The following is a 115343-nucleotide window of genomic DNA, read 5'->3' as shown; positions in this document are numbered from 1 at the left end:
CGTCCCGGTTTGTGTTACCTGAGGTAGAGAGTTCAGGTCATTTCCGGCTATACGACCTGCAAAGTGAATTTCTGGGTATTTATGAACTGGAAGATTCGGGAGCCATTGCTCCGGTTAAGGTATTTGCACAAATTTAAAATCAACTTTCCAAGTGAATTGTAGGTGATTACCAGCGTGAGAACTGTAACGTTAACCTATCCAATGTCGTCGGAGACTGCTGCACATTGGGCGCAGCCTCAAGTGGCTGCCCTAGGGCAGTTTGATGGCCTGCATCGCGGACATGCCAGTGTCATTAGTTCCGCTGTAGCTATGGCTCGTAAAGAAGGCGTACCGGCTGCAGTCATAACTTTCCACCCTCATCCGAAGGATGTTATGGGCAAGGGAGATTATGAGGGATACTTGACACCACAAAGGGACAAGCAGCAGCTGCTTGCCGGAATGGGCGTCGATATTCTGTATATTGTTGAATTCAATGAACTATTATCCCAAGTGAGCCCGAAGAATTTTGTCAATATCATGCTGCTGCCGCTGCAAATTGTAACAGCAGTGATCGGATTTGATTTCCGCTTTGGCTACAAGGGTGAAGGCGATGCGGACATGCTTCGTATGCTGGGTGAAGGCATTATGGCTGTGGAGACGGTACCGCCGTTCCTGCTTGAAGGACAGAAGGTAAGTAGCTCTGGGATTCGGAAATCCCTCCAGAACGGCGAACTTGCGCTTGCAAATGCATGGTTCGGACGCAACTATCATCTGCGTGGGGTGGTAGGACATGGTGAAAAGCGGGGGCGTACCATCGGATTCCCGACCGCAAATATTCAACTGGATGATCCTTTTGTCATTCCTGCAAAGGGTGTTTATGCGGTCAGAGTCTTTCATGATGGTAAAATTCTGCCCGGCGTCATGAATGTGGGTGTGAAGCCTACCTTTCACGATGGCGTAATTGCTCCGACTTTCGAGGTGCATCTGTTCGATTTTGCCGGGGACTTATATTATCAGGAACTCAAGGTAGAATTGGTTTCATACATTCGTCCTGAGCGTAAATTTGATTCTATAGAAACTTTGATCGCGCAGATCACTGCGGATGCCGAAACCTCCAAAAAGCTTTTGGAAACTAATTCATAAACTGCATCAGACAAGTCGTTTACTTTTGTCAATGAAGGTGCTATACTGATTAACGTTGCTGGACTGACGGCAACATAACCTTAGCTTGGTTGTTCGTTCTCACCGACGGTAACGAGGCTACAGGCGATTATATTGAAGGAGGTGAACAGGATGGCTTTGACTCAAGAACGTAAACACCAATTGATTGACGAGCACAAAACTCATGAATCCGATACTGGATCCCCTGAGGTGCAAGTTGCTATCCTTACGGAGAACATTCTTAATTTGACTGACCACTTGCGTACACACAAGAAGGATCATCATTCTCGTCGTGGATTGTTGAAGATGGTTGGACAACGTCGTAAACTTTTGGCATATTTGAAGAATAAAGATATCAGACGTTATAGCGCCCTGATCGAAAGATTGGGATTGCGTCGTTAATATCCAATAAGATTAACCTTAAAGCAGCCTGGTTGTATACCGTATGTCCTTCTCGGAGCGACAGCGGGACAGCCGGGTTGCTTTTTGAAAATTTAGGGTAAACTTTTACAAGCAAGATGATATTATTCGCAAAAACGGCTGCTTTACCTCTATCGTGAGGCCAAGCCGTTTTTGCTTGTATTGCATACAGTACCGGCTACTTCGACAGTTATTCGGTTCAATTAGATTATCTCGTTAACCTGCTATATTGAACAGCGGGTCTACTACCATTCAAGGAGGGGTTTTATGGAACAACGTGTGGAAATGCAATTGGGCGGAAGACGCCTTGTGCTGGAAACCGGCCGCTTGGCCAAGCAAGCCAATGCAGCTGTAATGGTTCGTTATGGTGATACTGCAGTATTGTGTACGGTTACAGCTTCAAAGGAACCAAAGGATTTGGATTTTTTCCCGCTTACAGTGAACTATGAAGAAAAATTATATGCGGTAGGTAAAATTCCGGGCGGATTTATTAAACGCGAAGGCAGACCTAGTGAGAAGGCTATTCTGTCTTGCCGTCTGACTGACCGCCCCATTCGTCCTTTGTTCCCAGAAGGCTTCCGTAATGACGTCCAGGTACTGAATATGGTTATGAGTGTGGACCAAGACTGCTCACCGGAAATTGCTGCTATGATTGGTACTTCTGCGGCACTGAGTATTTCTGATGTTCCTTTTAGCGGTCCAATCGGAGGCGTGGCTGTAGGCCGGGTCAACGGAGAGTTCGTAATTAATCCTGATATTGCTCAACAAGCTGCAAGTGATCTATATCTGGTTGTTGCAGGTACCTATAACGCTATTATGATGGTTGAAGCGGAAGCTAATGAATTAACGGAAGATGTTATGCTCGAAGCGATCATGTTCGGACATGAAGAAATCCGTAAAATTGTCACAACTATTGAAGAACTGGTGAAGCTTGCCGGTAAAGAAAAGATGGCTGTGAAGCTGCACGCTGTGGATGCTGTTGTTAACACTGAAGTTCGTGCTTTTGCAGAAAGCCGCTTGGTGGATGCAGTGAAAATTGCTGAGAAGCATGCCCGTCAGGAAGCTATAGATGTTGTGAATGATGAAGCGGTAGCGTATTTCGCTGAGAAATACATAGAAGCGCCGGAACTTCTGAAGGATGTCAAGGAAGCATTGCATGACATTGTTAAAGAAGAAGTAAGACGTCTCATTACCCATGATAAAGTTCGTCCAGACGGTCGTAAGCTTGACGAAATTCGTCCAATTGAATGTGACACAGGTCTGCTGCCGCGTACACACGGCTCCGGTCTGTTTACTCGCGGTCAAACTCAAGTACTCAGCGTATGTACGCTTGGTGCATTGGGTGATGTGCAAATTCTGGATGGTATTGATCTGGCCGAAACGAAACGGTTTATGCATCATTACAACTTCCCTCCGTTCAGCGTAGGTGAAGCCCGTCCACTAAGAGCACCGGGTCGTCGTGAAATCGGTCACGGAGCATTGGGCGAACGTGCATTGTCCAAGGTTATTCCTAGTGAAACCGAATTCCCGTACACCATTCGTCTAGTATCTGAAGCTATTGAATCTAACGGTTCTACTTCCCAGGCAAGTATCTGTGCCAGCATACTGGCAATGATGGATGCAGGTGTACCTATCAAAGCACCGGTAGCCGGAGTAGCTATGGGTCTCATTAAGGACGGAGATCACGTTTCGATCCTGACTGATATTCAAGGCATGGAAGATCACCTCGGTGATATGGACTTTAAGGTAGCAGGAACAGCAGAAGGAATTACAGCTATTCAGATGGACATTAAGATTGATGGCATCGACCGCAAAATTCTGCAGGAAGCATTGCAGCAGGCTAAAGAAGGACGTTTGTTCATCTTGGACAAAATGCTCGAAGTGATTGCAGAACCAAGACCTAACCTGTCCAAATACGCTCCGAAGATTATTATCATCAACATCAATCCGGACAAAATCCGTGATGTTATTGGTGCTGGCGGTAAAATTATTAATAAGATTATCGAAGAAACCGGCGTGAAAATCGACATCGAACAGGATGGCCGTGTATTCATCGGTTCTTCTAATGAAGAAATGATCCAAAAGGCTCGTTCGATTATCGAAGGCATTGTACGTGAAGTGCAAGTCGGCGAGATCTACGTGGGTACGGTGAGACGCATTGAGAAATTCGGTGCATTTGTCGAACTGATTCCAGGTAAAGATGGATTGGTACACATTTCCCAACTGTCCACTGAACGCGTAGCTAATGTGGAAGATGTTGTAGCCATCGGCGACAAGATCACTGTGAAGGTAACCGAAATTGATCAGCAGGGCCGCGTCAACTTGTCGCGCAAAGCTGTATTGACCTCGGAAAGCGGAGCTAAGGCTTAAGACTGATTTAGTCCAATTGCATGTTTGAAAAGAGACAGAGACGAATACGTTCTGGCTCTTTTTTTAAATATAAGAAATTATATGTTCCACCCGATAACTTATCCTACATTTCTCGAAGAAACGGATGCCATCCATAGAAGGACGGCGAATCCGTTTCTTCTTGATTAAGATTAGGCAATCCGTTCTGCATATTTTCTTCTGAAGGCTCATAGGCTGGGACTAGCGTCATAGTGGTTGTACTAGACACTAATTGATCAGTTTCTGCTGGGGAGGAAGTTTGTCATGAAGACGGAAAAAGCAGCGCTAGTACTAGCCTGTATTGCCATAGTAATAGGAATTGGGAGCAGTCGTGGGCCCGTCAAGGATATGCTGGCTCAAATGAGGGCGCAGAGTGGACTACCTGTCTGGAGTAATGCTCCTAAGCAACAGGACGATACTTTGCGCAGGCAGATTGAGAGCACAGCAGCCAAGCTTTCTGCTTCTCCCGTAGATGCAACCGTTGACCGGGTGTGGAAGGCGATTCCAGGGTACAACGGGTTAGAGGTAGATGTCGAGACTACGTATAGGGATGCTCTTTTGCAGGGGGGGAATACCCCGGTCAAATATGTATATCGGCAAATCGCACCGAAGGTATCCCTGGATGATCTGGGAGCGCAGCCTATTTACCGGGGGAATCCGGCTAAGCCAATGGTGTCGCTTATGATCAATGTAGCATGGGGGAATCAATATATTAAACCAATGCTGGATATTCTGGATGAAGAGCAGGTAAAGGTTACTTTTTTTCTGGATGGCAGCTGGTTAAGCCATAATGTTGAGCTTGCAGCAGAAATGCTGAAGCGCGGACATGAAATGGAGAACCACGCCTATACACACCCGAATATGAGTACTTTAAGCCATGACCGGGCCACTGCGGAAATTGAGAAAACACAAAAACTGCTAAAGCAATCCCTTGGAGTGACCAATAAATGGTTTGCACCGCCTTCTGGTGATTTTGACCAAGAAACGGTGGATATTGCCACCAGATTGGGATTGAAAACGGTGCTTTGGACATTGGATACCGTTGATTGGCGCAATCCGACACCTGAATCGGTCATTGCTAAGATTACAGCCAAGGTGGAGCCGGGTACGCTGATTCTAATGCATCCGACAGCCTCGTCTTCTAAGGCGCTGAGGGGCATGATTCGCGGGATTAAAGGAAAAGGATTAATGCTAGGCACAGTCAGTCAAACTCTGTCAGCGGAGCGTCTGACGCCCTCTACAGTTGAGTGAATGGGCAGGTTCTGGTAGGATGAATAAATGCGTCATAATAACGAATAGAAACATGGCTATGCCAGGAGGATTTTGAATTGGAAAAAATACTGTTATCCAACGGTTTACGAGTAGTTCTGGAGAAAATTCCGACTGGGCGATCCGTCTCCTTCGGAATCTGGGTGAAGACTGGCTCCCGAAATGAGATTCCCGAAAACAATGGGGTTTCCCATTTTGTTGAACATATGCTTTTTAAGGGTACGGATCGTTATAGCGCCAAGGATATCGCTGAGCAATTTGATGCCATTGGCGGCAACGTTAATGCCTTTACCTCTAAAGAATATACATGTTATTATGCAAAAGTGTTGGATGAGCATCTTCCGATTGCAGTAGATGTGCTGGCTGACATGTTCTTCCGTTCACGAATGGATGCTGAAGAGCTGGCGAAGGAAAAGAACGTCATTCTTGAGGAAATTTCCATGTGTGAAGATACGCCGGATGACCTGGTGCACGACCTGATGTGTGCAGCCGCTTATGGCGATCACCCACTTGCCTATACAATACTCGGGCTGAAAGAACGGTTGCAGGAAATGACGCCGGACCATCTCCGAAGCTATATGAAAGATCAATATACGATCGAAAATACGGTGATCAGCGTAGCTGGTAATATTAATGATGGGCTGATCGAGCTGCTGGAGCAGCATTTTGGTTCGTTCACTAATCATGGCACCGCTGCACTGCTGTCTCCACCCGTTTTTCATGGCGAGCTGGTATACCATCGTAAAAAAACAGAGCAAAATCACATCTGTCTATCCCTTCCAGGTGTTAAGTCGGGCGATCCGCTGCAATATGCGATGGTGCTGCTGAATAATGCTATCGGGGGCGGGATGAGCTCACGGATGTTCCAGGAAATCCGAGAAAAGCGCGGATTGGCCTATTCTGTCTATTCCTATCACAGTTCCCAAGCGGACAGTGGTTTGTTTACTGTGTATGCAGGGACTGCGCCTAAGCAGACTAAGGCTGTTATGGAGTTAATTAAAGAAATGATGTACGACCTGGCTACAAAGGGCCTTAGTGAGGATGAACTGAGAAAAGGCAAGGAACAGCTTAAAGGTAGTCTCATTCTTAGTCTCGAAAGCACAAGCAGCCGGATGAACCGTATTGGTAAAAATGAGCTTATGCTTGGAAGACACGATACGCTGGATGATATGATATCCAAAATTCAAGAGGTCACCATGGAGGATGTGGATCGTGTGCTGAACCTAATGTTCGCTGAGCCACTTGCACTAGCCATGGTAGGATCAACAGACAAAGCCATTGCAAATGTTAGGAGAGATGATCTTGTCTTACTACGTACAAATTAATAAGCTTCCAGGAAATGAAGATGTATTCATCCCCCGTAAGATGTCAGAACAAGCCTCGGGTTATGATCTGTACGCCGCGGTGGAGAGTGAAGTTGTACTTGTGCCGGGTGCGCGAGTGTTGATTCCAACGGGAATTTCACTGGCCATGCCGGATGGACTGGAGGCACAGATTCGTCCACGCAGTGGACTGGCGTTGAAACATGGCATTACCTGCCTAAATACACCAGGAACCATTGATGCAGATTATCGCGGAGAAATTAAGGTGCTGCTGATCAACCTGGGGCAGGAGCCTTTTGCTATCGTCCGCAATGAACGGATTGCCCAAATGGTATTTCAGGCTGTACCTTCCGTAACCTTGGTAGAAGTAGAGCAGCTAACCGATACCGAACGCGGCGCCGGAGGCTTTGGTCATACTGGGAAATAATATTTTTATTATAAAAAGCTTGCGAAATCATGCCTTAGGGCTCGATTCGCAAGCTTTTTTTGGAATATAAGAGGGCTATATTTCATCTCAAGCTGGTCCCGATGATTTCCTTCTGACGGCTTTTCACCCATCCTGTTAGCCCAGCATAAGATGCTCTATAGTCGAAAAGTGTAAGTTTGAAAGGAGCGTCATCCCTATGCTTACTGGCATCAGGATCGTGTTCCTGGGCGGGGACGCGAGACAGATTGAAGTGATTCGCAAATGTGTGGAAATGGATGCTACGGTAAGCGCTGCCGGGTTCGATAAGTGGGAGGCCCCAAGCCCAGGGGTGAGCCTTGAACAAATGTCGGTGGAGCTGTTAAGTAATGCAGATGTACTTGTGCTGCCTACGGTAGGCTGTGATGATGTGGGAAATATTAACGCTCTGCTGTCTTCCCATCCCCTGCAATTACTCGAAGCGCATATTGCTGCATTGCCGTCACATTGTAAGGTTTATACCGGTATGGCCAAGAGCTACCTCCGTAACCTGTGCGTCAGGCATTCGTTAAAGCTGGTAGAACTGCTAAATCGTGATGATGTAGCCATTTATAACTCCATCCCTACTGCAGAGGGAGCGCTTGTTATGGCGATCCAGAATACCGATTTTACTATTCATGGCTCTACATCCATGGTGCTCGGGATGGGCAGGACTGGATTCACAATGGCAAGAAGTCTTCAGGGATTGGGTTCAAGTGTAAAGATAGGTGTAAGAAGACAGGAGCATTATGCTCGTGCAGAGGAAATGGGCTGGAAGCCCTTTATGACTGAAGAGCTGCTGTTGCATGTGCCGGATGTTGATCTCATATTTAATACGATTCCGAGCATGATTATTAACGCGCAGATCCTTTCACGTCTCTCACGACATTGCGTAATTATCGATTTGGCTTCCGCTCCGGGCGGATGCGATTTCCGATATGCGGAGAAGCGTGGAATTAAGGCGATACTGGCTCCGGGACTGCCTGGAATCGTTGCCCCTAAGAGCGCTGGAATTATTATGGCAAATGCGCTGATCCAGTCGATTTCCGACGACACTCTAAACAGGGGGGATGAATAAATGGATTGGCACGGAATTACAGTAGGTTATGCGATAACCGGATCACACTGCACGTTTGCTGAAGTAATGCCTCAAATCCAGCGCTTTATGGATGGGGGGGCGAACGTGGTGCCAATTGTTTCCGCATCAGTGCTGGGAACGGATACTCGCTTTGGCACATCGGAAAATTGGCTAAAACAGTTGAAAGATATAACAGGGAATGATATCATTTCTACAATTGTTGAAGCGGAACCACTGGGTCCTTCCAAGCTGCTGGATGTGCTGACCATAGCGCCCTGCACTGGGAATACAACGAGCAAATTGGCTAATGCCATGACAGATAGTCCGGTGCTTATGGCCGCCAAGTCGCAAATGCGTAACGGACGCCCCCTCGTACTGGCCATTTCGACCAACGACGGATTGGGACTGAATGCTGCGAATATTGCAAAGCTTCTAGTGACCAAAAATATTTATTTTGTTCCGTTTGGCCAGGATAACCCGCAAGGTAAGCCGAACTCACTAGTGGCGCGTATGGATCTTATCCCGGAGGCCTGTTATGCTGCTCTACAGGGTAATCAGCTGCAGCCGATGATTATCGAACGGTTTCATTCAGCATAGTACTCCTAGATGAATTAACTGATCCAGCTGTATACTAAAAGGGGAGATGAGCCAAATGAGCATCCATGTTGCGGCATGGAACGCCGTGCAAGTAGCTGGAATCGTCGATTCCCAACAAACATAGTCTTTTTTAGCTGCCGCCCCCACTCTGGAGGCGGTACAACCATTTATTAACATAATCTAAGGCGAAACTTGCGTATGGAAACCTCGTTCCATTTTGTGGGGGGATCTCCCTGCGTTTCTGTTAGTTTGTTTGCTTTGAAAGTAATGGAGGAATTATACATGGGTATTTTGGTGCAAAAATTTGGTGGGACTTCGCTTTCGACAGCTGGGGCTAGGGAACACGTCATTCGTCATGTCAAAAGAGAACTGGCGAGCGGTTATAGCCTGGTTATTGTAGTTTCAGCCATGGGCCGCCGTGGCGAGCCCTATGCGACGGATACACTACTGGATTGGGCCGTTCAGAACGGCGACGCGCTTCCAGACCGGGAAAAGGATCTATTGATGTGCTGTGGCGAGATTATCTCCGCAACTACGTTGTGCGGGCTGCTAGTAAATGAAGGGATCCTCTCGACTGTATTAACAGGGGCCCAAGCAGGATTTGTGACTGATAACAGCTACGGGAATGCCAGAATACTGGATGTGCGTCCAGAACGTATTCTACGTGAGTTGCGCGAGCATAAAGTAGTGATCGTAACCGGGTTTCAGGGTCAGACCGAAGCTGGTGATTTCACAACTCTGGGCCGGGGGGGAAGCGATACCTCGGCAACTGCACTGGGTGCTGCACTGCGTGCAGATATGGTTGATATCTATACAGATGTTAACGGAATTCTCACAGCGGACCCGCGTATCGTTGAAGATGCCAGGCCATTAACCGTCGTTAGCTACACCGAAATATGCAATATGGCCTATCAAGGGGCAAAAGTAATTCATCCCCGCGCAGTAGAAATTGCCATGCAGGCGCAGATTCCGGTACGCGTACGGTCTACTTTTTCTGAGACTGAAGGTACACTGGTAACGAATCCAGAAGGGTTTAGGGATATTCAGAACGGTATTGTAGACCGTTTCGTGACAGGTATTGCTTATGTTAGCAACATCACCCAAATTTCAGTGGAATGTCCGGAAGGGAATGGAACTGGTGTTCAATTACAGATTTTCAAAAGTATGGCTGACAACGGGATCAGTGTTGATTTTATCAATGTGACGCCAACGGAAGCCTTATATACTGTCTTCGACGATAAATCAGAACGAGCTATTACAGTTCTGCAGGAGCAGGGTTTGCGTCCTAAGAGCCTGTCCGGCTGTGCCAAGGTATCCGTAATTGGTGGAGGAATAAACGGAGTGCCTGGTATCATGGCCCGGATCGTAGAGGCGCTTAGTTCTCAGAATATTCAGATCCTGCAATCAGCGGATTCGAATACAACGATATGGGTGCTTGTGAAGAAGGAAGATATGGTGCAGTCGCTGCGCGCATTGCATACCAAGTTTGAATTACACCGCTGACAAGGAGGAATTCAAAGTGGATTTTGGAAGATTAATCACCGCTATGGTAACCCCTTTTGACAGAGATGGAGAAATCAACTGGGAAGCAACTTCACAGCTTGTCGATTATTTAATTGAAGAGCAGAGATCAGATGCTTTAGTTGTCTGTGGAACGACAGGTGAATCTCCAACCTTAAGCGATGATGAGAAGCTGCAACTGTTCTCTTTCGTATTGGAGAAGGCCGCTGGCCGCTGTAAAATCATTGCAGGAACGGGCAGCAACAGCACCAGACATTCGATTCAGCTGACCCAAAAAGCAGAGAGCATTGGCGTAGATGGTGTACTTCTGGTAGTTCCCTATTATAATAAACCAAACCAGGAAGGTCTTTACCAACACTTTGCAGCCATTGCTGCGGGAACGTCACTTCCAGCTATTTTGTACAATGTTCCCAGTCGTACCGGTATAAGCATGAGTGTGGCTACAACACTTCGACTGGCGGAAATTCCGAATATCGTGGCTACAAAAGAATGTGTGTCTGTTGATCAGATCACGCTGATTGCTTCGGCCTGTCCGGCTGATTTCCGTGTCTATTCCGGTGATGATTCAGCTGGTTTGGCAGCACTGGCAGTGGGGGGGCACGGTATTATTAGTGTAGCCAGCCATATAGTAGGAGCACAGATGTCAGAGATGATCGATGCTTTTACTAGCGGTGATGTAAAGCTTGCTGGGGAGATTCACCGGAGATTATTTCCTGTATTTAAGGGATTGTTCGAATGTCCGCAGCCGTTGCCGAACCCGTCAGCCGTCAAATATGCGCTGGGACTTCGGGGCTTGAACGTTGGATCAGTCAGGTTGCCGCTAATTGCACCGACCGAGGCTGAGGCGGCATTTATTGAGGCGCTGCTTAATTAGGCGGGTGTATGACAACTTACACAGATTTATCAAGATTAACCGGCATCTCTCTGGAGAGCCGGTTTTTAGTTTGAATATTTATAATATTTTTCTGAAATTATGGAGATATTTTAAGCAAAGAATTAAGGAACGCAGTCGATGACTTGTCTTTTGCCAAAAAAATCATGTATAATGATTCTTAAGTGACTGAGTGCGGCTAAATTAAATATGCGATAATCTTCCGTCAATGTTTTACATTGTGAGACAGGATAGGTCCTTGGATGAGTCTGTTCTTTCGTGCCAGAACTTCGCGCAAGGGGCGCGGCGATGAAGTTTTTGACGGCGTTGTTCGCTTCAAATATGAACTTTACTGCCCGGAGTCGGGAGCTTTCGCATTGAATAATTTTACAGACTTTCGGAATTTCCATGTTGATTTGTGGAAGCTATCAGCTGTTTGAAGATTGTGTTCAGCACCGCTGAAATATTTGAAGTTCATGTTTACAAATAAAAAGTATGACGTCCAACATCATAGGAGGGTTAGATTCATTTGTCCAAAAAAAATAATAACGATAAATTGATGATTTTCGCTTTGGGCGGAGTCGGAGAAATCGGGAAAAACATGTATGTCATTCAATATGGAGCTGACATTGTAGTCATTGATTCAGGACTAAAGTTCCCAGAAGAAGACATGCTCGGTATTGATATCGTTATCCCAGACATCTCGTACTTGACGGAGAACCGCGACAAGGTAAGAGGCATTGTGCTCACACACGGACACGAAGATCACATCGGTGGTCTCCCTTATGTCTTGAAGAATCTGAATGTTCCGATTTATGGAACAAGACTCACTTTAGGCCTTGTGGAGAACAAATTGAAGGAAGCAAACCTGCTTGGCGATACCAAACGAATTCTGATTGATGAAGATTCAGAAATTCAATTGGGCAATCTCACAGCAACCTTCTTCAGAACCAATCACAGTATTCCCGATTCAGTCGGCGTATGCATCGAAACACCAGAAGGTAACGTTGTTCATACAGGCGATTTCAAGTTCGACCATACCCCTGTTAACGGTCAATTTGCAAATCTGCACCGGATGGCTGAAATCGGAACTAAGGGTGTACTTGCACTCTTGTCCGATAGCACCAATGCTGAGAAACCAGGCTTTACACCTTCGGAAAGAAATGTCGGTATTGTTTTGGAAGATATTTTCCGCAAGGCTGAGCAACGTGTTGTTGTAGCCACATTTGCTTCCAATGTGCACCGTATTCAACAAGTGGTTAATGCTGCTGAATCGACAGGCCGTAAGATTACGGTAATCGGCCGCAGTATGGTTAACGTTGTATCCATTGCTTCTGAGCTTGGGTATCTCAACGTGCCGGATGGTATGCTGATTGAACCTGAGGAAATGAATAGAATGGCGGGTAACCGCGTAGTAGTTCTTTGCACAGGCAGTCAAGGCGAACCCATGTCTGCATTGACGCGTATGGCACGCTCCAGCCACCGCAAGGTGGATATCATGCCGGGCGATACCGTTATTATTGCAGCAACACCAGTACCGGGTAATGAGAAGTATGTAGGCCGTACGATAGATGAATTATTCCGTCTTGGCGCTAACGTTATCTACAGCGGCTCCAATTCTGGTGTTCACGTCTCCGGTCACGGTAGCCAGGAAGAGCTGAAGCTTATGCTCAACCTGATGAAACCTAAATTCTTTATTCCTATTCATGGTGAATTCAGAATGCAGCGCAGACATGCAATCCTTGCAGAAGCCGTTGGCGTTGAGCCACAGAACATTTTCATCACAGAAATCGGTGAGATTGTTGAAATTCAGAACGGTGCTGCTCGCAGAGCAGGTAAGGTAACTGCAGGCAACGTACTGATTGATGGCTTAGGTGTAGGGGATGTTGGTAATATTGTCTTGCGCGACCGCAAGCTGCTGTCTCAGGATGGTATTCTTGTAGTTGTTGTAACATTGAGCAAGCAGAATGGAGCAATTGTCTCTGGACCGGATATCATCTCACGCGGTTTTGTATACGTACGGGAGTCTGAAGGACTACTGGATGAAGCGAACCGTATTGTATCCAGTACACTGCAACGCCTCATGAGTGAGAAAGTAAATGAGTGGGCTTCACTCAAAACAAGTGTCAAAGATTCACTTGGCCGTTTCCTCTATGAGCAGACTCGCCGTAGACCGATGATTCTGCCAATTATTATGGAAGTGTAAGGAGAACTCCTCCTTAAATATATTTTGTAGGGCCAAGGCCCCTTTTCCCCGGAAATATTGGACGGTTTCCAGGGGGAGAGGGGTTTTTGTGTTGAGTTTTTGCATAATGCAGCACCCTGAAATGTCATACTAATGAAAGTTAATATGGCTGCAGCAACAGAGAGCTGCAAGCGTAAAAGGGAGAGCTGCGAACTATGGAGTACACAGAAGGATCTAATCCAGGCAAGAATGAGGAAGTTATTCCCGGTGAGGTGAGACCTGATCTCAATGAGATGATGCCTCCCAGCACAATCGGGGCACTGAAGGAGTTAGGCCAAACAGCGGTTCCAAACGGAGAGCCGGATATCTTTTGTATGACGATTATCGGCCAGATTGAAGGTCATTTCGTGCTGCCTCCCCATAATAAAACAACTAAATATGAACATATTATTCCACAACTGGTAGCGGCTGAGCAGAGCAAAAGCATTAAGGGGCTGCTAATTATTTTAAATACGGTAGGCGGAGATGTGGAAGCAGGACTGGCGATTGCCGAAATGATCTCCTCATTGTCCAAGCCAACGGTAACCGTGGTCATTGGAGGCGGTCATAGTATCGGGGTCCCAATCGCGGTGTCTTCCAGCTATTCCATCATTGCAGAAAGTGCGACGATGACCATTCATCCAATCCGCATGAATGGTTTGGTTATCGGAGTGCCTCAGAGCTTTGAATATATGGAGAAGATGCAGGAGCGAGTAGTTAAGTTTGTTACCTCACATTCACGTATTACCGAGAAGAAATTCAAGCATTTGATGTTCACGACTGGAGAACTCAACCGTGATATTGGGACGGCTGTTGGCGGGATGGATGCCGTTAAATATGGCCTTATGGATGAGGTTGGAGGAATTGGAGCTGCGCTCGCTCGACTGAACCGCATGATTGCCGGGAACAGCACTATAGACTCTTCAGAAGCGATAACAGGGGGGCTTACCCAATGATTCTTTATACAGTTATGCCAATGGAGCAGGTATGGGAAGGAGCACTCCATACGTTCCCGCCTGTACGCGAGATAAGCATTAAGGGAGTGTTGATGCAGGTTGAACCACTGGAGGAAGGACGAGCCCGTATTGTACGTCTTCTAGATTGTTCGCTAGACCGTTATTTGGATCCAGCGCTCTCTCCCGGAGCGATTATTTCGTTAACATAATGATGCAATTTCTGACAAAAGAGAACATAGGTACGCCACGCCATTATATGGTATAATATTGTTCCGGGGGTGGCTGGCGTGGCTAAGCGAAAAAAGAAAAAGAAAAAAGCGCTGCTGGGCAGTGTTTTAAAATATGAAATATACGGAATTATGTTGATCACAATCTCTGTCATTGCGTTGTCCGGTGAGGCAGCTGTTGGACGCTCATTGTCAAGCATGGCGGGTTATTTGTTGGGTAGATTTTATTTTGTGCTGCCGTTGGCCGGTATTTTTTATGGACTGATGGTCATGATACACCGGAGGTGGCCATCTAAGTGGAACAGCCGTCATACAGGCGTGCTGCTGTTGGTGCTGTCGATGTGCCTGATGAGCACGATCTCTGCGATGGAACAGAAACTGGGTCCTTTATCCATGTTACATCCGGGCAATGTGCTGGCACAAATACATAATGATCTTGCGGGATCACTTTCACCTAGTTCCAACGACAATAGCAGTGTTTATATGTTGGGTAAGGACATCAGCGGAGGATACATTGGCGGGCTGGAATATGCTGCTCTATTATGGCTGTTTGGAAGTCTTGGAGCCAAGCTGCTCATGATCGTCATGCTGGCTATAAGTTTCATGCTCGTAACTAATTTGTCCTATGTGGAACTGTTTGGGTTGCTGCGGGTCCGTGCTGTGAAGCTTGTAGAAGGCATCCGTCTTAAGGCGGCAAACCGTCCTCAGGCGGTTCCGGTGACAACACGAGTTGTGAAATCCAATAAGGTTTCTGCTGCGCAGCAGGCTATGCAAAATGATGATGATGACGACGAAGATGAACAATCTTTGCCTAACCGCAAGCAGCCGTTCTTGTTCCAAAAGCTTGCCGGGTGGATTTCCGGTACTCCACGAACGGTGGGACATCCTGATGATGATCAAGATGAAGAGTTTCAAGAACCCATCCTAAGAAGTGCGCAATCGGGACCTATTATCTCGGGTATGGCCTCAGGTAGCGGGCCTTCTTCTCATGGTCAACTGGATAATGATCTTGACGATGAGGATAGTGAGCCTGATACCCCGATCATTCGCGATTTCTTTGAGCATATTCGTTCCGAAGGGCTGAATGCAGCAGACCGCGAGGAGTGGAGTGAGTTCTCACCAGCTGCCCGTAGTGCCGGTCCTAAGGTAGTTATTAGCGGAAGGGATAGAGCGTCAAGTACGGCGGATGCGCTGGATAATCCAGACGAGGGCGATGTGACTCTAGACTTGGCCGGGTTATTAGTTACAACGGCTGATGGAGATATTATTCCTGTGCCGCCACTTCCACCTCCGCCAAAGCCCTATAAACTTCCATCTTTTCGTCTTTTGGCCAAGCCTGCGGGAATCAAGGCCGGAGACCAGAATGATTATATGCAGACGGCCCGTAAGCTCGAAGCAACGTTGGAGAGTTTTGGAGTAAGAGCAAAGGTACTTGAAGTAGTAAGAGGACCTGCGGTTACCCGCTACGAGATTCAACCGGATATTGGTGTAAAGGTTAGCCGGATTGTTAATCTCACCGATGATATTGCACTTGCGCTTGCAGCCAAGGATATCCGGATGGAAGCGCCTATCCCGGGCAAGTCGGCCATAGGGATTGAGGTGCCGAATGCTGAGGTGTCCATTGTGACTATGCGTGAAGTCATGGAGACGCAGATCTTTCAGGAGGCTGAATCGAAATTAACGATTGCTTTTGGGCGGGATATTTCCGGGCAGACTATTATCGGCAATCTGGCCAAGATGCCCCATTTGCTGGTTGCTGGAGCGACTGGATCAGGAAAGTCCGTCTGCATCAACGGTATTATTACTAGCATTTTGTATAAAGCGAAGCCTAATGAGGTCAAATTCCTGATGGTTGATCCCAAGATGGTGGAACTCAATATTTATAACGGGATTCCGCATCTATTGGCACCGGTTGTCACCGATCCGAAGCGGGCCAGTCTTGCCCTGAAGAAGATTGTTGTGGAAATGGAGAAGCGATATGATCTCTTCTCCAAATCGGGAACGCGGAATTTGGAAGGCTACAATAAACTGATGAAGGATAATCCGGCCGCCGTGTTGCCTTATATCGTTGTTGTAGTGGATGAGCTTGCAGACCTAATGATGGTTGCAGCCAATGATGTGGAGGATGCGATTTGCCGACTTGCCCAGATGGCACGGGCAGCAGGTATACATTTAATTATTGCTACTCAACGACCTTCGGTAGATGTTATTACGGGTCTTATTAAGGCGAATATACCTTCCCGTATTGCGTTTGGTGTATCCTCTAATGTGGATTCACGTACGATTCTGGATATGCCTGGTGCGGAGAAGCTGCTTGGACGCGGGGATATGCTTTTCCTGCCTATGGGAGCCTCCAAACCGGTTCGGGTACAAGGTGCTTTTATGAGCGACCAAGAGGTTGAGGACATCGTTCAATATGTCAGCAGTCAAGGTGAAGCCAACTATGATGAATCCATTGTTCCGGAAATTGATGATACCACAGCAGACGATCAGGAGCCACAGGATGAATTGTATGAACAGGCAGTACAAATTGTATTAGAAGCGAAGCAGGCATCCGTATCCTTGCTTCAGCGGCGCATGCGCGTCGGGTACACCCGTGCCGCACGCCTAGTTGACTCTATGGAGGCGCGGGGGGTTATCGGGCCTTACGAAGGCAGCAAGCCACGTGAGGTGCTGATCTCTCTTGAACAGTATCATCATAATAAGATCAGTTCGTAGCTCAACAACATCAAACAGCCAGTCTCCATAACTCGGAGGCTGGCTGTTCTTCTTGATGGAACACTGCCTTCTTAAACTGCCATGCATAGGAAAAGCTGACTGTCGTCATAATAACTTTAGCCATCCATGCAGAACTCACAAGAGAAAGGTAGAGCGAACCCTATGAAGAAACAAAAGATGTGGATACTTGCCGCATTAACCCTTGCCTTGGCCGCCGCTCCATTTGCAGGAAGACTTGTTCTGGAACCTCGTGTTGTTCACACGAATCAAAGCAACGATGAACCTCTAGTACCGGAGACTATTGTCATTGAGCATGAGGCTATACCCGCCTTCAGCACAACAGCAGTTAAATATGGAGCAACCGGACAGGACGTCTATGAACTGCAGGGGCGTCTGAAATATCTCGGTTATTATGAGGGGAAAATAGACAGCCAATTCGGAGCCAAAACCAAAAATTCAGTAACCTGGTTTCAATGGAAATTTGGGTTGAAGGCAGATGGTGTTGTGGGTGCCAAAACAAAGCTGAAGCTGTATAACGCAAGCAAAAGTTGGAGGCCGACTGAACCCTCTGCTTCAAATAAGACCGCTAATAATAGCAGCGCTAACAAAAACACCACGAAGAAGTCGAATACCGCTGAGCTAACATCAGGCAATACCATGGGCTTAACTGATAACGATCTCAAAATTATGGCTAATGCTGTTTATGGAGAATCCAGAGGAGAGCCCTTTGAAGGTCAGGTTGCAGTAGCTGCAGTGATACTTAATCGTGTGAAATCACCGAGTTTTCCCAATACGCCATCGGGAGTTATCTTCCAACCAGGAGCTTTTACTGCTGTAGCTGATGGGCAGATTTATTTGGAGCCGAATGAACAGGCTCGAAAGGCGGTGCAGCAGGCACTGAATGGGTGGGATCCATCGGGCGGATGCCTTTATTACTTTAACCCTGAGACAGCTACCTCCAAATGGATTTGGGGTCGTCCGCAGGTAAAGACGATTGGTGAGCATATTTTCTGTATGTAGAAGTGTGGAGCAACCGGTTATGGACTTCCGGTTGCTTCCTTACTTTGGAATGGTTTAGAATGGATAATACTTCATAAACTATTTGTAAAGCATCTATCCACGCCGTAAAGGAGTTTTGGACTTGACTAATAATGGGTTTCATCATGGCAATGCCGCAGGCATGCGCATTCATGTATTGCCGACAAAGGCTTTCAAGACTTTCGCCATCTCACTTTATGCCGGTGTTCCGCTTGATGAGGACACAGTTACTCCAACAGCGCTGGTTCCTTTTGTGCTTCGCCGGGGTACGGCTACCTATCCGGAGACAACCCAGTTCCGTGAACGTCTGGAAGAGCTGTACGGGGCAGGCTTCGGTTTTGATGTATACAAAAGAGGCGATTACCAGATCGTTCAATTTCGGATGGATACGATTAATGATTCCTTTGTACAAAGCAAGGAGAGCCTGCTTGCTGAATCGTTTGCTTTTCTAGGGGATGTATTAACGCAACCTTTGCTGGAGGATGGAAGCTTCCGCCCGTCTTACGTGGCAACCGAACGTGAAACGGTACGTAAAAAACTCGAAGCTATCGTAAACGATAAGGCCCGTTATGCAGCTGAACGCTGTATTGAGGAAATGTGCCGCTTTGAACCCTACCGTCTGCATCCGCTCGGTCAAAGAGCCGATCTTGAGGGGATTACACCGGAGAATCTATACCAGTCTTACAAATCCTGGCTCGATGGAGCGATTCTTGATCTCTATGTAGTTGGTGATACTACACCCGAGGAAGTGGAGAAGCTAGTCAAACGTCACTTCGGCGGTGATAAGTCGGATACAGGAGCATACTCTTCTAAATTTACGCCTGTTGCTGTAAATGAGGTCCGGACGATCGAAGAGAAGCTGGATGTCAATCAAGGCAAGCTGAATATGGGACTGCGAACCTCTATTACCTACAAAGATGATACATATGCGACTGCGCTTATGTACAACGGAATATTCGGAGGATACCCACACTCAAAGCTGTTCGTCAATGTACGTGAGAAGGAAAGCTTGGCTTATTATGCCTCTTCCCGCTATGACGGCCACAAGGGAATTGGAACAATCCAATCGGGTATCGAAGCTAAAAATTACGGCAAAGCAGTTGATATCATACGCAAGCAGCTTGATGAGATGAAGGCTGGAAATATCAGCGATTTAGAGCTAAGCCAGACTAAAGCGATGATCCGCAATCTGCTCTCCGAAATTCAGGATTCCGCTTTTGAAATGATTTCCTTCGATTTTAATCGCCAGATATCCGGGAAAGATCGTTCAACGCTGGAGCTGATTGAGCAGGTGGAAGCAATAGGAGCTGAAGAAGTGAAGGCTGCTGCTGATACTTTTCAGCTCGATACGATTTATTTCCTGACAGGGCAGAAGGAGGAATAGCGATGGAAAAGATTCATTACGAGAGACTTCAAGAAACACTCTATCACGAGGTTATGGATAATGGTCTTCAGGTATATGTGCTTCCAAAGCCGGACTTCCTGAAAACCTATGCTACTTTTGCAACAAAATTTGGTTCGGTTGACAATCACTTTCGTGTTGCTGATGGAGAAGAGACTCAGGTCCCTGACGGGATAGCTCATTTTCTGGAACACAAAATGTTTGAGGAACCCGAAGGTGATATTTTCGCAACCTTTGCTTCAAATGGAGCTTCTGCGAATGCTTTTACAAGCTTTGATCAGACTGTATATTTGTTCTCAGCCACCGAGAATATTGAGACGAACCTCAGCACCCTTGTAGACTTTGTCCAGAACCCTTATTTCACGGATGAGAATGTGGAGAAGGAAAAAGGCATTATTGGACAGGAAATCAATATGTATGCGGACAATCCAGACTGGCGTGTATACTTCGGCTTGATTGAAGCGATGTATGCCAAGCATCCGGTTCATATTGATATTGCCGGTACGATAGAGTCAATAGATACGATTACAAAGGAGACGCTGTATACGTGTTACCACTCCTTTTATCATCCCAGCAATATGCTGTTATTCGTTGTAGGCGGCGTGGAACCAGAGAAGGTATTCTCGCTCATTCGCGCTAATCAGGGTAAGAAATCATACCAGAAGCAGGGCGAAATCAAACGTATTTTTGAAGAAGAGCCTAAAGAAGTCGCTAAGAAACGTTTGGAGAGCAAACTTGCGGTTTCGATGCCTAAAATCATGTTTGGGTTTAAGGAAAAAGAAGAAGGACTTACGGGTGAAGCTGCGGTACGTCGTGATCTTACGACCAAGCTGATGCTGGATCTGCTGCTTGGAAGCAGCACGGCGTTGTATCAGAACTTATATGATGCCGATCTGATCTCCGACAGCTTTGGACATGAGTTTAACAGCTCTCCACAATATGCTTTTTCAGCGATTGGAGGGGATACTAAGGACCCGGATTTACTCCTTCAGCGAATTAAGGAAGAAGTGAATCTACTGCTGGAGTCAGGCTTCGCGGAGAAGGATTTTGAGCGTGCTCGCAAAAAGAAAATCGGCGGCTACTTGCGCATGTTGAATTCACCGGAAAGTATTGCCCACGAATTCACGCGTTACCAGTTCCGTGGTGGTGATCTGTTCGAAGTGTTGCCGGTTTATGAATCCATTACACTTGATGAGGTTAATAAGCGCCTGCAGGATCATGTGGATTGGGAGCAGCTCGCAGTTTCGCTGGTGGTGAGTCCTTAGGTGGCTATTATGGGAGAGAACAGCAAGCCTATAGGGGAAATGACAGTGTTAGTTACTGGAGGCAGTGGAGGAATCGGTGGAGCTATTGCTGAGCGCTTTGCTTCTGTAGGTATGAATATTGTCATTCATTACATGAATTCGCACGAAGCAGCAAATGATGTAGCCCGGCGGTGTATGGCCCTTGGCGCAAAGGTGATGACAGTGACTGCGGATATGAAAGACCGCAGTCAGCTTTTGCGTATGGCCGAAAGACTCGAAAGTAGCGGAATGCAGCCTGATATTCTTGTAAATAATGCTGGCAAATCGCATTACGGGATGCTAGCCGATGTGACTGAAGAAGAATGGGATGATATTATGGCTGTCAACCTGAAAGGGACCTTTCTGTGCAGCCAGATTTTCATGCCCTATATGGTTTCCCAGCGGTATGGACGAATTGTGAACGTCTCGTCGGTGTGGGGAATTTCCGGTGCCTCCTGCGAAGTAGCCTATTCGGCTAGTAAGGGGGGAGTCAACGCTTTTACCAAAGCATTGGCCAAAGAGCTTGCGCCATCCGGTGTGACAGTGAATGCAGTAGCGCCAGGAGCTGTTAATACGGCCATGCTGGCCAATCTTCAAGAGGATGAGATGCGTATGCTGGAGGAAGAGATTCCTGCAGGACGCCTGGCTTCTCCCCATGAAATATCTTCGCTTGTTTATTTTCTGGCCCTGCCCGAATCGGGTTATATCACGGGGCAGATTATTAGTCCTAATGGTGGCTGGATAACCTGATGCTTTAAGCTGGAGAAATGCTCCAGTATAAGAACTCCGGACCTGAGACATATTATAACTGTTGATTTTAAATCTCACGTAAGGCGGCTGGTACTTGTATTCGAGTGGCAGACCGTAAACATGAAGGAGGATTTAAGATGTCAACAGAAAATACCGTAATCAAGAATTTTGATACCTGGAAAAAATTTCTGGGTGAACGGGTCGTACAGGCGGAGAAAATTGGGATGAGCGAAGAGACGATCACTAAGCTGGCTTTTGAAATCGGGGAATTCCTCGACAATAAGGTCGATCCAGCGAACTCTTCGAACCGCGCGATCAAAGAACTATGGGATGTTGGCGATGACGGAGATAAGAAGACCATTGCCAAACTCATGGTCAAGCTGGCGAAGAATAACGCATAAGCTTGCGGAACAAGCTCCCCTCGCGGGAGCTTTTCTGCAATTTTACAGACTGACCTTGCCTTTCAATTTTTTTTTATATATCATTAACAAGACCCTTGTTTCAGATCGCTTTGTTGAATCAGAGCTTTTTTTACGTCTGGCAAAGTATAGGGAAAAGGAATCTATGAGGTGTACAGGTGGAGTATAAACAATGGTATATGGAATATAAGATACATAAGAACAGACCGGGTCTGCTCGGGGATATCGCTTCTATGCTGGGAATGCTTGAGGTTAACATTCTGACGATTAATGGAGTTGAAGGCAAAACTCGCGGAATGCTGCTGGAAACGAATGACGATGAGAAAATCATGCTGATGGGCGAAATGCTCAAGAAGGTAGATAATATTACGGTTACAGCTCTGCGTACTCCAAGACTTGTGGACAAGCTGGCTGTCCGGCATGGACGCTATATAGACAGGGATTCTGATGACCGTAAGACCTTCCGCTTCACACGCGATGAGCTAGGTCTACTGGTAGATTTCCTCGGTGAGCTTTTTAAAAGAGAGGGCAACCAGGTTATCGGTCTGCGGGGGATGCCACGTGTTGGTAAAACGGAATCCATTATCGCAGGAAGTGTCTGCTCGATGAAGCGTTGGACGTTTGTATCCTCAACACTTTTGCGGCAGACTGTCCGCAGTCAGCTTGCTGAAGATGAGCTAAACCCGAACAATGTTTTCATTATTGATGGTATAGTAAGTACAATACGTTCCAATGAGAAGCATTACAACTTGCTGCAGAAGGTTATGAGTATGCCTAGCACAAAGGTTATTGAGCACCCAGATATTTTTGTGCGTGAGTCTGATTACACGTTCGATGATTTTGATATCATTATTGAGCTGCGCAATAATCCCACAGAAGAAATACTGTATGAATCTTTCACAGCAAGCTATAGCGATGATCTATAACCTAAATCAAGATGAGCTAACAAAACTGAGCGAATGCTTACGAAGTGTTTTGTACGAAGTTGTACATCGAAGAGTATGCTAACAAAACTTTAGGAGGTGATGGTATGTCGGAACTGGGCCGGCATTTGAAAGAAGCTCGTCTGCAAAAAGGGATGAGCCTTGATGATGTCCAGGAAGTAACAAAAATTCGCAAAAAATATTTGGAAGCCATCGAGGCGGAGGATTATAAGGTGCTCCCCGGTAGTTTTTATGTACGGGCGTTTATCAAAACCTACGCGGAGGCAGTGGGTGTTAATCCCGATGAACTGTTAGAGGAACATGGTAACGTACCTGTACCTCCTGTGGATTCGACTATGGAAACGGTGATTCAAAAGCGCAGCCGCAGGCCGGAAACGGAGCGGAATGCGAAGTGGCTGCCTACACTGTTAATGTGGACTTTCCCTATATTAATAATTGTAGTGATTTATATGTATGCCTCACAGCTTAATAAATCAGATTCCAATCAGATCGATCCGGTCAAACTGACAGATACAGAGCAGGACCCACAGACCGCTCAAACCTCCCCGCCAGCGGCTGGTGGGGGTGTAGTGGCGCCTTCAGCCTCATCAGGAACAGATGTTGGCGGTGCTACTGCGCAAACGACTACAGAGCCAACAGCAACCCCGTCTCCTTCCCCGCAGGCAGTTACAGTAACGGAGGATGGAAAATCGGGAAAAACAACGATATTCAAGGTCTCTGCTCCCCCAGGCAGTGCTGTGCAAGTAGAGATTGCTGCCACTGGAGTTAGCTGGCTTGAAGTCTATAATGGCGAGAACTCCAAGGGTGAGAAGCTTTCTTTTGGCAATACTGCTGCAGGAGATACCATGAGCTTTACTCTAGGAAGTGCAGGGATGTATATTAAATCAGGTTATTCACCTGCTACAACGGTTACGATTAATGGTCAAGCCATTACCGATGGGAAAACCTCTTCACGGTTTCTTGTTAAGCTTGATGAGGGAACAGCCAGCAGTACACCTGATGCCGGACTGGATAGCGAAACAAGTCAATAAAGGATAGACACGTATAGACTTTGGCTTTCTGGGGAACCTAAGAATGACTTACAGTTCTTACGCTAAAGTGAGGTGTATTCTCTCATGACCGTCAGCTGGATCGTAGCAGGATTAGGTGTTATCGTCAGTCTCCTCGGGTATTACCTGACACCGGGCGCCTGGGGCTATGGAATTCTTGGTTTTGGACTGGCGCATATCTATCTTGGAATTCTGGATATGTTCCGGAATCCTGCCCGCAGTAGATAGCAGCCGGAGTATTGAACGTCTCCTAGGGAAGAGGGAATCTCTTGGAGGCGTGTTTTATGTGGTTAAGCCTGTATATCTGCCTCAGTAGATGAGCAGGTGCTAGCTTCAGCGTAAAAGCTCCACTTTGGTGGGGCTGTTTTCTATGCTAGGTTGCTTTTCTCTTTCCATAATTAGACTTGAGAGACCCTTTCTCATATAATAGTAGCAGAATAAACGCAAGCAAAGGACGTGGAGTAATGAGTTCGGAATGTTCATTTGACATCTTATCTAAGATGGATATGCAGGAACTGACCAATGCAATCCATCAGACCGAAAAGGAAATCGATAACCGGTTTGACTTTAAGAACAGCAAGAGCAGCCTCAAGCTGGAGAAGGATGCGCTAATTATCGCCTCTGAGGATGAATTTAAACTAAACGCCGTCATTGATATTTTACAAACCAAGATGGTTAAGAGAGGAATTACGCTCAAGAATCTAGATTTTGGCACAATAGAACCTGCCTCTTTAGGAAGTGTCCGCCAGCGTTTGGGTCTCAAGCAAGGTATTGATCAAGAGAATGCCAAGAAGATCAACATCCTGATTCGCGATTCCAAGCTGAAGGTAAAGAGTCAAATTCAGGGCGATCAAATCCGCGTTACTGGAAAAAGCCGTGATGATATGCAGGAGATCATGCAACTTCTGCGAAAAGCTGATTTGCCGTTGGATTTGCAGTTTAACAATTTCAAGTAAGGTCTCGTACCCCGCAGTGCTTGCCAGCACCTACTTTTGCGGGGTGCTTTCTGTTTTTTTGACACTCTTTTGTGGCTATAATATACTTGCTTATGAAATGTGAAATTACGGTTTTGTATGAATGATCAGGGGAGGAACTTCAGTGAATTTGCCCAACCGCATCACGCTTGCTCGCATTTGTCTTATTCCAATTATGATGTTTTTTTTGCTGGTGAATTTTAGCTTTTATCCAGAGCCAATACATTGGGGCTCATTCCAGCTTTCCATTAACCATCTGATAGCGGCTGTAATATTCTTGCTTGCTGCCAGCACGGACGGGATAGATGGTTACATCGCTAGGAAATATAATATGGTCACTAATCTGGGCAAACTGCTCGACCCGCTTGCGGACAAGCTGTTGGTATCCGCAGTATTGATTTCTTTAGTGGAGCTGGGTAGATGTGATTCATGGATTGTGATTGTGATTATCAGCCGGGAGTTTGCCGTAACTGGACTTCGCCAGGTAGCGCTGCTTGAAGGAAAGGTAGTAGCCGCCAGTAAATGGGGGAAAGTAAAGACAGTTGTCCAAATTGTCGCGATTTCTCTGCTGTTGCTTAATAACTTTCCATTTCAGTTCATTAGCATTCCTGTAGATGATATTGCTATTTGGGCCGCAGCAATCATCACTATTTATTCTGGTATTGATTATTTCGTGAAGAACAAGGATTTGCTTCAACTTCACAATGCATAGGCTGGAGAAGTGTGTAAGGCAATAGGTATAGCACCTATTGCTTTTTTTTCAAAATATAAGAATTTATATGTTTCACACAATACCTTATCCTTATATTTCTCGAAGAAGCGGGTACCCTCCATAAAAGGACGGTGAAGCCGTTTCATGTTGAATATTAGAATATGCAAAAGCAAACCATCAACTCTACAACTAGGAGGCGAAAGCCAGCTATGAAGGCAGAAATTATTGCAGTCGGTACAGAACTTCTACTCGGCCAGATCGTTAATAGCAATGCTCAATTTTTATCGGTAGAGCTTGCCGCATTAGGAATTGATGTGTATTTTCAAACCGTGGTTGGTGACAATAGTAGCCGACTTCAGGAGGCCATCAAGATCGCACAAAGCCGTGCAGATGTTATTCTATTCACTGGCGGAATCGGTCCAACTGAGGACGATCTTACTAAAGATGCTTTAGCTGCTGCGCTGGGTAGAACGGTTCATATTGATCAGCTGGCGATGGATCATGTGCAGCGTTTTTTTGATGAGCGGAAGATTGTAATGACAGAGAATAACCGCAAGCAGGCCTTAATTATTGAAGGTACTACACCGCTTCCTAACGAGATCGGTCTTGCTGTTGGTATAGCTTTTGCACAAGACAATAAATATTACATCGTACTTCCTGGTCCGCCGCGGGAAATGAAGCCGATGTTTACAGATCAGGCCAAACCGTGGCTGCAGCAACATGCCTTGACTGATGAAATGCCGATTTACTCCAAAATGCTTAAATTCGCTGGTATTGGAGAATCGCTGCTGGAGGATAAGCTGATTGATCTTATTCACAGCCAGACTGATCCTACAATTGCACCTTACGCCAAAGAAGGCGAGGTCACAGTCCGTATTTCGACAAAGGCTCCTTCCGAGCGAGAAGCAATGAAGAAGCTGGAGGTTATGGAACAGAAAATCAAGGAAATCCTTCCTGAGCATATGTATGCGAATATAGACGTACCGTTGGAACAACTAATTGTGGACTGGATGGCAGACGCAGGATTGACCCTAAGCGCAGCGGAGAGCTGCACAGGGGGGCTGCTGATGGAAAGCATCACAAATGTACCTGGTAGCGCTACAATGTTTGCAGGAGGCATCGTCTGCTATTCTAATGACATGAAGAAAAAGCTGTTGAACGTGCCAAGTGCTTTACTCGAAGGTAAAGATGCTCCCGGAGCTGTCAGCCGTGAAGTGGCTGAGGTGCTGGCAGATCAGGTGAGAATGATCGCGGATACCGACTTTGGATTATCCGTTACGGGTGTAGCCGGACCGGGGTATTCCGAACGCAAACCCGTTGGCTTGGTATTTGTCGGCTTAGCTGAGCGGGGCCGGAAGACAGAGGTGTACGAGCTTAATCTTAAAGGTACTCGCGAGAATATACGGCTACGCACTGTTAAGGCTTTGCTTTACCGTCTCTGGCGCAGGTTGGAGGAACGTAAAGTTGAAACCCCGCTAGAGGGAACGGTCTTGCAATGACATTCAGTTTAGGTATATAATTGACCCATACGGAAGAACCGTGGCACTGAGCTTTCTTTGCCGCGGTTTTTTGTTTTTTATGGTTCTTTGTTATTTGGGTTAGCTTCCTGTGATTAACTTACAATAAAAGGGATAATTAACCTAGGGATCAAAAAAAACGAATGTATGTTCGAAAAAAAGCTTGGCAAGACTTCCAAAACACGCTATTATATTACTATAAACAGTGAAGGAAGTGGTCTGATTGTCAGATCGTAGTGCAGCGTTGGAGATAGCGCTTCGTCAAATAGAAAAACAATTTGGTAAAGGTTCGATTATGAAACTGGGAGAGTCCACTCATATGCAAGTGGAAGTTGTACCTAGTGGATCTTTGGCACTTGATATTGCGTTAGGTATTGGCGGACTTCCCAAGGGACGGATTATTGAAGTGTATGGACCAGAATCTTCTGGTAAGACAACCGTTGCTCTTCATGCTATTGCAGAAGTACAACGGTATGGAGGACAAGCTGCATTTATCGATGCTGAGCATGCGCTTGACCCTAAATATGCCAAGGCTTTGGGTGTAAACATTGATGAGCTTCTCCTGTCTCAGCCAGATACGGGTGAGCAGGCGCTTGAAATTGCTGAAGCACTCGTTCGCAGTGGAGCTGTAGATATTATTGTCATCGACTCCGTAGCGGCATTGGTGCCTAAGGCTGAGATTGAAGGCGATATGGGTGATTCTCATATGGGTTTACAGGCTCGCTTAATGTCTCAGGCATTGCGTAAGCTAAATGGTGTAATCAGTAAATCGAATACGATTGCAATTTTCATTAATCAGCTCCGTGAGAAAATTGGAGTGATGTTCGGTAATCCTGAGACCACTCCAGGTGGCCGGGCCCTGAAATTCTACTCTTCGGTGCGTTTGGATGTACGTCGTGTAGAGAGTATTAAGATGGGTAACGATGTCGTGGGTAACCGTACAAAGATCAAAGTCGTGAAGAACAAGGTAGCGCCTCCGTTTAAGCAGGCGGATGTAGATATCATGTACGGTGAAGGGATTTCCAAAGAAGGAAGTCTGGTAGACATTGGAATTGACTTGGATATCGTTAACAAGAGTGGCGCATGGTATTCCTACGAGGGCGAACGTTTAGGCCAAGGACGGGAAAATGCCAAGCAGTTTCTGAAAGAACATCAGGAAATGGCGCTTGAAATTGAGAATAAGATTCGTGAGGCAAGCAATTTATCAACTCTTGTTGCTGCGCCGAAGGCAGCGGAGATTGAAGCAGAACAAAAAGAAGAAGCAAATCTCTTGCTTGAAATTGAATAATAGTACTCGTTGAACGTGGAATATAATAACATTTGTGGTACGAGCGCCCTGTGAAAGACTGTAGCAGGGTGCTTTTTCCTAATGGTGAACTATGAAGAATAAGGATACACAGCTATGAGGTGACAAGCAGCCATGGTAATTCAATTGAATCCTGAACCAGAAGAGCAAGAAGAGCAGGTACTGGCCCATTTTCCTGAAAATGAGCTTCTAGAAATTACACGAGTAGAACTGCAGAAAAAGTCGAAACATCGTTATATCATTCATTTCGGGGCCTATAACATGACTGTTCATGAAGATGTCATGATTAAATATCGAATGATAAATGGGAATACTTTTATTAAAGCTGACCTAGAGGAAATTATTGTGGCGGACGAGCGCCAACGAGCCTATGTTGAAGGACTGCGTTATCTGGAACGTAAGGCGCGTACAGCGCTGGAGATGACTCGCCGTTTACGGGAGAAGGAAATAGGGGAGACTATTATCGCGGAAGTGCTGCAGCGTTTGCAGCAGGAACGTCTGATAGATGATTCTTTATATGCCAAGCAATGGGCAGAACAGCGCATTATGAACCAGCGCAAGGGTAAGATGCGGATTCGCCAGGAGTTGCGAGAGAAGGGCATCGACAAATCTTTGATCTCTGAAGTGTTGGAGAATATTAGTCCCGAACAGGAACTGGAGATCGCACTTGAGACAGGACGGAAGAAATGGAACCTGATTCGCGATGATGCTGCTGGCAAACGAAATAAGACGGGAGCCTTCTTAATGCGGCGGGGATTTACAGGTGAAATGGTACGCCAAGTTCTGAATACTTTGCTTCAGGAAGAGGATTTTGAGGGTGAAGAAAAGGAAATATACTACAATGACTGATTCTCTTGACTTTAATGAGTATATCGTCTCTCTTGACAATGTCTTTTTATAAATAATAAAATATAACATGAATCGGCATAAAGTAAGAATCCTTTTTCCTTCCCAAAAAGGTAACTCTTACTCGCGATTCGCGTACAACTCATATGAAATGTAAACGCCGGATAAGGCGGGCAGTGTGCATGTAATCATGTGCAGTAATGGCAATCGGTGAATTTACCGGTTTTTTGTATGGTGATGGAACGGATAGTTTAACAACTGCACAATTCCCAAGGTAACTCTTGGAGGAATCAACGAGGAGGTGAACAGATGCCAATTATCATCTGGATCATTATCGTTCTCGTTGTAGCTGCCTTATTCTTTGGGTTCGGTTATTTTATTCGTAAATCCATTGCAGAAGCTAAAATTTCAAGCGCAGAGAAAGAAGCCCTCGTCATCGTGGAGAACGCGAAGAAAGAGGCGGAAGCGCTGAAGAAGGAAACGGTATTGGAAGCTAAGGACGAAATCCACAGAATCCGTACCGAAGCTGAGAAAGAAACTCGTGAACGTCGGAATGAAATCCAACGACAAGAGAGACGTTTGCTGCAAAAGGAAGAATCGCTGGATAAAAAAATGGAATCGCTTGAACGAAAAGAAGAACAAGTAGCGAACAAAGAGAAACGAATTGATGAAACCCAACAGCAAATTGATGTCATTTACAAAAATCAAGTCACGGAATTGGAGCGTATCTCCAATTTGAGCATCGAAGACGCAAGAAGTATCATTCTTAGTAATGTAGAGCAAGAAGTTCGCCATGAAACTGCACAAATGATTAAGGAAATTGAACAGCAAGCAAAAGAGGAAGCGGATAAGAAAGCCCGTGAAATCATTACACTCGCTATTCAACGTTGCGCAGCTGATCATGTAGCGGAAACAACGGTTTCGGTGGTTACGTTGCCGAATGAAGAGATGAAGGGCCGGATTATTGGTCGTGAAGGTCGGAATATTCGCGCATTGGAAACTCTCACTGGTATTGACCTCATTATTGATGATACGCCGGAAGCCGTTATTTTGTCAGGATTTGATCCAATTCGCCGCGAAGTGGCTCGTACAGCACTTGAGAAGCTTGTGGCTGATGGACGTATCCATCCAGCTCGAATTGAAGAAATGGTTGAGAAATCCCGTAAAGAAGTCGATGAACGGATTCGGGAATACGGTGAGCAGGCTACCTTTGAGGTAGGTGTTCATGGATTGCATCCGGATCTGATCAAAATTCTGGGCCGTCTGAAATTCCGTACAAGCTACGGTCAAAATGTATTGAAGCACTCTATGGAGGTTGCTTATTTGACTGGACTGATGGCCGGTGAGCTAGGGGAAGACATCGTGCTTGCAAAACGTGCCGGACTGCTCCATGATATCGGCAAAGCGCTTGATCATGAAGTAGAAGGTTCGCATGTCGAGATCGGTGCTGAACTTGCGAAGAAATACAAAGAGCATCCAGTTGTGCTTAACAGTATCGCATCCCATCATGGAGACTGCGAAGCTACCTCGGTTATTGCCATGCTGGTTGGTGCAGCTGATGCTTTATCAGCCGCAAGACCTGGTGCACGCCGTGAAACGCTGGAAACGTATATCAAGCGTCTGGAAAAGCTGGAGGAAATCTCCGAGTCCTTCGAAGGCGTCGAGAAATCCTACGCCATTCAGGCGGGCCGCGAGGTTCGCGTAATGGTACAGCCTGAGAAGATAGACGATGCTGAAGCATTCCGTCTGGCCCGCGATATTACGAAGATGATTGAGAGTGAACTGGATTATCCAGGACATATCAAGGTTACCGTTATCCGCGAGACACGGGCTGTAGAATACGCTAAATAAGCAAACAAGCAGAAACGGTGCCGTGCCCTAATCAGGATTGCATCCGTTTCTACGGGAAATATAAGGATAAAGTTTAAGTGAAACTTATACTTTCTTATATTTAAAGAAAATTGGCCCCTAAGCGGGGGCCTTTTTTCTTTAAATATAGAAGACTCAGCATGAAATACAAAGTGGTTCAGTTTAGGAGGAGAAAATCATAAACGTATTATTTATTGGGGATATCGTAGGCAACACAGGAAGAAAGGCACTGCGCGAGATGCTGCCTTCCCTCAAAACCAAATACCAGCCGCACATCATAATTGTCAATGGGGAGAACTCTGCTGCCGGCAGAGGCATTACTGCCTCCATTGCCAATGAATTTTTCAATTGGGGAGTTCATGGCATCACCTTGGGCAATCACACTTGGGACAACAAGGACATCTTTGAATTCATCGATGATGAGCCACGTATTATCCGTCCCGCTAATTTCCCGCCAGGAACACCAGGCCGAGGGTATACTGTCGTTAAAGCCAATGGCAAGGAACTGGCGATTGTCAATTTGCAGGGCCGAACTTTTTTACCGCCTATCGATTGTCCTTTCCGTGTAGGTGAAGAAATTGTTGATGAGTTGCGCAAGGAGCATAAGTGTATTCTTGTTGATTTCCATGCGGAGGCCACTTCGGAGAAAATAGCGATGGGTTACTTTATGGATGGACAGGTGTCGATCGTGGTAGGGACTCATACTCATGTGCAGAGCAATGATGATGTAATTTTGCCAGGCGGAACTGCTTTTTTGACCGATGCCGGCATGGTTGGTTCTAGAGAAGGGATTCTCGGCATGGAAAAAGACGCTGTCTTGTATAAGTTCACAACACAGCTTCCGGCACGATTTGTTGTGGACGAAGGCAAGTGGCAGCTTAACGGTTTATTTGTAGAGTTGGATGAGGATACCGGTGCGGCAAAACGTCTAGAGAAGATCCGCCTGCGTGAAGATGAGTGGGTCATGAGCTAGTTCAATTGTTGTAAGGTTAGCAGGTAAGTCGGGAAAAATGATGGATTTAGGCGAAGTGTGATATTTTTTATAGCAGAAAAGAGTATCTTTTGTACCATTTTCTCCAAAGGGGTCCGCAAAAAGAAGGAATTATTTCTTCTCTCGCGAATAACATCTACTGTAGTGGAAGAACACCAACATTTTTCCCAGGGGAGGTACTTACTATGGATGTATTAAAAGTATCAGCTAAATCCAATCCAAATTCCGTCGCCGGTGCATTAGCAGGTGTTCTTCGTGAACGTGGAACGGCCGAGCTACAGGCTATTGGAGCAGGAGCACTGAATCAAGCAGTTAAAGCTGTCGCTATCGCCCGGGGATTCGTCGCACCAAGCGGCGTCGACTTGATTTGTATTCCAGCCTTTACAGATATTAAGATTGATGGAGAAGATCGGACGGCGATTAAGCTGATTGTCGAGCCCAGATAATAGATTAGCAGTATGGATAGAAGCCTGTTTGCTTTTGTAGACAGGTTTTTTTCTTTTGTATTTATAGCTGCTGAAGTTGTTGCATAGAGTTTAGAGTAAGGGTTACTCGGTACATAGACGAGCGTAGGAAAGAGAGGGATTCTCTTGAATAGAGCCGATAAGCTGAAGGTGGCAGATTTTCACTGTGATGTACTGAGCAAGATGCAGGCACTTCCGGATATTCTTTTCGAAGACGATCATCGTCTTGATGTCACTGCTGAGCGCCTGCTGGCGGGTGGGGTAGGGCTGCAATGCTTTGCAATCTATCTGTCTGCCGCCAGAGGAAGACCTAGCTTTGAGAGTGTTCTGGGACAAATCGTTTTGTTTCGGGATAAGATAGCAGGCTCAGGGGGCCTGCAGTGGCTGCGCTGGAGGGAAGAACTAGAGAATCAGATAAGTATGCCCCCTAGCTGGGGAATGCTCTCTTTGGAGGGCGTGGACGGTCTGGAGGGCAATCTGTTCTATGCTGAGCTATGCTTCGAGCTTGGGGTACGTTTCCTCGGGGTAACGTGGAACTATGCCAACTGGGCCGCAGATGGGGTCTTGGAGAAGCGGAATGGTGGATTCACGGAAAAAGGGCGGGAACTGGTAGAGTGGTGCAATCATAGTGGAATGCTGCTGGATGTGTCGCATCTGTCACCAGCAGGCTTCTGGGAGCTAAAGGAGCTTAGTAAACGTCCCTTTATCGCCTCCCACTCCAATGCAGCTGCAATCTGCAAGCACCCGCGTAATTTGAGCGATGAGCAGATTAAAGCGTTGATTGCTATGGACGGTCGCATAGGCCTGACCTTTTTTCCGAGCTTTGTATGTGACGAAGGTACGGCGAAGGCTGAGGATTTACTGAAGCACATTGATCATGTCTGCAGTCTTGGTGGTGATAAGCAGCTGATGTTTGGCTCCGATTTTGACGGGATCGATTCCTGGTTGGAGAATCTGGAGCATCCGGGAAAATATCCGGAGTTTGCAGAGCTATTGCTTGCGCATTATCCGGAAGATTCGGTGAAAGGTTGGTTATCTGGAAATGCTGTGTCCTATTTGAAGCTACATTTGCCGTCTAAAGCCTCTAAACCGTGACAATCCTGTTCCGAAATCACAAAATGTCGAAAAAAGGGACCTGAAAGTGAGGAGCTTCCTTTTTATTTTTGCTGAATAAGATGTATAATGTTCAATGGCTTGTACAGATACTAGAGAAAATACAAGGAGTGACTTTACAATGAGCAAGACTGTACCCGTAGGTGTGTCGGCCCGACATATTCACCTAACGCAGGAGCATGTGGAAGCGTTGTTTGGCCCAGGCTATCAATTGACTGAGTTCAAACCCCTCTCCCAACCCGGACAATTTGCAGCCAATGAACAAGTAGCAGTAATCGGCACCAAGAGTAAATTCGACAAAGTAAGAATTCTTGGACCCGTGCGTCCAGCATCCCAACTGGAAATTTCGCGCACTGACTCTTTCAGCCTCGGCGTGAAAGCACCTGTACGCGAATCCGGTAATATCGAAGGCACACCAGGTATTACTCTTAAAGGTCCTGCTGGCGAAGTAGTACTGGAAACAGGCGTTATTATTGCAGCACGTCACATTCACTTTCATACTTCCGAAGCTGAAGCTTGGGGCATTGCTGATAAGCAATTGCTGAAAGTTCGTCTTGGTGGAGATCGTGGACTCGTACTGGAGAACGTACTGGCGCGTGTATCCGACAACTTTGCACTCGACATGCATATCGACACCGACGAAGCTAACGCTGCAGGTGCCAACAATGGCGATACTGCTGAAATTGTAGACTAGTCTTTTTTATTCATAACGAATGAGAGCGGGGGAGAAATCCTCCGCTCTTTTTGCATTTATTGATGTTTCTGGAAGCCCTTTGAATTGCTTACAAAGAGATAATATAACTTTATATTTTAACTAAAGTGAGTATTTTCACCTGAAAAGGGTTATTAGTTAAGTATGAGGAATATTCGTTGTTATCCTCCTTTAGCTTTTTAAAGTGCGAAATTAGGAGTGGTGATACCAATGGAAATGGAACTGGCGCGGAAATTTAAAATAACATTAGATGAGATTTTGTCGATCACGGACAACATCGAATTAATTGATGTGCTGCGTAGAAAAGATAAAAGTTCAGAGCTGGCTCAAAAGGTAGCAAACGTAGGGTATTGGGAGTATGACCAATTGCTAGACAAAGTCACATGGTCCAAACAAATGTTTATTATTTTTGCGATCGATGATCAATTAGCCCTGGATTCAAAATCTATTTCTAATTGTATCCATCCGGATGACCGAGACCGGGTTCATGACATGTTTATCATAGCGTCGAAGGCTAAGGCTCCCTATACCATTGAATATCGCATCATCCGGCCAAGTGGGGAAGAACGACATGTTATCGAGATTACCGAATTTTACCCAAAGGGAGTCATAGGTACGATTCAAGATATCTCGGAAAATAGAAATTTGAAGCTGCAATTAATAGAAGAAGGCCAATATTACAAAGCGCTGTTTGAAAATAATGTGGACGCAGTCTATTCTATGGACCTGGAAGGTAACTTCTTATCCTGTAATTCAGCACTAGAGGATCTGTTTGGATATTCTAAGGAAGAAATACTAGAAATAAATTTAAAGAATTTTGTGGAACCGGCATCTTTGGGAACCATCCAAACCTACTTTAAGGAAGCAATTAAATCACTCTTACCCCAAAATTATGAGATAGCAGGTATTCATAAGAATGGGGAAGTTATTGAGTTTATACTTACAAATATTCCTATCATTATCAATGATGAACTGGTAGGAATTTATGGAATCGCTAAAAATATATCAGAGAAAAAAGGGATGGAGCGAGATCTCCAGGAAGCGGAAGCAAAATATAGAGGGATTGTCGAGCAATCTATAGTAGGCGTATTTATTGCCCAGAAGGGGTTGTTTGTATATACAAATCCGCAATTCAATACCATGTTAGGTTATAACTCTTTAATAGGCGTAAATGTATTGGTGACGGTACACATTGAAGATAGAGAACTCTTTTCAAGCAAGATCCTGAATTTAAGCGAAGGACAATTTAACCAGAGTATAAGCCATAGGGCTGTGAAAAGAGACGGAACCGTCTTAATATGTGAGGTTCATTTCACAAAGATACTTCATAACGGTGAATTAGCAACGGTTGCTACTGTCTTGGATATTACAGAACGGCGTCATACAGAAGAGCAAAATCAATATTTGGCATATCACGATTACTTGACAGATCTTCCTAATCGCCGTTTGTTTGAAGATCAGTTGGAGATTGAATTGCGGATGGCTCAAGTCTACAACAAGAAACTGGCAGTTATATTAATTGATCTGGATCGCTTTAAATCAGTGAATGACGCTCTAGGCCATTCCATTGGAGATACTTTGCTACAGCAGTTTGCCAAAAAACTGCAGAACTGCTTAGGTGAGGATCAAATTGTGTATCGTCTTAGTGGTGATGAATTTGGTATTGTTCTATCTGATGTGGATAATCATCGTGACCCCATGTCCCTTGCAGATAAAATCATGCAAATAAACGGCGAGGTTTATATAATTGAAGGTTATGAATTAAAAATTACGGTCAGTATTGGCATAAGTATGTTCCCTGAAGATGGCATCAATATGGATATTTTACTCAAAAGTGCAGATACAGCGCTCTTCTTTGCGAAGTCCGAAGGCAGGGATCAGGCCCAATATTATTACTCGGCATTAAATATTCAGTCCTTTAAGATCTTTACGATGAGAAATGATCTTCGCAAAGCTCTTGAGAATAAAGAATTTTTCCTGCAATATATGCCACGTGTAGACGCTCAGACCAAGCAAATCCTGGGGGTAGAAGCTTTAATCAGGTGGAACCATCCGGATTGGGGTCTTGTTTCACCGAGTGAGTTCATTCCGCTTGCTGAAGAAACCGGACTTATTGTACCCATCGGTGAATGGGTCTTACGTGAAGCTTGTGAACAGAATAGGCGCTGGCAGGATATGGGGCTTCCGCCTATTGTAGTCTCGGTTAATTTCTCTGTACAACAGTTATTCAAGCAAAATATATTACAGATCATCGATGGAATTATTCATGAGTCAGGACTAGCTCCAGATTGCTTGGAGATTGAAATCACGGAAAGCTCTTTTATTAGTCACGAAAAAGAAGTGACTCAGTTGCTGCTGGAGTTAAGGAAGCGGAGAATTAAAGTTTCGCTGGATGATTTTGGGACAGGCTATTCATCCTTATATATGCTTAAACGTTTGGCGCTGGATACGATTAAGATAGATAAATCATTCGTTGAGGAAATTCTGACCAATGATGTGAATAGAAGTATTATTGAATGTATCTTGAATTTAGCCAAAGCGCTAAAAATGAATGTGGTTGCCGAAGGTGTAGAAACGGTTGAACAATATGATTTCTTGAAGGCGCAACATTGTGATGAAATTCAAGGTTTTTATTTTAGCCGTCCTATTGGACCCACAGAGCTTGCAAATCTATTGAAAAATAAGTATATATTTAGTCCGACCGTGCCCATTAAACAACAGGAATTAATATTAAACCGTAGAAAAAACTTTAGAGTTCATATGGATGATCCGTTAGTTGCCGGAATGACGATTGATATGTTTAAGGGTAGGAAGGTTGATCTGGGCACTACGGATGTATACGTTACTAGCATTGGCCCGGAGGGACTGAAGTTTCTGATGGGCTTTAAATTACCGATGAATGATGAGATTACGTTGATATTTGAAACGGAAATATTAAATCAGACTTATGAGCTACAAGGAAATATTACGTGGAGCAATGAAATTGAAGGTGGCGAAGTTTACGAATACGGTGTGCAATTTCAAATAGAGGAAAATGAGCAATCCGCATTAGCTCAAAATTTAAATCTGCTAGCTATCAAAATCCTTGAAGGAGTTCCAGCCCATACCCAAATATTTGTCGGAAATCCGATAAATAGAATTAAGGAGAAGGCGAAGAAAATAAAGAATTATTAACACATAGGCTATTAATATACGTTCAAATATAAGAATTTATAGGTTTCACACGAGAAGTAGATGAATATCTGCTTCTTTTTTCTGATATAATGTGCTATAATTATATGTTGCGACGCGCTTTGTGGAAACGCTGATAGCCAAAGATAGATAAGTTACTTGATTTACAAAAATATATGTACATGAAATTAGGGAGAAAAAATGACATTTAACGAATTAAATATTATGCCTGCCATTCTAAAAGCACTAAGCAAAGAAAACTATACAGAGCCAACACCTATACAGGAACAGGCGATTCCAGCAGTGTTAGCCGGCCGAGATTTACTGGGCTGTGCACAGACAGGAACCGGGAAGACCGCCGCTTTTGCGGTACCTATTATCCAACTGCTAACTGAACAAAAGACTACTCCTAACTCAGGACGCAAGATTCGTTCATTAATATTAACACCGACTAGAGAACTGGCACTGCAGATTTCGGACAACATCAAAGCCTATAGCCAATACACCGATATTCGTTGTACAGCAATCGTAGGTGGTGTTTCTCAAAAAGCTCAGGAACGGGCGCTAGCTCAAGGTGCGGATATTCTTATCGCAACTCCAGGCCGACTCATTGATTTAATGAACCAGAAGCGGGTTGATTTGCAATTCGTGAAGATATTGGTGCTTGATGAGGCTGACAGAATGTTGGACATGGGCTTTATCCATGACGTGAAGAAGATTATTGCCAAAATGCCTGTCAAAAAACAAACGCTATTCTTCTCGGCGACCATGCCTCCAGAAATAGATAAAATGGTCAAGTCTCTATTAGTTAATCCAGTAAAAGTAGAAATTACTCCGGTATCCTCTACTGTAGATAGAATTGAACAATCTATTTATTTATTGGAAATGGGAAATAAGCAAAACCAATTAAATCGTCTTTTGGAGGATAAAGCCATTGTTTCGGCACTGGTGTTTACTCGTACCAAACGTGGGGCTGACCGTGTTACGCGTGATCTGGCGAAAATTAACGTTTCCGCCCAGGCCATTCATGGCAACAAATCACAAAATGATCGGCAGAATGCATTGAGGAATTTCAAGAGTGGGGCAACACGTGTGTTGGTGGCGACGGATATCGCGGCAAGAGGGATTGATATTGATGAGCTTTCGCATGTAATCAACTTTAATCTCCCTAACATTCCAGAAACGTACGTTCACCGAATTGGCCGTACGGGCAGAGCCGGACTGAGCGGAACCGCGATTTCCTTTTGCGAAATTGATGAACTTCCATTTCTGAAGGATATTGAGAAATTGATCGGAAAGACAATCCCAGAAGTAAAAGATCATGCCTATCCGATGCCCAAATCGGCGCGTACGTTCAAGACCTCGTCGAAGCCTGCGGCAGCCAAGCCTGCCAAACCTAAAGCAAACCCGCCGCTCAAGCCTAAATCCGAGTGGTTTAAAAAGGGAAGTAATACAAGTGGTAGACCCAGCAGCAAACCTAGCAGTAAAACAAGCAGTAAGACCAGTAGATAATGGTCGTGTATATTCTTGAATAAGTCTGAAGAACCGTCAGTGAAACTCTACTGATGGTTCTTTTTTTATGCGCGAATGGAATCGTCTGTCTGAGTAGTACCGTATATATTGGGGCACTGGTGGACAAATTGGGTAATAGAACATAAAGACGGAAATGGGCGAAGACATATGAAGATTGCAAAAAAGAAAATAAATGTAGGTGTAGGGTTCGTAACCGGGCGCAAAAATTTCAAAAATGTAGTGAAGGCATATTTTGATGACTGGACGGAATCCAGACTGGTTGACAATAAAAAAAATGCACTCCACCTGTTTGTTGCCTATGATTTGAAGTATAAAGGTACAAAAGTGAGTGATTATAAAGTCACGGATGAAGAAATATTGGATATGGTCGATTCAGCTTATTATTTAGGGAATTCCTCCATCGCCACTGAAGCGCAATATTTAGTGGAAAAGAAAGTGATTACTTTAAAAGAAGCGAAATTGATCTTTGGCGAAGGGTATGCCATGAAAAGAAATGCTGTATTGTACTTTGCCATTAAGAATAAAATGGACTATCTCATCTTTCTGGATGATGACGAATACCCTATCGCCAATATTAAGATCAAGGACAGCCTGCTCTGGAAGGGCCAAGAGGTTATCTCCACGCACATCAATAATATTAAACATGCAGATATGACTCATGGACATCATTGTGGATACATATCGCCAATCCCTTATTTGGACTTCAACGACAAGTTATCTGAAGATGAATTCCGCATATTCATAGAGTCAATCAGCAATGATATTATTAACTGGGCTTCAGTAAAAAGCATTATGGATGATGGGGGAGTTACCTATGCGGATCTTGATACGATGAATAGTGAGATTACGGAAGTCGTGGAAGAGGTCAACGGTATGAAGTTTATATCGGGAGCTAATCTGGGTTTTAATCTGAAGACGATTGATAAAATATTCCCCTTCTACAACCCGCCGGGGGCTAGAGGTGAAGATACGTTCTTAAGCACCTGTATTGCTGAAGCTAATATTCGCAAGGTCCCTTGTTATACCTTCCATGATGGCTTTTCGAATTATGAGCATTTGCTGCTGGGTGTGCTGCCTAACCAATTGAAGGCGATGAAGGCTGATTCCAACGTCAATACGAAAAGATTCTTAAAAGCTACAATCGGTTGGATCCGGTACAAGCCACTTTTACTGTACATTACGCAAAGAGACAATTATGAAGCAGAAATTATGAAAATGAGAGAAAATCTTACGCTTGTACTTCCGAAAATTTGTGCTTACTTTGGAAACAATGAATTTAAAAATATATTAAATGAGCTTGAATTCTATCATGATCATGTGGAAGAGCATTATCAAGATTTCGAAAATACGAAGGAGGCTTGGGCCAAAGTAGTGAAGCATTTAAATAAATAGGCACGTCGAATAAAGGTTATTCTCTTGACAGTCGAACAGACTGGTTAAGGGGGTAGCCTTTTTTTTGAGAGATGCAGAGGTGGACACAACAAATTAATTGTGTTACAAAATGATAAGAATTACCGAGCAGTTGAAAAGAGTGTTAGGAGGTTAGGTATGGCAAAATCCCGAGGCAGGGGGCCAACGTTGGCCAAAGATGTAAACCGCATGCTTATATACAGGCAGCTGAAACAAATGAGGTCGACCACTCGCGTAGAGCTGTCCACTGTGCTTCAACTAAACAAGAATACGATTAACAGTATAATAGACGAACTAATTACTGCTGGGTATGTCAACGAGAAGGGGCTTAGCACTACGCTTGGTTTAGGTCGCAAGCCGGTAATGATTGCGTTTCATGCAGCTAATAAATATTCCGTTGGAGCAACACTCAGCTCGGCTGCCATTCATTGGGCGGTGACTGATCTATATGCGAAGCCAATGGAGACATTTACAACGGAGCTTCAAAATTGCTCTCCTGAATCGATAGTGGATACACTCTGTGAAGGAGTTCAGCAATTACTGGAGCGTTATCCTGCAACAGCTTGGGTTGGCTTCGATATTGGAATCCCCGGACAGCTGGATTCCGAGCGGAAAATTGTCTTGCAATCCAGCCATCTGCATTGGAATCAGGTGCCTTTGGCAGCACTTCTGGGTTCGCGTCTGACTGTGCCATTTCGGCTGGATCATAGCGTCAAGCTTGCGGCATTAGGAGAACTCTGGCATGGACACGGCAGAGAAGCAGATCATTTTGCCTACTGTTCTTTTGGGGACGGGATTGGCTGTGGAATCGTAATGGGAGGAACGCTGATCCGCGGAGAAGGCAATTTGGCCGGGGAATTGGGTCATATAGTGGTAGACCCACAGGGGCCAGTATGCCGCTGCGGTAATCAAGGTTGCCTAGAAGCAATCGCCGGAATTCCGGCGATCCTAGGACGGCTTGATCAGACTGGCGAAAGAGAGCAGAACACCCATAATATGAACTGGCTGCAGGAGCAGCTTAGAGCAGGGAACCCTGCAGTAGAACAGGATATAAGACGTACAGGTATGGCTATTGGACGGGCATTTAGTCATATTGTCAATCTGATTAATCCCAAGCTGATCATTTGTGATGGTCCGCTAATGCTGATTGCTGATTATTTGTTCCCGATTATCGGGGAGGAGTTGGCTGCCTGCTCCACACCTCCAGCCTATCGCCATGTTCAGTTAGTCTGCTCTACACTGTATCCGTATACAGGCTGTATCGGAGCGGCAGCAAGTGCTATTCAGGACTGGGAATCGAATGTTGATCCATTGGAGCTGGTGAGCGGTTGACCGTCCTTATACACCTGATGAATAACGAGCTGCTCTTGATGCCAATCGAAGACGACTAGATCACCCGGCGCACCCACTTGTAGACCGTGGGCTTCCGGCAGCTTCATGAATGACGCCGGCCGTGTAGAGGCCATGGCCCATGCTTCAGCTAGTCCACACAGATTATTGCGGACCAAATGCTCCACCCCGTAAGGCAGCATCTGTGCCGATCCTGCCAGCAGGTCAGGATTGTCCGCCATATGAAGACGTCCCTCTGTCGTGAGCACTACGTTCCCCCCAATAAAGCTTTTGTATGTTCCTGGTGCCAGACCACTTAAAGATACGGCGTCACTAGCTATCATCAGCTTGTCCGGCTTCACCTTGTGGAACACCTTCAATACTTGATCAGGCAGGTGAAAGCCATCGGCAATTACACATGGGTACAGCTCATCCTGGGCAAGCTGCTCCCAGATATAGTTGGGATGACGGGGCAGTAACAGATGAGCTCCGTTGCCAAGATGCGTGCACATCCTTGCTCCGGCAACAACGGCGCTATTAATCTGCTCTGGAGTAGCAGAGGTGTGACCGATGGATACGACGATATGGTGTCGAATGCACTCTGCTATAAAAGCTGGGGCACTGTTCCACTCAGGAGATAGGGTTACCACCCGGATCATTCCTTGCGCGGCCTGTTGCCAGCGTTGAAACTGCTCCCAATCCGGTGCCTTAACATATTGTATGTCATGTGCGCCCCTGACTCCATCCTCTGGTGAAATGAACGGGCCTTCCAGGTGTATGCCTCGCAGAATCCGCTGAAGCCAGGGATGCTCGGCACATGCCTGAGCGATGGCCCCGAGTAATTTCTCCAAGGTATGATCGCTATTTGTAATAATAGTTGGATAAAAGGAAGTGACTCCAAGCGCTGCAATCTTCAGTGCAACATTGCAAATGTCATCGCTTGAGAGGGAGAGTGTATTGAAATCAAAGCCAGCATACCCGTTCACTTGTAGATCCACAAGGCCAGGTCCAATCCAAGGTAAGTCCTCCGTATCGGACAGACTCTCTATTCCTGCGATTAGGCTATTATTTAGTGAGATTTGGATGGGTTGTCCAGTCTGGATATGACGACCGTTCACTACCGCGTTAGCACTCTTATTCATGATAGACTCCCTCCTTATAGGTCTGGTGAATTAGTATAATATTTATATTATATAACGTAAAGTGAAATGACAAGCCGTTTTTTTAGGGTCGAAAGACAGCAAAGACCGCCGTAACTCCGTCATTGACGAAGTTACGGCGGTCTTTTGTCGAAATATAAAAATTTGATTTATCTGGAAAGATGTACGCTTAGCTCCTGCTGCAGACCTTGGCTGATCGATGTCATGGGTAACCGCAGGGTATCAGAAGCAATTTCACCATATTTGCTAAGAATCCATTTAATAGGGGCGGGATTAGATTCCTTGAACAATAGGCGCATCAAAGGAAGCAAATTTGTAAAGGTTTCTTTGGCTAGGTCGAGCTGACCAGAAGCGAAGTATTCGTAAACTTTGATGAACTCTGCCGTGTGTACATTAGCTGAAGCAAGCATGCCTCCAGCTGCTCCGCAGCCCAGCATATCATAAAAGTGCAAATCATCCCCGCACAGCACAGGCTTTGAACCCAGGCGTGACAACTCGGACACTAGCGTTGGACTACCGGAGCAGTCTTTCAGGCCGACGACGTTATTCATTTCCAGAATGGTGCGGGCCGTATCCACAGACATGCCGACACCTGCGCGGCCCGGAATATCATAGGCGATGACGGGCACGCCTACCTCAGCTGCTTTACGGAAGTGGGCGATAATTCCCTCTTGGGAAGGACGGCTATAGTAAGGAACAACAACAAGCACGGCATCAGCCCCGAGGTTCCCGGCAAGCTCTGTCCGTGCAATCGTCGAAGCTGTGTCATTGGTTCCAGTGCCAACTATCAAGGGGATAGTCGATGATTGTAATAATTCGCGCGATGTATTTATCAGGAGCTGCAGTTCATTAATGGTTACAGTAGGTGATTCTCCAGTGGTTCCGTTAACGACCAGGCCCTGAATGTTATTGCCAATGATGTTATTCACATAATGCTGGTACGAATCCAGATCAACTTCACCGGCAGCACTGAACGGGGTTACAACGGGGACATAGATTCCATAAATCTGTTGCTCTGTAAGCATTTATTATCGGCCTCCATTATATTTTTTGCTATAATCCTACTTTACCATGGAATATCGCATCGGCGTTATCTATAATAAGTAATAAGTGTCATCATTATTATTGATGTTAGGGTGGGGTTTATGGATTTAACATACTTAAGAACATTTCGCGAGGTCGCTAAACGTCAAAGTTTTACTCGTGCAGCCGAAGAGCTCGGATATGCACAATCCAGTGTCACTATGCAGATTCAGAAGATAGAGAAGGAATACGGAGTTCCGTTAATCGAAAGACATGGACGCCAGCTGCGTCTTACCCCTCCCGGGGAGGAGCTGCTGAAGCTATTCGTGGAAATACTGGATTTATATGATCGCTCCAAAGAAACGATTGCCCAGCAAATCGGGGGGACTTTGACCATCGGAACGATAGATTCTTTGGCTGCTTTTTATTTGCCACCCTTTCTGCAGCAGCTACGGACGCGCTTTCCCGGGCTTAACATTCATCTACAGACGGAACAGGAAGCTAAACTGGTGTCCAAAATAAAAGACGGGGAAGTCGATATTGGCTTAATGCTCGATCGCAGCACGGCGGATTCTATGCTGCACCGGACGATTATCAGAGAGGAGCCGCTGGTGCTGATCGCGCCCGTAGGTCATAAGCTAGCCCAGCTCAAGACTGTTCAGCTGAGTGATCTTAATAACTGTGAGCTCATTGTTTCTGAGGAAAGCTGCATTTACCGAAGCCTATTCGAGAATCTGCTAAAAGAGCATGGGATTATCTTTCGGGTCGGCTTTGAGCTTTCGAATCTGGAGGCGATTAAGCGTTGTGTGATGAATGAGCTTGGCATTGCTCTGCTGCCGCGAATTGTCGCGCAGGAAGAGATTGAACGGGGCCATCTGGCAGAGCTCCCGTTTTATCATCCCGAAATACACTTTGATCTGCAGCTTCTGCTCCATCCGAAGAAGTGGAAATCGCAGCCGTTGCAATATTTAATCGAGATGGTCATGGCTGAGGCTAAGGCAGGTACACTTGGTCTATAAGACCGAATTTAATCCATTGGTTAGCTGAGGAATTCGATTTGAGCAAATAATTATACCGCAGGTTGCATTTTAACCTTTGGGGATGCTGCGATACTGCGAGGGGGAATAACCGATCATTTTCTTAAAGAGTCGTGAGAAGTAATAGGGGTCGGCAATACCAACAGCACCGCTGATTTCCTTGATACTCAGATCTGTCAGATCAAGATATTGCCCGGCACGTTGCATTTTCATCCGCAAAAAATATTCGATGGGCGGCACTCCGGTCTCTTGATTGAAAAGATGAATCAAGTGCTGCTTCGATAACCCGGCATGCTTGGCCAGATCTGTCAGCTTGATGGGATCAGTCAGGTGTTCATTCATAAACTGAATAGCTTGTTCCAGATATCGCTCCCGCTTCTTGTCCTGCGAGGATTGTCCGGCACCAATGCCGATGCTGGACAAAAGATGACGCATCGTCTGCGAAATATGAACATGGGTGCCCAGATTATAGGTCTTGTCGATCAGCATATCGTATACAGGATCGAACCATTCTATAAAGCGTCCAGCGCTGCTGATGGGCAGGGCAAGTGGACCTTGATCGAGTCCGTACATTGTGATCAGGGCCAGAGCATGTCCACCCTTCAGATGAAACCAGTAAATGCTCCATGGGTCAGTAGTGGAGGCGCCGTAACGGTGCGGCACACCGGCAGGAATGACCAATAGTTGGTGTTCCTTAACTGGAATAGGTCCTTCGCTGTCGAACTGAACCCACCCTTCACCCACGGCGCAGTAGATAAAGATATGGGAATCACAACCGTCCGGGCGTTCGCGAAAATGATATTGGGCATGGGGGAAATATCCCATGTCACTTACAAAGAGCGAGGCGGTCAGCTCACATTCGCCAAGCTCCCTGATCTGATATTCAGGCAAAACAAATAAACGCTCCTGTATGAACCCCTCCGGTTTACGATGGTTCTCCTTTTCATTCTCCATCTTCTGATCCTCCTTCAATTGTAATGATTGATATAAGAATATAATCCATCATATACCGCATTTCGTCAATTGGATTCCACTTTGCCTGGCGTTATAGTAAAGCTATTAAGGCAAGGAGGAAAGCCCAATGAGTGAAATAAATGAATTGAACAAGGCTAAGGTGCGCGTCTGGGAGGAACAGGTCTCCATTCCTACCTACAGTGTGGGAAAGCCGGACCGCAATCCGATGTTTTTGGAGAAAAGAGTGTATCAGGGCAGCTCCGGGCGCGTCTATCCGCATCCGGTTATTGAGAGTATCTCCAATGAGAAGATCGCTCAGAACTATAAGCTGGTCATCCTCGAGAATGAATATGTCCGCATCGAGATTATGCCGGAGATTGGTGGCCGGATTTACCGGGCGCTGGACAAGACTAACAACTATGATTTCGTCTATTATAATCGGGTAATCAAACCCGCTTTGGTGGGTCTGGCGGGTCCGTGGATCTCAGGTGGCATTGAATTCAACTGGCCGCAGCATCATCGTCCGAACACTTTCGGGCCTGTGGAGTACCGCTACGATCAGAATGAGGATGGAAGTGCTACAGTATGGGTCAGTGAGATTGACCGGATGCATGGGACGAAGGTGACGGCAGGTTTCAAGCTTTATCCGGGCAAAGCCTATCTGGAGATTAAAGCCCAGCTATACAATCGTACGCCTGAGCCGCAAACCTTTCTCTGGTGGGCTAACCCAGCGGTGGCGGTTAACGACCATACCCAGTCGGTATTCCCGCCAGATGTTACAGCGGTGTTCGACCACGGCAAACGCGATGTATCGCGATTCCCGATTGCAACAGGCACCTATTATAAGATGGATTACTCTGAAGGTGTAGACATTTCCCGTTACAAAAATATTCCTGTTCCTACTTCCTACATGGCTTATAAATCGGAATACAACTTTGTCGGAGGGTACGACCATGGCGTAAATGCAGGTCTGCTACATGTCGCCAATCACCATATCTCACCAGGTAAAAAGCAATGGACTTGGGGCAATGGAGAATTCGGCCAAGCTTGGGACCGCCAGCTTACCGACGAAGACGGCCCGTACATTGAGCTGATGACCGGCGTATATACAGACAACCAACCAGATTTCTCCTGGTTGCAGCCGTATGAAGAAAAGACCTTTACCCAATATTTTATGCCCTACAAAAATATTGGCGTCGTCAAGAATGCTTCTATTGAAGTTGCTGTCAATCTGGAGGTTGACGAGAATACGCGTGAAGCACAGGTGCTAGCCTACACAACCTCATTAATGGAGGGTGCGGTTGTGGAACTCCGTGGAAGTCAACAAGTTTATCTGTTGGAAACGGTCACCCTCTCGCCAGCACTAACGTTTAGTTCAGTCATTACACTGAACGAAATCGACCAGCCGCATGATCTGTTATTGTCTGTGCGTGCTGCCGATGGCCGACTGCTGATCACGTATCAGCCGAAGCGCCCAGAGATCGAGCAGGTGCCGGAGGCGGCTAAGCCACTTGCCGAGCCGGAAGAGCTGCAGACCACAGAAGAGCTGTACCTAGCAGGTCTGCATTTGGAGCAATACCGACATGCCACATTTGAGCCAGAGGCTTATTATCTGGAAGGCCTAAAGCGGAGTCCGGGCGATATCCGCATTAATGTGGCGTATGGAACCTTGCTGTTGCGCAGGGGGCTCTTCGTAGAGAGCGACAAGCATTTCCGCAGAGCGATCAAGACGATGACTTGGCGCAATACGAATCCTTACGATAGTGAAGCCTATTATCAGCTGGGCGTTTCGCTTAAACTTCAGGGGCGTTTAGATGAAGCATTTGCCGCATTTTATAAAGCGGTTTGGTCTGTTGCGTGGCAAGATGCCGGATACTTCTCACTGGCACAGATCGCTAACGAAAGAGAGTCATATGACGAAGCGCTAGAGCTTGTAGAGCGCTCCCTGATCCGCAATGCTCGGAACTATAAGGCTCGCAATTTGAAGACAGCGATGCTGCGTAAGCTGGGTCACGCAGCACAGGCGAAGGATTTCGCTGCAGAGACACTTGGACTGGATGTCGCCGACTTTGGGGCCTATAACGAGCAGGCACTGGCGCTAGTGGAATTGGGCGATACCGCTGCGGCAGAAGCTGTATGGAGTGAGCTGTCACGCCTGATGCGTGGAGACGCGCACAACTATCTGAATCTGCTGGCTGACTATGCCGGTTGCGGTTTGGTTGAAGAGGCGATTGCCGTAGCCGGGCATATCGTACAGCAGGGCGGCGCAGTTTACCCGATGCTGCATTATGCACTTGGCGAGTTGTATGATCGTGCCGGAGAGTATGGCAAGGCTGCTGAACAACGTGCAGCAGGGCAGCAAGCCGATCCGACCTATTGTTTCCCGAACAGCCTGTTCGAGCTGCAGGTGCTGGAGCAAGCGGTGCAGGCACAACCAGAGGATGCCATGGCACTGTATTATTTGGGAAACCTCTGCTATGACAAGAAACGCTCGGAGGATGCTATTTCGTTCTGGGAGGCGTCCCGAGCAGTCTCCGACGATTTTGCCACAGTCCATCGCAATCTGGCCTTGGCATATTTCAACAAACGTAATAATGCTGAAGCGGCGTTAGTTTCACTGGAAAAAGCTTTCGATTGTTGTCAGGAAGATGCACGTGTGCTGTTCGAGCTGGATCAGCTGTATAAGAAGCTGGCTTATCCTGCAGGACGGCGATTGGCGAAGCTGGAGCAATTCCACCATCTAGTCGAAGAACGGGATGATCTCTACGTTGAATATGTGACGCTGTTAAATAGTCTGGAGCGTTATGGGACTGCGGTCGAAGCACTGGAGAGCCGCAACTTCCATCCTTGGGAGGGCGGGGAAGGCAAGGTTACCGGCCAATATAAGCTTGCTCATGTCGAGCTAGGGAAGCAGTCGCTTAAAGAGGCCCGCTATCCTGAGGCGGTGGCTTTGCTGCAGCAAGCGCTGGTGTATCCGCATAACTTGGGCGAAGGCAAACTTGCCGGTGCTCAGGAGAACAATATTAATTACTATCTGGGCTGTGCTTATGAAGCGCTGGAGAAACACCATGAAGCGCAGGAAAGCTTTGCGCTGGCCTCGCAAGGTTTGGAGGAGCCGGCTAGTGCGATGTTCTATAACGATCAGCCACCGGATATGATTTTTTATCAGGGTATGGCTTGGTTGAAGCTCAACAATGACAAAGAAGCGAAGCGTCGTTTCAATAAGCTGATCGACTTCGCCGAGAAAAATCTGTTTGCCACGGTCAAGATTGACTATTTCGCGGTCTCACTGCCCGACTTCCTCGTGTTCGAGGATGACTTGAACCGCCGTAATGAAGTTCACTGCCGTTATATGCGGGGACTAGGTCTGTTAGGGCTTGGTAATCAGGAGGAGTCCTTACAGGAGCTGGAGCGTGCGTTGGTATTGGACTCGAATCATCAGGGAGCGGCCGTTCATCGTAAGGGTGTTATATAAATAACCTTAGCATTGCTCAACCCAGCTCCCAGCATCTTCGATGCGGACGGAGCTGGGTTATTGCTATGTTACTATGTAGAGCCGCAAATTTAACAAAATACAGGAGTTTTCCATAATATATTGACAGCAAATTTGAGTTTATGTTATATAAAAGGTAGGATTAGCACTCAGGCTATTGGAGTGCTAATGTTTCTGTGCTGGACAAGATGTTCATTTTGAAGGGAGATCTATTTATTCATGGCTAAAAAAGAATTTAAAGCAGAATCGAAAAGAATGCTGGAAATGATGATTAACTCCATTTATACGCAAAAGGAAATTTTCCTGCGGGAGCTGATCTCCAATGCCAGTGATGCGATTGACAAAATCTATTACAAAGCACTGTCTGATGAAGAATTGGTGTTCAATAAAGAGGATTATTACGTTAAAGTGACTGTGGATAAAGCCAGCAGAACCTTGACGATCTCTGATACGGGTATTGGTATGACCGAAGAAGAGATGGAGAGTAACCTCGGTATTATCGCGAGAAGCGGCTCATTGGCCTTTAAGAATGAGAACGAGGCTAAAGATGGCCACGATATCATCGGACAGTTCGGGGTTGGTTTCTATTCCGCTTTTATGGTAGCAGATGATGTTGTTGTAATCAGTAAGGCTCTGGGCAGTGACAAGGCGTTCAAATGGGAATCCCTAGGCGCAGATGGCTACACCATTGAGCCTTACGAGAAGGAAACAGTTGGTACCGAGGTTATTTTGACCATTAAAGAGAATACCGAAGATGAACAATACGATGATTATCTGGAAGAGTACCGCCTCAAATCCATTATCAAAAAATATTCTGATTTCATCCGTTTCCCGATCAAGATGGACGTTACCGGCAGCCAGCCTAAAGAAGGCAGTGAGACGGAATTCGAGGAAGTTATCGAAGAACAAATCGTGAACAGCATGGTGCCCATCTGGCGGAAGAATAAGAATGAGCTCACCACAGAAGATTATGACAACTTCTATGCTGAGAAACGTTATGGTTACGATAAACCGTTGAAGCATATTCATATCAGTGCTGATGGCGCGGTAGAGTATAATGCGATTCTCTTTATTCCCGAAAGCACACCGTATGATTACTATACGAAGGAATATGAGAAGGGCTTAGAGCTGTATTCCAATGGCGTGCTGATTATGAGCAAGAGTGCGGATCTGCTGCCGGATTACTTCAGCTTCGTTAAAGGGATGGTAGATTCTTCGGATCTTTCCCTGAACATCTCCCGCGAAATGCTGCAGCATGACCGCCAGTTGACACTGATCGCCAAGAACATCAAGAACAAGATCAAGAGTCAGCTGCAAAGTCTATTGAAGGATGAAAGAGATAAATACGAGTTGTTCTACAAAGCGTTTGGCAGACAGCTGAAATTTGGCGTATACAACGATTATGGCATCAATAAAGAAACACTGCAGGACCTGCTAATGTTCTACTCCTCCACTGAGAAGAAACTTGTTACCTTGGATGAGTACATTGCCAGAATGCCTGAAGAGCAGAAATTTATCTATTATGCTTCCGGTGAATCGGTTGAACGCATCGAGAAGCTGCCGCAAACTGAAATCGTGGCGGATAAGGGCTATGAAATGCTGTACCTGACGGATGATATTGATGAGTTCGCGATCAAGGTTATTGCGACCTATAAAGAGAAGGAATTCAAATCGGTATCCAGCGGCGACCTCGGCATTGAAGCGGATGAGAGCGAGAAGCCTACAGAAGCGGAAGAAAGCGAGAATAAAGAGCTTTTTGAAGCGATGAAGGGCATTCTGTCCGGTAAAGTGAAGAACGTCAAAGCCTCCAAGCGACTGAAGACACATCCGGTGTGCCTGTCCACTGAGGGTGAACTGACAATTGAGATGGAGAAAATATTAAAATCCATGTCTACTGGCCAAGATGTGCAAGCAGACAAGGTACTGGAAATCAACATCAACCATGAAGTATTCCACTCCTTGAAGGCCGCGTCTGAAACAGATAAAGAGAAATTGAGCCTCTATACACATTTGCTGTATAACCAGGCGCTATTGATCGAAGGTCTGCAGGTCAGTGACCCTGTACAATTCACTAATGATATTTGCAAAATCATGGTCTAAACCGGCGCATTTGCCGAACATACATCTATGAGCAACATAAATACCCCGCGACTGGTGCTTTGACCAGGGTGGGGTATTTTTTTCGGGAATTTATATGGCTCTATCTCAGAAACAGAGGTTGACCTAGTGGACTTCATAGGAAGAGATAATGAGTAAGAGAGTACAAGGTAGGAACCGGACTGTGAAGCCCCTATTTGCTCGAAATCAGGCGATTTCGGAGTTTGACGGACACCAGGGACGTTATTGACCACATTTCTTTCCAAAAGAACCTATCTTTGCTTCAATAGCGTCGCCTGAGTCCGCTTGGTGTTCCCTACACCCTTCGAAAGTGAAATAGCAGCTATATAGTCCGCCAGCTTTAAACTGCAACTTTTCATATTTTGCAGCTAAATCTGAAAGCTTTCGATAAACTTGGTAGCAAGCGTTGACAAATACTTGTGCTTGATCCAGACTGCGGCCACACGGGTATGCAGTGCTTCGCACCTGATTTCCTTATAGAGCAGATTGCCATGGTTAGCCAGCTCAAAAGCAGATTTGGGAATGATTCCGATACCAAGTCCAGCGTTTGCCCAGAGCAGCGTAGTGCGCGCATCATCGTTCATACAGAAGACGAGTGGCTCGAAGCCATGCTCCAGACAAGTCTCACGAATGAGCTGCTCGAACCGGCGGTAAATAATGAGCGGCTTATCTTGTAGCTGCCCGAGGTCAATGCCAGTATCGCTCGGATTCCATTCATAATCAGGGGTCATAACAGCGATCATAGGTTCCGAATTGATGTAAAGGCATTCCAGATTGCTAGTGTTAAAAGGGGTGCGGACAATACCGATTTCGACAATGCCTTTGTTGAGCAAATCGATGACCATAAAGGTATTCCCTTCATGAATTTCAAAAGTGACGCCTAAATAGTTCTTGTGGAATTCGCCCAGCCGATCCTGCAGCAATGTAGTTCCGGAAGAAGACACGGTGCCAATCGAGAGGCTCCCCTTCAAGCCTTTCACAAAATCATTAATCTCTCTAGTGGTCGAATCGGTCAATTCAAGGATTTGTTGTGCCCGGTTGCGCAAAATAATGCCTGCATCTGTCAGTTGTACGCTACGAGCCCCTCGCTCGACCAGCTTTACCCCAAGCTCTTCCTCCAGCAGCTTGAGCTGCTGACTGAGCGGGGGCTGAGCCATTTGCAGCTTCCGCGCAGCTGAGGTAATCTGTCCTTCCTCAGCGATAGCCAGAAAATATCTGAGTTGTCTGATATCCATGCGAAAACCTCCGAATTTGGTATATGCTATTCATATCGGAATAAGACGAATCCAATATTATTAATATGAAAGAAGATATGACATAATCATAACGGGTCTTGTTCATAAATCAAATTACATAAATCTTAGGTTGGGTGTGGATAACTTTGCTGAAAATTGCTGTATTCTTAAAGCCGTATCGAAAAGAAGCTATTATTGGTCCTATATTCAAGCTGTTCGAAGCGATTCTGGAGCTGCTGCTGCCGACGATCGTGGCCCTGATTATTAACAATGGCATTGGCAAACACGATTCGGTGTATGTGTATCGTATGGGAGGACTCATGGTGCTGATGTCCATACTGGGCTTTGGCTGTTCCATGGTCTGCCAGTTTTACGCGGCCCGGGCTTCACAGGGCTTTGGCACAACGCTGCGGAATAAAATGTTCCAGCACATTTCCTCTTTTTCGTACGCTGAACTGGATATCTTTGGTACGCCTACGTTGATTAACCGCATAACGAACGATGTTAACCAGCTCCAACTAGCTGTAGCGATGTTGATTCGGCTGGTTATCCGTGCTCCGTTTATCTTTATCGGGGCCATTATCATGTCGATGATTCTCGATTTTCGGCTGTCTCTGGTTTTGCTGGCGGCAACCCCGGTGTTTGCACTTATTTTATACTTTATTATCACTCGCACTTCACCCATGTACCGCAAGTATCAGCAGAAGCTGGATCGACTTGCGGTCGTGCTGAGCGAGAATCTATCCGGGATTAGGGTTATCCGTGCCTTCGCGAAGAGCCGGGAGGAGAGAGCCCGATTTAATGAAGCCTCCGAAGATCTGACCGCAACGGCTATTCGGGTCAGCCGCATTTCTGCTTGGCTAGGTCCGTTGACAACATTAGTGGTGAATGCTGCAATCATAGCTATTCTCTGGGTTGGCGGGATTCATATTGATGGAGGAAGACTCTCACAGGGTGAGATTATTGCTTTTATCAATTACATCACCCAAATTCTGCTGGCGTTGATCGTGGTTTCGAATCTGGTCATTATTTTTACCAAAGCTGCCTCTTCCGCCAACCGTGTGAACGAGGTGCTGGCTGTCACAGCTTCCGTAGCAGACAAGGGAAATGCGGTCTTGAGTAAGTTAGATAAGGCGGTTCCGGTCATTTCATTTGATCATGTATCCTTTGGTTATAACACAACCGGCGAACTGGCGCTGAATGATATCTCCGTTATGATTAACCGTGGGGAGACGGTCGGACTAATCGGCAGTACAGGCTCTGGCAAGTCTACTTTTGTAAATCTAATTCCCCGCTTCTATGATGCTGTGCAGGGTGATATCTACGTTGAGGGTGTCAATGTGAAGGAGTATCCCCTGCGGCAGCTGCGTGCGGAAATCGGGATTGTTCCGCAAAAAGCAGTGTTGTTTACCGGCTCAATAGCCGACAATATCCGCTGGGGCAAGGAGGATGCGACGGATGACGAGCTCAAGCTGGCCTTGTCTGTAGCACAGGCGGAGGAATTTGTTCAAAAGCTTCCTGAAGGTCTGGCTACAGAAGTATCCCGTGGAGGAACGAATCTATCCGGCGGACAGAAACAGCGCTTGACGATTGCCCGCGCAGTGGTCGGTCAGCCACAGGTTCTGATTCTCGACGACTCCTCAAGCGCATTGGATTTTGCGACCGATGCGGCGCTTCGGCGGGCACTGCAGCAGAGCAGTCAGGAAATGACGGTGCTTCTTGTATCCCAACGGGTCAGCACGGTGCGGCAAGCGGATAAAATATTGGTGTTTGAGGAAGGCAGGATTGCTGGCGTTGGAACCCATGAGGAACTGATGATCAGCTGTGTGGAGTACAAGGAAATCTGCCTGTCGCAGCTATCCAGTGAGGAGTCGGGACAATGAATAACAAGGATACTTGGAAAAGAGTCTTAGGATATACCGGACAATATAAAAATATAGCTATAGGAGCAGTGACCTGCGCGCTACTCAGTGTGATTGCCAGCTTGATTGGCCCGTTGCTCATAGGGCGGGCTGTAGACCATATGGTGGGTCCAGGTCAGGTGGACTTCACTGGTGTGCTCAAGCTGCTTGCTATTTTGGCAGTTGTTTATGTAGTCGGCAGCTTCTTCGGCTGGCTGCTGACGTATTACACAAATCGGATTGCTTACCGGACAGTGTATGACCTTCGGCGCCAGCTTTTTGACAAATTGAATGTACTGCCGCTGAAGTTCCATGATAATCATCCGCAAGGGGACAGCATCAGCCGCTTTGTGAATGATATGGATGCCGTCTCTGACGGGCTGCTGCAAGGCTTCTCCACGCTGCTAACGGGTGTGGTCACTATCGCAGGTGCAATCGGACTTATGCTCTACATCAGCCCGCTGATGACGGTGGTTGTGCTGTTATCGGCTCCGGCCACCTTTTTTGTGGCTCGCTTTATTACCATGCGCTCGCAAGCGCTGTTCCGCGAACAAGCCAAGATTCTCGGCGGACTGAACGGTTATGTGGAAGAGATGATCGGCGGACAAAAGGTAGTGCAGGCATATCACTACGAAGATCGTGCATACACCCAGTTCGTGGAACGGAATGAGACCTTATACCAAACGGGTGTGAAATCGCAGTTCTACGGCTCTTTGTCGAATCCGACGACTCGTCTGGTCAACAATATTACCTTCTCTGTCATTGCTATGATCGGCAGTGTATTGGTTATTATGAACCATTTGACGGTAGGAGATCTGTCCAGCTTTCTGATCTATTCGAACCTGTTCGCCAAGCCCTTTAATGAAATTACCGGGGTGATTACGCAACTGCAATCCGCAACGGCTTCGGCGCAGCGTATTTTCAGTATCCTTGATCTGCCACCAGAACGACCTGAACCTAAATCGGCGTTGCAGCTGGAGTCGAGTCAAGGCACAATTCGGTTTGACAAGGTGAAGTTCGCTTACAATCCGGAGCGCCCGCTGATTACTGGATTCAGTCTGGAAGTGAAGTCAGGGACTCGAGTGGCGATTGTCGGACAGACTGGTGCTGGCAAGACAACACTGGTCAACCTGCTGATGCGTTTTTATGAAGTGGATAGTGGTTCGATCTCTATTGATGGCATTGACATAACTACCCTTACCCGTGACAGTCTGCGGCGTAATTTCGGTATGGTGCTGCAGGATACGTGGCTTTTTGGAGGCAGTATTAAGGAGAATATTGTGTATGGCAAGCCTGAAGCGACAGAGCAGGAAGTTATTGCCGCCGCCAAAGCAGCTAATGCGCACAGCTTTATCAAACGTCTGCCGGAGGGCTATGCGACGAAGATTACCGGTTCGGGGGACAATCTGTCTCAAGGACAGAAACAGCTGCTAACGATAGCACGTGTCATGCTCGCTGATCCGCCAATGCTTATCCTGGATGAAGCCACCAGCAGCATCGATACACTGACAGAATTACGCATCCAGAAGGCTTTTCTGACCATGATCGCTGGGCGCACCAGCTTTGTGATCGCCCACCGGCTCTCGACGATCCGTGAATCGGACCTGATTCTCTTTATGAAGGATGGCGATATCGTCGAGAGTGGCACACATGATGGGCTGCTGGAGAGCGGCGGGTATTATGCCCAGTTGTATAACAGTCAATTTGCAGCTGTATAGCTGTATTTGGTAGGGGCATTTAAGGCTCAAAGCCAAAATCAGCGGTTGACCTATTGTGAGTAGAACCGCTACGGTTCGGAGAGTTCTTACGATCGCTGTTAAAGCCCAATTTCCTGATTGAACAATGAGTATAGGGTGAAATTGGGCTTTAAAGGCGAACACTTCGTTTCTCCAGAATCCCTCCGACCCTCCGCTCAACCCGCATGTTTAGTCAACCTCTGATTTTTAAATAGAGCTGCATTTAATGCATACTTTTTTATTGTCTACTCATGAAGTATGGAAATAATAACAGGCCAGAAACGATAAGCATAGCAAGAATACCTGAAATTCTTCGGGCCATGAAATAAGTATTGCTTGGCTCTTTAGTCGCTTTCCAGCTTTCAAACGTTTTCCACATCAACCTTGGAGATATAGCATTTAACAACCCGCTAACAAATATAAGACCAAAAATAAGCATCGGGAACAGTAGTATTCCTTTGGGCATAAGTCTTTCCTCCTTTCAGACCTTATTGTTACGGATTCCGTGCTTACATTCAACAACATCTGATGTTCCTGCGGGTTTCCGGTGGAGGTAGTTCCTATACTCCGTATCTTAAATCAGCCTAGTTCTAATTGGAAGTTGTAGACAGGCACTAAATCGCTGTTATGCCCTATCTCGACCAGGAATTCGATGAACGAGAAGTTAGTTTATTACTTTGACCTTCTGGACTTAACAAAAACAAATCTAAACTAAGAGGTGTATTAATGAAGTATAATGATTTTTTTGTCGGACAAGTATTTAAAACCAAGTCTATAACAATCACAAAAGAGAGTATTACGAGATTTGCAGCGGAGTTTGACCCGCAATATATGCATTTGGATGAAGATAAAGCAAAACGAGGAAGATTTAATGGGATCATTGCTTCCGGAATACAAACAATAGCGGTTTCATTTAAACTATGGGTTGAGACAGGTATTTACGGTGATGATGTTATTGCCGGAACAGCTATGAATAATCTGAAATTTATAAATCCTGTGTATCCAGAGGATGAATTGTATACCATTGTTGAGGTAATTGAAGTACGAGAGAAGAAGAATGAAACGGGACTTGTTACTGTACTGCTGTCCACTTTCAACAACAAAGATGAGAAGGTTTTTGAAGGCGATTTATCCGTCTTGGTTAAGCAGTAAAGAGTATTTAGAAAAGTAATGTGTTGACATATCGGAAAACGTCGATATAATGAACATATGAAACCAATGGACACAATTGAAGTTTTTAAGGCACTCTCTAATGAAGCGCGTCTTCAAATCTTAGAGTGGTTAAAAGATCCAACAGCCTATTTTAGGCCCCAAGAAGGGGTTGATCTTGTCGAGATTGGGGTATGTGTTAGTCAGATTACTGAAAAACTTAATATGACACAATCAACAGCATCTCAATATTTATCTATCTTACAGCGGGCAGGGCTTGTATCGGCGACTCGACTGGGGAAATGGACATATTACAAAAGAGATGAAGAAGCAATAAAGAAAATCACTTCTAACATTCAGCAAAATCTGTAGGTAGTAAAGACTGGATTCAAATATTGGATTCAGTTTTATTATAAAATATATATCGACAATTCTAGATATGTAATTGTGTTTTTTATCTATATATCGACTCGACATATCTAGAATTGTGCCAATGTTAATGTATTCGGTTAGGTCCTCATCGCCTAAATCCACTCAAAAAAGGAGTTGTTCCACATGTCCATGTCCAATCAATCCACTCCAACTGGTAGTGCCACAACGCTCGTTATCGTTGTTCATCCAGAGTTGGAGAAGTCCAGGATTAACAAACGTTTGACAGCAGAACTTGAACGAAGAGGTAAGGTTACCGTCCACAGACTGTATGAAACTTACCCTGATGAAAAGATCGACGTTGCTCGCGAGCAGGCGCTTTTGTCGGCTCACGACCGTGTTGTGCTGCAATTTCCATTGTTCTGGTATAGTTCGCCTTCCTTGCTGAAGAAATGGATAGATGAAGTCTTCGAGCTCGGCTATGCTCATGGTAAAGGTGGCGATAAGCTAAAAGGCAAGGAGCTTCTCATAGCTCTCTCTTCAGGAGGAGCCCAAAGCATGTACCAAGCCGGAGGTTTTCACAACTACTCCTACAGTGAACTTCTGCGTCCGTTCCAGCAGACCGCTAACTTGGTCGGGATGATTTATCAGCCACCTTTTATAGTAAGCCAAATTCGCGAAGTGACCGATGAACAGCTGGAGAAGTACGCCACGGATTACGCCGTTTATGTGGAAGGCTAACTAACTCTTTCTTGCATAAAAGGTTAACCGCAGCATCCCATTACTTTATTTTCATCTAATACCAAACAACTCCGGAGTAACTACCGGAGTTGTTTGAATAGAGTCCTTATATCTATGTTTCATCAGCTTCATTCAACTTATTTCTCATAACACCGGGAGTACATCCGTAGGTTTTACGGAAGACCCTAATAAAATAATTCGTCTCCATGCCTAGCTGCAGCGCAATTTCCTGCACGGGGGTAGCGGCGTTTTCTCTCATTAGCTGCAGTGCCCGCTGCAGGCGCAGATTCTGCAAGTACTTATGCGGAGTTACGCTATACTCCTGCAGGAACAGCCGCTGGAAATGCTGTACCGAATAGCCAACGGCTCCAGCGAGATTGGAGATCAGCAGCGGCTCGGTAAAATGCTCGTTAATTAGACCGACAGCTTTTTGCAGTGCATCGTTTCGGACCGTTTCGAACTCGATACGGCTAACGACCCCTGTTGAAGTTACGATACGGCGCAGCATTAACAGCAGCCGATACATAGTTACGGACAGCTCCTGCATCACCTGTTCGTCTTGACGGTTTGTAGTTTGTAGGCTTACGGTATGCCAGATTCCCCCAATCTCTCTCCAGCACTCTTCAAAGCGGTCCGGCCGGAAGGGAGCGGACGGCAGCAGGTGAATGCCTTCCAGAATTTCGCGAGACTGTGTTCCATGAAAGCCAATAAAGCCCACATGCCAGGGTTCATGGGAGAGTGGGTAATATTCATGTCCGCGATCCGGTGGAAATACAAAGGCCATTCCTGGCTCTAATATGGTTTCTGTGCCACTCTCCAGGTCACGGAACAATCCGTTTCCGCTGCGGATCAGAAAGATCTGGTGTACGGGGAAACCTGTCGGGCGTACATGATGGTACTGGATATGACGGCCCACAGAATAGGGATATAACGGATAGTCATCAGGATTGCGCGGCATTTCAATCAGTGAGAAGGGAAGCACATATATTCACCTCATATTCATTTTGTACTAGTATAACGCTACTATATTCCTACTGCCTGAATTGAATATTCTTATATTATTAATAGTATAAAGAATGATTCAGGAGTTGGATAGTGGGTCTGATTGAATTTCATCAGAGAATAGTCCCATCGGCTCTTGGACCTGAATCTGAGAGGATGATATATAGCAATGATTACTAAATTCCCTTCAATCAGCAGCAAAGCACCTGTAATGCTACACGGTGCCGATTATAATCCTGAACAATGGCTGAAGTACCCGGAAATTTTGCGTGAGGACCTGCGGTTAATGAAGCTGGCTGGCTGTAACGTAATGTCTGTAGGAATCTTTTCCTGGGTTTCACTGGAGAAGGAAGAGGGTGTCTTTACCTTCGATTGGCTCGATTCTCTACTGGACACTTTTTCAGAGAATGGAATTTACGCGTTTCTGGCTACCCCGAGCGGAGCACGTCCGGCCTGGATGTCGGAGAAATACCCCGAGGTGCTTAGAGTAGAACGCAATCGGGTTCGCAATCTGCATGGAGTACGCCATAACCACTGCTTTACTTCCCCTGTTTATCGGGACAAAACAGCCCTGCTGAATTCGAAGCTGGCTGAGCGTTATGCGCATCATCCGGCGGTCATTGGTTGGCACATCTCCAATGAGTTCGGCGGAGAATGCCATTGTGATCTATGCCAAACCGCGTTTAGAGACTGGCTCAAGGTTAAATATGATAACAATCTCGAGGAGTTGAACCATGCCTGGTGGGCAACCTTCTGGAGTCATACGTATACATCTTGGGAGCAGATTGAGTCTCCAGCCCCACATGGAGAAACGCAAGTGCACGGACTGAATCTTGATTGGCGGCGGTTTGTCAGCGAGCAGACAATCAACTTTTGCCAACATGAGATCACTTCGGTACGCAGCTATAACCCAGAACTGCCTGTGACGACCAATATGCATATGATTGATGGGATTGATTATCGCGAACTGGCCAAGATTCTGGATGTTGTCTCATGGGATGCCTATCCGGATTGGGGTTATACCGCGGATGATGACGATGCCCGGCTGGCGGCCTGGATCGCGATGCACCATGATCTGTTCCGTTCATTTAAAAAGAAACCGTTCCTGCTCATGGAGAGCACTCCTTCACTCACGAACTGGCAATCCGTCAGCAAGCTAAAGCGGCCTGGTATGCATAAGCTATCCTCGCTCCAGGCAGTAGCGCATGGCTCAGATTCCGTACAATACTTTCAGTGGCGCAAAAGCCGCGGCTCCAGCGAGAAGTTCCACGGGGCTGTTGTAGACCACAGTGGTCACGCTGAGACCCGCGTATTCCGCGATGTAGCAGAAGTGGGCAGAACTCTAGCAGGTCTTACGGATGTAGTAGGCACATCCACACCCGTGCAGACGGCTATCATCTTTGACTGGGACAACCGCTGGGCCATTAAGGATGCTCAAGGGATCAATAATTCTGCACTACGCTATGAGGAGACCGTGCTCCAGCATTACCGCGGGTTATGGGAGTTAGGCATTCCTGTTGATATCATCAGTTCAGGGGATGACCTGTCGGCCTACAAGCTGGTCATAGCTCCAATGCTGTATCTGATCAGTGAAGTGAATGGCAAAAAAATTGAAAAATATGTGGAGCAGGGGGGGACTTTCCTCGCTACTTACTGGTCCGGTGTTGTCGGGGAGACCGATTTATGCCATTTGGGTGGGTTCCCGGGGCCACTTCGCAGAACACTCGGCATTTGGGCCGAGGAGACCGAAGGTCTGCATAGCCGCGATCTGAATGGGATTGTAATGCAGACAGGGAATGCCCTAAGCTTAAGTGGCGACTATGATGCGCATGAGATTGCTGAACTGATTCATCTTGAAGGAGCAGAGATGCTGGGAGCTTACCGTAATGATTTCTATGCCGGACAACCAGCACTTACACTGAATAAATTGGGTGCCGGACTAGCTTACCATCTGGCTACACGTGTAAAAGACCCAACATTCTATGTGGAGCTATATGCTGCAATTACGAGTAAGGCGGGCATCACTCGTACTATGAATAGTGAATTACCAACGGGAGTAACGGCGCAGCTGCGGACAGATGGAGAGAACGAATATATTTTCGTACAGAACTTCAGCGGTATTCAACAATCTGTGGAGCTGGACGAGAGAGCGTATACCGATCTGGAATCCGGCGCAGTCGCGGCAAGTGTAATAGATCTACCGGTGAACGGCCTAGTTATGCTGAAGCGTAAGGCATAAAGCAGAGTGATAAATAAAACAGAACTTGACCCCAATCACCAGTGTTGCACTGGAATTCTGCGGTATTCGCTGTAGCAACACTGGCACGCTGAGAAATGGAGTCCAATCTCCTTAAAAGTTTCAAAATGCAAAAATCCGTCCTTGTATAGGGCGGATTTTTGCATTTTGGAGTCACTATGAGGCGTTATACTTTCTAAAAGTATGTGAGAAAATAGGGGACAAACCTTTAATTTGGTAACTAGCAATGTATGCGCTTACTTCCTATAATTTACTATATACAAGACGTGAATTATCTTGTAACCGAAAAAACGAAAGGGAGTGATTTATGAAAGGTAATGTTCAAGTTGCATTTAGATATTTAGGGAAGTAGTGACAAGCAAAAAAATATGAGGAGGTAAATTATGTTTAAGTTAAACAAGAAAATGATGACGTTAGTTCTTGCAGCTTCACTGAGTTGTTCAAGTTTGTTTGCAGTAACCGCAAATGCAGCGACAGACTACTGGCAAAATTGGACTGATGGTGGTGGGACAGTAAATGCTACCAATGGAACTGGCGGCAATTATAGTGTGAACTGGTCAAATACCGGGAATTTTGTTGTGGGTAAAGGCTGGAATACCGGATCAGCCTCTAGGGTAATAAACTACAATGCCGGTGTCTGGGCGCCGTCTGGCAATGGGTATTTGACTCTCTATGGATGGACAAGAAACTCACTTATAGAATATTACGTCGTTGATAGCTGGGGCACATATAGACCTACTGGGAATTATAAAGGCACCGTGACCAGTGATGGAGGTACCTATGACATATATACAACTACGCGAACCAACGCACCTTCCATTGACGGTACTGCAACTTTCACGCAGTTCTGGAGTGTCCGACAGTCGAAGAGACCGACTGGGAGCAGCGTCGCTATCACTTTTAGCAACCACGTTAACGCATGGAAGAGTAAAGGAATGAATCTGGGGAGCAGTTGGGCTTACCAGGTGTTAGCGACAGAGGGATATCAAAGTAGTGGGAGCTCAAACGTAACGGTTTGGTAACAAGTCAATTGATATTGCTAAGGCCTGCCGGTCTCACAGCCGGCGGCTTTATCTATTTCAATAACGGATACTACCTAAGGAGATATAACAATGAGAAAACTATTCATTTACTTCTTAATGGTAATTGTGGTTGTTATCAGCGCTTGTTCGCAAGCAAAACCCGATAATAACTCATTAGAAAAGTCTGAACACTTTGTATTAGTTAAAGGCGGGACTTTTATGAACACAAAGTCTAACTACTATGGAAAAAGTGTAACCATAACGAATTTTTATGTCGGGAAATATGAGGTAACTCAAAAAGAGTGGATAGAGGTAATGGGCAGTAATCCCTCAGAATTCAAAGGCGACAATTTGCCGGTAGAAATGGTAAGTTGGTACGACGCTGTTGAGTATAGTAACAAAAGGAGCATACAAGAAGGGTTAAAACCTTATTACAATATAGAAAAGATAAAAATAGACCCCAATAATAAGAGTGATAACGATAATATGAAATGGACAGTAACGATCAATGTGGGAGCTAAGGGTTACCGCTTGCCGACAGAAGCAGAATGGGAATATGCGGCAAGTGGAGGTCAAATGAGCAAGAGTTACACATACAGCGGAAGCAATAATGCCGATGAAGTAGCATGGTATTGGAAAAATGCCGGTGATAATTACTTATCAGGTGATTGGAACTGGCCTCTGATCGAGAACAATCATAATAAAACAAAACCTGTCGGTGACAAGAAACCGAATGAGTTAGGGCTTTATGATATGTCAGGTAATATAAGGGAATGGTGCTGGAACTGGTACGGAGACTTTGATAGTAATAGCGGGTCTTTACGGGTTTTGAAGGGCGGCGGTTGGATGGGCGATGTCAGCAGCAGCGAGTTATCTTATCGGGGTAAGTTCGAGGCAAACGGCATGGGTCCCGATCAAGGTTTTCGTCTGTTTCGTAGTGAGTAGATATTTTATTTTAATTTATAAATAATTGTAATACACTATGTTTTGGTTATAATTGAAACAGAATAGGTGTGTTACTAGATAGTGCCTTGGTTTGGTATGACCCTAAACAGGAGCGCTTACATCCTTTCTGCAAATTTCAGAGTATAAGGATGGTATATATGAGCAATAGAGAAACTAAAACAGACGTTATCTTAATTGGTGCCGGAATCATGAGTGCGACCTTAGCGACATTTCTGAAAGAATTAGCGCCAGAATGGGAAATTACCGTGTTTGAGAAGCTCGAACATGCTGGAGAAGAGAGCTCTAACGAATGGAATAATGCAGGAACAGGGCATGCGGCACTGTGCGAGCTAAACTACACTGTCGAACAACCAGACGGATCTATAGATATAAGCAAAGCAATCCAGATTAATGAACAATTTCAGCTTTCCATGCAGTTTTGGTCTTATCTTGTAAACAGTGAGCTGATCCGTAATCCGCAAGACTTTATCATGCCATTGCCTCATATGAGTCTGGTTCAAGGGGAACACAATGTAACGTTTTTAAAGAAACGTTTTGAAGCGATGTCAAATCATCCTTTGTTTCAAGGGATGGAATTTTCGGATGTCCCTGCCAAGCTGATGGAATGGATTCCCCTTATTATACGTGATCGTCCAGCGCATGAGCCTATAGCAGCAACCAAAATCGATACTGGAACGGATGTCAATTTTGGTGCTTTAACGCGCATGTTGTTTGATCACTTAAAGAGTAAAAACGTCAATATCAAATACAAACATAGCGTTGATAATATCAAACGTACTAGTGATGGTTCATGGGAATTGAAAGTGCGAAATGACAGCGGTAACATTGAACGCCATGCAGCAAAATTCGTCTTTATTGGAGGCGGGGGAGGGAGTCTGCATTTACTGCAAAAATCCGGTATTCCTGAAGGAAAACATATTGGAGGATTCCCGGTAAGCGGAATGTTTATGGTGTGTAATAATCCAGATGTTGTCGCGCAGCATCATGCAAAAGTGTACGGCAAAGCTAAGGTTGGAGCTCCTCCAATGTCGGTACCACATCTTGACACCAGATTTATCGACCATAAAAAATCGTTGCTATTTGGACCGTATGCTGGCTTCTCACCCAAGTTTTTGAAGACCGGGTCTATGTTTGATTTGATAACTTCCGTAAAACCGAATAATCTCATAACGATGTTGGCGGCAGGTGCAAAAAGTATGTCATTAACAAAATACCTGATCGAGCAAGTGATGTTATCAAAAGAAAAGCGTATGGAAGAGTTACGAGAGTTTATCCCGAATGCTAGAATCGAGGAATGGGATTTAGTAGTGGCGGGTCAACGTGTGCAAGTTATCAAAGATACAGAAGCTGGCGGCAAGGGTACACTGCAATTTGGGACGGAAGTTATTACTGCTGCGGATGGCTCAATAGCAGCATTATTAGGTGCTTCTCCCGGTGCTTCTACTGCTGTTCACGTTATGCTTGAGGTCATTAACAAATGCTTCCCGCAACATATGAAACAATGGGAACCAAAAATCAAAGAAATGATTCCTTCATATGGTGTGTCACTAATGGACAATCCAGAGCTTCTGCATGAAGTCCATACTTTAACAGAAAAGGCGCTTAGTCTAAACGATGCAGCTAAAGGAGTTCCATCTGTATGAAGTCTCAATCTTCTGACCGTATTAAACTCCCGCCAGGATTTTGGGCGGGCTTATGTCAATTAGGGATTGCCGCGCACGACGTTGCTCGCACAGCAGGCCTGCCGCTCACTATTATTACGGAACCAGTAGTCACCACCACTCAGTATTTCGCGATCTGGCAGGCTTATTCCGATCTTATGGGTGACACTGCACAAGGCATTATCAAGCTTGCGACTGTTTTTGAAACAGCGAAGTACCCCCCGACCGTCTTAGCGACTTACCATGCTCGTGACTACCGCGACGCGCTTAACCGTATGGCTCGCTACAAACAAATGTGCCCCCCTGAAAGCTTACGTATCACCGAGGAGGGTGAGCACTGTACAATCGAACTGGAATGGCTGAATACCGAGCAACCCGGTCCGACGGTGCTGGTTGGTATCACGCTGGCATTTCTCCTGGAGCTTGGGCGCCGGGGCACAGGTCAACCATTGACGGCGCTGTCCGTCGAATTCTCGCATCCTATGGGCGATGTACAAGCTCTTGAAACTTACTTTGGCTGCAATATCCAGGTAGGTGCAAAATGTAACCGATTGACGTTACGTCGAAGAGATCTGGATCGCTCCTTTGTCTCGTACAACGAAGAGTTGCTGGAGATCCTGACTCCCATTCTGGATCGATCGCTGGGTGAACAGCAGCGCAGCCGCTCCATTCCCGAGTTGGTCAAATGGATCATGAAACGCACCCTCACAGGAGGGCACCCCGACATTCACGCTATCGCGAAGGAGCTCAGTATGAGCGATCGTACCTTGCAGCGCCGGCTTACTAACGAGAATACGAGCTTCAAGCATCTGTTGACACAAGCCAGACATGAACAGGCACGGGGGTACTTGGCAGACCCCTCACTCGATATTAAAGAAGTGGCTTTCTTAATTGGATATGAAGACCAGAACTCGTTCTACCGCGCCTTCCGCCTTTGGGAAGGGGATACTCCAACAAATTGGCGTACTGAACATTTAGGTGCACTCCCAACCTAACCCATCCTGCAGGATGCTAGCATAGACTGAGTATTATCGCTTGGCGTGTTCAGCAATAATTTTGGCGTAATCTGCTAGTTACTGAACCTTCCAGACAAGGTAATATAATCTCTATCCGGAGCACAACACTGTTCGTAAAAGGGGAAATGGATAATGGATATGGGATTAAACAATAAAACAGCTTTAATTACAGGATCAACAAAAGGAATAGGTAAAGCAATTGCCATTGAACTTGCCAAAGAAGGCGTTAATGTCCTGATTAATGGACGGAATTATGAAGAGGTAGAACGAACTGTAACTGAACTGAAGTTAGATTTCCCAGCTACCTCTCCTCAAAATGCTACAGCCGATATTGTGGATACTCAGCAAAGAGAAGCCTTATTTGCAAAGTACCCCAATATAGATATTTTAGTTAATAATATGGGTATTTATGAAATTATGAAATATGAGGACATTGACGATGAAATATGGGAAAAATACTTCCGTACCAATGTTCTTGCAGCAAATGGATTATCTAAATTTTATTTACCTAAAATGTTGAAAAATGATTATGGCCGCATTATCTTTATTGCGAGTGAAGAAGCATTGAAACCTTCAGGACAAATGCCTCAGTATGCAATGACCAAATCCATGCTATTATCCTTGTCAAAAAGCTTATCTAAATTAACAATAGGAACAGAAGTTACCGTGAATACAATCATGCCAGGACCCACACTCTCTGAAAATGTGCATCAAATCATTGATGCTCAGTACCCTAATGAAGGGTTGACTTTTTCCGAAAAAGAGAAAAAATTTATGACCACAAACCTACCTCAATCTGAAATACAGCGATTTATCAAGCCTATTGAAATAGGAAGACTAACAACATTTGTGTGTAGTCCTAATGCATCTGCATTTAAAGGTGCTCCAATCCGTATGGATGGGGGAATGGTACCGACTATTTTTTAAAAAATACAGGTACACATATTTCGCAATAATCGTTGTTAATCATATCACCAGTGTATCTTTCAAAAATCGGTCTGTTGTCAATTTGATATTTACTGTTTTGTAAATTTGTAAAAATTTCAGCCCATGCATTTTGAATATCTTCCGCTGTATGTTTTACTTTGCAAATAACATACTCCCCAGCGGAAAGTTCACTTTCACTGATAGAATTATCAATTCGATAATCGTTTGAAATGACAATACAAGCATCATATCGACAGCTTTCAGGAGGTGTCGTCTCTGGGTTATCTTGCGTAATTCCGAGTATTATTGCAGATTCAGTAAGTAGATTTTTCTCCTTAGCCCAGTTTTTTAACTTTTTCATTACTTGAATGTTTGCAGGACCATATGGACCCACTTGCCGCACATATGCGATGCGATATCTTGGAAGCTTTTCGATTTTAATATTCATATTTTCTTGTTCCTTTCTGTATTATATTTAATACATTTCGAATGCTATCATGATATAAAAAAATAATCATTTGATTTTTTTTGAAGATTTGTTAACACGCAAAAAAGAGGTATCCCACTGGGATACCTCTTTCGTTTAACAACAATTATCTAGCCAACCATCCGCCATCAACATTAAGGATGTGGCCGTTCAGGTAATCGGAAGCTGCGGAAGCCAAGAAGACCGCAGGGCCTTTAACATCTTCAGGAGTGCCCCAACGTCCAGCCGGAATACGGTCCAAGATAGAGTCGGAACGGTTCTGATCGGCACGAATCGGTGCGGTATTTTCTGTAGCCATGTAACCAGGTGCAATCGCATTGATGTTCAGACCGGAACCTGCCCATTCATTGGCAAAAGCTTTGGTCAATCCGGCAACGGCATGCTTGCTGGCCGTGTACCCAGGAACATTGATGCCGCCCTGGTAGGAAAGCATAGAACAGATGTTGATAATTTTACCGTTTCCTCTTTCCAGGAAGTGGCGGCCGGCAATTTGCGACAGCAGGAAGACGGTATTCATGTTCAAGTTAATCACATCGAACCAGTCTTTTTCGCTATGGTCTTTAGCCGGGGCACGACGGATCATACCTGCGCAGTTGACGAGAATGTCAACGTGTCCAGTCAGTTCAAGCGCTTTGTCAAACATCGCTTGAAGGGTGCTATGGTCACTAAGATCGGCTTCGATACTAAGCGCCTTAACGCCATAGGCTTCAGCAGCTTTTACTGTTTCTTCACTTGTATTAAGGGAAGCAGAGATTACATCTGCGCCCGCTTCCGCGAAGGCTAGAGCGATACCTTGTCCAAGACCTTGAGCAGCACCGGTTACGATTGCTGTTTTTCCTGCCAAACTGAATAATGATGACATAATAAATTACCCCTTTAATAGTTGGATTGGTGTACTTCTTATCCGCATTCGATGGTTATCCCTATGTTGCGAAACTGTGCCGCTATCTCAGGGGAGAGCCCCTTATCTGTTAAGATGACGTCTACCTGCTGCAGGGAAGCGAAGGTACGCAGAGCAGTTTGTCCGAATTTATGATGATCTACAACCGCAAATACTATACGTGCTGTAGATACAAGTGCTTGCTTATATTCAATGAAATCTCCGGTATAGATAGAGAGCCCTTGCTCGATATTAACCGCTGTTGCGGAGAGAAAAGCTTTTTGAATGTTCAGGTTCTTCACATATGAGACCGCTTCGGGTCCGGCCAGCATATTGCGGACACGGTACCCACCAGGTACAACGAGGCGGATGTTATCTTTGGAAACCAGTTCGCTGATGATGTACACATCATTGGTGATTACCGTTAGAGGCATGTTGTCCAGCCTCCGGGCAATTTCAAGCGTCGTGCTTCCGCCGTCCAGAGCCACGATATCATCCTTCACAATATGGGCTAGTGCGCGCAGGGCAATCTCCGTTTTTTCCTCAGAATATTTATCCAAAGGATCTTTAGAGGGCAGAATACCAAATTGATCGCTTTGCGCCAGCACAGCACCGCCGTGTACACGCATAATCAATCCTTGCTCCTCCAGCTTGCTTAAATCCTCACGAATTGTTTTTCCTGTGACCTGGAGCTTGTCGCTTAGCTCATTTACCGTTACATCTTTCTGGTTCAGCAGAACTTCCATAATCATCTCGTGCCGTCGTATCGGGTTCATCCGCCTGCCTCATCTTTCCGTAAGTGATTTACCTCTATTGTAATTCTTTCATGGATACGGGGTCCATATCATCATATCTTTTGTTGTCGCCAGCCATGCTCCAGATAAAAGTGTAGTTATGAGTACCAACACCGCTATGAATGGACCAGCTTGGTGAAATAACAGCTTGCTCATTATGCATAACGATATGGCGAGTTTCTGTTGGCTGACCCATCAAATGAAACACGATAGAATCGTCTGGAAGGTCGAAGTAGAAATACGCTTCCATCCGGCGTGGATGAGTATGGGAGGGCATAGTGTTCCACATGCTGCCTGGTTTAAGTTGGGTCATGCCCATAACCAGTTGTGCACTTTGCACGCCATTGGCATGGATGAAGCGGTGTATAGTACGTTCATTAGAGTTCTCAATACCGCCCATTGCACCGGATTCGGACTCGCTTAGTGTAGCTTTTGCAGTAGGGTAGGATTGGTGAGCCGGTGCGGAATTCAAGTAGAACTTTGCAGGTTTAGCTGCGTCCGCGCTCTTAAATACTACATCCTTGGAACCTTGACCTACATACAGACATTCTTTCGTATCTACTTCAAATTCTGTTCCATCGACCACAACGGTACCCTTACCGCCAACATTGATAATACCGAGTTCCCGGCGTTCCAGAAAATAAGTAACACCAAGCTCTTTAAGATCAGTGGTCAGAACAACATCTTTTGTTACGGGATTCGCACCGCCAACAATCATGCGATCCTCATGTGTCAGAACAAGTTTCAATTCATCTGGAGCAAAAATGACAGGAATATGAAATTCCTCGCGTAGGCGTTCGGTATCAAACTGCTTAACCTCATTAGGATGGGAAGCGAAACGTCTTTCCATTGACTATTCAATCTCCTTCGCAAACATATTTTCGTTCGTATAGGTACAATTTACTCCATATCAGTTCATTTAGCAAGTGATAATCTTTTTTATTAGGTTTATTTTAGTGTGTAATTTGGTATAGTGATTGCCATATGAACTGAAAGCGTGCACAATAGAGCTAAAAAGCAATGGATCTATAAAATGATGGAGGGATAATCTTCGATGGCGGATTTGAATAGTATGCAAAGTCCTTATAAGGAACGGCAAACAGAGATTATTTACGCAATAGCGCTGGAAGCAGCGAACAGACCGTTACTGGAAAGTGGCTTATGGTTTCACGATGATGTGCGCAATAACTTCTATTATGCTTCCTATCTATTTGCTGCCACGGTAGAAGCTTCGCTCGACCTGTCTTTTGACAGGGATGAAGCGAAGCAGAAAGCTCAGGACGTGATGCTTACGACACTGCTGCTGCAAAATAGAGTACCAGGGACCGTACTCTACGGTCATTGGCCGTTAGGCTTAAACCCTGTTCCCAGAGAAGCGGCACCACATGAGTTGCCCGTAGAAATTATGGGCAGTCTGATGGTTTACTTCTATAAGAAGTACGGAGCGCTGCTCAGCGGTCAATTGCGTGTAGCTTTCAATACGGCTTTCGGGCATATTTATCGCAGTGATTTCTTCCGCAAGCCTGTAGTGACTTTCGGGCATCATGAAGCCAAATATACGGCTGCGAAGCTCATATTCGGTAAGATGTTCGAGGATGACGAGCTAGTGGAGGACGGGCGCCAGAGCTTGAAGGATACGCTGTTCTACATACAATCCAAAGGGATGCCGGAATACGGAAGCCTACCTTGGTTCTGGCATTGGATTCAGGCTTTTACCTGTGCGCTGGAGCTTGGTGATGGTACAGATGAAGATTTGCAAACAGCACTTCAGGAAATGCTGGATCACCTCTGGAGTGTGCGGGCTGATTTCTATCTGCAGGGTGCCTGGGTTGGTTCCCATTCACGGGGCTGGCCGCATGATGTTCCAGGTGACGTTAATGCACTTCACGATTACGTGCAGTTCGGAGATTTCCCGCTGCCAGAAGAAATGCCGCGCACGGAATATGCCGGATTTTTGTTCTATGAAGCACCGAAGCAGGTCCGTGCTGCTGCACTGAACCGTCAGTCACCAGTAGAAGTAAAGAAGCTTACGCAAAAGATAGTTCCAAGTGACCCCAATCCTCAGCCCTTATTGCATTCTTATGCTTATATTACAGAGCACTTCGCAACAGGTGGCATGTGGGAGCGGGTAGAGGAATTCGATAATGAACAGCAGCGTTGGGCCTTCTCCTTACCACTGAGCGGCCAGAGCGGAGTTAACCAGTTGTATTTCTTCCACCCCGGTCAAGGCTACCATGAAGGAGACCCCCGCCATCAGAGTCGTTATACGGAGGTTTTATACCACCAGAGTGTGATTATAGCACTTTACCCGATCCCGGACGGGGAGCAGAATACAATTATCGGTGTACTTCCGCAGGGGAGATGGCTGGAGCGGCCCAAGGCCCTATTCGGGCAGGCGGGCGAGGTCTATTTTGCCATTTACTTGTCACATCCGTATCAATTGCTTGAACGTTCAAGATATATGGAAGTCTCTGCTGAAAATATGCCTGGCGGAGTCGTAATAGAGGCACTAAGTGTGAATAAAGCGGTTGAGCTTGGAATCGGTGGGCTGGAGCCATTTGCAGAGGCCATGGATTTGAAAGCTCCGGATTTCAGGTTGGAGGTAAAAAGTTCTCTTCAGGTGGAATATAGAAGTTTGGCGGGTGAGCGGCTGCAGTTAATTGCTAGTGGGACAGAAACTGCTAAAGCGCTCATGAATGGAGTCCTACGTTCATTCGACGGATATTTGGTATAAGGATAAGGGACAGTTTCTGTAAGTCATGATTATGGCTTGCAGTACTGTCCCTTTTTCTAATCCATAATTATTGAAACAATATCAATATAGGTATGAACTGATAAGTCAAGAAATTCATTATTCAATTGAATCAAGGGTCTAAAGAAATCCAAGAGGTTTGTCAGGACAATCGTCCCTGTCTGCCCGTTATTTAGCACCACTTGTTTCCCAATTAAGTGAGGCAGCAGATTTTTGATAAAGGTATGTGTGATGGCAGCGTCTAATTCACCAAAGCTCATCCGATGAAGTTCTCTGAGTACATAGAGGAGATTCTTTCTCTCCTGATACACTCGGTTTGAGGTCATGGCATCAAAGATATCAGCTACAGCCACTATTTTAGAATAGAAGTGGATATCATCGTATTTTTTTTGCAAAGGATAGCCTGAACCATTTAGTCGTTCGTGATGTTCTAGAGCAACAATAGCGAAAATGTTATTGTCCCCAAGCGATTCTTGCAGGATCTCATAGCCGTATGTAGTATGTTTTTTCATTTCAGCGAATTCATCATTCGTAAGTCTATCCGGTTTCAAGAGAATAGCATTATCGACTTTACTTTTTCCAATGTCATGGAGATACCCGGTTTCACCAATTAATGTTGCTTCCTCATTATCCAATCCTAGCCAGGTAGCAATGAAATAGGAGAATATACCGACCTGAACACAATGCTCATAAGTATATTCATCTTTTTTATTCAAGTGGAGTAAGAAAGAGAGGAGATCCTGTTCATCCTGAAATTGCAATAACAACTCCGAATACCTTTCATTAACAAAATCTTTAGAGATAATGCCCTCCGTCCGGACGGACTGAAATAAATCCCTAATGCCCTGAATGGCATTTTTATAAATCTGCAAATGCTTGGGATATAACGCTTGCATGCGGTATTTGGATTTTGGATTTTTATCCTTTTTGATTTCGATATAGTCAATATTGTGCTTCAACAATTTCCCTCTATCTTCTTCACTAATAACCTTATCGGTAGGTAAAAGATGCAAGCCAGATAAATTATATACATCACCACCCAATACATCTCCGATTTTAAGTTCAGCCACAGATATTCGCATAGTTTCACTCCCAAAAAAGATTGTTGATTCCAGGAAATAGTCATTATGACCTAGTTGATTATCCCTATAATATCATATAGTTTGTTGTATTAAATATCTATTTTTAAAGAAAACTCGATCGAGTTTGTGGGATATGGGAACGCTTACTATACCGGGATATGAAGCAGCAACTGTTGCTTTTGGAACGTAAGCAGAGCAGTTGACGGATGCCAGAAAAGGTGCAGGCATGTTATAATCATTGGGAGCATTCATACGCAGTACTACCGTAACCTGTAATGACTTATTGGAGGAATCGTGTGGCAAAACCAAAAGTGTCCAAGCGTCCGACCAGAGATGAATTTGTGCTGGAGGAAATAGGCAATCAATTGACCGAAGCAAAACAAGAGGATTCTGAGATCGTATTGACTGTATGGGGAAAAGAAGAACTGGTACGCGGACACATTGTGTTAATGGATTCGCGCACAGGCAAAGTACACATCAGCCGATCCGAAGAGATCACAAAAGTTCCTTTTATGGATATTATGCAAGTCAATTATCCCAGAGATTAGTTGGTACGGTAAAGGGGTCCTTTAAGCCATAAATGGCAAAGGGCCCTTTGTTATGTGAAAATCGTGAAAAAACTAAGTATAAATACGCCTAGAGAAACCACAATAAACAGGATAGGACTATGAAAAAGGTGGTTTACCTTAAAGGAGCGATTCTGAAAGCATGAATCGATTTGGAAATTTATGCGTACGGAAAGCCCGTATGATATTAACAGCAATCCTTATTACTATAGGAGTATTCATTTGGTATAAATATGAGAGGGCTCACCCCGAAACATTCTTTGGAACAGGAAAAGGATACAATTTGATTGTAGTTCAGCTTGAATCTTTTCAAAATTTCGTGCTGAATACGTCTATCCAAGGTCAACTATTAACACCTGTTATGAATAAGTTATCGTCAGAAAGTTTATATTTCCCTCATATCTTCCAACAAATAGGTTCTGGAAATACCTCGGATGCGGAATTTATAAGCAATACCTCAATTTATCCAGTGGGGGCAACTCCCATGTCATCCAAATATGGAGATCGGTTACTTCCCAGTATGGCGAGGTTGCTGCATCAACGGGATTATGTTGCGAATACGTTTCATGTAAATGATGTGAGCTTTTGGAATAGAAATCTAATGTACCCAGCACTGGGTTTTGATAGGTATTATGATAAACCGTATTATCAACAAGCGAAATTTAATCGTTTTGGTGCCTCAGATGAGGAATTATATCGGGTAGGCATCCATAAACTGAAGTCTTTAAAACAGCGTCACCAAAAATTTTATGCTCAGTTTGTGTCCGTGTCCAGTCATGCTCCTTTTACGATACCAGATGACAACAAGCGACTTAAGCTGAACCCAGAATTATGTAAGAAACCGTTAAGAGATTACTTTACTGCTATAAACTATGCCGACTATGCGCTTGGCACCTTTATCGATCAACTGAAAGTAGCAGGATTGTGGGAAAAGAGTGTAGTAGTCGTATATGGGGATCATTTTGGTCTTCATAAAAAGAAATTTAATCCAAAGGAGATTAGTACAGCCTTAGGGATTAATTATCATAAACAAATAAGTACATTTAATGTGCCGCTTTTGATTCATATTCCTGGACACCACCACGGAAAAATTATAGATCAGACCGGAGGTCAAATTGATATTCTGCCGACCCTTGCCAATATCATGGGCATCGACCTGAGGGAAGAAGGGTTTATAACTTTTGGGCAGGACTTAATAAATATAGATCACAATATTATTGGGATGCGATATTATATGCCAACAGGAACATTTTTTAACAATGAGGTTCTCTTTATTCCTGGAAAAAAAGGTTTTGAGGATGGAAAGGCAACATCGCTCAGAACCCATCAGCTCTTAGAAGACATTACACCCTATAAGACTGATTATGACCATATCATTCAATGGATGAAGAAGTCAGATAAATATGTACAACAGCTGCCTATTCGAGCGGAATTTGAATAATAACGGTTGATAAATAGAGCGGGTGTCCCTACTGCCAAAATGGCTTCGGGACACCCGCTAAATGTTTACGCCTTAACTGTTTCTGGTCTCTTTACTTGTAGTGGAGGAGGGATAAGCCAACCCTTTTCCTTGTTCATATGCAGGATTTTAACTCCTAGTGCTGCTTTAGTGAGGTGATACTTAGCAAATAAAGCCCCAATATCCTCACGGATAGATTGCCCCATTACCTGACTGCAGGCGACTAATCCTACGGCAATGTCAGCAGCGATTTTTGCAGCTATCTCAGGATCTGTAAATCTTGCACCTACCGGAATATCTTCAAGTTTGGTTTGAGGCCGCTCAGGCATAACTGGAGCGGATGCAATACCGTTATCCGCAAGTAATTTATCACATTCACTACTTTCAAGCTCCGCTTGGTCAATAAGATCTCCTAGTACTTTCTTCAGATCGTGGTCACCGCTGTGATATCCATAAGCCCGGTAACAAGATATTGCGCCTTTTGCTACCATAGAAGCTTGCCAGACACTAAAGATTTCTCCATAATGCATGGGTTCTTCTTTGGAATTACCGCCTAAAATACCTGTCATAACCATGCTCCTTTGTTCTTTAATTTCAAACAAGTTTAGTATGCCGGAAATACACGAAAGTATTCTCCCAAATCACTCTATATAATGCTGATTTGGCGAGGTGTACCAAGAACCAACTAGTCGGCTAGTGCGCAATCCACTTTCTTGCTATAGTTGTATTAAATGAATAGTCAAAAGAGGTGGATAGATCGTGCAAGTTACCAAAACAAATGCCATGCGGATACTGGATGCCAAGAAAATAGAGTATGAAGTCCTGATCTATGACAATGAAGATGGAAATATTCACGGAACAGCTGTAGCTGAGAAGGTTGGTCGACCGCCGGAGGTTGTATTTAAGACATTAGTTTCCCATAGCGGTCCCCATCTTTATGTGTTTGTAATACCAGTTGCGGAGGAGTTGGATCTCAAAAAGGCTGCCAAGGCAGCCGGGGAGAAGAAAATTGAGATGCTGCCGGTAAAAGAATTGCAGAAATGGACAGGTTATATTCGTGGCGGCTGCTCGCCAGTTGGCATGAAAAAGCTGTATCCCACTTACATAGACAGTAGCGCAGCGGCATTGGACAAAATGGCAGTTAGCGCCGGAAAGATCGGTATGCAAATGGAACTTGCACCGTCGCAGCTTGCCGGAATTGTTGCTGCGGAATTCTGCGGGTTGGTTCGTGGCTAGACCTTAATCCAGTTTGTCATCGTTCTCCTCTATTTAATAGAGGGGGGCTATTTGACGTTTGCACTTTATCAAAACTTTATGAAACTCAAGGCGGTTCTTTATCATTTTGGCATAAGGATTCTATTCTGAGTTGCTACAATCAACTCAAAGAGGAGGAAGAAGTATGACAAACATCGTTCTTGAGACAAAGGATTTAACAAAGGTTATACATGGAAAACCTATCGTATCAAATGTAAATATCCAAGTGAGTACTGGTGATATATTTGGTTTTCTAGGACCAAACGGGGCTGGGAAAACAACGACAATTCGCATGATTACTCATCTGGTTTTTCCAACATCAGGGGAGATATGGATCAGTGGTCTTTCATTAAGAGAGCATTTTAAAGAAGCTATTTCAAAAGTGGGGTGTATCGTCGAAAATCCGACATTTTATCCCAATCTATCTGCATATCAGAATTTGAAATTAAGCGCCGCTCTTTTAGGGAATATACAAAACGAGCGAATTGAAGAAGTGCTTACAATTGTCGGACTAGCCAGCCAGTTGAAACAAAAGGTCGGAACCTTTTCGCTGGGAATGAAGCAAAGACTAGGTATTGCTAATGCTATTTTAGGGTACCCCAAGCTTGTCATCCTAGATGAACCAACAAATGGAGTTGATCCAATAGGGTTGAGAGAAATGAAGGCATTAATCAAAGAACTTGCAAACAAAGAGAAAATTACATTTTTCATCTCCAGCCATATGCTTAGAGAAATGGAGGATCTATGCAACAAAGTAGCGATCATTCAAAAGGGGGAAATCTTAGCACAAGGGCAAGTGTCGAGTTTGCTGGCTGCTTATTCTGTTGTAAATTTAGAAGATTTATTCTTACAGATCATACAGGGGGACATCAACAATGACAAATATCGTAACACTCTTGAGATTTGAAACAAAGAGGTTGCTGAGATCGAAGATTTCCTTGCTATACGCCGTGATCTACGGAATATGTTTTCTGATCTCTGCCTATTTTTATTCCATGTACGGTTCTGAAGGATCTGTTCTCGTCACGTCCAATGGTCAATCTTTTGCTATACAACATTTACAAGCCAGCTTTTTGTTTACAGGTGTATTTGTAGCCATTTATGCTTCTAGTTTAATTCTGCAGGAGAGAACTAAAGGTACGATTAAAAATATACTGACAAGACCCGTTACACGAGGTGAATTTTTTGTATCTCGCGCGTTATCCCTGACCGTATTTGTCATCTTCATTAGCTTTATGATGATCGTTATAGGCTACATTGTTGGGACTGCTTGTTTTGGCTGGGGAGATTATATGGAATTTGCTGAGGTGCGTTATACGCCCATCGAAGGACTATTTCAAACTCTAAAAGCTGCTCTTGCCTTTAGCTACGCGTATATAGGTTATGGAATGATGGCTTTAGTGGTGTCCATGTTTATGGATCAAATGATCACTAGTGTAACAGTGATGACTCTGCTGATTATGGTGGGACAATACGCTGAGGTTTTACCTAATATGAAGGCTGGAGTCATTATGCATCAAATGCTGTTTTACCATATAGACTTATTCCAAGAATCACAGGCAGTTGTGATATTGAATGGATTTGTTATAGGATTATACATTCTTGTTTTCTTCATCCTGGGGTTGGTAACTTTTCGCAAACAGAATTTGAAAGTATAGGTGATCTCAAGTGAAAATAGCATTAATAAATGAAATCAAAAAAATCATCTGGAGAAAAAAGTTTCTTGGGGTTCTATTCATCCTATTTGTGGCCGAGCTGCTTTACTATTACCGCATAAGTAAGGGGGGCAATCCAGAGCAGTATATTTCTGGAATACAAATATCATATGAGTTTTTCCAAAGCATTCGTCCATTCTTTTGGATTCTGGCAGTCTATTTTATCTGCGATATCATCAATGAAGATTACCACTACGAAATGATGAAAACAGCCCTAACAAGAAAAATCACTCGAACTGAATATCTTTTTTCAAAATTTCTTGTGTCTGTAGCTACTGTGGAAGCTTTATTTTTATTTATAATGTTGTCAGCCGGAGGAATAGGAGGGTTATTCCATGGATGGAAGCTATTGATTAATGATGGATCCACTCTATTTTCTGGAAATGTAGTCCTGTTATTTTTAGTGGGTCTCATTGGTTCATCGTTATTAACGATCGGCGCATTTACGGCCATTTGCTTATGCATAATTGTGGCTTCACAAAAAGCATCCATATCGTTAGGGTTAGGGATGTCGCTTATTTTTCTCATGTTGCTATTGGAAACAGATGCCAAGCTGTCACCCTTTCTAATTTCAAAACAGATTATAGAGTTACCCCTGCATATGATGAAGGGTTCAACTCTTTACCATTTGCCCGGTATCACTCTGTTTCTTATACTGATTATTGTTGGTGTATCATGTAGTGTGAGCATGTTCAATAAACAAGACATGTATATCTGATCAGGAGGTATAGTCAGTCCAGTGAAATATAAAATTATGATCGTCGAGGATGAAGTGGAGTTGGCAGAGATTGAACGAGATTTTCTGTTGGCTGAACAATATGATGTGTTGTTATGTCATGACGGGAACACGGCCTTTGGGCTCTTTCAACAATACCAACCGGATATTCTGCTTCTAGACATTATGCTCCCCGGAACCGATGGAATCGAGATCTTACGGAGAGTCAGAACCGAATCGACAGCGATTGTGATCATTACCAGTGCGAAGGAGTCTGAATTCGATCGGATCTTAGGTCTGGGATTGGGTGCGGATGACTATATGACCAAACCCTTTTCGATCAAAGAAATGGTAGCTCGTGTTAAAGCACAGCTACGTCGATCGTTTTATTTTAATGAGAAATTATCAAATACAGAGCATGTTATTGGCTTTCAAAATATTAAAATCGATTTGAAATCCAGGCAGATTATGAATGGTGAAGCGGAAATCTTTTTAACGGTTAAGGAATATGATATTCTCGTTTTTTTACTACAGCATCCCAACCAAGTGTTTACACGAGAGCAAATGTTCGAGCATATCTGGGGAACCTGGGAGGTAGGGGATCTAAATACGATTACAGTACATATTCAGAAAATTCGTGAAAAGCTTAATGATGCAGAAAGTATTGTGACTGTAAGAGGTGTAGGCTATCGGTTTAATGGTGCAATGTTATGAAGAAAAGTATCGTCAGTCATCTACGCGGTTTAATTATTGTCACGATGGTTATACCGACATTCTCTTTAATGTTTCTTATCAGTGAATATCCAACAAACTTGTTCCCTATTTTTTTTATAGGGTTTTTATATGTGATGTTAGTCTTGATAACTAGCTTCTATATTAAGCACAAGATCATTGATCCAATCTCCGTTTTAGGTGAAAATGCCAAAAATATCATGAAAGGCAATATGTCGGAGGAAATAGATTATCATAGTGATGATGAAATCGGGCAGTTTGCGCTAATTTTCAAACAAATGAAAGACCAACTCCTGGAAAATGAGCAATCAAAGCTAAGGTTCGAGGAGGAACGCATGCAGTTTATCACCAATATAACCCATGATCTAAAAACACCCTTATCCTCCATACGCGCTTATGTAGAAGGACTTCAAGAGGGCATAGCAAAAACGGAACAGGAACAGACCAAGTATCTGGAGATTATTGACCGAAAGGCCATCGAAATCGAATCTTTAATAGATCAACTAAAGCTCATTGATGTTGGTGAACCGATACATTGGGCAGGAAAACCAGAAAAAATTGCTTTTCGAACATGGCTAGAGGATAACCTCGTGTCAGAACTGGAGAAACCATTGTACCAGCATTCCAATTTCCACACGTCTATCGAAGTTGATCCACACTCTTTAATTTCAGCTAATTCACAAGACTTAAAACGGCTTTTGAATAATCTGCTGGATAACGCTCTCAGATATCAGAAGGACGTATTAGTATTAAAGGTATTTGAAACACCTGACAAAATTTGTTTAGACATAGCTAACGATGGTTACACCCTCTCAAATAGTGAGGTTAAACAGGTGTTTGAACGTTTCTATACCAAGGAAAATGAGATCGGGAATCCCAAAGGACATTTAGGGATCGGCTTGCATATTGCTGATAATATTGCTAAATCAATGAGATCCGCTCTATCTGCTGAAATAAAAGATGAGTTATTTCATGTGATGTTGAGTATCCCTAAAGTCCTTTAAGTGCGAATTCATGATTATTGCTGCAATCTTAGAACTGTGCGGCAAGTATGCCCAAATATTCCTTCAGTGCCAACCCAGTTGTGGAGACCGCGCCCGGTGAGGGGACAAACTTGCTGAGATACAGTGCCATGGGTCTGCTGGCTATGTAATCGGTGGGATACGCTAGAGGCTCTAGTCCGACATGCTTAAATTGCAGCATCGCCCGCCACATATGAAAGCCGGAGGTTACCAACACCGGTCGGTTGAGCTTGTTCGCTTGCATGATTGCGGCCGTGTTGACGGCATTTTGCTCCGTGTTCAAGGACTGATTATCGGTCAAAATATCTTGCGCAGGGATGCCGAGCTCCAGCAGTTGCCGTTTGGCAATGTCAGCTTCATTGCCGCTGTCCGCAAATACCTGACCACCGGAGAAGAGGATCGGCAGCCCGGTCTGCCGATAAAGACGCACAGCGGTTAACAGCCGATTGGCTGCCGAGCCTAGCAGGTTGCCTTCCCCATCAAGATCCGGTGTGCCAGCGGTGGCACCTCCACCGAGCACGAGAATAACATCGCCCTGCACGGCCGTAATATCTGGCTGTGCATATTTTTGTTCGAGGCTGCCAATCAGCGTATCGCTTACCAGATTAGTCATCGACAGATACAGCAGCAGTGTCACACCGAGCAGTACGAGTGCTGGACGACGGTTCTTTTTCCAAATCCACAGCACGAGTCCTAACAGCAGGACGAGGAAGATTCCGGGAGGAAGCACGAAGCTATAGGCAATTTTGATAAAGTAGATCAAAGGGATCAACCGCCTTTTTAAGAATGATTATGGATAGTATTGTACCATGCTTCATCTATATAGATGCTTCAAGTAAGCGGAGGGTGCTTCACCTAACACCTTTTTGAATACACGGCTGAAATAATAAGGATTCGGATAGCCTAAAGACTCGCTGATTTCGGATATATTCAATGAAGTGCTGCGCATCAGTCCGATGGCTTTGTTCATTCTAAGCTTGGTGTGGGTCTCAATAATGGTCTGGCCCGTTCTTTGCTTAAACATTGCGGACAGGTAGCTATAGTTCATCTTCATATATAAGCTGAGCTTGTCTCCTGCGAATTCTTCCCCGCAATGCTCCGTCAGATAGGCCATGACTTTCCGGGCCGTATGTTCACTTTTTCCGCGAACACTCTCTTGCTCGCCTAAGTTCCATGCTTCTTGCAGGTCCATCAATAGCTGATACACCCGGAGACTACTCTGTGTCATCCAATGCTCTTTCAAGTAATCATAATGCTCTAACAGTAGCTGCAAACGGTTCTCCAGTGCCAGCTGAACAGGCGAATAACCGTACTTGGGCAACGGAAACCGATACTCGTAATAATTAGGATAATAGAACCCTAATTCAGGCAGGGGAGGATAGTCCTTGTAAGCTATGGATTCCTCAAATACAGTATGGAAATGAATCCAGTACCAGGCCGTACCAGCCGGAGTTTGGGGCAGCCCCCAATGATGCCGTCCTTGTCGCAAAAAAAGAAATTGCCCCTGCTGAACAACATACTCCTGTCCCTCTTCAATCACCTGCATTGTGCCTGCGGTAACGTAAATAAATACGTCATAATCAAGCGTCCGGTCAGGATGGGTGTAGAGGCTAGTAGTCTGATTCCAGCCCATATCGCGCACGAGCGGAAAACGGTCCGCACCCAAATAAGTAGACTCATCCACATTAACACGCCCCTTCGATCTATCGTCACGATGAATTAAATAACCACAAAAAAGGATATGTAATCTGATATTACGTCCATTCACCCTCTAAATCAAGGAGATATAATTAGTTGTATATCCAAAATAAAGAGAGGGTGCAATAAATGAGTAAAGTTATGTCAACTTTTCCTGCCGGACAAGTCCGGCTGTCGCCTGGCCCCATCCAAGCGCGATTCGAACTGAATAAACACTATGTAATGAGTCTGAGCAATGCCAATCTGTTGCGGAATTTTTATCTGGAGGCGGGATTATGGAGCTATAGCGGGAATGGCGGGACGACAGCAGCTTCGACCACAAGTATGGATAGCCCTGACCAGTGGCATTGGGGTTGGGAATCGCCGACCTGTGAATTAAGAGGTCATATCATGGGGCATTGGTTATCTGCTGCCGCACGTATTTACGCCCAGACTGAAGATATGCTGGTAAAGGCCAAAGCCGATCATATCGTCAATGAACTAGCCAAGTGCCAAGAAGCTAATGGGGGAGAATGGTTGGCTGCTTTTCCAGAGACGTATATGCACCGGATTGCCAATGGCAAATATGTCTGGGCACCTCATTACACAATTCATAAGCTGCTGATGGGATTGTATGAGATGTATTCCATTGCTGGTAACGGGCAGGCGCTGGAAATCATGAAGGGAATCGCCGCCTGGTTTTATCGCTGGACGACTAAATTTAGCGGTGAGCAAATGGCTGATCTACTGGATCTGGAAACGGGTGGCATGCTGGAAACTTGGGCCGATCTATATGGAATTACCGGAAACGAACAGCATTTGGAGCTGATCCGCCGATATGACCGCCGTCGCTTCTTCGACGCGCTGTTGGCGGGGGAGGATGTGCTAACGAATAAGCATGCCAATACGCAAATTCCGGAGATTTTGGGCGCTGCGAAGGCCTTTGAAGTGACGGGGGAGGTGCGCTACCGAGAAATTGTCGAGGCATTCTGGAAGTGTGCCGTCACTGATCGTAGTTATGTCTGCACAGGTGCGGGGGATGATGCGGAGCTGTGGATGCCCGCGGGAGAGATGTCGTCACGCATGGGCGTGGGGCAAGAGCATTGTGTGAATTACAATATGATGAGGCTGGCACATACCCTACTGCGCTGGAGTGGCGATGCAGCCTACGGGGATTACTGGGAGCGGCGCTTCTATAATGGTGTGCTGGCACACCAACATGGGGAGAATGGTAGAATCTCTTATTTTCTGGGGATGGGTGCGGGCAGCCGGAAGAATTGGGGCTCGGAGACCGGACACTTCTGGTGCTGCCATGGGACGCTGATGCAAGCGAATGCGGCTTACGAACCGATGATTGTTATGGAAGAGCAAGCGGGGCTGGCGGTTTGCCAGTGGATTCCGGCAACGGTTCACTTCAAACGGGGAGAGGCCAAATTGAGTCTGCAGCTGGAGCAGGATGGCCAGTATGGGCTGCATCCACTTAGCGGTTGGTCTGTGACAGGCATGACGGCGATCACGAAGGTGAATATACCGCCAATTCCGCGGCATCGTCCAGATGCTTTCATATATAAGTTGACCCTTACCACCAATCAAGAGACAGAATTCACACTGAAGCTCAGACTCCCCTGGTGGGTCCGAGAAGGAGCGAGCATTACCGTAAATGGTGTGCAAGAGACTGGGCTATTTGCACCGTCCTTCTTTTATGAGATCCATCGGGTGTGGAGCAGTGGGGATATTGTTTGTGTGGAGTTGCCCAAAACGCTGGTTACCGAATCACTACCAGATCGTCCGGATGTAGTAGCTTTTATGGACGGGCCCATCGTGCTGGCTGGTCTCGTCGATGAGGAAAGAACATTGTTTGGCATTCAAGAGGAGCCGGGCAGTATGCTTACAGTAGATCGAGAACGAAACCATAGCTGGTGGAATCAGGGCTATTACCGGACGATCGGCCAGGAACGAGGAATCCGCTTTATTCCGCTGTTTGAGGTGAAGGATGAAGCCTACACGGTGTATTTTCCGGTGAGTGCTAAGCGATTGAGTCCAACTTCTATAGAAACTGCGGTTCGCTCTTAAGAAACTTCATTCCGACTCGATGCATGAGGTCTATCTTGTCTGGTATCATAAGAATAGAGCTAAGTAGGAGGACTGCAGTATGCACACGATTCGGGTAATCTTGGCCGATGATGAACCGGTTATTATACGGGGCTTAAAAAAGCTGCTTGCTTGGGAGCAACTAGGGTTGACCATTGTAGGCGAAGCCAGTGATGGTTATGAATTGAAGCAGCAGATCGAATTATGCAATCCTGATCTGATCATCAGTGATATAAGCATGCCCGGATTCACAGGAATTGATATTATTCGGGAAATTCATGATTCTGGTAAGCCGATAAAAGTAATTTTCATCAGTGCTTATCAGGAATTCGCCTACGCACGGCAGGCCATTCAGTACGGTGCAATGGATTATCTGGTCAAACCGGTTAATAAAAACCAGCTGGAGCAGGTCGTAAGCCGTGCCGTTTCTCTCATTCGGCAGGAAACCGAAGGCGAACGCAATAAAAAAATGCTTAAATCTTATGAACAAAAAAATCTCAGATTAACCATTGAAGAGTTGTTAGACCGGCTGACCGATGGGAACAAGGGGACAGCAGAAACGCTGCTGGAATTGGGGATCACCGCTATAAGTCGTTATGTGAGCATCTGTGTATTGGAGACGGATGAATATACGGGACAGCCCTCGCGCTGGGAAGAGCGGGAACGCAAGCTGGTTGAATTCGCGCTGTCCAACATTATTAAAGAAACCGTAGATCAGATCGACAACAGCTATATGTTCCGCAAAGGTGAGCGCTTTTGTATTTTGCTTCAGCATGAGCATTCGGGAGAGCCGGAGAGATTGGCTGAAGACCTGCACGGCAAAATAAACAACTTTCTGAAATTGCCGGTTTCGATTGGAGTCGGCAATAATGTAGAGGGAATGGATAATGCCGATGAGTCTTATCGCAGTGCATTGAAAGCGCTAAATCGCAAGTATTTTGTAGGCTTGAATCATGTAATCTCAAGTCTGGTGGAACAGTTCGAAGGCGAAGCACAGACATTAACCTCTCTAAATGAGCTTCAGTCCGCGCTGAGAACGGCATTGAAGTGTCAGGATAAAGAGCAGATTGTTGAATGCACGAACCAGTTGCTGCAGACGATCCGATGGTTAGCCGTCGACAGTAAGAATCAAGCCGTATCCAGTGTGTATAATACGATTGTGCAGCTGGAGCAAGAATTGGCTGATTTTGGCGTCGAGGCTAATCTTGCGGGTCAGGATAGCAGTCCGATGCTGGAGAAATTAACTAATTATGCAACGTATACAGAGGTCGAGCAAGCATTTACTGTAATCCTGGATAAGATGTCCGAGCAAATTGGCCGCCGCATGGTTAATAAGGAAATGGTGCAGCTGTCCCAAGTCAAAATATTTATTGAGGAGCATTACGCGGAGAACATCACACTGGAATCCATAGCAGGCATGATGTTCATGAATCCCTACTATTTCAGCAGTTTTTTTAAGAAACACACCGGACAGAACTTTAAGAATTATGTGACTGAGGTTCGTATGAACCGTGCGCTCCAACTGCTGCTGCAGAGCGATATGATGGTCTACGAAATTGCCGAAAGTGTAGGGTATAACAATGCCCGGCATTTCAGTGACATGTTCAAGAAGAAATACGGCAAACTGCCGCAGGAATACAAACAATCCTTCAAAAACCAACAGCAGCCGTAAGAAGGAAAGGGGATGCCTTATTACATGTTCATCTGGGGCCGCAGATCCAAAAGTATATTTGTTAAATTCTCCGCCTCCTTTATACTGGTGGGTCTGATTCCGCTATTTGCGCTCAGTTTTTTTTCAGTTCAGACCTTTTCCGGCTATGTTGAACGTTATACCACCAGCAATCTGCAGCAAATGGTGCTGTATATGGGCTATAATCTGAACTCTGCCTTCAATCAATACAACGAGGTCTCCAAGCTGATGTATACGGGCCGTTATGAGGGGTTTATTGAGAGCTACACGCAGAATCAAACCTATAATGTGAATGAACTGGAGCAGATTAATTCCATTCCGATCGAATCCTTTCTGAAGACTGTGCTCTACAGTGACCCTTATATCACGAGTGTTTATTTTCAAAGAGCCTTGGATGATAAGATTTATTATCAGGATAAGGAGAACCGGGGAATTACATATGATGCTCTACCCTATAAAGATTGGCTGACGGTAATGGCTCCAAATCCTTCCCAAGTAGGCATATTTCCGACCCATCCCGAGAATTATTACGCTGGTTCGAAACGAAGTGTCTTTACAGTTGGGCGAAGTCTGATCGATATTTCTGGCCGGGTCACCAAGGAGCCAAAGATTGTCGGAACCTTATTTCTGGATGTGGATACCGCCATGTTCAACCAATTTTTCAGAGAGCTTAATCTGGGAGTTAAAGATGAGCTGTTCCTATTGGATGGTGAGGGGAATATCTATTTCACCAATGAGGATTCCGTAAAGAGCACTGAAGGATATCGAACCAAAGAGGATAAGGAAATGATCGTCCTGAAGGAAGCTATTCCATTCTTAAAAGGGAACGTGATTGCCCGCATTCACCGGGATAATCTGTTCGAGCAGCTGTTATCCGCCCGTTTGACCGTATTCATTGCGATCATCCTGTGTTCGATTGTCTTGATCGTGATGGGGACGTGGTTCTCGCGGCGGCTGGCCGCACCAATCAGAAATTTAATCAAGCAAATGGCCGTTGTCGAATCCGGCAATCTCGATACTCAGATGGTTGTAGAGAGCAACGATGAGATGGGCAGACTCAGCCATGGCTTCAATCGAATGGTGGAGCGCTTGCAGGTATATATAGATGAAGCGTATGTTGCCCAGATCAAGCAGAAGCAAACAGAACTGAATGCCTTGAAAAGTCAGATTCGCCCACATTATTTATATAACACGCTGGAAGTCATCCGCATGAATGCGGTTGATAAGGATATGGATGAAGTGGCGGATATGATTCTAGCGCTCTCCAACCAACTGAAATATGTGATCGACTACGGGGAGGACCGGGTAAGTATACGGGGTGAACTTGAACATCTACGCGATTATTTCTATATCATTTCTGTTCGGTTCGAGAACAAATATGAGCTCCGCTGCGATATCTCGCCGGAAGTGGATGTGGAGTGGTATATTCTGAAGCTGTCCTTGCAGCCGATTGTGGAGAATGCTATCCAACATGGACTTCGCCAGCAGGGTAAAGGCACGGTGGGCCTGACCCTTGAGAAACAAGACAACAAGCTGCTGGTTACTATCTATGATGATGGAATTGGGATGAGCAAGGAGAAGGTCCAGCAGCTAACTGAAGCCTTGGAGGATCATACTACACCAGGGAAAAATGTCGGGCTCAAAAATGTGCATGAACGAATGCGTTCACTCTATGGGGAAGAATACGGTTTATCCATCAGCAGCCGCGAGCATATCGGGACTTCGATCCTGCTATCCTTTCCAATCGTGGACAACCCAAACTTTATAAGTACCACTACGCGAATGGAGGACTGATTGAGGTCCTTCGTTCTTTTATGTTGTGGGGTTATTTCGTAAATACTTCTTAAATTCACCGCATATCCGGCTTAAAAAAGTTCATTCTAACAACGAATGATGAATGCTATTCTATTTACAGAAGGAAACGCTTTCTAAGCGATGATGCGCACATCGGTCTTTATGTTTCCGCGGTTTACTAAAAGGGGAGGCAACTATAAAATGTTAAAACAAACAATGACGAAATTGTCCGTATTGCTGCTTGCCACAACAACAGTACTGACTGCCTGCGGTGGAAACAATAACAATACGACCGGCAATGCGACAAATGCACCAGACTCAGATACACCTGCTACAGAGGTTGCCAAAAAAGATGTCAGCTTCACTATCGGCTATGCATCCGGTGATCCGGCCACGAAAAAAGCCATCGCGGATACGGTTAAAAAATTCACGGAAGCGAATCCAAACGTGACCATCAAGGATTTAAGTGAAACTTCATCCGCAGCTTATCTAGACTGGCTGAAGACAAAAGATGCGGTTGGCGAATTCCCGGATCTGGTTGAAATGCGGGACACTCAAGTGTTTGCCGATGCCGGTAAAATCGTGGAACTCCCAGCGGATCTGCTTGATTTATTCGAAGCTCCACCGCAAGTAGAGGGCAAGGTGTGGAATGCACCCATGCAGGTGAATGCACCTCAGGGCATTATTTACAGTAAAAAGGCGTACACCGATGCTGGTATCACTGTGCTTCCCAAAACCTATGACGAATTCATAGCCATTCAAGAAAAATTGAAAACATCAGGTATTACTCCGCTAGTTGTAGGCGGCAAGGATATCTTCCATATGGGCTTCTGGGTCAACAAATTCCTGATTGACGATGTATATTCCAAAGATCCGGATTGGAACTCCAAACGCACAGCCAAAACCGTAAGTTTCACAGATGCCAACGTAGTGCAGGCCATGACTGATTATAAAGATCTTTTCAGTAAGTATGTCGATAAAGGCTGGTTGAGCACCGGTGACAACCAAACGGCTTCGATTCTAGTCTCGGGCAAAGCGGCACAATTGTATTCCGGTACTTGGATGTTCACACAGATTGCCGAAGCCGATCCAAGCTTTGAGTTCGGTTTCTATGCAATCCCTGACCGTGAAGGAAAAGTGAATGTAATTGGTCTACCCTCTCCGGCCGGTTGGTCTTTATCGACCGACGCAGTTAAGGATGCAGACAAAACCGAAGCGATTAAAGAGTTTATCCGTTTCTTCTTCGCACCTGAACAATATTCCGTATATTTGGCTACAATCAACGCCATCCCAGCTACTAAAGAGAACGTAACTTATGAAACAAGCGAGCAAATGCAAGTGGCCCTTGATCTTGTTGCTGATCCGAATGTAGTCAAATCCTTGGCCATTAACAACTGGTGGGGTGACAACCTGATTCCTCCACAGTTCCGCAATTGGTACTATAAGCTGTTGCAGGAGCTTGTCCTAGAGAATGGTGACGTCACCGATTATATGAAAAAAGCAGATACAGAGTATGACACCCAAGTGAAAGCTAATCAGATGTAATAGTTACGCTTAAGAAGAGAATCCTCTGCTACCAAGCGGAGGTTCTCTTTCTACCAAGCGTGTCCTTAGGAGGGAGAGCACAACCATGGCAACATCCATAATAAATGCGGACAAGTCAGTAATTGCCACTCATAAAAAGAAAAAGAAAAAGTGGCAGTCTTACGCACTGCTGTTCATCTTGCCATCATTCATACTGTACACATTATTCGTTATTGTTCCTACAGTGGGGAGTATCTATTTAAGCTTTACCTCATGGGATGGTATTAGCTCAGACGTTCGTTACATCGGCTTCGCCAACTTCGTGGAAATCTGGAATAGTCCACGGGTTCATAATGCACTTAAGAATACAATGGTCATGACCATTTCCCTGGTGTTACTAGAGAATATCGCGGCAATTGCCTTGGCGATGATGGTTGATAAAGTGCGTTGGTTCCGCAATTTATTCCGAAGTGTATTTTATTTCCCAACACTGCTAAGCGGGATTGTCATGGGTTTTGTCTGGTCGATGATTCTGAACTATAACTTCGGTGTGTTTAATCAGATTTTGGATCGAATTGGATTGGGAAGCTATATCGTTGACTGGTTGGGTAACCCCAAATATGCCATGATTTCGATTATTCTGTCTACGGCCTGGAAAGGCGCGGGCTACTATATGATCATCTATCTTGCTGGATTGCAGGGAATACCACAGGAGCTTAACGAAGCGGCCAGCATAGATGGCGCAAACGGAAGACAGCAATTCCGCCATATTACCTTCCCGCTGCTCGCGGGATCAATGACGGTGTGCTTGGTGCTCTCCATGATCAGCGCATTGAAAATTTTTGATCAGATTGCTGTAATGACCGATGGAGGTCCAGGCTTTGAGACTGAGACGTTAACTTATATTATTTACAAGGTAGGCTTTGGTGAATTAAGGCAGGGATTTGGTACTGCACTGGCGATGGTCCTGTTCTTAATTATTCTGATCATTACTGTTATTCAAGTGAAATTTCTCCAGAAGAGGGAGGTGCAGCTCTAAGATGACCATGCAGACTCGCCGAAGAATAGCCGAAATCTCACTGTTCCTCATTACGCTTATAGTTGCGATCTTATTTTTCTTTCCTATCTTCTATAACCTGATGTCAGCGTTTAAGAGCAATGCGGAAATTATGCGTGATGCGGTTGCTTTTCCGAAGACACTTTATCTGGATAGCTTTAAATACCTGTTAACGGAGACAGAATTCCCACGGGCGATCTTGAACAGTTTGATTCTGACTGGAGTATCTATTGTTGCCCAAGTATTGATTATTCCGATGGCTGGATATGCCATCGAGCGCAGAAATGTAAGATGGACCCGTTTTATATTCGTCTACTTTCTGGCAGGGATGATGATTCCTTTTCAGGCTTATATGATTCCCTTGTTCAAAGAGCTGAGAATGCTGGGGCTGTATGGCAATCTTGCAGGGCCCATCTTCATTTACGTGGCTGGTGCGGTAGGCTTTGGCTGTCTGTTGTACACGAGCTTTGTAAAAGGCATCCCGCGTGAGATTGAGGAAGCAGCTGAGATTGACGGCTGTTCCCGCTACGGCATTTTTTGGAAAATTGTATTTCCTCTGCTAGGGCCGGTAACGGCAAGTATGGTCGTGTTGAACGGACTGGGAATCTGGAATGACTTCCTGATGCCAATGCTGGTCCTACCCTCCGGTGAGGCGAAGACGATGGTCGTAGAAATCTACCGTTATATCGGTGAGTTCTCCTCGCGTTGGGACATGATTTTTGCCGGAACGGCAATGTCCGTAATGCCAGTGCTTATTGTGTTTATTTCGCTGCAAAAGTATTTTGTCAAAGGGATTGCTTCCGGGGCGACTAAAGGCTAATATCTACGGTAAGTAAGTATACATTTAATCCAAATGGGATGTCTCTGTTAGCCAGATTTTTGGTCAGAGGGCATCCCTCTTGCAGTAATAACAGTCAAAGTGGAGGGATTTCTAATGTTAACGCAAACCGAACGTTGGGGTATCTTTGAATTGACTTTGCAGGGGCCGTCGGGCGGCAATCCATTCATGGACGTTAAGTTGTCCGCAACGTTCAAATATATGAACCGGACGCTTACCCCCGAGGGCTTTTATGATGGAAATGGCGTTTATAAAGTTCGCTTTATGCCTGATACAGTGGGCGAATGGACGTATATCACGCACAGCACGGTTCAGGAACTGGACGGAATCTGCGGAGAATTCTCCTGCGTGGAGCCGACTGAAGACAATCATGGCCCGGTTCGCGTGAAGAACCGTTATCATTTTGCCTACGAGGATGGGACGCCACACTTTTCTTTTGGCACAACGTGTTATGTCTGGAACCATCAGAGCCAGGAGCTTCAGGAACAAACGCTGGAGAGCCTTAAAGCTGCGCCGTTCAATAAGATTCGCATGTGCCTGTTCCCCAAGCATTATGATTACAACTCTAACGAGCCTGAGCATTTTGTCTTTCCCGGTTCAATCGCAGACGGATGGGATTTCAGCCGGTTTGACACTGAATATTTTGCCGCCTTGGAGCAGCGGATTATTCAGTTGCAGCAGTTGGGAATCGAAGCCGATCTGATCCTCTTCCACCCGTATGACCGATGGGGATTCTCCACAATGGACGCTGAAACCGATGACTTTTATTTGCGGTACATCGTTGCGCGATTGGCTGCATTCCGCAATATCTGGTGGTCGATGGCCAATGAATATGAATTATTGAAGGAGAAGCAGATGGAGGATTGGGATCGTTTCTTCAAAATTGTGCAGGAAAATGATCCGTACCAGCATCTGCGTTCGATTCATAACTGGATTGTCTTCTACGATTATAACAAACCTTGGGTGACGCACTGCAGCATTCAGCATACAGAGTTATTGCTTACCAAAGAATGGAGAGAGCAATTCCACAAGCCGGTGGTGGTCGATGAATGCCGTTATGAAGGGGATATCAATCATGACTGGGGCAACATCACAGCTGAAGATATGGTCCGACGCTTCTGGGACGGAATGGTGCGAGGGGGTTATGTCGGCCATGGCGAAACCTATGTTGGTCATAAAGGAGATAGCGAAGGCCTTGATGAAGTTCTATGGTGGTCGCATGGCGGCAAGCTGCATGGAACAAGCCCGGAACGGATTGAATTTTTGCGGCGAATTGTCAATGAAGGTCCTGTCGGTGGTCTGAATCCTGTCCCGATGTCAATGTTGGATGGACGAGCAGGCGAGCCGGGTGAATATTATTTGTATTATTATGGGAGTCAGCGTCCAGCCTTCAAAATTCTTGATCTGCCCGAGGACCGTGAGTTCTCTATTGAAGTGATTGATAGCTGGAACATGACGATTACTCCGCTTGAGGGGACATATAATGGGAAATTCCGTTTGGAGCTTCCGGGCAAACAATATATTGCGCTTAGAATTCAAAGGAAGTATGCATGAGAAATTGCAAAGTAAACTAAAGTTAATGAATCCACTTCTTCACAGGTTATTTTCTTAACTTACCTGGTATTGGGATATGCTTAATGGACTCAATTGGATGATATAGTAGCATCCATGGACCTGAGAAACGCATAACAACCTTAATTTTTTGTCGGGAATCCCGTTTGTAACAATGGATAGGGCACTTGGCACAAGCCGTTTTCTCCTCACCGAATGGGCAGAGAGTTAGTCTATTCCTAGCATAATCATTTAAGTCCTGACATTCCTCGCAGAACGTTTTCAGATGATGTTTTTTCTTGCAATATATACGAATCATTTTTGAAACGAGTTCTTTTTCTCTGCGAATTTTAGGACCATCATTCAACTGTCGTTTCACTTTTGTTGTCATGTTTGAAAGATCCCTTTCAATGTTATAAGAATATATTACACATTAACTATATCACTAGAATAGATCTGGGCAAACGGACGGGAAACGAGATCTCAATTTCATGTGGAATGAAAAGCGAGAAATAATTTGCGGAATGGGCTAATGAGAGAGAGGCAGAAGCTATTGAATAGACTTTCAGAAATACGAAAGGCAATCGAGGAACTATCCTCTCGGGAAGTAAAACAAGCCCTCTTGATTATCATGCTACAACTGGATTTGGATGAAACAAACAATGATGCCAAAGCTGATGTATATGAAAGCTTGAAGGAACTCTACAACGAGCTTCTTGTTCCCAAAAGTATACGGCTGCCCTGTGAGTTGGATACTGCTGCCACTACAATACATATTGTTTTTGGAGATTCTATGGCTGGAGGTTTGAAATTAGCCATTAAGCAACAAGGATATACGGACACGAACAAGGTGATTTCGCTCCATGATCGTTTTTCTATGGGGCCGCTATGGCAGCTTGATAAGGAAGCTGGACGGTTGAATAGAAGCCAGTGGTTCAGGGACAATATTAATGATGGTTACGATGATGTTGATAATGATGGAGCTGAATCTTATTATCGAATCTTAACGGAACAAATGGCTGGAATTCCTGATCAAGCCTCTATTGTGATATGGAGTGGTAACAATGCTTACGAGCAGGTTGGGTTGCGGTATGCTGTTTATTTGCTAAGAAACCGTCGAAATGGTCTATTCGTATTTAATGCTGGTGAGGTTTGCAACAGAAGGTTCAATCATTCGAATCGATCCATTGACTATTCACACACAGGTGAAATTCCCCATGAAAAGCTGCAGGTTATTTTTGGAGAAATAGAGGAAGGGGGGCCTATCGCTTACGAAACAAGACACATACTGGAGCGTGAATGGTTAGCGCTTGCACAACACCATGATGTACTGCGTATATGGAATGGAGAACAGATCCTAAACGTCGATGAGAATTATTTTGATTCCTATCTACTAGAGACTGTAGAAAAACTACATAATGAAAGGTCAAATCAAGACTTTATTAAAGCAGCAAGGATAATTGGCGAAGCACTCGGATATTGTGATCAATATATTGGTGATTCCTATTTCGAATATCGACTGAGGAATCTTATCTACAAGGGTGAACTGGAGATCAAGGGGGTACCGCGAGCGATGAGGTATTATAGTGTAAGGCGCAAGTGATGCTAATAAAAAAATTGGTGTATAAAGAGCAGCCCTCACAATGGGACTGCTCTTTATACGTTCAGGAACGTCGGAATAGTGCTATTGTTGCGACATATTATTTTACCCGTTTAGGACTCGGCTGTAAGTCGCCGATACCCCATGGGTGGTAGGCCAGTCCAACGTTTGAACTGTTTGCTGAAATGGGAGACGTCTCGATATCCGAGCTGGTGGGCGATAGAATCCACAGATAGGCTGTTGTCCATTAGCAGCAGCTTGGCTTGCCGAATAATCAGGCCAGACAAATATTGCCGTGGGGACATGCCATAGATTTGGTGGAAGGTGCGATTACAATGAGTAGAACTGTAGCCTAGGCTTGCGGCAATGCCTTCAATGCCCCCGTTTCGCTCTCCTGTAGCTGCCGCTGAGAAAACGGAGGCTTGGAGCAACCCTTCAATGGCATTTGCCAGGGCAACAGTATTTTCCGAAACCCCAGACTGTGTACTTCCTGCTGCATTAGGCATTTCCGCCAGCACCCAGCCGCTCAGTGCGGTTAAGAGTTGCAGTGAGGCATGGAGTGTAACCAAGCGGTTCCGGTGCGAATCTTCCGATTCAGATAGTATGGTCGAGCTGATAATCCCATCCAGCGCCGAACGGATCTCCCTAAGCTCGGGAGTGTCCCCACTGAGGCTGACCGAATCAGCGGTTAGTAAAGAACGCCGTAAAGTCAGATCATCGATATCAAAATGCAAACAATAGTAGGTCATTTCACAACCCGGGTCTGTGCCGAGGCTCGAATGCTTGACACCAGGGCGGATAAACAGAATATCGCCGCTGTGCTGTACAAAAGATTGGCCCCCGACCAACATATGCTGCTGTCCTTGAAGAGCTACGTTGATCTCAAACATAGGATGGGTATGTTCAGGATATTGCCATAACGCATTTACCTTGCGCCAGTGTGCGGCAAAGATGTGAAAGGCCACCTGGATGTCAGCTGACATCCGGCCGTCAATGGAATTTTGTATCCCGGGTTCAATTAGGTTCACTAGTAATCCTCTTTTACAATGGAATTATAGCTTCATTATAACATAGCACTATGCTCAGGTTTGATTTGCCCAAATAATAGAATGCTTTAACCCTGTTATGCCTGGAGCAATGCGGATACCATTGAAGTAGAGCCCGGATCTTTGCGGGAACAATGCTGGAGGGAGTGCATTTACGTTATGTCACACAATCAATTTTTTAATGCCCATCATTCACCGATCGGTGCATTTGCAAGCTTTACTTTAGGGTTTAAGGGGGCCAGTGGGGGCTTTGACCTAGAGCAGGGTAAACCGCCTAAACAGAATATATTTATTGGCTTGGAACGCAAGGATGGCACAGGCTTTGATACGCTCCCATTCCATGCGGAGGATGGGGAGGATGAGAGTAAACGCTACGACATCGAGAACCCTGATCCTAATCCCAACAAGCCGCATATCCTCTTTCCTTTTTCGGAACAAGAAATCACTAGAGACTTCCGCTTATCTACAGATAGCTGGAGTGCAGGGGATCTAACCTTCCGTATTCTGTCGCCGGTACGTCCTATCCCTAATCCCGAAACTGCCTCCGATGAAGAACTTAAAGATATTCTGTTGCCTGCGGTGCTGGTTGAGATTGAAGTGGACAACACCGCATCGACATCCGAACGGCGCGCATTCTTTGGTTTCCAAGGAAATGATGCTTATAGTGCGATGAGAAGGCTGGACGGTTCACCTACACTTACAGGGATTGGTCAAGGGAGATTTCTGGCAATCGCAACTGAGCAGGGAACAGTCAAGTCAGCCCTGCATTTCACGATGGAGGATATTCTGTCGGCAAAGCTGCAGGAGAATTGGTCCTTCGGACTGGGGCAGGTTGGGGCGTTGATTATGGACGTGCCAGCAGGTGTGCGGGAAACTTATCGCTTTGCCGTGAGCTTCCATCGTTCAGGGTTTGTAACCTCCGGAATGGACGCCTCTTACTACTATAATCGCTATTTTAGCAATGTAGAGTCCGTGGCGGAACACGCCTTATCCAGATTCGATGTCTTAAAAAATGAAGCGGAGCAAGCTAACCAAATGTTTGTGGATTCCAAGCTGTCCGAAGACCAGTCCTTTATGCTGGCTCATGCGATTCGCAGCTATTACGGTTCGACTCAGCTTTTGGAATATAACGATAAGCCTTTCTGGATCGTCAACGAAGGCGAATACCGGATGATGAATACCTTCGATCTTACCGTCGATCAGCTGTTCTACGAACTGCGTCTGAATCCTTGGACCGTGCGCAATGAGCTGGATATGTTCGTGGACCGATTTAGCTATGAAGACACCGTCCGCTTCCCAGGTGATGCTACGGAATACCCAGGCGGAATCAGTTTTACTCATGATATGGGGGTTGCCAATGCCGTCTCCCGTCCCGGTTATTCTGCATATGAGCTATATGGGATTGATGACTGTTTCTCCCATATGACACATGAACAACTGGTCAACTGGGTGCTGACTGCGGCAACCTATGTTGAGCATACCGGCGATTCTGCCTGGATGGAGCGCAATCTTAAGGTTTTGGAGAGCTGCCTAGACAGTATGTTGAACCGCGATCATCCCGACCCTGCACTCAGAAACGGTGTGATGGCACTCGACAGCTCCCGCACGATGGGTGGAGCTGAGATTACGACCTATGACAGTCTCGATGTGTCGCTGGGTCAAGCACGGAACAATATTTATTTGGCAGGGAAATGCTGGGCAGCTTATCTAGCCATGGAGAAAATATTCAATGAATATGATCGCACAGAATTGTCTGCTATTGCAGGAACTCAGGCAGAGAAGTGTGCAGCAACCATTGTGGCAAGTGTCACAGCGGATGGCTATATCCCAGCCGTTATCGGCGAAGGCAATGATTCCAAAATCATTCCAGCGATCGAAGGCCTGGTGTTCCCATACTTTACCGGCTGCAAAGAAGCGCTGGATCGCAATGGCCGATTCGCCGCCTATATTGGCGCACTCGACAAACATCTGCATGCTGTACTTCAGCCAGGCATCTGCCTCTTTGAAGATGGCGGCTGGAAAATCTCCTCCACCAGCAACAACAGCTGGTTGAGCAAGGTGTATCTCTGCCAGTTCATCGCCAGAAGTATTCTGGGTCTGAAATGGGAAGAGAGTGGACGCAAAGCGGATGCGGCACATGTAACTTGGCTGACCCATCCAGAGCTGTCCATCTGGAGCTGGAGCGACCAGATCATCTCCGGCGAAATCGCTGGCAGCAAGTATTATCCGCGGGGTGTAACGGCGATATTGTGGTTGGATGAGAAGTGAGAAATAGAATGAGAAGCTGAATAGGAATGATGGACGGGCCTCCGAGGGGGCCCGTTTGGTTTGTGTATGGAGAGGATTGAGAATTGTTATGGTTTTTGGTTGGGGGATTTAGATCGATTGGGAGAGCGCATTGCTGGCAGCGATGAGGTCAGGGGTTCGATCCCCCTATTCTCCACCAATATCATGGACTCTTAGCTCATTTGGTAGAGCAGTTGACTCTTAATCAATTGGTCCAGGGTTCGAATTCCTGAGAGTCCATCACAGAAAGAACGGCAGAGATGCCGTTCTTTTGCTGTTTCGGGGATTGTGAGGAGCAAGCAGGGAGTAGAGGGGGATTACTGACCTGCAACCACCACTGGCAGGGCTGCTCACAGAAGATACCAATAGCGACTAACAACGTTGAGACCCATCCGCGTCCACCCTAACAATTAATCATATCCGGCTTCCGCAAACTAGTCATCGATTCCCTGAACTGCTACATAACATCTGACGCGATATAGCAAAGGAACAAACCGAGAAATTTATTCGAAAGAAGCCATTAAGGATTTAATTATTGTAAGCGAAGAGGTATGGGAACGCGCTCAGCAAATTCGCAATGCACGAAATCCCGTTAACCGCAAGAAAGAAGAAAATCATTATGTGATCAATACGATCAAAGGCGAACTACTTCTGGTTGGTATGATCCGCTGTGGGTATTGTGGTCATCCGCTAACTACGACTTACAATAAGAAATCTTATCTGACAGCAGATGGTATTCTGCGCCAATGGAGTTCTGCTAAATATAGATGCTCGGGTAAAGCCGAGCATAAAGTGAAATGTACAGGACAAACTCTCTATTCGCCCAAACGTATTGAAGGAGTGGTTCTGGACGAGGTTTACGCTTATCTGGACTGGCTGGAAAGCTACAATCTGGCCGATGAAATCAAGGATCTAAAAAAGGGGGATATCGTACTGGAAATGACTGCTTTACGAGCAGCACAGACCGAAATGTCAAGGTGAACAAGCAGTTGGAGAAATTCAAGGAAGAGGTCATCAAGGTACTTATGGGTGAAAGTGAGTTTACTCCAGATGTATTGAGTCCACTGATTCTACAGACCGAAGAGAAGCTCCTTGTGCAACAGACCAAGGTTTCCAAGGCAGAAGCCGAACTAAAGAGACCAAGGAGATCCGTCAGAAAGAAGTAGAGTCTCTTCAGAAGCATATTCCAGTATGGCGTAACGTATTTAAGAATGCTTCCACTCCCAAAAAGAAAATGATGCTCAGCACCATCATTGAGCGTGTCACCGTCTTCCGGGATACAATCAAACTTTCTTTCAAGCTGGATATTGGTTCTTTGCTGAGTACGGCAGGGGTAACCTATAACGGCGTTGAACTGTTCGAGGATGTCGCTAAGCCGGTAAGTAAAGTGTTGACCAAGAGATTAATCTTAAAAAGAAGAAGTAATCCCAAAATGACAAGTTCCTGAATTTATAACTACAGCCTATCACTAACGCTTAGTAGGCCTACAGACTTATCTGTGGGCTTATTTTTAATACCAAATTCCACCAAAAATCGTGATATAGTAGAGATACGAAATATAGAATTTATAGAAGGATATAACAAAAAAGTTTTAATTAGGGAGTGAATATATGATATTGTTTAATACTAATCATTTAAAGGCTTATAACTATATTATCCATCATTTTTTAGAATTGGAGATTTTCAATGGAGATGAATACATAGATATTGGAGACAAACTTGAAATAATATTACCCAAATATTTGTTCAGAGAACAATATCATAAATGCATAAAAATCTTTGAAGAATTATTTAGATGGACAGAAGACGAGTTTTACCACAACATGGGAGCTTTTCACGAGTTAGCTTTGTATAATTTCGTTAATTATTTGGCAGATATGAGGGAGGATGTGGAAGAATTTGATAATATATATTTTGATGACAAATGTCATTCATTAATCAAGGAGGCTAGTCAATCAGACTTTAACGAATATGATGATATGTCATTAGAAGAATACAAGGATAATTACTATAACGTTTTTTATTATTCTGATTATTTATTCGAAGAGACAGATTTTTTATTAATTGATAAATTATATAATAGTCGTAAGCTTGGTAATACTAATTTAGAAGAATATTTTGGTATCAATATGGACTTTTATTATGACATTTTGCCATTAGATATTCAGAGTGAATATAAATCCAACTATATCACACTTTCAGGTGAAGTCTCTGGAATGCTTAATTATATTGGACATAGATTAAACTTTGGGAATTTATATAAATTATTTTGGGAAAATAATACTCCTGTTAAAGAAGAACGTATACAATTAATTTTAGAAAATATTATGGATGCATATTTTTATAATCAAGAAATTGATATTACTAGAGAAGCTTTATTAGGAAATGGTAAAGTAGATTTTAAACTGTATAGAAATAAAAAAGAAGATGAAAAAGTATTAATTGAAATTAAAAGAGCAAGCAGTTCATATTTAAAAAAAGGATATGAAAAACAATTGACAGATTATATGTTGTCAACTAATTATAAAAACGCTTTTTATTTAATTGCATGTTTTACTGATAGCGAGTTTGAAAAAGCCGAACAATTTATTAGAAATCATGTCTACACCGATACAATACAACTGTATATAAATATATCCATATTAGATTTACGTAAGCGCAAGACTGCTTCTGTTTCATGAATTTTGTTGAAAAAATGAATCCGGATGAATATTATGAAGTTACGGCAAACTCAAAGGAGTGTTATTGATGAGAAGCGCTAAAGAAGCTGATAACTTTCCGTATGGCACGAGTACAGTTTGTTATTTTGAGGTGGATAAAAATGGTGATGTGTCGCGAGTTTATCATAAAAATAAGTCGGATAGGCGGAAGGTTCTGGAGGCCTATCAAAGGGTTATGAATAAAACCACAACGTTGTATGCTGTGTGGCCAGGTAATTGGAGCAGCGATTTGTTTATCATTGATGACCTTGATGCATTTGCAAAGGCATTCAACTTTATTTGACCGAATAGACATACTTAATTTGTTCTATATATTGGTGCCACCTTTAAAAGAGGATGGCAGAAAAATTAGCTGCGAGAATATTTAAAAATGAAAAAAGCTATTGGTCTTGTACGTAGAAGACATATGTAGAAAATAAGAAAGCAATTAAACAATATTAATTAAGTGCTACATAATCCGAGTATAAATGCTTTAGAAATATCTCAAGTGTATTTCTGGTGTTTCAGTCAGTAGTTCTGTTTACTTTTATATATTTGGGGTAGTGCAACTAACTATTGTGGGAGAACGCATCGCTGGCAGCGATGAGGCCAGGGGTTAAAGCCTATAAACTCCAAAAAATTAGGGTGAGAAAACGGCAGAGATGCCATTTTTTATTATTACTATTCTGTATAATCGCAACTGACATGTAGAAATCGTAGGTGGGAGTATTTCAAAATACTCATTAGAAGATTTAACGCTTAAGTCATTTCATAGTTTAGTCTTTCTGACCAATATAATATATTCATTGTAATAATGCGACAAAGTTAGCACATAAAAAAAACCTTCCCGAGGAATCAGGAGGGCACTCAGAAGGTAATGCCTTCGTCATAGTCCTCTTCTTCTATCGAGCAAGGCTGGTTTCACTACTCTTATTTGTTGGTTTTATACAGACAGCGCAACAGGTTCAGGCAATATGCCGGGTCTGTTGTGCTGTCTACCCGCTTCAATCTCTGGAAGCTTCATACAGCTTTTCTTCTAAATATTTAGGTGCTGCATAGGCAGTAGTCATATGGTCGCCATCTCCGGTAATGAGGCGGAACTGTCCAAGGTGACTGGCCTGAGTCGGGTTCCAGCCATAGCTGCCTTGTGGCAAAGCTGTATCGGAGGTCAGATACAAATAGCTTTTGGGCAGCTCAAGCGTATAGAATGTTTTTAAATCGAGCTTTTCGAATAAAGGTCCTGCAGGCTCTGGTTTGGCGTTTTGATAGATCAAGCGTTTGGGATATTGCCCCTGCGTTTGCCCGTTATTCGGAAGAAGTGCTCTCCGGGGATGTATGGAGGAGAGAGCAATTATCGCTTCGGGAGTGCAGTCTCCTTACGGTATCTGCACTAGTCGTGCGAGAGAAACGTAACGTCAACGGAAGAATAAAGATATTGAACCTTTTAAATTAGTCCCTCTTTACCGTCGCTTTACTAAACCTTTACTATATTTAACATTAAGATTACCTTACCCCCTCCAACAAAATGCTATAATGTCGGCAAGTATCTTATGCGGGGGCTGAGTGTATGAAGCTAAGTAAGGAAGAAAGATCTTGGATTTTATATGATTGTGGGAATTCAGCGTATTCCATGGCTGTTACCACCGCATTATTGCCGATTGTGTTCGGTATGTTTGAGAATGTAAATAGCAGTATGGATCTGGGGTATTTTAATTCGTTAGCCAGTATTCTTGTTGCAATCATTAGTCCGATTTTGGGTACCTTGGCAGATTATAAGGATAAGAAAAAACGCTTCTTCCTGTTTTTTGCTTTGATTGGTTTAATATCCACGCTTTCTCTTGCATTTGTATCACCCGCAAGCGGACAGTGGCAGTTACTGATTGTTTTCTATGTTTTATCAGCAATAGGTTTTGCTGGCTCTAATATTTTTTATGATTCGTTTTTGGTGGATATTACAAGCGATGACAGGATGGACAAGGTTTCTTCAAGAGGTTTTGCTTTTGGTTATATCTCCAGTGTTATTCCTTTTGGCATCAGTCTTGCGTTGATCTTTGTTTTGGGAATGGATGAGGCCATTGGTTATCAGATTGGGTTTATTATTACTGCTCTTTGGTGGGGTCTGCTGACTATTCCAATGATCAGGGATGTAAAGCAGCGGTATTATATTGAGCCTGAACCTCAACCGGTGATCAACAGCTTCAAAAGGTTAGGACAAACATTTAAGCATATTAGAAATTACAAAACAGTATTTATTTTTTTAATCGCCTACTTTTGTTATATAGATGGAGTAGATACGATTATTAAGATGGTCGTTCCGTATGCTACGTCAGTTCTAGGTGCTGGTGCGCTAGATACTTTCACCTTACTGGGAATTTTATTAGTTATTCAGATTATTGCCTTTCCATGTGCGCTCATTTACGGGAATTTGGCGAAAAAGTATTCGACACGAACCATGATTATCGTCGGTATTCTCACCTACATCATTTCTTGTATAGCTGCTTTTTATATATCGTCTGTCTGGCATATATTCATTCTAGGTGCTTTGATTGGTTCCGCACAGGGAGGAATTCAGGCATTAAGCAGGTCTTATTATGGCAGGATTATTCCCAAAGAAAGATCTAATGAATTTTTTGGCTTTTATAATATTTTTGGCAAGTTCGCTGCGATTATCGGACCTTTTGTAATGTCTTTAACGACTACGATGACAGGCAATGCCAAATACAGTATTTTATCGATTATCCCCTTATTTATTATTGGGTTAATTGTATTTTTAGCTTTACCTAAGGAAAAGGTTACTCTTGCTGAGGAGCACTTTCCTATTGGATGAGTTTCTAATTAAATACGAATCCAAGCTTCGGCAGCGGATATTTGTTTTTCCCCATCACTCTTACGGTAATAAGCTCAGCTCCTTGAGCAATTGCATCCTCAACTACAGAGAGAAAATACCATTAATGTATAAGCTATCTGGCTCAGGCGATATTATCGCTTGGGCTTGTTTTTTTGAAATCCAATCGATCCAAATTTCTCTCACAGCTGTGATTTGAAAGTCTTCTTGTGAAAAGAAAATTTTATGAGAGGAAATAAGGCTCTAACTAAAAATTAGAGGTTGACTAACCGTGCGGATGGAGCGGAGGTCGGAGGGATTCTGGAGAAACAAAGTGGTCGCCTTTAAAGCCCGATTTCACCCTATACTTATTGTTCAATCAGGAAATCGGGCTTTAACAGCGATCGTAAGAACCCTCCGAACCGTAGCGGATCTACTTACAACACGTCAACCGCTGATTTTGATATTTATTCATTCCTAAGACTTTTTGTCGAAGTTTATCATTTTTCCATCATAATGGTGTGATAATCTTAGTGTAAAAGTTTGCTGGAGGTGCTGCATTGAATATTATCTTAAAAAAGAGAATGTCTATTATTTTAGTAATACTAATGGTGCTAGGTGGATTGAATTTGCTGGATATTGGTGGAAGCAAAGCATATGCAGCAGATTTTGAGGGAACAGGAAGTGAGGATAATCCATATCTAATTGCCACGGCTGATCAACTGAATAAGGTCAGAGATCATCTAGGGGAAGAGGGTGCCTTTTTCAAGCTTACTGAGGATATTAGTCTAATTGATTACCAAGAGGATAAGGGTTGGAGTCCGATAGGGAATGCAGCAGCACCGTTTGTTGGAAATATGAATGGCGATGGTTACACTATAACGGGGTTGTTAATTGATAGAGATAGCGACAATGGTGTAGGTCTATTTGGTGATAATATGGGTACTATTCTAAACATTAAACTGGAAGCTGGAATTATTAAGGGCAAGTCAAATGTAGGCAGTTTAGTGGGCTTTAATGATAGTAATGGAGTAATAAGGTACAGCTACGCTTCGGCAGTTGTGAATGGAGTTGGCGGAGTAGGTGGGCTGGTAGGTTTAAACAATGGATATATCAGTAACAGCTACACGACGGGATCTGTGAATGGAAACAGCAGGGTTGGCGGTTTAGCTGGAAGTACGGATGGATGGATTAGTGAAAATTATTCTACATCAGCTGTTAGCGGAAATTCGTATGTTGGTGGCTTGGTTGGTGAAATGATTGATGGGTATATCGCCAATAACTATGCTGCTGGACTTGTGACTGGAGTTAGTAATACAGGTGGTTTTATGGGTAATGACAGTAACAGAACCACCTCCAACAACTACTATGACGCTCAAACAACTGGAAAAGCAGGCCTAGGAGCTAGTGGGAAAACTACAGTTGAAATGAAAACGCTAAGCACTTATGAGGGTTGGGACTTCCGCTTCACTTGGTATATGGATGTAGACCAATATCCTAAATTATTTTCTGGAATAACGGGAGATCCTACAGCAAACCTATCTGGTGGAACTGTAGCGGCAGGAACAAGTGTGGAATTGAGCAGTGCAATAGAGGGAGCTTCTATCTATTACACGAGAGATGGCAGCGATCCAACAACGACGAGCACTTTGTATACAGGAGCAATTCTAGTTAACAACACGCAAACCATCAAGGCGATAGCCGTGAAAATGGGATACGCGGAAAGTGAGATTATCACTGAAAATTATACAGTAGAACAAGTAGCGGCACCTACTGCAAGCGTACCAAGTGGAACTGTAGCGTCTGGAACAAGTGTGGAATTGAGCAGTGCAACAGAGGGAGCTTCTATCTATTACACGAGAGATGGCAGCGATCCAATAACGGCGAGCACTTTGTATACAGGAGCAATTGTAGTCAACAATACGCAAGCTATCAAGGCGATAGCCGTGAAAATAGGATACGAGGATAGTGAGATTATCACTGCAAGTTATACAGTAGAGCAAGTAGCAGCACCAACAGCAAGCGTATCAAGTGGAATTGTATCGTCTGGAACAAGTGTGACATTGAGCAGCACAACAGAGGGGGCTTCCATCTATTACACGAGAGATGGAAGTGATCCAACAACGGTGAGCACTTTGTATACAGGGGCAATTGTAGTTAACAACACGCAAACAATCAAGGCGATAGCCGTGAAAATGGGATACGTGGATAGTGAGATTATCACTACAAGTTACACAGTGGAGCAAGCAGTAGCACCAACAGCAAGCGTATCAAGTGGAGCTGTAGCGGCGGGTACAAGTGTAGTACTGAGAAGCACGACAACGGGAGCGGCAATTTATTACACTACAGATGACACTGACCCAAGCACAGCCAGCAAGCTGTATGGTGAAGCAATTGTGATCAACAGAGAACAAACGATCAAAGCCATTGCGGTTCATGCGGGAATGATAAATAGTGAGATTATGAGCATCAGTTATACGATTTTAACAAGTGAGACCCATGAAACTTCCCCAGCTATTACAACACCAACAACAGTTCCCACCGCAACACCTATACCTACTGTATCACCAACGCCTGCACCAACAGCTAAATCATTCTACAATGAAAAAGTGAATATGGATGTAATCAAGGCTCTAGTAGAAAAAGCAAATACTTTACCAGCAGTAACATTTAACGATGTACCCAAAGATTCTCGAATGGCTAAAACAATCGAGTTAGCCACTAAGCTTGGTATTATCAAGGGTTACGAGGATGGTTCATTCCGCGCAAATGTGAGTATAACTAGAGCGGAATTTGCCACAATGTTGGTAAAAGCGCTTGGCTTAACCTTTGAAGGTAATTCAAGCTTTAAGGACACCAAAGTTCACTGGGCAACAGAAGCAATTGCTACATTAAAAGCAAGTGGTATTATCAAAGGTTACTTGGATGGCACGTTCAAACCGAACCAGAGTATCTCCAGAGCGGAAATAGTGGTGATGCTTTCAAAAGTAATGAATATTACACTAGTGAAAAGTGATAAGTTCAAGGATGTTTCGGGTAACTGGGCAGAGCATGAGATTAATACGTTATCCAAGATGGGAATCGTAAAAGGTGGAACGGATGGTTCGTTCAAACCAAGTGCTAGTGCTACGAGATACGAGTCAATACTCATGATCTTACGTATGTTAAATGTCAGTCTTGAGCATTCCTTAGATATAGAGTAGTTTTTCAAGCAGACAGCCCAACAGGCCCTGGCAATATGCCGGGCCTGTTGGGCTGTCTACCCACTTCAATCTCTGGAAGCTTCATACAGCTTTTCTTCTAAATATTTAGGTGCTGCAAAGGCCGTAGTCATATGGTCGCCTTCGCCGGTGATGAGGCGGAACTGTCCAAGGTGACTGGCCTGTGTCGGGTTCCAGCCATAACTGCCTTGTGGCAAGGCGGTATCGGAGGTCAGATACAAATAGCTTTTGGGCAGCTCAAGCGTATAGAATGTTTTTAAATCCAGCTTTTCGAATAAGGGTCCTGCAGGTTCGGGTTTGGCGTTTTGATAGATCTCTTTAGCCAAGCTGAGGCTTGCGGTATTTACGAAGCTGTCGCGGAACATGGAGAAGGGTAGAGGTAGCGTATTATTGCCGGACGCCTCTCGCAAATGTCCAAATCCAGCTTCGAGTCCAGGAGCCTGATCGACGACGCTTTGTCCGTCAAGCGGCACAAAAGCATCAAAAAATACCAGTCGGTGAATACGTTCCGGAATTTGCTCCGCCACCTTTTGAATGATCGTTCCTCCGAAGCTATGGCCCACGAGGACGATATTGGTAAGCTTCTTGGACTTGATATAGTCCACAACAGAAGTGACAATTTGCTCATGGGTCACATTGGGATCATATAGGGTGCCATGACCGGCATATTCAGGAGCGTAGACGGTATGCCCTGCTTTCCGCAGCTCGGCTGCGGTTTTATCCCAGAAGGAGGCATCTGCCCAGGCACCATGGATTAGGACGAAGGTTAAAGGCTGCTGTGTTTGGGCTTTGGCAACCGCTGCAGCAATGCTCTCACTGGGAGCATAAGCCCGACCATTCTTGATGGTATTTGGTTTAAGGACATCTTCGCCGTCGATTTGAATATAACGGGTGCTGGCATTGTAGAAGACGCGGTTCGGACTGATATCATATTGTGTGCTTAAGGTCTGAATTACGGGCAATGAGCTGTCTGCGGCATTTGCCGTGGCGCCGCTACCTAATTGCATACCTGCGAGAAGAACGATCCCTGTAAGAACTGTTGCGGTGAGTTTCTTTTTCATAATAATCATTATTATTACCTCCTTTGGATTGGGTGTTTCAGTTGGTTTATCAGTTGATTCTGCAGGTATTCCGGCCAAGCAGCTTGTTGATTCCACAGCGCTGTGTTAAGCCGGTAACCAGGAAAGGGATGGCCGTCAAGCCGAACAGCTTCCAGTAGCCTGGGAGAAAATAAAATAGCGACAAAAGCGCCACCCCGGCAATAATTCTTACAGCACGATCTGATCCACCTACATTTTTCATTTTCTGTTCCTCCGTTTCATTGTGGTTGTGTCTACAGGACCGATCTTACCAATTGCAGCGAGGAACAACCGTAACTTTGTCACACAGAAATAAAATGAAGACAGGAATTCAAAATAAAAACGCCTGGCGATTAGCCAGGCGTTTGGTTTGCTAGGTTTATTATCAGAGTCAGAGCTCCAGATACTGCTCCATTCCTTCACGGCTGATCAGTGCAATCTGTCCTCTGGAAAGTTTGATCAGCCCTTCTCGTTCCAATTGTTTGAGCGATCTGCTGATCACTTCCCGCGCCGTTCCAAGCTCCACGGACAGAGTGTCATGGGTAATATTCAGCAAGTCTCCACTGTCTTGGCTATGCTGAATCAAATATTCGGCGATCCGTCCACGGATGGATTTGAAATGGATGCTGTCCAGCAGGTTGGACATAAGGATGATCCTGTTCGCAAAAGATTTAAATATAAACTGGCGGAAGCCCTGATAACGGTCTGTCCATTCCCGGAAGATGTTTACCGGAATCAGCAGAGCCAGCCCGTCTTCTTCCACGCAGGCAGATGCTTCATATTCACTTTCTCCTAATATGCTTGTCGTCATTAGCGGACAGCACTCGCCGCCATGAATGCGGTACAGGGTAATTTCTCTGCCGCTAGCACTGATTTTGTACATCCGTATCGTTCCCTCCAGCACCAATACTGCATATTCGAGAAACTGGCCTTCTTCAATGACTAGATTAGCTTCCACCTTCATGACCTCTATCCCGTCCCGGGTCCAATCCACTGTACTGATTTCGGACAAGCAGGGAAAAAGAGCAACGATTTGGGAGAGATGTTCAAATACGCTTGGACTCAATATATCTCAGCTCCTTATACCGAAGTTTAGTTTGGCAGTTGCATTTTATCACTTACAGGGGATTAACACTGTGACAATGTTACAAATCAAACATTCCATTGAATTCCCCCGCATTCCTGCTTATAATATAAACGATAAAATACAGAAAAAAAGGTGTCTATGAATGAGCATATTAAATGTTGAAGCTTTAAGTCATGGTTTTGGGGATCGGGCGATCTTCAAGGATGTTTCGTTCCGCCTGCTCAAAGGAGAGCATATCGGATTGATCGGCGCGAATGGCGAAGGTAAATCCACGTTTATGAACATTGTTACAGGCAAGCTGCAGCCCGATGAAGGTAAAGTTGAATGGTCCAAGCGGGTACGTGTCGGCTACCTTGATCAGCATGCGGCATTGACCCAGGGGTTAACAATTCAGGATGTATTGCGGGGTGCATTCCAATACTTGTTTGATCTTGAGCAAGAAATGAACGATATGTACGGCCGGATGGGTGACGTTTCCCCGGAAGAGCTGGAGAAGATGCTTGAAGAAGTGGGTACGATCCAGGATACCCTAACCAGTCAGGATTTCTACATGATCGATGCGAAGGTTCAGGAGACGGCGCGTGGCTTGGGAATTACTGACATAGGACTGGACCGCGATGTATCCGAGCTTAGTGGAGGACAGCGCACGAAGATATTGCTGGCCAAGCTGCTGCTGGAGAAACCGGATATTCTGCTCCTCGATGAGCCTACGAACTATCTGGATGAGTTGCATATTGAATGGCTGAAGCGTTATCTTCAGGAGTATGAGAATGCTTTTATCCTTATCTCACATGACATTCCTTTCTTAAACAGCGTAATCAACCTGATTTACCATATGGAAAACCTGAAGCTATCCCGTTATGTTGGCGATTATAATCAATTTCAGCAGATCTATGAAATGCGCAAGCAGCAGCATGAATCGGCCTTTAACCGGCAGCAGCAGGAAATTTCCGAGCTGAAGGACTTTGTTGCCCGCAATAAGGCCAGTGTGGCTACCCGCAATATGGCGATGTCCAGGCAGAAGAAGCTCGACAAGATGGACATCATCGAAATGTCGAAGGACAAGCCCAAGCCGCAGTTTAATTTCAAAGATGGCAAAACGGCAGGCAAAGTTATTTTTGAAGCTAAAGGACTGGTTATCGGGTATGAGGAACCGCTATCTCGGCCACTGGATTTGCTGATGGAACGTGGTCAAAGAGTAGCGCTTGTTGGTGCGAACGGGATCGGGAAGACGACTCTTCTGCGCAGTATCCTGGGCGAAATCCCGGCATTGTCCGGTTCGGTAGAGCTTGGATACAATCAGGAGATCGGCTATTTTGAACAGGAATCAAAGGAAGGCAAGAACAATACCTGTTTAGAGGAAATATGGGATACGTTCCCCTCCATGTCTCAATTCGAAGTACGTGCTGCATTGGCAAAATGTGGACTCACCACGAAGCACATCGAGAGCAAACTCTCGGTTCTCAGCGGTGGAGAGAAAGCCAAGGTACGTCTATGCAAACTCATTAACCGCGAAACTAATATACTCGTGCTGGATGAGCCTACGAACCATTTGGACGTGGATGCGAAAGAAGAGCTCAAACGAGCTTTGAAAGCGTACAAAGGAAGCATGCTGTTAATTTCCCACGAACCTGAGTTTTATCGTGATATTGCCACAGATATTTGGAATTGCGAATCCTGGACGACGAAAATATTCTAATTCTCCAACGTGGGGATATAAGTACAGTGACATTCAATAATAGAAGGAGGATAAGTGATGGGTAGAAGAAGCCCGAAAGTTGAAGTGCACCTGGATTCTGGCGATATTAAGAGTCTGACAGAGCAAGAGATCAGAGCGATCCTTCGTGCTGCCGAAGAACTGATCATGACAGGTGGGAGAAACATGCTGGCCTTAATACTAAAAGGCTCCAAAGACAAGCGGATCTTACAGCATGAGCTTCAACGGTCTCCAGTTTATGGCTATTATCAGGACTTGAAGTTGGATGAGATTATGCACCGAATAGATTGGATGATCCGCAACAGATATCTGAAAATTGAATATAGCGACAGATTACCTATGATTGTTTTTTCTGATATAGGGTGGGCGATTGAACGTGAGACATATGCTGAGGAATTGCTCCTCAAGCTTACTTCAATGCTGGATGAGCGTGACTATATATACGTTGAAACGCTTAAGGACCGGAACCGTGGAATGATCCTTCTATTGATTGAGAAGATCAAAGAGACAGGCAATGTTCGGTTTGTGCCGCTGCTTAGAGCCTGGCATGCCATAGAATACAAGAAGGTGCAGGCAGAACTCCAGAATGCGGTGCAATATTTGCTACAAGAAGGTCAGATTAAATAAAGTGGAATATGACAATGAATAATTAAACTTAATTATTTAAAGTATCCTTAAACGATTGGAACAGTACCGTTCGTGGGCGGCCTTTTCGTAAAATTGCAATTGCTGATGGAGCTTCCTTGTACGATCTTGCGGTAATGCTGATATCGGTGAGAAGATGGAGTTCCCCGGTGTGAAAAGGGCGAAAATCAACAAAGTATTCCATACACCCAAACAAAAGCTGTTGCTCTTATTCGACTATGGTGATGAATGGCGTATTATTGTTCAGTATCTGGGAGACGCGGAAGTGCAGCCGAACGAGAAACTACCCCTGATTATGGAGAGCAAAGGAGAAGCAACCGATCAATATGGCGGTTTTGAAGAAGATGAGGAAGATGAGAAAACAAACTAAGGGTTATGCATAGGTCAAGCATTGTTATCTTGAAAAGCCCCACTCTGGCTGTGCTTCGCAAGCTGCACTTCAAAGCCGTCCGGGTCCAGTACATAAAAGAACCGCAGGTGTGGGTTTGGCGTGATCGGTCCGCGCTCTATCGGGATACCCTGGCTTGTCAAATGCTCTATGGCCGCATCGAGCGACTCTATCTCAAAACCAACAGAAACACCGCAATCCAGCTTCAAAATCTGGTCATTTCCTTGGATAAGCTCGATCTTGGGCTGCCCCGCTGAACCTAACATGACAATCTGTTTTCCATTGCTAACAAATCTGCGTTCGATCGGAAGCCCCAGAATACTGTGATAAAAATGAAGGGATTTCTCCAGATCGCGCACCCTGAGTGTAATCCAATTCAGGCTCAATTTCATGATTTAATATCTCCTTCTACGTGATGAAGTGGAAACTACTGCTATCATGTATAGTTTAGTTACAATAAACGTACAATGCAAACAGATATTAAAGGTGACAGGGATGTAAATTAGGTAGGGGAGCTGAGTTCACATGAGTATTGATTTGGTCTGCACGATAGGTCCAGCAAGTTCTTCATCTGCTGTGCTAAAGGAATTGCTGCGCAGCGGGATGACGATCGCACGGCTTAATATGTCACACGGAAGCCATGAGGAGCATAAACAGGTTATCGACATTTTGCAGGCAGCCGCTGCCGAATTGGGACAGCCCGTACGGATCTTGGGTGACTTGCAAGGACCCAAAATTCGGCTGAAGATTGTGCAAGGGGATGCAGTTCGATTAGTAGAGGGCCACACGTTTACCCTCGATCAGTCGGATGAGCCGGGTGGCAGAGAACGAGCGGCGCTCGATAATCCAGGTGTAATGGAAGATATTCAACTAGGAGCCGTAATCTTAATCAATGACGGGGAAGTCAAGCTTGAGGTGACGGACAAGCATTCGGATAGCATCACTACAAGAGTTGTAGTAGGAGGAACTATCGGCAGCCATAAAGGCGTCAACCTTCCAGGAACAAGACTTCACTTGCCTGCCATTACTGAAAAAGACAAACGGGATCTTCAGTTTCTGCTGGAGCATCATGTGGATTGGATCGCATGTTCGTTTATCCGTGAGGCGTCTCATCTGGAGGGGATTCGCGAGTTTGTATCTACTCTTAGGAAATACAGTCAACCTAAACTCATGTCCAAGATCGAAACTGTTCAAGCTGTGCGTAACTTTACATCTATTATGGAGTCGTCAGATGGGATCATGATTGCGAGAGGGGATCTTGGCGTAGAGTTACCGTTCGAGCGAATCCCTTTCATAGAGAAAGCGATTCTGCGCGAATGCAGCCGAGCGAAGACCTATGTGATCACTGCTACCCAAATGCTTCAATCCATGGTCGATCACCCGGTACCGACACGCGCGGAGGTAATGGATATTTCTCAGGCTGTACTGGACGGGACGGATGCCGTGATGCTGTCAGCAGAAAGCTCAGTAGGGAATTATCCGGTCCAAAGTACGAGAGTCATGGATACTATCGCTAAATTTGCGGAGAAGATGCGCGATCATGGCGAGAGTGAGATATCGCTGGGGGGGCTATGTACGGAAGAACACTGACTGAAAGAACGCTGACTGAATATATACACGCAAAAATAGACCGCATCCGTTGGACTAGGTGGCGGTCTGTTTTTGTTGAGCTAATCAACTTGTATAAGAACAGTTATCTAGTCTCCAAATAAGCTATTCCAAGCGCGCCGGTCACGGGGTTGCGGTAAGTCTCACAGGCTACATCAAATACTTCCCCGATCAATTCCTTCGTCAAAATATCCTCTGGCTTGCCACTGGCTGCGACTTGACCTTCCTTCATCACATAGAGGTAGTCGCAATATTGCGCGGCCAGCGTGAGATCATGGAGCGCAGCCAGAATGCCGATGTCCAGTCTTTTTACGATATTCAAAATTTGCAACTGATATTTAATGTCCAGATGGTTGGTCGGTTCATCCAGAATCATGAATTCGGGCTGCTGGGCCAGCACGCGGGCCAGGATGACACGTTGTTTCTCACCACCGGACAAAGAATTATAGCTGCGTCCAGCATAGGTGTCCAGATTCACCTTGTGCAGAGCGGCTGTGACGATGCTGTCGTCCTCTTGGTTGTCGGTTTCCAGCATTCCTTTATGCGGAGTTCGGCCCATCGCGACCATTTCGCGTACCGTGAAGTCAAAGCTCAGTTCATTGAACTGGCCGACTACGCCCAGCTTTTGCGCCACTTTTCGGGGGCTTGATTTGATAACGTCCAATTCAGATAAATAAACATCGCCTTGGCGTGGTTTGATGACTTTATAGATACTTTTAAGCAGTGTGGACTTTCCGCAGCCATTTGGCCCGATCAGGCCTACGAATTGCTTGTTGTTAACCCTCAGGGACACATCCCTTACAATATTCGCCTCGGAAAAAGATACACACAGATGTTCAACGTTCAGATTCATTAGGATTGGCCTCCAAACGCATAGCCTTTTTTGATCAGCATGTACATGAACATCGGGGCGCCAATAAGAGCGGTAATGATCCCAATCGGCAGCTCCACATTCGGAACAATGGTTCGGGCGATCACATCTGTCCAGATTAGGAAGATGGCACCGAACAATACGGATGCTGGTAGCAGTCTTCGGTGATCGGAGCCGACGAGTCCTCTAACCAAATGGGGGATAATCAATCCCACGAATCCAATCATGCCACAGCTCGCCACCATCACCCCGGTAATCAGCGCGGTTATGATCATGTAAGCTCTGCGGTAAGCGCCCAGATGAATTCCCAAGGTGACCGCTGTCTCATCCCCGAGCAGCATGGCGTTCAATACGCGGAATTGCAGTAGGAAAAAGAATATAGCCAACGCGACGGATATGGAGATCAGCGGCAGCTTGTCCCAGCTTGAAGCGGCCAGGCTGCCCATCGTCCAGAAGGTTACGGTCTTGATGCCCTCAGCATTATTGGCAAAATAAACAATGAAATTGGCGAAGGCTGTACATAAAGCATTAATGACCATACCGGCCAGTACTAACTTAACCGAAGTCATTTTACTGCCTGCGCTTGCCAGAATCAGTACCAACAGTGAAGCGCCAACCGCACCAGCAAAGGCCCAGAAGGCCAGCCCCGTTTGACCCAATAAACCCATTGAGCCAAAGCCGATTAAGATGGCAAACGTTGCGCCGAGAGAAGCGCCGGACGAAATGCCGAGTATGTAAGGATCTGCCAAAGGATTCTGGACGGCAGCTTGCATGATAGTTCCGCATAACGTCAGGCCGGCCCCGATGAACATAGCCATTA

General features: G+C 45.1%; 104 protein-coding genes, 2 tRNA genes and 1 pseudogene (2 of these 107 cut by a window edge). 83 read left to right on the top strand and 24 right to left on the bottom strand.

Features of this window, described 5'->3' with window-relative positions; translation table 11 throughout:
- The 4 genes from truB to pnp form a co-directional block, all read left to right on the top strand.
- A protein-coding gene (gene truB / locus GJB61_RS17635; RefSeq protein ID WP_154120247.1) for a tRNA pseudouridine(55) synthase TruB crosses the window boundary here: on the top strand, positions 1-137 show its 3' end. 778 nt of this gene lie to the left of the window's left edge; 137 of the gene's 915 nt are visible here — the last part of the coding sequence; the start codon falls outside the window, past its left edge; it ends in the stop codon at positions 135-137.
- A gap of 37 nt (positions 138-174) precedes the next feature.
- A complete protein-coding gene (locus tag GJB61_RS17630; RefSeq protein ID WP_338115913.1) occupies positions 175-1122 on the top strand; it encodes a bifunctional riboflavin kinase/FAD synthetase in 948 nt (315 codons plus the stop codon).
- 150 nt (positions 1123-1272) lie between these two features.
- Entirely contained in the window at positions 1273-1542 is a 270-nt protein-coding gene (gene rpsO / locus GJB61_RS17625) for a 30S ribosomal protein S15 (protein WP_154120246.1), read from the top strand.
- Between the two features lie 285 nt (positions 1543-1827).
- Positions 1828-3930, top strand: a complete 2103-nt coding sequence (gene pnp / locus GJB61_RS17620) for a polyribonucleotide nucleotidyltransferase (RefSeq protein WP_154120244.1) — start codon at positions 1828-1830, stop codon at positions 3928-3930.
- A 103-nt stretch (positions 3931-4033) separates the two neighbouring features.
- Here the strand turns inward: pnp and GJB61_RS32215 are convergent, their stop codons facing one another.
- Positions 4034-4159, bottom strand: coding sequence for a hypothetical protein (locus GJB61_RS32215; protein ID WP_267490822.1), 126 nt, complete (start codon positions 4157-4159; stop codon positions 4034-4036).
- 53 nt (positions 4160-4212) lie between these two features.
- Here GJB61_RS32215 and GJB61_RS17615 point away from each other — a divergent pair, with 53 nt between their 5' ends.
- The 33 genes from GJB61_RS17615 (at position 4213) to GJB61_RS17460 (ending at position 42008) form a co-directional block, all read left to right on the top strand.
- The gene (locus tag GJB61_RS17615; protein ID WP_154120242.1) at positions 4213-5199 is read left to right on the top strand and encodes a polysaccharide deacetylase family protein; all 987 of its coding nucleotides are present in this window, start codon (positions 4213-4215) and stop codon (positions 5197-5199) included.
- Between the two features lie 77 nt (positions 5200-5276).
- On the top strand, positions 5277-6542 hold the full coding sequence (locus tag GJB61_RS17610; protein ID WP_154120240.1) for a M16 family metallopeptidase: 1266 nt from the start codon (positions 5277-5279) through the stop codon (positions 6540-6542).
- Positions 6520-6966 (top strand): dUTP diphosphatase, encoded by a 447-nt coding sequence (gene dut / locus GJB61_RS17605; protein ID WP_195724375.1) that lies wholly within the window; start codon positions 6520-6522, stop codon positions 6964-6966. Before GJB61_RS17610 ends, dut begins: the two co-directional genes overlap by 23 nt.
- A gap of 196 nt (positions 6967-7162) precedes the next feature.
- Positions 7163-8059, top strand: coding sequence for a dipicolinate synthase subunit DpsA (gene dpsA / locus GJB61_RS17600; RefSeq protein ID WP_154120236.1), 897 nt, complete (start codon positions 7163-7165; stop codon positions 8057-8059).
- The gene (locus GJB61_RS17595) at positions 8060-8656 is read left to right on the top strand and encodes a dipicolinate synthase subunit B (RefSeq protein ID WP_154120234.1); all 597 of its coding nucleotides are present in this window, start codon (positions 8060-8062) and stop codon (positions 8654-8656) included.
- A 282-nt stretch (positions 8657-8938) separates the two neighbouring features.
- A complete protein-coding gene (gene dapG / locus GJB61_RS17590; RefSeq protein ID WP_154120232.1) occupies positions 8939-10159 on the top strand; it encodes an aspartate kinase in 1221 nt (406 codons plus the stop codon).
- Positions 10160-10175: 16 nt separating this feature from the next.
- Positions 10176-11051: a 4-hydroxy-tetrahydrodipicolinate synthase gene (gene dapA / locus GJB61_RS17585; RefSeq protein WP_338115912.1), complete on the top strand. Its 876-nt coding sequence runs from the start codon at positions 10176-10178 to the stop codon at positions 11049-11051.
- Between the two features lie 526 nt (positions 11052-11577).
- Positions 11578-13254, top strand: a complete 1677-nt coding sequence (locus GJB61_RS17580; RefSeq protein ID WP_154120230.1) for a ribonuclease J — start codon at positions 11578-11580, stop codon at positions 13252-13254.
- Between the two features lie 194 nt (positions 13255-13448).
- Positions 13449-14228, top strand: coding sequence for a ClpP family protease (locus GJB61_RS17575; RefSeq protein ID WP_154120228.1), 780 nt, complete (start codon positions 13449-13451; stop codon positions 14226-14228).
- Complete coding sequence (locus GJB61_RS17570; protein WP_154120226.1) at positions 14225-14437, top strand: YlzJ-like family protein; 213 nt, start codon at positions 14225-14227, stop codon at positions 14435-14437. Before GJB61_RS17575 ends, GJB61_RS17570 begins: the two co-directional genes overlap by 4 nt.
- Positions 14438-14515: 78 nt before the next feature.
- Positions 14516-17173 (top strand): FtsK/SpoIIIE family DNA translocase, encoded by a 2658-nt coding sequence (locus GJB61_RS17565; protein ID WP_338115911.1) that lies wholly within the window; start codon positions 14516-14518, stop codon positions 17171-17173.
- A 162-nt stretch (positions 17174-17335) separates the two neighbouring features.
- Positions 17336-18193: a spore cortex-lytic enzyme gene (gene sleB, locus GJB61_RS17560; RefSeq protein ID WP_154120223.1), complete on the top strand. Its 858-nt coding sequence runs from the start codon at positions 17336-17338 to the stop codon at positions 18191-18193.
- A 160-nt stretch (positions 18194-18353) separates the two neighbouring features.
- A complete protein-coding gene (gene yfmF / locus GJB61_RS17555; RefSeq protein ID WP_195724378.1) occupies positions 18354-19595 on the top strand; it encodes an EF-P 5-aminopentanol modification-associated protein YfmF in 1242 nt (413 codons plus the stop codon).
- A 2-nt stretch (positions 19596-19597) separates the two neighbouring features.
- Positions 19598-20878: an EF-P 5-aminopentanol modification-associated protein YfmH gene (gene yfmH, locus GJB61_RS17550; RefSeq protein WP_154120219.1), complete on the top strand. Its 1281-nt coding sequence runs from the start codon at positions 19598-19600 to the stop codon at positions 20876-20878.
- Positions 20879-20887: 9 nt separating this feature from the next.
- Positions 20888-21646, top strand: a complete 759-nt coding sequence (gene ymfI, locus GJB61_RS17545; protein WP_154120391.1) for an elongation factor P 5-aminopentanone reductase — start codon at positions 20888-20890, stop codon at positions 21644-21646.
- Between the two features lie 137 nt (positions 21647-21783).
- Positions 21784-22047, top strand: a complete 264-nt coding sequence (locus GJB61_RS17540; protein WP_154120217.1) for a DUF3243 domain-containing protein — start codon at positions 21784-21786, stop codon at positions 22045-22047.
- Between the two features lie 176 nt (positions 22048-22223).
- Positions 22224-22991 (top strand): DUF3388 domain-containing protein, encoded by a 768-nt coding sequence (locus tag GJB61_RS17535; RefSeq protein ID WP_239716248.1) that lies wholly within the window; start codon positions 22224-22226, stop codon positions 22989-22991.
- A gap of 104 nt (positions 22992-23095) precedes the next feature.
- On the top strand, positions 23096-24040 hold the full coding sequence (locus tag GJB61_RS17530) for a RodZ domain-containing protein (protein ID WP_154120216.1): 945 nt from the start codon (positions 23096-23098) through the stop codon (positions 24038-24040).
- Positions 24041-24124: 84 nt separating this feature from the next.
- Positions 24125-24286, top strand: a complete 162-nt coding sequence (locus GJB61_RS31240) for a hypothetical protein (RefSeq protein ID WP_195724374.1) — start codon at positions 24125-24127, stop codon at positions 24284-24286.
- Positions 24287-24522: 236 nt separating this feature from the next.
- Positions 24523-25014, top strand: a complete 492-nt coding sequence (locus GJB61_RS17525; RefSeq protein ID WP_154120214.1) for a YajQ family cyclic di-GMP-binding protein — start codon at positions 24523-24525, stop codon at positions 25012-25014.
- A 142-nt stretch (positions 25015-25156) separates the two neighbouring features.
- A complete protein-coding gene (pgsA, locus tag GJB61_RS17520) occupies positions 25157-25744 on the top strand; it encodes a CDP-diacylglycerol--glycerol-3-phosphate 3-phosphatidyltransferase (protein WP_338115910.1) in 588 nt (195 codons plus the stop codon).
- 209 nt (positions 25745-25953) lie between these two features.
- Positions 25954-27243: a competence/damage-inducible protein A gene (locus tag GJB61_RS17515; RefSeq protein ID WP_154120209.1), complete on the top strand. Its 1290-nt coding sequence runs from the start codon at positions 25954-25956 to the stop codon at positions 27241-27243.
- A gap of 241 nt (positions 27244-27484) precedes the next feature.
- Positions 27485-28549, top strand: a complete 1065-nt coding sequence (recA, locus tag GJB61_RS17510; protein ID WP_154120208.1) for a recombinase RecA — start codon at positions 27485-27487, stop codon at positions 28547-28549.
- Between the two features lie 132 nt (positions 28550-28681).
- On the top strand, positions 28682-29416 hold the full coding sequence (locus GJB61_RS17505) for a regulatory protein RecX (protein ID WP_154120206.1): 735 nt from the start codon (positions 28682-28684) through the stop codon (positions 29414-29416).
- Between the two features lie 306 nt (positions 29417-29722).
- Complete coding sequence (rny, locus tag GJB61_RS17500) at positions 29723-31264, top strand: ribonuclease Y (protein WP_154120204.1); 1542 nt, start codon at positions 29723-29725, stop codon at positions 31262-31264.
- 196 nt (positions 31265-31460) lie between these two features.
- Positions 31461-32255, top strand: a complete 795-nt coding sequence (locus tag GJB61_RS17495) for a TIGR00282 family metallophosphoesterase (protein WP_338115920.1) — start codon at positions 31461-31463, stop codon at positions 32253-32255.
- A gap of 203 nt (positions 32256-32458) precedes the next feature.
- The gene (locus tag GJB61_RS17490; RefSeq protein ID WP_154120202.1) at positions 32459-32719 is read left to right on the top strand and encodes a stage V sporulation protein S; all 261 of its coding nucleotides are present in this window, start codon (positions 32459-32461) and stop codon (positions 32717-32719) included.
- 144 nt (positions 32720-32863) lie between these two features.
- Positions 32864-33832: a dipeptidase gene (locus GJB61_RS17485; protein ID WP_267490820.1), complete on the top strand. Its 969-nt coding sequence runs from the start codon at positions 32864-32866 to the stop codon at positions 33830-33832.
- Between the two features lie 139 nt (positions 33833-33971).
- Complete coding sequence (gene pduL, locus GJB61_RS17480) at positions 33972-34544, top strand: phosphate propanoyltransferase (protein ID WP_154120199.1); 573 nt, start codon at positions 33972-33974, stop codon at positions 34542-34544.
- A 228-nt stretch (positions 34545-34772) separates the two neighbouring features.
- Positions 34773-37736, top strand: coding sequence for a sensor domain-containing protein (locus GJB61_RS17475; RefSeq protein ID WP_154120197.1), 2964 nt, complete (start codon positions 34773-34775; stop codon positions 37734-37736).
- 198 nt (positions 37737-37934) lie between these two features.
- Positions 37935-39245 carry a DEAD/DEAH box helicase gene (locus GJB61_RS17470; RefSeq protein WP_154120195.1) on the top strand — a complete coding sequence of 437 codons (1311 nt, stop codon included), beginning with the start codon at positions 37935-37937 and terminating at the stop codon, positions 39243-39245.
- A gap of 168 nt (positions 39246-39413) precedes the next feature.
- Positions 39414-40658: a hypothetical protein gene (locus GJB61_RS17465; protein WP_154120193.1), complete on the top strand. Its 1245-nt coding sequence runs from the start codon at positions 39414-39416 to the stop codon at positions 40656-40658.
- Between the two features lie 156 nt (positions 40659-40814).
- The gene (locus GJB61_RS17460) at positions 40815-42008 is read left to right on the top strand and encodes an ROK family protein (RefSeq protein ID WP_154120191.1); all 1194 of its coding nucleotides are present in this window, start codon (positions 40815-40817) and stop codon (positions 42006-42008) included.
- On the opposite strand, the gene GJB61_RS17455 is transcribed toward GJB61_RS17460, so the two are convergent.
- Positions 41960-43147 (bottom strand): N-acetylglucosamine-6-phosphate deacetylase, encoded by a 1188-nt coding sequence (locus GJB61_RS17455; RefSeq protein WP_154120189.1) that lies wholly within the window; start codon positions 43145-43147, stop codon positions 41960-41962. The two genes, GJB61_RS17460 and GJB61_RS17455, sit on opposite strands and share 49 nt — an antisense overlap.
- Positions 43148-43314: 167 nt before the next feature.
- Complete coding sequence (gene dapA, locus GJB61_RS17450; protein ID WP_154120187.1) at positions 43315-44190, bottom strand: 4-hydroxy-tetrahydrodipicolinate synthase; 876 nt, start codon at positions 44188-44190, stop codon at positions 43315-43317.
- Positions 44191-44310: 120 nt separating this feature from the next.
- On the opposite strand from dapA (GJB61_RS17450), the gene GJB61_RS17445 reads away from it, so the two are divergent.
- Positions 44311-45207 (top strand): LysR family transcriptional regulator, encoded by an 897-nt coding sequence (locus GJB61_RS17445; RefSeq protein ID WP_154120185.1) that lies wholly within the window; start codon positions 44311-44313, stop codon positions 45205-45207.
- 69 nt (positions 45208-45276) lie between these two features.
- Here GJB61_RS17445 and GJB61_RS17440 read toward each other — a convergent pair whose 3' ends face one another.
- Positions 45277-46179, bottom strand: coding sequence for an AraC family transcriptional regulator (locus GJB61_RS17440; RefSeq protein ID WP_154120183.1), 903 nt, complete (start codon positions 46177-46179; stop codon positions 45277-45279).
- 127 nt (positions 46180-46306) lie between these two features.
- On the opposite strand from GJB61_RS17440, the gene GJB61_RS17435 reads away from it, so the two are divergent.
- Positions 46307-49654, top strand: a complete 3348-nt coding sequence (locus tag GJB61_RS17435) for a DUF5107 domain-containing protein (RefSeq protein ID WP_154120181.1) — start codon at positions 46307-46309, stop codon at positions 49652-49654.
- A 237-nt stretch (positions 49655-49891) separates the two neighbouring features.
- Entirely contained in the window at positions 49892-51772 is a 1881-nt protein-coding gene (gene htpG, locus GJB61_RS17430; RefSeq protein ID WP_154120179.1) for a molecular chaperone HtpG, read from the top strand.
- Between the two features lie 386 nt (positions 51773-52158).
- Here the strand turns inward: htpG and GJB61_RS17425 are convergent, their stop codons facing one another.
- Positions 52159-53025, bottom strand: coding sequence for a LysR family transcriptional regulator (locus GJB61_RS17425; protein WP_154120177.1), 867 nt, complete (start codon positions 53023-53025; stop codon positions 52159-52161).
- 146 nt (positions 53026-53171) lie between these two features.
- Between GJB61_RS17425 and GJB61_RS17420 the strand changes: the two genes are divergently transcribed.
- Both GJB61_RS17420 and GJB61_RS17415 read left to right on the top strand, forming a co-directional pair.
- Positions 53172-54908, top strand: coding sequence for an ABC transporter ATP-binding protein (locus GJB61_RS17420; protein ID WP_154120175.1), 1737 nt, complete (start codon positions 53172-53174; stop codon positions 54906-54908).
- The gene (locus GJB61_RS17415; protein WP_154120173.1) at positions 54905-56644 is read left to right on the top strand and encodes an ABC transporter ATP-binding protein; all 1740 of its coding nucleotides are present in this window, start codon (positions 54905-54907) and stop codon (positions 56642-56644) included. Before GJB61_RS17420 ends, GJB61_RS17415 begins: the two co-directional genes overlap by 4 nt.
- Positions 56645-56900: 256 nt before the next feature.
- On the opposite strand, the gene GJB61_RS17410 is transcribed toward GJB61_RS17415, so the two are convergent.
- Positions 56901-57128 carry a DUF6199 family natural product biosynthesis protein gene (locus GJB61_RS17410; protein WP_154120171.1) on the bottom strand — a complete coding sequence of 76 codons (228 nt, stop codon included), beginning with the start codon at positions 57126-57128 and terminating at the stop codon, positions 56901-56903.
- 260 nt (positions 57129-57388) lie between these two features.
- Between GJB61_RS17410 and GJB61_RS17405 the strand changes: the two genes are divergently transcribed.
- The 3 genes from GJB61_RS17405 (at position 57389) to GJB61_RS17395 (ending at position 58921) form a co-directional block, all read left to right on the top strand.
- Entirely contained in the window at positions 57389-57814 is a 426-nt protein-coding gene (locus tag GJB61_RS17405; RefSeq protein ID WP_154120169.1) for a MaoC family dehydratase, read from the top strand.
- A gap of 66 nt (positions 57815-57880) precedes the next feature.
- A complete protein-coding gene (locus tag GJB61_RS17400; protein ID WP_154120167.1) occupies positions 57881-58183 on the top strand; it encodes an ArsR/SmtB family transcription factor in 303 nt (100 codons plus the stop codon).
- A gap of 183 nt (positions 58184-58366) precedes the next feature.
- The gene (locus GJB61_RS17395; RefSeq protein ID WP_229521936.1) at positions 58367-58921 is read left to right on the top strand and encodes an NAD(P)H-dependent oxidoreductase; all 555 of its coding nucleotides are present in this window, start codon (positions 58367-58369) and stop codon (positions 58919-58921) included.
- A gap of 112 nt (positions 58922-59033) precedes the next feature.
- Here GJB61_RS17395 and GJB61_RS17390 read toward each other — a convergent pair whose 3' ends face one another.
- The gene (locus GJB61_RS17390; protein ID WP_338115909.1) at positions 59034-59903 is read right to left on the bottom strand and encodes a helix-turn-helix transcriptional regulator; all 870 of its coding nucleotides are present in this window, start codon (positions 59901-59903) and stop codon (positions 59034-59036) included.
- Between the two features lie 189 nt (positions 59904-60092).
- Here GJB61_RS17390 and GJB61_RS17385 point away from each other — a divergent pair, with 189 nt between their 5' ends.
- From GJB61_RS17385 to GJB61_RS17360, 6 genes are all read left to right on the top strand, one after another.
- Positions 60093-62162 carry a beta-galactosidase gene (locus tag GJB61_RS17385; RefSeq protein WP_154120165.1) on the top strand — a complete coding sequence of 690 codons (2070 nt, stop codon included), beginning with the start codon at positions 60093-60095 and terminating at the stop codon, positions 62160-62162.
- 401 nt (positions 62163-62563) lie between these two features.
- Positions 62564-63202 carry a glycoside hydrolase family 11 protein gene (locus GJB61_RS17380; protein ID WP_154120163.1) on the top strand — a complete coding sequence of 213 codons (639 nt, stop codon included), beginning with the start codon at positions 62564-62566 and terminating at the stop codon, positions 63200-63202.
- A 90-nt stretch (positions 63203-63292) separates the two neighbouring features.
- Positions 63293-64147: a formylglycine-generating enzyme family protein gene (locus tag GJB61_RS17375; protein ID WP_154120161.1), complete on the top strand. Its 855-nt coding sequence runs from the start codon at positions 63293-63295 to the stop codon at positions 64145-64147.
- A gap of 158 nt (positions 64148-64305) precedes the next feature.
- Entirely contained in the window at positions 64306-65811 is a 1506-nt protein-coding gene (locus tag GJB61_RS17370; protein WP_154120159.1) for a malate:quinone oxidoreductase, read from the top strand.
- Positions 65808-66824, top strand: coding sequence for an AraC family transcriptional regulator (locus GJB61_RS17365; RefSeq protein WP_154120157.1), 1017 nt, complete (start codon positions 65808-65810; stop codon positions 66822-66824). The genes GJB61_RS17370 and GJB61_RS17365 overlap by 4 nt, the downstream gene beginning before the upstream one ends.
- A gap of 153 nt (positions 66825-66977) precedes the next feature.
- Positions 66978-67772: an SDR family NAD(P)-dependent oxidoreductase gene (locus GJB61_RS17360; RefSeq protein ID WP_154120155.1), complete on the top strand. Its 795-nt coding sequence runs from the start codon at positions 66978-66980 to the stop codon at positions 67770-67772.
- Here the strand turns inward: GJB61_RS17360 and GJB61_RS17355 are convergent.
- The 4 genes from GJB61_RS17355 to kduI all read right to left on the bottom strand — a co-directional run bounded on the left by GJB61_RS17355 (position 67762) and on the right by kduI (position 70783).
- Positions 67762-68220 carry an AraC family transcriptional regulator gene (locus GJB61_RS17355; protein ID WP_154120154.1) on the bottom strand — a complete coding sequence of 153 codons (459 nt, stop codon included), beginning with the start codon at positions 68218-68220 and terminating at the stop codon, positions 67762-67764. The two genes, GJB61_RS17360 and GJB61_RS17355, sit on opposite strands and share 11 nt — an antisense overlap.
- A 145-nt stretch (positions 68221-68365) precedes the next feature.
- On the bottom strand, positions 68366-69121 hold the full coding sequence (gene kduD / locus GJB61_RS17350) for a 2-dehydro-3-deoxy-D-gluconate 5-dehydrogenase KduD (protein ID WP_154120152.1): 756 nt from the start codon (positions 69119-69121) through the stop codon (positions 68366-68368).
- 38 nt (positions 69122-69159) lie between these two features.
- Positions 69160-69915, bottom strand: a complete 756-nt coding sequence (locus GJB61_RS17345; RefSeq protein ID WP_154120151.1) for a DeoR/GlpR family DNA-binding transcription regulator — start codon at positions 69913-69915, stop codon at positions 69160-69162.
- A gap of 34 nt (positions 69916-69949) precedes the next feature.
- Positions 69950-70783, bottom strand: a complete 834-nt coding sequence (gene kduI, locus GJB61_RS17340) for a 5-dehydro-4-deoxy-D-glucuronate isomerase (protein WP_154120149.1) — start codon at positions 70781-70783, stop codon at positions 69950-69952.
- 204 nt (positions 70784-70987) lie between these two features.
- On the opposite strand from kduI, the gene GJB61_RS17335 reads away from it, so the two are divergent.
- A complete protein-coding gene (locus GJB61_RS17335) occupies positions 70988-72667 on the top strand; it encodes a hypothetical protein (RefSeq protein WP_154120147.1) in 1680 nt (559 codons plus the stop codon).
- A 56-nt stretch (positions 72668-72723) separates the two neighbouring features.
- On the opposite strand, the gene GJB61_RS17330 is transcribed toward GJB61_RS17335, so the two are convergent.
- Positions 72724-73767 (bottom strand): HD-GYP domain-containing protein, encoded by a 1044-nt coding sequence (locus tag GJB61_RS17330; RefSeq protein ID WP_154120145.1) that lies wholly within the window; start codon positions 73765-73767, stop codon positions 72724-72726.
- A 296-nt stretch (positions 73768-74063) separates the two neighbouring features.
- On the opposite strand from GJB61_RS17330, the gene GJB61_RS17325 reads away from it, so the two are divergent.
- Together GJB61_RS17325 and GJB61_RS17320 are read left to right on the top strand one after the other, a co-directional pair.
- A complete protein-coding gene (locus tag GJB61_RS17325) occupies positions 74064-74315 on the top strand; it encodes a YolD-like family protein (protein ID WP_338115907.1) in 252 nt (83 codons plus the stop codon).
- Between the two features lie 160 nt (positions 74316-74475).
- A complete protein-coding gene (locus GJB61_RS17320; protein WP_154120141.1) occupies positions 74476-75774 on the top strand; it encodes an LTA synthase family protein in 1299 nt (432 codons plus the stop codon).
- A 65-nt stretch (positions 75775-75839) separates the two neighbouring features.
- On the opposite strand, the gene GJB61_RS17315 is transcribed toward GJB61_RS17320, so the two are convergent.
- Positions 75840-76361, bottom strand: coding sequence for a DUF3231 family protein (locus GJB61_RS17315; RefSeq protein WP_154120139.1), 522 nt, complete (start codon positions 76359-76361; stop codon positions 75840-75842).
- Positions 76362-76551: 190 nt separating this feature from the next.
- Between GJB61_RS17315 and ybaK the strand changes: the two genes are divergently transcribed.
- From ybaK to GJB61_RS17285, 6 genes are all read left to right on the top strand, one after another.
- The gene (gene ybaK, locus GJB61_RS17310) at positions 76552-77028 is read left to right on the top strand and encodes a Cys-tRNA(Pro) deacylase (protein WP_338115906.1); all 477 of its coding nucleotides are present in this window, start codon (positions 76552-76554) and stop codon (positions 77026-77028) included.
- Positions 77029-77191: 163 nt separating this feature from the next.
- Positions 77192-77953, top strand: a complete 762-nt coding sequence (locus GJB61_RS17305; protein WP_154120137.1) for an ABC transporter ATP-binding protein — start codon at positions 77192-77194, stop codon at positions 77951-77953.
- Positions 77922-78704, top strand: a complete 783-nt coding sequence (locus GJB61_RS17300) for an ABC transporter permease (RefSeq protein WP_154120135.1) — start codon at positions 77922-77924, stop codon at positions 78702-78704. Before GJB61_RS17305 ends, GJB61_RS17300 begins: the two co-directional genes overlap by 32 nt.
- Positions 78705-78714: 10 nt before the next feature.
- The gene (locus tag GJB61_RS17295; protein WP_154120133.1) at positions 78715-79479 is read left to right on the top strand and encodes an ABC transporter permease; all 765 of its coding nucleotides are present in this window, start codon (positions 78715-78717) and stop codon (positions 79477-79479) included.
- A 21-nt stretch (positions 79480-79500) separates the two neighbouring features.
- Positions 79501-80190, top strand: coding sequence for a response regulator transcription factor (locus tag GJB61_RS17290; RefSeq protein ID WP_338115905.1), 690 nt, complete (start codon positions 79501-79503; stop codon positions 80188-80190).
- Positions 80187-81212 carry a HAMP domain-containing sensor histidine kinase gene (locus GJB61_RS17285; RefSeq protein WP_154120131.1) on the top strand — a complete coding sequence of 342 codons (1026 nt, stop codon included), beginning with the start codon at positions 80187-80189 and terminating at the stop codon, positions 81210-81212. The genes GJB61_RS17290 and GJB61_RS17285 overlap by 4 nt, the downstream gene beginning before the upstream one ends.
- Positions 81213-81240: 28 nt before the next feature.
- Here GJB61_RS17285 and GJB61_RS17280 read toward each other — a convergent pair whose 3' ends face one another.
- Both GJB61_RS17280 and GJB61_RS17275 read right to left on the bottom strand, forming a co-directional pair.
- Positions 81241-81993 (bottom strand): YdcF family protein, encoded by a 753-nt coding sequence (locus tag GJB61_RS17280; protein WP_154120129.1) that lies wholly within the window; start codon positions 81991-81993, stop codon positions 81241-81243.
- 51 nt (positions 81994-82044) lie between these two features.
- The gene (locus GJB61_RS17275; RefSeq protein ID WP_338115904.1) at positions 82045-82914 is read right to left on the bottom strand and encodes a helix-turn-helix domain-containing protein; all 870 of its coding nucleotides are present in this window, start codon (positions 82912-82914) and stop codon (positions 82045-82047) included.
- 143 nt (positions 82915-83057) lie between these two features.
- Here GJB61_RS17275 and GJB61_RS17270 point away from each other — a divergent pair, with 143 nt between their 5' ends.
- The 7 genes from GJB61_RS17270 to GJB61_RS17240 all read left to right on the top strand — a co-directional run bounded on the left by GJB61_RS17270 (position 83058) and on the right by GJB61_RS17240 (position 93455).
- Complete coding sequence (locus GJB61_RS17270) at positions 83058-84980, top strand: beta-L-arabinofuranosidase domain-containing protein (RefSeq protein ID WP_229521934.1); 1923 nt, start codon at positions 83058-83060, stop codon at positions 84978-84980.
- 79 nt (positions 84981-85059) lie between these two features.
- On the top strand, positions 85060-86670 hold the full coding sequence (locus tag GJB61_RS17265; protein WP_154120125.1) for a response regulator transcription factor: 1611 nt from the start codon (positions 85060-85062) through the stop codon (positions 86668-86670).
- A 12-nt stretch (positions 86671-86682) separates the two neighbouring features.
- Positions 86683-88482 carry a cache domain-containing sensor histidine kinase gene (locus GJB61_RS17260; RefSeq protein ID WP_229521932.1) on the top strand — a complete coding sequence of 600 codons (1800 nt, stop codon included), beginning with the start codon at positions 86683-86685 and terminating at the stop codon, positions 88480-88482.
- Positions 88483-88683: 201 nt separating this feature from the next.
- Entirely contained in the window at positions 88684-90027 is a 1344-nt protein-coding gene (locus GJB61_RS17255; protein WP_154120123.1) for an ABC transporter substrate-binding protein, read from the top strand.
- Positions 90028-90112: 85 nt separating this feature from the next.
- The gene (locus GJB61_RS17250) at positions 90113-91045 is read left to right on the top strand and encodes a carbohydrate ABC transporter permease (protein ID WP_154120121.1); all 933 of its coding nucleotides are present in this window, start codon (positions 90113-90115) and stop codon (positions 91043-91045) included.
- A gap of 1 nt (position 91046) precedes the next feature.
- Complete coding sequence (locus GJB61_RS17245) at positions 91047-91883, top strand: carbohydrate ABC transporter permease (protein WP_195724372.1); 837 nt, start codon at positions 91047-91049, stop codon at positions 91881-91883.
- 114 nt (positions 91884-91997) lie between these two features.
- Positions 91998-93455: a DUF5605 domain-containing protein gene (locus GJB61_RS17240; protein WP_154120119.1), complete on the top strand. Its 1458-nt coding sequence runs from the start codon at positions 91998-92000 to the stop codon at positions 93453-93455.
- Positions 93456-93501: 46 nt separating this feature from the next.
- On the opposite strand, the gene GJB61_RS17235 is transcribed toward GJB61_RS17240, so the two are convergent.
- Positions 93502-93843 carry a nitrous oxide-stimulated promoter family protein gene (locus tag GJB61_RS17235; RefSeq protein ID WP_154120117.1) on the bottom strand — a complete coding sequence of 114 codons (342 nt, stop codon included), beginning with the start codon at positions 93841-93843 and terminating at the stop codon, positions 93502-93504.
- Positions 93844-94083: 240 nt separating this feature from the next.
- Here GJB61_RS17235 and GJB61_RS17230 point away from each other — a divergent pair, with 240 nt between their 5' ends.
- Positions 94084-95055, top strand: coding sequence for a DUF1835 domain-containing protein (locus GJB61_RS17230; RefSeq protein ID WP_229521929.1), 972 nt, complete (start codon positions 94084-94086; stop codon positions 95053-95055).
- A 110-nt stretch (positions 95056-95165) separates the two neighbouring features.
- On the opposite strand, the gene GJB61_RS17225 is transcribed toward GJB61_RS17230, so the two are convergent.
- Positions 95166-96080, bottom strand: coding sequence for a helix-turn-helix domain-containing protein (locus tag GJB61_RS17225; protein WP_154120114.1), 915 nt, complete (start codon positions 96078-96080; stop codon positions 95166-95168).
- A 177-nt stretch (positions 96081-96257) separates the two neighbouring features.
- Between GJB61_RS17225 and GJB61_RS17220 the strand changes: the two genes are divergently transcribed.
- The 8 genes from GJB61_RS17220 (at position 96258) to GJB61_RS17185 (ending at position 101387) form a co-directional block, all read left to right on the top strand.
- Positions 96258-98366: a glycoside hydrolase family 52 protein gene (locus GJB61_RS17220; RefSeq protein WP_154120112.1), complete on the top strand. Its 2109-nt coding sequence runs from the start codon at positions 96258-96260 to the stop codon at positions 98364-98366.
- A 102-nt stretch (positions 98367-98468) separates the two neighbouring features.
- Positions 98469-98544 (top strand) — tRNA-Ala (locus GJB61_RS17215).
- A gap of 7 nt (positions 98545-98551) precedes the next feature.
- Positions 98552-98624, top strand: a tRNA-Lys gene (locus tag GJB61_RS17210).
- A gap of 381 nt (positions 98625-99005) precedes the next feature.
- The gene (locus tag GJB61_RS17205) at positions 99006-99365 is read left to right on the top strand and encodes a recombinase zinc beta ribbon domain-containing protein (protein ID WP_154120110.1); all 360 of its coding nucleotides are present in this window, start codon (positions 99006-99008) and stop codon (positions 99363-99365) included.
- Between the two features lie 8 nt (positions 99366-99373).
- Positions 99374-99550 (top strand): hypothetical protein, encoded by a 177-nt coding sequence (locus GJB61_RS17200; protein ID WP_154120108.1) that lies wholly within the window; start codon positions 99374-99376, stop codon positions 99548-99550.
- A 68-nt stretch (positions 99551-99618) separates the two neighbouring features.
- Positions 99619-99831, top strand: coding sequence for a hypothetical protein (locus GJB61_RS17195; RefSeq protein ID WP_154120106.1), 213 nt, complete (start codon positions 99619-99621; stop codon positions 99829-99831).
- A 163-nt stretch (positions 99832-99994) separates the two neighbouring features.
- The gene (locus GJB61_RS17190) at positions 99995-101065 is read left to right on the top strand and encodes a hypothetical protein (protein WP_154120103.1); all 1071 of its coding nucleotides are present in this window, start codon (positions 99995-99997) and stop codon (positions 101063-101065) included.
- A gap of 67 nt (positions 101066-101132) precedes the next feature.
- Positions 101133-101387, top strand: coding sequence for a hypothetical protein (locus GJB61_RS17185; RefSeq protein WP_154120101.1), 255 nt, complete (start codon positions 101133-101135; stop codon positions 101385-101387).
- A 700-nt stretch (positions 101388-102087) separates the two neighbouring features.
- On the opposite strand, the gene GJB61_RS17180 is transcribed toward GJB61_RS17185, so the two are convergent.
- Positions 102088-102357, bottom strand: coding sequence for a hypothetical protein (locus GJB61_RS17180; protein ID WP_154120099.1), 270 nt, complete (start codon positions 102355-102357; stop codon positions 102088-102090).
- Here GJB61_RS17180 and GJB61_RS31775 point away from each other — a divergent pair.
- The 3 genes and pseudogenes from GJB61_RS31775 to GJB61_RS17170 all read left to right on the top strand — a co-directional run.
- Positions 102291-102488 (top strand): annotated as a pseudogene (locus tag GJB61_RS31775) (hypothetical protein); the annotation flags it as partial. The gene GJB61_RS17180 and the pseudogene GJB61_RS31775 sit on opposite strands and share 67 nt — an antisense overlap.
- A gap of 162 nt (positions 102489-102650) precedes the next feature.
- Positions 102651-103910 (top strand): MFS transporter, encoded by a 1260-nt coding sequence (locus GJB61_RS17175; protein ID WP_154120097.1) that lies wholly within the window; start codon positions 102651-102653, stop codon positions 103908-103910.
- A 581-nt stretch (positions 103911-104491) separates the two neighbouring features.
- Entirely contained in the window at positions 104492-107110 is a 2619-nt protein-coding gene (locus GJB61_RS17170) for a chitobiase/beta-hexosaminidase C-terminal domain-containing protein (protein WP_195724370.1), read from the top strand.
- A gap of 65 nt (positions 107111-107175) precedes the next feature.
- Here GJB61_RS17170 and GJB61_RS17165 read toward each other — a convergent pair whose 3' ends face one another.
- The 3 genes from GJB61_RS17165 to GJB61_RS17155 all read right to left on the bottom strand — a co-directional run bounded on the left by GJB61_RS17165 (position 107176) and on the right by GJB61_RS17155 (position 109273).
- On the bottom strand, positions 107176-108198 hold the full coding sequence (locus tag GJB61_RS17165) for an alpha/beta fold hydrolase (protein ID WP_229521927.1): 1023 nt from the start codon (positions 108196-108198) through the stop codon (positions 107176-107178).
- Positions 108199-108238: 40 nt separating this feature from the next.
- A complete protein-coding gene (locus GJB61_RS17160) occupies positions 108239-108430 on the bottom strand; it encodes a YgaP family membrane protein (RefSeq protein ID WP_154120093.1) in 192 nt (63 codons plus the stop codon).
- Between the two features lie 168 nt (positions 108431-108598).
- Positions 108599-109273, bottom strand: a complete 675-nt coding sequence (locus GJB61_RS17155) for a Crp/Fnr family transcriptional regulator (RefSeq protein WP_229521925.1) — start codon at positions 109271-109273, stop codon at positions 108599-108601.
- 163 nt (positions 109274-109436) lie between these two features.
- On the opposite strand from GJB61_RS17155, the gene GJB61_RS17150 reads away from it, so the two are divergent.
- The 3 genes from GJB61_RS17150 (at position 109437) to GJB61_RS17140 (ending at position 112026) form a co-directional block, all read left to right on the top strand.
- Positions 109437-110993 (top strand): ABC-F family ATP-binding cassette domain-containing protein, encoded by a 1557-nt coding sequence (locus GJB61_RS17150; RefSeq protein ID WP_154120091.1) that lies wholly within the window; start codon positions 109437-109439, stop codon positions 110991-110993.
- Between the two features lie 57 nt (positions 110994-111050).
- Positions 111051-111638 carry an RQC-minor-1 family DNA-binding protein gene (locus GJB61_RS17145; protein ID WP_154120089.1) on the top strand — a complete coding sequence of 196 codons (588 nt, stop codon included), beginning with the start codon at positions 111051-111053 and terminating at the stop codon, positions 111636-111638.
- Between the two features lie 154 nt (positions 111639-111792).
- On the top strand, positions 111793-112026 hold the full coding sequence (locus GJB61_RS17140) for a hypothetical protein (protein ID WP_476703954.1): 234 nt from the start codon (positions 111793-111795) through the stop codon (positions 112024-112026).
- Between the two features lie 14 nt (positions 112027-112040).
- Here GJB61_RS17140 and GJB61_RS17135 read toward each other — a convergent pair whose 3' ends face one another.
- Complete coding sequence (locus GJB61_RS17135; protein ID WP_154120085.1) at positions 112041-112436, bottom strand: VOC family protein; 396 nt, start codon at positions 112434-112436, stop codon at positions 112041-112043.
- Positions 112437-112569: 133 nt separating this feature from the next.
- Between GJB61_RS17135 and pyk the strand changes: the two genes are divergently transcribed.
- Positions 112570-113634: a pyruvate kinase gene (gene pyk / locus GJB61_RS17130; protein ID WP_154120083.1), complete on the top strand. Its 1065-nt coding sequence runs from the start codon at positions 112570-112572 to the stop codon at positions 113632-113634.
- Positions 113635-113737: 103 nt separating this feature from the next.
- On the opposite strand, the gene GJB61_RS17125 is transcribed toward pyk, so the two are convergent.
- Together GJB61_RS17125 and GJB61_RS17120 are read right to left on the bottom strand one after the other, a co-directional pair.
- Positions 113738-114505 carry an ABC transporter ATP-binding protein gene (locus GJB61_RS17125; RefSeq protein WP_154120081.1) on the bottom strand — a complete coding sequence of 256 codons (768 nt, stop codon included), beginning with the start codon at positions 114503-114505 and terminating at the stop codon, positions 113738-113740.
- A protein-coding gene (locus GJB61_RS17120) for a FecCD family ABC transporter permease (RefSeq protein WP_154120079.1) crosses the window boundary here: on the bottom strand, positions 114505-115343 show its 3' portion. It continues 274 nt past the right edge of the window; the window shows 839 of its 1113 coding nt (coding positions 275-1113); its start codon lies beyond the right edge, outside the window — the gene reads right to left on this strand; the stop codon is at positions 114505-114507. The genes GJB61_RS17125 and GJB61_RS17120 overlap by 1 nt, the downstream gene beginning before the upstream one ends.

The organism is Paenibacillus monticola (assembly GCF_009664975.1).
Taxonomy (GTDB): domain Bacteria; phylum Bacillota; class Bacilli; order Paenibacillales; family Paenibacillaceae; genus Paenibacillus_AQ; species Paenibacillus_AQ monticola.
The sequence above is the reverse complement of the archived record's forward strand: the minus strand, read 5'-3'. Positions and strand labels throughout refer to the sequence as shown.

Bases quoted from the DNA above. Each gene is read 5' to 3' on its own strand.
- GJB61_RS17425 (WP_154120177.1), bottom strand. From the start codon at position 53,025: ATGGATATCAGACAACTCAGATATTTTCTGGCTATCGCTGAGGAAGGA.
- GJB61_RS17160 (WP_154120093.1), bottom strand. From the start codon at position 108,430: ATGAAAAATGTAGGTGGATCAGATCGTGCTGTAAGAATTATTGCCGGG.
- ymfI (WP_154120391.1), top strand. From the start codon at position 20,888: ATGGGAGAGAACAGCAAGCCTATAGGGGAAATGACAGTGTTAGTTACT.
- GJB61_RS17475 (WP_154120197.1), top strand. From the start codon at position 34,773: ATGGAAATGGAACTGGCGCGGAAATTTAAAATAACATTAGATGAGATT.
- GJB61_RS17615 (WP_154120242.1), top strand. From the start codon at position 4,213: ATGAAGACGGAAAAAGCAGCGCTAGTACTAGCCTGTATTGCCATAGTA.
- GJB61_RS17145 (WP_154120089.1), top strand. From the start codon at position 111,051: ATGGGTAGAAGAAGCCCGAAAGTTGAAGTGCACCTGGATTCTGGCGAT.
- GJB61_RS17335 (WP_154120147.1), top strand. From the start codon at position 70,988: ATGGCGGATTTGAATAGTATGCAAAGTCCTTATAAGGAACGGCAAACA.
- GJB61_RS17230 (WP_229521929.1), top strand. From the start codon at position 94,084: ATGCTACAACTGGATTTGGATGAAACAAACAATGATGCCAAAGCTGAT.
- rny (WP_154120204.1), top strand. From the start codon at position 29,723: ATGCCAATTATCATCTGGATCATTATCGTTCTCGTTGTAGCTGCCTTA.
- GJB61_RS17370 (WP_154120159.1), top strand. From the start codon at position 64,306: ATGAGCAATAGAGAAACTAAAACAGACGTTATCTTAATTGGTGCCGGA.
- dpsA (WP_154120236.1), top strand. From the start codon at position 7,163: ATGCTTACTGGCATCAGGATCGTGTTCCTGGGCGGGGACGCGAGACAG.
- GJB61_RS17525 (WP_154120214.1), top strand. From the start codon at position 24,523: ATGAGTTCGGAATGTTCATTTGACATCTTATCTAAGATGGATATGCAG.
- GJB61_RS17380 (WP_154120163.1), top strand. From the start codon at position 62,564: ATGTTTAAGTTAAACAAGAAAATGATGACGTTAGTTCTTGCAGCTTCA.
- GJB61_RS17360 (WP_154120155.1), top strand. From the start codon at position 66,978: ATGGATATGGGATTAAACAATAAAACAGCTTTAATTACAGGATCAACA.
- GJB61_RS17460 (WP_154120191.1), top strand. From the start codon at position 40,815: ATGGCAAAATCCCGAGGCAGGGGGCCAACGTTGGCCAAAGATGTAAAC.
- GJB61_RS17135 (WP_154120085.1), bottom strand. From the start codon at position 112,436: ATGAAATTGAGCCTGAATTGGATTACACTCAGGGTGCGCGATCTGGAG.
- yfmF (WP_195724378.1), top strand. From the start codon at position 18,354: ATGCGCATTCATGTATTGCCGACAAAGGCTTTCAAGACTTTCGCCATC.
- GJB61_RS17285 (WP_154120131.1), top strand. From the start codon at position 80,187: ATGAAGAAAAGTATCGTCAGTCATCTACGCGGTTTAATTATTGTCACG.
- GJB61_RS17570 (WP_154120226.1), top strand. From the start codon at position 14,225: ATGATTCTTTATACAGTTATGCCAATGGAGCAGGTATGGGAAGGAGCA.
- rpsO (WP_154120246.1), top strand. From the start codon at position 1,273: ATGGCTTTGACTCAAGAACGTAAACACCAATTGATTGACGAGCACAAA.
- GJB61_RS17405 (WP_154120169.1), top strand. From the start codon at position 57,389: ATGAAGTATAATGATTTTTTTGTCGGACAAGTATTTAAAACCAAGTCT.
- GJB61_RS17315 (WP_154120139.1), bottom strand. From the start codon at position 76,361: ATGACAGGTATTTTAGGCGGTAATTCCAAAGAAGAACCCATGCATTAT.
- GJB61_RS17415 (WP_154120173.1), top strand. From the start codon at position 54,905: ATGAATAACAAGGATACTTGGAAAAGAGTCTTAGGATATACCGGACAA.
- GJB61_RS17505 (WP_154120206.1), top strand. From the start codon at position 28,682: ATGGTAATTCAATTGAATCCTGAACCAGAAGAGCAAGAAGAGCAGGTA.
- GJB61_RS17470 (WP_154120195.1), top strand. From the start codon at position 37,935: ATGACATTTAACGAATTAAATATTATGCCTGCCATTCTAAAAGCACTA.
- dapG (WP_154120232.1), top strand. From the start codon at position 8,939: ATGGGTATTTTGGTGCAAAAATTTGGTGGGACTTCGCTTTCGACAGCT.
- GJB61_RS17330 (WP_154120145.1), bottom strand. From the start codon at position 73,767: ATGCGAATATCTGTGGCTGAACTTAAAATCGGAGATGTATTGGGTGGT.
- GJB61_RS17375 (WP_154120161.1), top strand. From the start codon at position 63,293: ATGAGAAAACTATTCATTTACTTCTTAATGGTAATTGTGGTTGTTATC.
- GJB61_RS17410 (WP_154120171.1), bottom strand. From the start codon at position 57,128: ATGCCCAAAGGAATACTACTGTTCCCGATGCTTATTTTTGGTCTTATA.
- GJB61_RS17515 (WP_154120209.1), top strand. From the start codon at position 25,954: ATGAAGGCAGAAATTATTGCAGTCGGTACAGAACTTCTACTCGGCCAG.
- GJB61_RS17595 (WP_154120234.1), top strand. From the start codon at position 8,060: ATGGATTGGCACGGAATTACAGTAGGTTATGCGATAACCGGATCACAC.
- GJB61_RS17490 (WP_154120202.1), top strand. From the start codon at position 32,459: ATGGATGTATTAAAAGTATCAGCTAAATCCAATCCAAATTCCGTCGCC.
- GJB61_RS17445 (WP_154120185.1), top strand. From the start codon at position 44,311: ATGGATTTAACATACTTAAGAACATTTCGCGAGGTCGCTAAACGTCAA.
- GJB61_RS17240 (WP_154120119.1), top strand. From the start codon at position 91,998: ATGTTAACGCAAACCGAACGTTGGGGTATCTTTGAATTGACTTTGCAG.
- GJB61_RS17125 (WP_154120081.1), bottom strand. From the start codon at position 114,505: ATGAATCTGAACGTTGAACATCTGTGTGTATCTTTTTCCGAGGCGAAT.
- GJB61_RS17465 (WP_154120193.1), top strand. From the start codon at position 39,414: ATGAAGATTGCAAAAAAGAAAATAAATGTAGGTGTAGGGTTCGTAACC.
- GJB61_RS17245 (WP_195724372.1), top strand. From the start codon at position 91,047: ATGACCATGCAGACTCGCCGAAGAATAGCCGAAATCTCACTGTTCCTC.
- GJB61_RS17305 (WP_154120137.1), top strand. From the start codon at position 77,192: ATGACAAACATCGTTCTTGAGACAAAGGATTTAACAAAGGTTATACAT.
- kduD (WP_154120152.1), bottom strand. From the start codon at position 69,121: ATGTCATCATTATTCAGTTTGGCAGGAAAAACAGCAATCGTAACCGGT.
- GJB61_RS17385 (WP_154120165.1), top strand. From the start codon at position 60,093: ATGATTACTAAATTCCCTTCAATCAGCAGCAAAGCACCTGTAATGCTA.
- GJB61_RS17170 (WP_195724370.1), top strand. From the start codon at position 104,492: ATGTCTATTATTTTAGTAATACTAATGGTGCTAGGTGGATTGAATTTG.
- GJB61_RS17530 (WP_154120216.1), top strand. From the start codon at position 23,096: ATGTCGGAACTGGGCCGGCATTTGAAAGAAGCTCGTCTGCAAAAAGGG.
- pyk (WP_154120083.1), top strand. From the start codon at position 112,570: ATGAGTATTGATTTGGTCTGCACGATAGGTCCAGCAAGTTCTTCATCT.
- GJB61_RS17220 (WP_154120112.1), top strand. From the start codon at position 96,258: ATGTCACACAATCAATTTTTTAATGCCCATCATTCACCGATCGGTGCA.
- sleB (WP_154120223.1), top strand. From the start codon at position 17,336: ATGAAGAAACAAAAGATGTGGATACTTGCCGCATTAACCCTTGCCTTG.
- GJB61_RS17575 (WP_154120228.1), top strand. From the start codon at position 13,449: ATGGAGTACACAGAAGGATCTAATCCAGGCAAGAATGAGGAAGTTATT.
- GJB61_RS17540 (WP_154120217.1), top strand. From the start codon at position 21,784: ATGTCAACAGAAAATACCGTAATCAAGAATTTTGATACCTGGAAAAAA.
- GJB61_RS17300 (WP_154120135.1), top strand. From the start codon at position 77,922: ATGACAAATATCGTAACACTCTTGAGATTTGAAACAAAGAGGTTGCTG.
- GJB61_RS17140 (WP_476703954.1), top strand. From the start codon at position 111,793: ATGGAGTTCCCCGGTGTGAAAAGGGCGAAAATCAACAAAGTATTCCAT.
- GJB61_RS17435 (WP_154120181.1), top strand. From the start codon at position 46,307: ATGAGTGAAATAAATGAATTGAACAAGGCTAAGGTGCGCGTCTGGGAG.
- GJB61_RS17235 (WP_154120117.1), bottom strand. From the start codon at position 93,843: ATGACAACAAAAGTGAAACGACAGTTGAATGATGGTCCTAAAATTCGC.
- GJB61_RS17150 (WP_154120091.1), top strand. From the start codon at position 109,437: ATGAGCATATTAAATGTTGAAGCTTTAAGTCATGGTTTTGGGGATCGG.
- yfmH (WP_154120219.1), top strand. From the start codon at position 19,598: ATGGAAAAGATTCATTACGAGAGACTTCAAGAAACACTCTATCACGAG.
- GJB61_RS17190 (WP_154120103.1), top strand. From the start codon at position 99,995: ATGATATTGTTTAATACTAATCATTTAAAGGCTTATAACTATATTATC.
- GJB61_RS17250 (WP_154120121.1), top strand. From the start codon at position 90,113: ATGGCAACATCCATAATAAATGCGGACAAGTCAGTAATTGCCACTCAT.
- GJB61_RS17270 (WP_229521934.1), top strand. From the start codon at position 83,058: ATGAGTAAAGTTATGTCAACTTTTCCTGCCGGACAAGTCCGGCTGTCG.
- kduI (WP_154120149.1), bottom strand. From the start codon at position 70,783: ATGGAAAGACGTTTCGCTTCCCATCCTAATGAGGTTAAGCAGTTTGAT.
- GJB61_RS17265 (WP_154120125.1), top strand. From the start codon at position 85,060: ATGCACACGATTCGGGTAATCTTGGCCGATGATGAACCGGTTATTATA.
- pnp (WP_154120244.1), top strand. From the start codon at position 1,828: ATGGAACAACGTGTGGAAATGCAATTGGGCGGAAGACGCCTTGTGCTG.
- GJB61_RS17175 (WP_154120097.1), top strand. From the start codon at position 102,651: ATGAAGCTAAGTAAGGAAGAAAGATCTTGGATTTTATATGATTGTGGG.
- GJB61_RS17345 (WP_154120151.1), bottom strand. From the start codon at position 69,915: ATGAACCCGATACGACGGCACGAGATGATTATGGAAGTTCTGCTGAAC.
- GJB61_RS17165 (WP_229521927.1), bottom strand. From the start codon at position 108,198: ATGATTATTATGAAAAAGAAACTCACCGCAACAGTTCTTACAGGGATC.
- htpG (WP_154120179.1), top strand. From the start codon at position 49,892: ATGGCTAAAAAAGAATTTAAAGCAGAATCGAAAAGAATGCTGGAAATG.
- GJB61_RS17395 (WP_229521936.1), top strand. From the start codon at position 58,367: ATGTCCATGTCCAATCAATCCACTCCAACTGGTAGTGCCACAACGCTC.
- GJB61_RS17355 (WP_154120154.1), bottom strand. From the start codon at position 68,220: ATGAATATTAAAATCGAAAAGCTTCCAAGATATCGCATCGCATATGTG.
- GJB61_RS17455 (WP_154120189.1), bottom strand. From the start codon at position 43,147: ATGAATAAGAGTGCTAACGCGGTAGTGAACGGTCGTCATATCCAGACT.
- dapA (WP_154120187.1), bottom strand. From the start codon at position 44,190: ATGCTTACAGAGCAACAGATTTATGGAATCTATGTCCCCGTTGTAACC.
- GJB61_RS32215 (WP_267490822.1), bottom strand. From the start codon at position 4,159: ATGACGCTAGTCCCAGCCTATGAGCCTTCAGAAGAAAATATGCAGAAC.
- GJB61_RS17440 (WP_154120183.1), bottom strand. From the start codon at position 46,179: ATGGAGAATGAAAAGGAGAACCATCGTAAACCGGAGGGGTTCATACAG.
- GJB61_RS17195 (WP_154120106.1), top strand. From the start codon at position 99,619: ATGATGCTCAGCACCATCATTGAGCGTGTCACCGTCTTCCGGGATACA.
- pduL (WP_154120199.1), top strand. From the start codon at position 33,972: ATGAGCAAGACTGTACCCGTAGGTGTGTCGGCCCGACATATTCACCTA.
- GJB61_RS17185 (WP_154120101.1), top strand. From the start codon at position 101,133: ATGAGAAGCGCTAAAGAAGCTGATAACTTTCCGTATGGCACGAGTACA.
- GJB61_RS17260 (WP_229521932.1), top strand. From the start codon at position 86,683: ATGCCTTATTACATGTTCATCTGGGGCCGCAGATCCAAAAGTATATTT.
- GJB61_RS17255 (WP_154120123.1), top strand. From the start codon at position 88,684: ATGTTAAAACAAACAATGACGAAATTGTCCGTATTGCTGCTTGCCACA.
- GJB61_RS17320 (WP_154120141.1), top strand. From the start codon at position 74,476: ATGAATCGATTTGGAAATTTATGCGTACGGAAAGCCCGTATGATATTA.
- GJB61_RS31240 (WP_195724374.1), top strand. From the start codon at position 24,125: ATGACCGTCAGCTGGATCGTAGCAGGATTAGGTGTTATCGTCAGTCTC.
- GJB61_RS17400 (WP_154120167.1), top strand. From the start codon at position 57,881: ATGGACACAATTGAAGTTTTTAAGGCACTCTCTAATGAAGCGCGTCTT.
- GJB61_RS17365 (WP_154120157.1), top strand. From the start codon at position 65,808: ATGAAGTCTCAATCTTCTGACCGTATTAAACTCCCGCCAGGATTTTGG.